Origin of the sequence: Ideonella sp. (genome assembly GCF_041287625.1) — a bacterium.
Classification (GTDB): Bacteria; Pseudomonadota; Gammaproteobacteria; order Burkholderiales; family Burkholderiaceae_C; genus Ideonella.
The window spans coordinates 1-111,159 of record NZ_JBGGNH010000023.1 but is presented as its reverse complement, the minus strand read 5'-3'; the positions used below and the strand labels follow the sequence as shown (position 1 = coordinate 111,159).

At 69.2% G+C, this 111,159-nt stretch carries 101 protein-coding genes and 1 riboswitch; of the genes, 56 read left to right on the top strand and 45 right to left on the bottom strand.

Annotated elements, in window-relative coordinates; genetic code table 11:
* Nucleotides 1–296 precede the first annotated feature (296 nt).
* The 3 genes from ACAH41_RS09455 (at nt 297) to ACAH41_RS09445 (ending at nt 2,033) form a co-directional block, all read left to right on the top strand.
* Nucleotides 297–674 carry a hypothetical protein gene (locus tag ACAH41_RS09455; protein WP_325649621.1) on the top strand — a complete coding sequence of 126 codons (378 nt, stop codon included), beginning with the start codon at nt 297–299 and terminating at the stop codon, nt 672–674.
* Nucleotides 675–1,010: 336 nt separating this feature from the next.
* Entirely contained in the window at nt 1,011–1,424 is a 414-nt protein-coding gene (locus tag ACAH41_RS09450; protein ID WP_325649622.1) for a hypothetical protein, read from the top strand.
* A gap of 192 nt (nt 1,425–1,616) precedes the next feature.
* On the top strand, nt 1,617–2,033 hold the full coding sequence (locus ACAH41_RS09445) for a hypothetical protein (RefSeq protein ID WP_325649623.1): 417 nt from the start codon (nt 1,617–1,619) through the stop codon (nt 2,031–2,033).
* A 191-nt stretch (nt 2,034–2,224) separates the two neighbouring features.
* Here the strand turns inward: ACAH41_RS09445 and ACAH41_RS09440 are convergent, their stop codons facing one another.
* Together ACAH41_RS09440 and ACAH41_RS09435 are read right to left on the bottom strand one after the other, a co-directional pair.
* A complete protein-coding gene (locus ACAH41_RS09440; RefSeq protein ID WP_325649625.1) occupies nt 2,225–2,500 on the bottom strand; it encodes a hypothetical protein in 276 nt (91 codons plus the stop codon).
* A 78-nt stretch (nt 2,501–2,578) separates the two neighbouring features.
* On the bottom strand, nt 2,579–2,764 hold the full coding sequence (locus ACAH41_RS09435; protein ID WP_325649626.1) for a hypothetical protein: 186 nt from the start codon (nt 2,762–2,764) through the stop codon (nt 2,579–2,581).
* A gap of 124 nt (nt 2,765–2,888) precedes the next feature.
* Between ACAH41_RS09435 and ACAH41_RS09430 the strand changes: the two genes are divergently transcribed.
* Nucleotides 2,889–3,860 (top strand): LysR family transcriptional regulator, encoded by a 972-nt coding sequence (locus ACAH41_RS09430; protein WP_325649627.1) that lies wholly within the window; start codon nt 2,889–2,891, stop codon nt 3,858–3,860.
* A 3-nt stretch (nt 3,861–3,863) separates the two neighbouring features.
* On the opposite strand, the gene ACAH41_RS09425 is transcribed toward ACAH41_RS09430, so the two are convergent.
* From ACAH41_RS09425 to lplT, 5 genes are all read right to left on the bottom strand, one after another.
* Nucleotides 3,864–5,060 (bottom strand): amino acid aminotransferase, encoded by a 1,197-nt coding sequence (locus ACAH41_RS09425; protein ID WP_325649629.1) that lies wholly within the window; start codon nt 5,058–5,060, stop codon nt 3,864–3,866.
* A 159-nt stretch (nt 5,061–5,219) separates the two neighbouring features.
* The gene (locus ACAH41_RS09420; RefSeq protein WP_325649630.1) at nt 5,220–6,248 is read right to left on the bottom strand and encodes a DUF2332 domain-containing protein; all 1,029 of its coding nucleotides are present in this window, start codon (nt 6,246–6,248) and stop codon (nt 5,220–5,222) included.
* Complete coding sequence (locus tag ACAH41_RS09415) at nt 6,245–6,733, bottom strand: glutathione peroxidase (RefSeq protein WP_325649632.1); 489 nt, start codon at nt 6,731–6,733, stop codon at nt 6,245–6,247. The genes ACAH41_RS09420 and ACAH41_RS09415 overlap by 4 nt, the downstream gene beginning before the upstream one ends.
* 55 nt (nt 6,734–6,788) lie before the next feature.
* Nucleotides 6,789–7,661, bottom strand: a complete 873-nt coding sequence (locus ACAH41_RS09410; protein WP_325649634.1) for a DMT family transporter — start codon at nt 7,659–7,661, stop codon at nt 6,789–6,791.
* A 7-nt stretch (nt 7,662–7,668) separates the two neighbouring features.
* Complete coding sequence (lplT, locus tag ACAH41_RS09405; RefSeq protein WP_325649636.1) at nt 7,669–8,946, bottom strand: lysophospholipid transporter LplT; 1,278 nt, start codon at nt 8,944–8,946, stop codon at nt 7,669–7,671.
* A gap of 166 nt (nt 8,947–9,112) precedes the next feature.
* Here lplT and alr point away from each other — a divergent pair, with 166 nt between their 5' ends.
* The 3 genes from alr (at nt 9,113) to arfB (ending at nt 11,201) form a co-directional block, all read left to right on the top strand.
* Nucleotides 9,113–10,237, top strand: a complete 1,125-nt coding sequence (gene alr, locus ACAH41_RS09400; RefSeq protein WP_325649638.1) for an alanine racemase — start codon at nt 9,113–9,115, stop codon at nt 10,235–10,237.
* A 63-nt stretch (nt 10,238–10,300) separates the two neighbouring features.
* Nucleotides 10,301–10,798 (top strand): acyl-CoA thioesterase, encoded by a 498-nt coding sequence (locus ACAH41_RS09395; protein WP_325649639.1) that lies wholly within the window; start codon nt 10,301–10,303, stop codon nt 10,796–10,798.
* Between the two features lies 1 nt (nt 10,799).
* Entirely contained in the window at nt 10,800–11,201 is a 402-nt protein-coding gene (gene arfB / locus ACAH41_RS09390; protein ID WP_325649640.1) for an alternative ribosome rescue aminoacyl-tRNA hydrolase ArfB, read from the top strand.
* Nucleotides 11,202–11,306: 105 nt separating this feature from the next.
* Here the strand turns inward: arfB and ACAH41_RS09385 are convergent, their stop codons facing one another.
* Together ACAH41_RS09385 and ACAH41_RS09380 are read right to left on the bottom strand one after the other, a co-directional pair.
* Entirely contained in the window at nt 11,307–11,990 is a 684-nt protein-coding gene (locus tag ACAH41_RS09385; RefSeq protein WP_325649641.1) for a nucleotidyl transferase AbiEii/AbiGii toxin family protein, read from the bottom strand.
* On the bottom strand, nt 11,977–12,522 hold the full coding sequence (locus ACAH41_RS09380) for a hypothetical protein (protein ID WP_325649642.1): 546 nt from the start codon (nt 12,520–12,522) through the stop codon (nt 11,977–11,979). Before ACAH41_RS09380 ends, ACAH41_RS09385 begins: the two co-directional genes overlap by 14 nt.
* Before the next feature lie 250 nt (nt 12,523–12,772).
* Between ACAH41_RS09380 and ACAH41_RS09375 the strand changes: the two genes are divergently transcribed.
* Together ACAH41_RS09375 and ACAH41_RS09370 are read left to right on the top strand one after the other, a co-directional pair.
* The gene (locus ACAH41_RS09375) at nt 12,773–13,822 is read left to right on the top strand and encodes a hypothetical protein (protein ID WP_325649643.1); all 1,050 of its coding nucleotides are present in this window, start codon (nt 12,773–12,775) and stop codon (nt 13,820–13,822) included.
* Between the two features lie 177 nt (nt 13,823–13,999).
* Entirely contained in the window at nt 14,000–15,373 is a 1,374-nt protein-coding gene (locus ACAH41_RS09370; protein ID WP_325649645.1) for an FG-GAP-like repeat-containing protein, read from the top strand.
* 48 nt (nt 15,374–15,421) lie between these two features.
* Here ACAH41_RS09370 and ACAH41_RS09365 read toward each other — a convergent pair whose 3' ends face one another.
* Entirely contained in the window at nt 15,422–16,621 is a 1,200-nt protein-coding gene (locus ACAH41_RS09365; protein ID WP_325649646.1) for a LysR family transcriptional regulator, read from the bottom strand.
* Nucleotides 16,622–16,782: 161 nt separating this feature from the next.
* On the opposite strand from ACAH41_RS09365, the gene ACAH41_RS09360 reads away from it, so the two are divergent.
* The 4 genes from ACAH41_RS09360 (at nt 16,783) to ACAH41_RS09345 (ending at nt 23,943) form a co-directional block, all read left to right on the top strand.
* Nucleotides 16,783–17,715 carry an alpha/beta hydrolase fold domain-containing protein gene (locus tag ACAH41_RS09360; protein ID WP_325649647.1) on the top strand — a complete coding sequence of 311 codons (933 nt, stop codon included), beginning with the start codon at nt 16,783–16,785 and terminating at the stop codon, nt 17,713–17,715.
* A gap of 131 nt (nt 17,716–17,846) precedes the next feature.
* Nucleotides 17,847–19,100 (top strand): efflux RND transporter periplasmic adaptor subunit, encoded by a 1,254-nt coding sequence (locus ACAH41_RS09355; RefSeq protein WP_370538268.1) that lies wholly within the window; start codon nt 17,847–17,849, stop codon nt 19,098–19,100.
* Between the two features lie 58 nt (nt 19,101–19,158).
* Nucleotides 19,159–22,404 (top strand): efflux RND transporter permease subunit, encoded by a 3,246-nt coding sequence (locus tag ACAH41_RS09350; protein ID WP_370538267.1) that lies wholly within the window; start codon nt 19,159–19,161, stop codon nt 22,402–22,404.
* Nucleotides 22,405–22,509: 105 nt separating this feature from the next.
* A complete protein-coding gene (locus ACAH41_RS09345; protein WP_325656443.1) occupies nt 22,510–23,943 on the top strand; it encodes an efflux transporter outer membrane subunit in 1,434 nt (477 codons plus the stop codon).
* On the opposite strand, the gene ACAH41_RS09340 is transcribed toward ACAH41_RS09345, so the two are convergent.
* The gene (locus ACAH41_RS09340) at nt 23,940–24,860 is read right to left on the bottom strand and encodes a LysR family transcriptional regulator (RefSeq protein ID WP_325656445.1); all 921 of its coding nucleotides are present in this window, start codon (nt 24,858–24,860) and stop codon (nt 23,940–23,942) included. The genes ACAH41_RS09345 and ACAH41_RS09340 overlap by 4 nt on opposite strands.
* Before the next feature lie 125 nt (nt 24,861–24,985).
* Here ACAH41_RS09340 and ACAH41_RS09335 point away from each other — a divergent pair, with 125 nt between their 5' ends.
* Nucleotides 24,986–25,741, top strand: coding sequence for an SDR family oxidoreductase (locus tag ACAH41_RS09335; protein WP_325656447.1), 756 nt, complete (start codon nt 24,986–24,988; stop codon nt 25,739–25,741).
* A gap of 230 nt (nt 25,742–25,971) precedes the next feature.
* Here ACAH41_RS09335 and ACAH41_RS09330 read toward each other — a convergent pair whose 3' ends face one another.
* The 3 genes from ACAH41_RS09330 to ACAH41_RS09320 all read right to left on the bottom strand — a co-directional run bounded on the left by ACAH41_RS09330 (nt 25,972) and on the right by ACAH41_RS09320 (nt 28,029).
* A complete protein-coding gene (locus ACAH41_RS09330) occupies nt 25,972–26,547 on the bottom strand; it encodes an outer membrane beta-barrel protein (RefSeq protein ID WP_325656451.1) in 576 nt (191 codons plus the stop codon).
* A gap of 110 nt (nt 26,548–26,657) precedes the next feature.
* Entirely contained in the window at nt 26,658–27,230 is a 573-nt protein-coding gene (locus ACAH41_RS09325; protein ID WP_325656453.1) for a porin family protein, read from the bottom strand.
* Nucleotides 27,231–27,387: 157 nt separating this feature from the next.
* Nucleotides 27,388–28,029 carry a LysE family transporter gene (locus tag ACAH41_RS09320; protein ID WP_325656455.1) on the bottom strand — a complete coding sequence of 214 codons (642 nt, stop codon included), beginning with the start codon at nt 28,027–28,029 and terminating at the stop codon, nt 27,388–27,390.
* A gap of 57 nt (nt 28,030–28,086) precedes the next feature.
* Here ACAH41_RS09320 and radA point away from each other — a divergent pair, with 57 nt between their 5' ends.
* Entirely contained in the window at nt 28,087–29,454 is a 1,368-nt protein-coding gene (radA, locus tag ACAH41_RS09315) for a DNA repair protein RadA (RefSeq protein WP_325656457.1), read from the top strand.
* 94 nt (nt 29,455–29,548) lie between these two features.
* Here radA and ACAH41_RS09310 read toward each other — a convergent pair whose 3' ends face one another.
* A complete protein-coding gene (locus ACAH41_RS09310; RefSeq protein WP_325656459.1) occupies nt 29,549–29,917 on the bottom strand; it encodes a hypothetical protein in 369 nt (122 codons plus the stop codon).
* Between the two features lie 343 nt (nt 29,918–30,260).
* Nucleotides 30,261–31,691, bottom strand: coding sequence for a DHA2 family efflux MFS transporter permease subunit (locus ACAH41_RS09305; protein WP_325656462.1), 1,431 nt, complete (start codon nt 31,689–31,691; stop codon nt 30,261–30,263).
* 204 nt (nt 31,692–31,895) lie between these two features.
* Between ACAH41_RS09305 and ACAH41_RS09300 the strand changes: the two genes are divergently transcribed.
* The 10 genes from ACAH41_RS09300 (at nt 31,896) to ACAH41_RS09255 (ending at nt 38,813) form a co-directional block, all read left to right on the top strand.
* Nucleotides 31,896–33,464, top strand: a complete 1,569-nt coding sequence (locus ACAH41_RS09300) for a methyl-accepting chemotaxis protein (protein WP_325656464.1) — start codon at nt 31,896–31,898, stop codon at nt 33,462–33,464.
* A gap of 100 nt (nt 33,465–33,564) precedes the next feature.
* Nucleotides 33,565–33,963, top strand: a complete 399-nt coding sequence (locus ACAH41_RS09295) for an antibiotic biosynthesis monooxygenase (RefSeq protein ID WP_325656466.1) — start codon at nt 33,565–33,567, stop codon at nt 33,961–33,963.
* Nucleotides 33,960–34,769, top strand: a complete 810-nt coding sequence (locus tag ACAH41_RS09290) for a metallophosphoesterase family protein (protein ID WP_325656468.1) — start codon at nt 33,960–33,962, stop codon at nt 34,767–34,769. Before ACAH41_RS09295 ends, ACAH41_RS09290 begins: the two co-directional genes overlap by 4 nt.
* A gap of 56 nt (nt 34,770–34,825) precedes the next feature.
* A complete protein-coding gene (locus tag ACAH41_RS09285; protein WP_325656470.1) occupies nt 34,826–35,116 on the top strand; it encodes an EF-hand domain-containing protein in 291 nt (96 codons plus the stop codon).
* A gap of 115 nt (nt 35,117–35,231) precedes the next feature.
* Nucleotides 35,232–35,621, top strand: coding sequence for a hypothetical protein (locus ACAH41_RS09280; protein WP_325656472.1), 390 nt, complete (start codon nt 35,232–35,234; stop codon nt 35,619–35,621).
* Nucleotides 35,622–35,667: 46 nt separating this feature from the next.
* The gene (locus ACAH41_RS09275) at nt 35,668–36,591 is read left to right on the top strand and encodes a branched-chain amino acid transaminase (protein ID WP_325656476.1); all 924 of its coding nucleotides are present in this window, start codon (nt 35,668–35,670) and stop codon (nt 36,589–36,591) included.
* A gap of 29 nt (nt 36,592–36,620) precedes the next feature.
* On the top strand, nt 36,621–36,833 hold the full coding sequence (locus ACAH41_RS09270; RefSeq protein WP_141289580.1) for a zinc-finger domain-containing protein: 213 nt from the start codon (nt 36,621–36,623) through the stop codon (nt 36,831–36,833).
* A 20-nt stretch (nt 36,834–36,853) separates the two neighbouring features.
* Nucleotides 36,854–38,356, top strand: coding sequence for a PAS domain-containing sensor histidine kinase (locus tag ACAH41_RS09265; RefSeq protein ID WP_325656480.1), 1,503 nt, complete (start codon nt 36,854–36,856; stop codon nt 38,354–38,356).
* The gene (locus ACAH41_RS09260; protein ID WP_325656482.1) at nt 38,353–38,613 is read left to right on the top strand and encodes a hypothetical protein; all 261 of its coding nucleotides are present in this window, start codon (nt 38,353–38,355) and stop codon (nt 38,611–38,613) included. The genes ACAH41_RS09265 and ACAH41_RS09260 overlap by 4 nt, the downstream gene beginning before the upstream one ends.
* Entirely contained in the window at nt 38,610–38,813 is a 204-nt protein-coding gene (locus tag ACAH41_RS09255) for a hypothetical protein (protein WP_325656484.1), read from the top strand. The genes ACAH41_RS09260 and ACAH41_RS09255 overlap by 4 nt, the downstream gene beginning before the upstream one ends.
* A 21-nt stretch (nt 38,814–38,834) precedes the next feature.
* Here the strand turns inward: ACAH41_RS09255 and ACAH41_RS09250 are convergent, their stop codons facing one another.
* Entirely contained in the window at nt 38,835–39,944 is a 1,110-nt protein-coding gene (locus ACAH41_RS09250; protein WP_325656486.1) for an alpha/beta hydrolase, read from the bottom strand.
* Between the two features lie 88 nt (nt 39,945–40,032).
* Here ACAH41_RS09250 and ACAH41_RS09245 point away from each other — a divergent pair, with 88 nt between their 5' ends.
* From ACAH41_RS09245 to ACAH41_RS09190, 12 genes are all read left to right on the top strand, one after another.
* Nucleotides 40,033–40,254: a DUF1161 domain-containing protein gene (locus ACAH41_RS09245; protein ID WP_325656488.1), complete on the top strand. Its 222-nt coding sequence runs from the start codon at nt 40,033–40,035 to the stop codon at nt 40,252–40,254.
* A 73-nt stretch (nt 40,255–40,327) separates the two neighbouring features.
* Nucleotides 40,328–40,756: a GNAT family N-acetyltransferase gene (locus tag ACAH41_RS09240; protein ID WP_325656490.1), complete on the top strand. Its 429-nt coding sequence runs from the start codon at nt 40,328–40,330 to the stop codon at nt 40,754–40,756.
* 109 nt (nt 40,757–40,865) lie between these two features.
* Entirely contained in the window at nt 40,866–42,548 is a 1,683-nt protein-coding gene (locus ACAH41_RS09235) for a DUF2138 family protein (RefSeq protein ID WP_325656492.1), read from the top strand.
* 1 nt (nt 42,549) lies between these two features.
* Entirely contained in the window at nt 42,550–43,212 is a 663-nt protein-coding gene (locus ACAH41_RS09230) for a DUF1175 family protein (protein WP_325656494.1), read from the top strand.
* Nucleotides 43,213–43,229: 17 nt separating this feature from the next.
* A complete protein-coding gene (locus ACAH41_RS09225; RefSeq protein WP_370538266.1) occupies nt 43,230–47,879 on the top strand; it encodes an alpha-2-macroglobulin in 4,650 nt (1,549 codons plus the stop codon).
* Nucleotides 47,880–47,918: 39 nt separating this feature from the next.
* The gene (locus ACAH41_RS09220) at nt 47,919–49,538 is read left to right on the top strand and encodes a DUF2300 domain-containing protein (protein WP_325656498.1); all 1,620 of its coding nucleotides are present in this window, start codon (nt 47,919–47,921) and stop codon (nt 49,536–49,538) included.
* A gap of 10 nt (nt 49,539–49,548) precedes the next feature.
* Nucleotides 49,549–50,322 (top strand): DUF2135 domain-containing protein, encoded by a 774-nt coding sequence (locus ACAH41_RS09215; protein WP_325656499.1) that lies wholly within the window; start codon nt 49,549–49,551, stop codon nt 50,320–50,322.
* Nucleotides 50,322–51,110 carry a DUF2135 domain-containing protein gene (locus ACAH41_RS09210; protein WP_325656501.1) on the top strand — a complete coding sequence of 263 codons (789 nt, stop codon included), beginning with the start codon at nt 50,322–50,324 and terminating at the stop codon, nt 51,108–51,110. The genes ACAH41_RS09215 and ACAH41_RS09210 overlap by 1 nt, the downstream gene beginning before the upstream one ends.
* Nucleotides 51,111–51,151: 41 nt before the next feature.
* A complete protein-coding gene (locus ACAH41_RS09205) occupies nt 51,152–51,829 on the top strand; it encodes a M15 family metallopeptidase (RefSeq protein ID WP_325656503.1) in 678 nt (225 codons plus the stop codon).
* Between the two features lie 172 nt (nt 51,830–52,001).
* On the top strand, nt 52,002–53,795 hold the full coding sequence (locus ACAH41_RS09200; RefSeq protein ID WP_325656595.1) for a GMC family oxidoreductase: 1,794 nt from the start codon (nt 52,002–52,004) through the stop codon (nt 53,793–53,795).
* Nucleotides 53,795–54,421: a gluconate 2-dehydrogenase subunit 3 family protein gene (locus tag ACAH41_RS09195; RefSeq protein ID WP_325656505.1), complete on the top strand. Its 627-nt coding sequence runs from the start codon at nt 53,795–53,797 to the stop codon at nt 54,419–54,421. The genes ACAH41_RS09200 and ACAH41_RS09195 overlap by 1 nt, the downstream gene beginning before the upstream one ends.
* A 12-nt stretch (nt 54,422–54,433) precedes the next feature.
* Nucleotides 54,434–55,093, top strand: coding sequence for a DUF1080 domain-containing protein (locus tag ACAH41_RS09190; RefSeq protein ID WP_325656506.1), 660 nt, complete (start codon nt 54,434–54,436; stop codon nt 55,091–55,093).
* A 48-nt stretch (nt 55,094–55,141) separates the two neighbouring features.
* On the opposite strand, the gene ACAH41_RS09185 is transcribed toward ACAH41_RS09190, so the two are convergent.
* The 3 genes from ACAH41_RS09185 to ACAH41_RS09175 all read right to left on the bottom strand — a co-directional run bounded on the left by ACAH41_RS09185 (nt 55,142) and on the right by ACAH41_RS09175 (nt 58,503).
* Nucleotides 55,142–56,485, bottom strand: coding sequence for a reverse transcriptase family protein (locus tag ACAH41_RS09185; protein ID WP_325656508.1), 1,344 nt, complete (start codon nt 56,483–56,485; stop codon nt 55,142–55,144).
* A gap of 25 nt (nt 56,486–56,510) precedes the next feature.
* A complete protein-coding gene (locus ACAH41_RS09180) occupies nt 56,511–57,533 on the bottom strand; it encodes a pirin family protein (protein WP_325656510.1) in 1,023 nt (340 codons plus the stop codon).
* 340 nt (nt 57,534–57,873) lie between these two features.
* The gene (locus tag ACAH41_RS09175) at nt 57,874–58,503 is read right to left on the bottom strand and encodes a response regulator transcription factor (protein ID WP_325656513.1); all 630 of its coding nucleotides are present in this window, start codon (nt 58,501–58,503) and stop codon (nt 57,874–57,876) included.
* Between ACAH41_RS09175 and ACAH41_RS09170 the strand changes: the two genes are divergently transcribed.
* Nucleotides 58,503–60,380 (top strand): ATP-binding protein, encoded by a 1,878-nt coding sequence (locus tag ACAH41_RS09170; protein WP_325656515.1) that lies wholly within the window; start codon nt 58,503–58,505, stop codon nt 60,378–60,380. The two genes, ACAH41_RS09175 and ACAH41_RS09170, sit on opposite strands and share 1 nt — an antisense overlap.
* Here ACAH41_RS09170 and ACAH41_RS09165 read toward each other — a convergent pair.
* A complete protein-coding gene (locus ACAH41_RS09165) occupies nt 60,377–61,603 on the bottom strand; it encodes a cytochrome c peroxidase (RefSeq protein WP_325656517.1) in 1,227 nt (408 codons plus the stop codon). The genes ACAH41_RS09170 and ACAH41_RS09165 overlap by 4 nt on opposite strands.
* A gap of 89 nt (nt 61,604–61,692) precedes the next feature.
* On the opposite strand from ACAH41_RS09165, the gene acpA reads away from it, so the two are divergent.
* The 3 genes from acpA (at nt 61,693) to ACAH41_RS09150 (ending at nt 64,222) form a co-directional block, all read left to right on the top strand.
* Complete coding sequence (acpA, locus tag ACAH41_RS09160; protein WP_370538265.1) at nt 61,693–63,294, top strand: acid phosphatase; 1,602 nt, start codon at nt 61,693–61,695, stop codon at nt 63,292–63,294.
* 84 nt (nt 63,295–63,378) lie between these two features.
* Nucleotides 63,379–63,804 (top strand): nucleotidyltransferase domain-containing protein, encoded by a 426-nt coding sequence (locus tag ACAH41_RS09155; protein WP_325656521.1) that lies wholly within the window; start codon nt 63,379–63,381, stop codon nt 63,802–63,804.
* Nucleotides 63,794–64,222: a DUF86 domain-containing protein gene (locus tag ACAH41_RS09150; protein WP_325656522.1), complete on the top strand. Its 429-nt coding sequence runs from the start codon at nt 63,794–63,796 to the stop codon at nt 64,220–64,222. The genes ACAH41_RS09155 and ACAH41_RS09150 overlap by 11 nt, the downstream gene beginning before the upstream one ends.
* A 24-nt stretch (nt 64,223–64,246) precedes the next feature.
* Here ACAH41_RS09150 and ACAH41_RS09145 read toward each other — a convergent pair whose 3' ends face one another.
* The 8 genes from ACAH41_RS09145 to ACAH41_RS09110 all read right to left on the bottom strand — a co-directional run bounded on the left by ACAH41_RS09145 (nt 64,247) and on the right by ACAH41_RS09110 (nt 72,105).
* Entirely contained in the window at nt 64,247–64,735 is a 489-nt protein-coding gene (locus ACAH41_RS09145) for a GNAT family N-acetyltransferase (protein WP_325656523.1), read from the bottom strand.
* 145 nt (nt 64,736–64,880) lie between these two features.
* Complete coding sequence (locus ACAH41_RS09140) at nt 64,881–65,099, bottom strand: hypothetical protein (protein WP_141290118.1); 219 nt, start codon at nt 65,097–65,099, stop codon at nt 64,881–64,883.
* A gap of 58 nt (nt 65,100–65,157) precedes the next feature.
* Nucleotides 65,158–66,747 (bottom strand): bifunctional hydroxymethylpyrimidine kinase/phosphomethylpyrimidine kinase, encoded by a 1,590-nt coding sequence (gene thiD / locus ACAH41_RS09135; protein WP_325656524.1) that lies wholly within the window; start codon nt 66,745–66,747, stop codon nt 65,158–65,160.
* Nucleotides 66,748–66,757: 10 nt separating this feature from the next.
* Nucleotides 66,758–67,558, bottom strand: a complete 801-nt coding sequence (locus tag ACAH41_RS09130; RefSeq protein ID WP_325656526.1) for a thiazole synthase — start codon at nt 67,556–67,558, stop codon at nt 66,758–66,760.
* A gap of 3 nt (nt 67,559–67,561) precedes the next feature.
* The gene (gene thiS, locus ACAH41_RS09125; protein ID WP_325656528.1) at nt 67,562–67,804 is read right to left on the bottom strand and encodes a sulfur carrier protein ThiS; all 243 of its coding nucleotides are present in this window, start codon (nt 67,802–67,804) and stop codon (nt 67,562–67,564) included.
* The gene (locus tag ACAH41_RS09120) at nt 67,770–68,903 is read right to left on the bottom strand and encodes an FAD-dependent oxidoreductase (RefSeq protein ID WP_325656530.1); all 1,134 of its coding nucleotides are present in this window, start codon (nt 68,901–68,903) and stop codon (nt 67,770–67,772) included. Before ACAH41_RS09120 ends, thiS begins: the two co-directional genes overlap by 35 nt.
* 4 nt (nt 68,904–68,907) lie before the next feature.
* Nucleotides 68,908–70,812, bottom strand: coding sequence for a phosphomethylpyrimidine synthase ThiC (gene thiC, locus ACAH41_RS09115; RefSeq protein ID WP_325656532.1), 1,905 nt, complete (start codon nt 70,810–70,812; stop codon nt 68,908–68,910).
* Between the two features lie 118 nt (nt 70,813–70,930).
* Nucleotides 70,931–71,031, bottom strand: a riboswitch (TPP riboswitch).
* 36 nt (nt 71,032–71,067) lie between these two features.
* Nucleotides 71,068–72,105, bottom strand: a complete 1,038-nt coding sequence (locus ACAH41_RS09110; protein ID WP_325656534.1) for a YeiH family putative sulfate export transporter — start codon at nt 72,103–72,105, stop codon at nt 71,068–71,070.
* Between the two features lie 86 nt (nt 72,106–72,191).
* Between ACAH41_RS09110 and ACAH41_RS09105 the strand changes: the two genes are divergently transcribed.
* Nucleotides 72,192–73,103 (top strand): LysR family transcriptional regulator, encoded by a 912-nt coding sequence (locus ACAH41_RS09105; RefSeq protein ID WP_325656536.1) that lies wholly within the window; start codon nt 72,192–72,194, stop codon nt 73,101–73,103.
* Between the two features lie 20 nt (nt 73,104–73,123).
* On the opposite strand, the gene ACAH41_RS09100 is transcribed toward ACAH41_RS09105, so the two are convergent.
* Together ACAH41_RS09100 and ACAH41_RS09095 are read right to left on the bottom strand one after the other, a co-directional pair.
* Nucleotides 73,124–73,972 carry a PA4780 family RIO1-like protein kinase gene (locus ACAH41_RS09100; protein WP_325656538.1) on the bottom strand — a complete coding sequence of 283 codons (849 nt, stop codon included), beginning with the start codon at nt 73,970–73,972 and terminating at the stop codon, nt 73,124–73,126.
* 151 nt (nt 73,973–74,123) lie between these two features.
* The gene (locus ACAH41_RS09095; RefSeq protein WP_325656540.1) at nt 74,124–77,210 is read right to left on the bottom strand and encodes a S8 family serine peptidase; all 3,087 of its coding nucleotides are present in this window, start codon (nt 77,208–77,210) and stop codon (nt 74,124–74,126) included.
* A 193-nt stretch (nt 77,211–77,403) separates the two neighbouring features.
* Here ACAH41_RS09095 and ACAH41_RS09090 point away from each other — a divergent pair, with 193 nt between their 5' ends.
* The 6 genes from ACAH41_RS09090 (at nt 77,404) to ACAH41_RS09065 (ending at nt 85,416) form a co-directional block, all read left to right on the top strand.
* Entirely contained in the window at nt 77,404–77,877 is a 474-nt protein-coding gene (locus ACAH41_RS09090; RefSeq protein WP_325656542.1) for a copper chaperone PCu(A)C, read from the top strand.
* A gap of 156 nt (nt 77,878–78,033) precedes the next feature.
* A complete protein-coding gene (locus ACAH41_RS09085; RefSeq protein ID WP_325656544.1) occupies nt 78,034–80,283 on the top strand; it encodes a hypothetical protein in 2,250 nt (749 codons plus the stop codon).
* 150 nt (nt 80,284–80,433) lie between these two features.
* Nucleotides 80,434–81,270, top strand: coding sequence for a peptidylprolyl isomerase (locus ACAH41_RS09080; protein WP_325656545.1), 837 nt, complete (start codon nt 80,434–80,436; stop codon nt 81,268–81,270).
* A complete protein-coding gene (locus ACAH41_RS09075; RefSeq protein ID WP_325656547.1) occupies nt 81,267–82,226 on the top strand; it encodes a HupE/UreJ family protein in 960 nt (319 codons plus the stop codon). Before ACAH41_RS09080 ends, ACAH41_RS09075 begins: the two co-directional genes overlap by 4 nt.
* Nucleotides 82,227–82,235: 9 nt before the next feature.
* Complete coding sequence (locus ACAH41_RS09070; RefSeq protein ID WP_325656549.1) at nt 82,236–82,862, top strand: putative 2OG-Fe(II) oxygenase; 627 nt, start codon at nt 82,236–82,238, stop codon at nt 82,860–82,862.
* Nucleotides 82,863–82,866: 4 nt separating this feature from the next.
* Nucleotides 82,867–85,416 (top strand): fused MFS/spermidine synthase, encoded by a 2,550-nt coding sequence (locus ACAH41_RS09065; protein WP_325656552.1) that lies wholly within the window; start codon nt 82,867–82,869, stop codon nt 85,414–85,416.
* 64 nt (nt 85,417–85,480) lie between these two features.
* On the opposite strand, the gene ACAH41_RS09060 is transcribed toward ACAH41_RS09065, so the two are convergent.
* Both ACAH41_RS09060 and ACAH41_RS09055 read right to left on the bottom strand, forming a co-directional pair.
* Nucleotides 85,481–85,870 carry an HU family DNA-binding protein gene (locus ACAH41_RS09060; protein WP_325656554.1) on the bottom strand — a complete coding sequence of 130 codons (390 nt, stop codon included), beginning with the start codon at nt 85,868–85,870 and terminating at the stop codon, nt 85,481–85,483.
* Between the two features lie 169 nt (nt 85,871–86,039).
* Entirely contained in the window at nt 86,040–87,611 is a 1,572-nt protein-coding gene (locus tag ACAH41_RS09055; RefSeq protein ID WP_325656555.1) for a DegQ family serine endoprotease, read from the bottom strand.
* A gap of 361 nt (nt 87,612–87,972) precedes the next feature.
* Between ACAH41_RS09055 and ACAH41_RS09050 the strand changes: the two genes are divergently transcribed.
* Nucleotides 87,973–88,569 (top strand): hypothetical protein, encoded by a 597-nt coding sequence (locus ACAH41_RS09050; RefSeq protein WP_325656556.1) that lies wholly within the window; start codon nt 87,973–87,975, stop codon nt 88,567–88,569.
* 14 nt (nt 88,570–88,583) lie between these two features.
* Here ACAH41_RS09050 and ACAH41_RS09045 read toward each other — a convergent pair whose 3' ends face one another.
* The 7 genes from ACAH41_RS09045 to nirB all read right to left on the bottom strand — a co-directional run bounded on the left by ACAH41_RS09045 (nt 88,584) and on the right by nirB (nt 98,184).
* Nucleotides 88,584–89,906, bottom strand: coding sequence for an ATP-binding protein (locus ACAH41_RS09045; RefSeq protein ID WP_325656558.1), 1,323 nt, complete (start codon nt 89,904–89,906; stop codon nt 88,584–88,586).
* Nucleotides 89,903–90,601, bottom strand: a complete 699-nt coding sequence (locus ACAH41_RS09040; RefSeq protein ID WP_325656560.1) for a response regulator — start codon at nt 90,599–90,601, stop codon at nt 89,903–89,905. Before ACAH41_RS09040 ends, ACAH41_RS09045 begins: the two co-directional genes overlap by 4 nt.
* 102 nt (nt 90,602–90,703) lie before the next feature.
* Complete coding sequence (gene cobA / locus ACAH41_RS09035) at nt 90,704–91,510, bottom strand: uroporphyrinogen-III C-methyltransferase (protein ID WP_325656562.1); 807 nt, start codon at nt 91,508–91,510, stop codon at nt 90,704–90,706.
* 19 nt (nt 91,511–91,529) lie between these two features.
* A complete protein-coding gene (ybiB, locus tag ACAH41_RS09030) occupies nt 91,530–92,453 on the bottom strand; it encodes a DNA-binding protein YbiB (protein WP_325656564.1) in 924 nt (307 codons plus the stop codon).
* Nucleotides 92,454–92,468: 15 nt separating this feature from the next.
* Nucleotides 92,469–95,312: a molybdopterin-dependent oxidoreductase gene (locus tag ACAH41_RS09025; protein ID WP_325656566.1), complete on the bottom strand. Its 2,844-nt coding sequence runs from the start codon at nt 95,310–95,312 to the stop codon at nt 92,469–92,471.
* Between the two features lie 11 nt (nt 95,313–95,323).
* Nucleotides 95,324–95,707 carry a nitrite reductase small subunit NirD gene (gene nirD, locus ACAH41_RS09020; RefSeq protein WP_325656568.1) on the bottom strand — a complete coding sequence of 128 codons (384 nt, stop codon included), beginning with the start codon at nt 95,705–95,707 and terminating at the stop codon, nt 95,324–95,326.
* Nucleotides 95,708–95,724: 17 nt separating this feature from the next.
* Nucleotides 95,725–98,184, bottom strand: a complete 2,460-nt coding sequence (gene nirB, locus ACAH41_RS09015) for a nitrite reductase large subunit NirB (protein WP_325656570.1) — start codon at nt 98,182–98,184, stop codon at nt 95,725–95,727.
* A 97-nt stretch (nt 98,185–98,281) separates the two neighbouring features.
* Here nirB and ACAH41_RS09010 point away from each other — a divergent pair, with 97 nt between their 5' ends.
* Nucleotides 98,282–100,030 carry a protein kinase gene (locus ACAH41_RS09010; protein WP_325656572.1) on the top strand — a complete coding sequence of 583 codons (1,749 nt, stop codon included), beginning with the start codon at nt 98,282–98,284 and terminating at the stop codon, nt 100,028–100,030.
* 100 nt (nt 100,031–100,130) lie between these two features.
* Here ACAH41_RS09010 and ACAH41_RS09005 read toward each other — a convergent pair whose 3' ends face one another.
* Complete coding sequence (locus ACAH41_RS09005) at nt 100,131–101,393, bottom strand: MFS transporter (RefSeq protein WP_325656574.1); 1,263 nt, start codon at nt 101,391–101,393, stop codon at nt 100,131–100,133.
* Nucleotides 101,394–101,905: 512 nt separating this feature from the next.
* On the opposite strand from ACAH41_RS09005, the gene ACAH41_RS09000 reads away from it, so the two are divergent.
* Nucleotides 101,906–103,234: a type IV pili methyl-accepting chemotaxis transducer N-terminal domain-containing protein gene (locus tag ACAH41_RS09000; protein WP_325656576.1), complete on the top strand. Its 1,329-nt coding sequence runs from the start codon at nt 101,906–101,908 to the stop codon at nt 103,232–103,234.
* Here the strand turns inward: ACAH41_RS09000 and ACAH41_RS08995 are convergent, their stop codons facing one another.
* The 4 genes from ACAH41_RS08995 to ACAH41_RS08980 form a co-directional block, all read right to left on the bottom strand.
* Complete coding sequence (locus ACAH41_RS08995; protein WP_370538264.1) at nt 103,235–104,035, bottom strand: ABC transporter ATP-binding protein; 801 nt, start codon at nt 104,033–104,035, stop codon at nt 103,235–103,237. It lies immediately after the preceding gene.
* A gap of 8 nt (nt 104,036–104,043) precedes the next feature.
* Nucleotides 104,044–104,955 carry a nitrate ABC transporter permease gene (gene ntrB, locus ACAH41_RS08990; protein WP_325656580.1) on the bottom strand — a complete coding sequence of 304 codons (912 nt, stop codon included), beginning with the start codon at nt 104,953–104,955 and terminating at the stop codon, nt 104,044–104,046.
* A 55-nt stretch (nt 104,956–105,010) separates the two neighbouring features.
* On the bottom strand, nt 105,011–106,318 hold the full coding sequence (locus tag ACAH41_RS08985; protein WP_370538263.1) for a CmpA/NrtA family ABC transporter substrate-binding protein: 1,308 nt from the start codon (nt 106,316–106,318) through the stop codon (nt 105,011–105,013).
* A 356-nt stretch (nt 106,319–106,674) separates the two neighbouring features.
* Nucleotides 106,675–107,268 (bottom strand): ANTAR domain-containing protein, encoded by a 594-nt coding sequence (locus ACAH41_RS08980; protein WP_325656582.1) that lies wholly within the window; start codon nt 107,266–107,268, stop codon nt 106,675–106,677.
* A 108-nt stretch (nt 107,269–107,376) separates the two neighbouring features.
* Here ACAH41_RS08980 and ACAH41_RS08975 point away from each other — a divergent pair, with 108 nt between their 5' ends.
* From ACAH41_RS08975 to ACAH41_RS08955, 5 genes are read left to right on the top strand one after another with little or no spacing between them, the layout of a single operon-like run.
* On the top strand, nt 107,377–107,952 hold the full coding sequence (locus ACAH41_RS08975) for a GNAT family protein (RefSeq protein WP_325656584.1): 576 nt from the start codon (nt 107,377–107,379) through the stop codon (nt 107,950–107,952).
* Between the two features lie 43 nt (nt 107,953–107,995).
* On the top strand, nt 107,996–108,880 hold the full coding sequence (purU, locus tag ACAH41_RS08970; protein ID WP_325656587.1) for a formyltetrahydrofolate deformylase: 885 nt from the start codon (nt 107,996–107,998) through the stop codon (nt 108,878–108,880).
* 34 nt (nt 108,881–108,914) lie between these two features.
* Nucleotides 108,915–109,361, top strand: a complete 447-nt coding sequence (locus ACAH41_RS08965) for a nuclear transport factor 2 family protein (RefSeq protein ID WP_325656588.1) — start codon at nt 108,915–108,917, stop codon at nt 109,359–109,361.
* A 50-nt stretch (nt 109,362–109,411) separates the two neighbouring features.
* Nucleotides 109,412–110,416 (top strand): alpha/beta fold hydrolase, encoded by a 1,005-nt coding sequence (locus ACAH41_RS08960; protein WP_325656591.1) that lies wholly within the window; start codon nt 109,412–109,414, stop codon nt 110,414–110,416.
* Entirely contained in the window at nt 110,409–110,957 is a 549-nt protein-coding gene (locus ACAH41_RS08955; RefSeq protein WP_325656593.1) for a DUF2946 family protein, read from the top strand. The genes ACAH41_RS08960 and ACAH41_RS08955 overlap by 8 nt, the downstream gene beginning before the upstream one ends.
* The last annotated feature ends 202 nt before the right edge of the window (nt 110,958–111,159 follow it).

The window sequence follows — 111,159 nt, the reverse complement described above, 5'->3', positions numbered from 1 at the left end:
CGAGACTCCTGTTTGGCTTTTGGTGGCCATGTCCCCGATTTGGTGACTTGACCTTGATCAAGGGCTGACGCCGGGTGTTACACGATCTTACCCAGCACGGCCGCCACCGATGAGGGCGATGAACCGTGACAAAGTCCCGCCGCGCCGGCTGACATCCCCCATGATCAAGGGGGACGGGGCAGGATGCTGCCCATCGAGAATGGCTGCTGGCGACGACGTGAGACAGGTGTCTCTGGGTGTATCGCGTTCTACTGCGCGGGCCGTTGCCTCAGAACCACTACCGAGGAACTGTTTTCATGATCAAAAAGTTTGCCACTGCTGCCGCGCTCGCCGCTGCCATGGGCGCAGCCCAGGCCTACGTGCCCGCCGCTGTTTCCATCGACGGCACCTGCGACACCTTCGTGGACCTGACCACCGAAGGCACCCAAGGCGCCGCCGGCACCTGGGTCAACAGCTGCACCGGCTTCAGCATTCCTGCTGGCGGCGCACAAGTCCGCTCGGGCTCGCAGATCCGCATCGGCTACGTGCTGGGCACCACCGGTGCCACCGGCCTGGCCTTGTCTTCCGGTCACGAAGTGACCTGGTGGCTGCGCGACGATCACTCTGCCGTCATGTACAACTACCAAGGCGTTGTCGTGTTCACCGGCACCTGGACCGCGATCCAGCCGAAGTAAGGCGATCGCCCGCGGCCTGAGCCGTGACCAGGGCTTTGCGCCCATTTGAAACACCCGCCCCGGCGGGTGTTTTTCATTCAGGGCAGTGATTTACACACGACGTGAAAGTGATTTTTCCCACCGCCATCCCGGCCCGTTGCGAGATTGTGCTGCCCCCGTGAGAGAGGCCTGCCGCAGTTGTCACGGCGATTGGCGAATGCCCCTAGGTCTAGGGGTTTAGGGAAAACACTTTGAAACACAAAAGGCTTTGCGTAACTCTATCGATCAACTGTCCTTGGGCCGTTTTGCGCATTGGCGCGGGCAGTTGATCCAAACCTCAAACAGGAGAGTTGCGATATGTACAAGAAACTGGCCACAGCCGCTGCGTTTGCGGCTTGCATGGGCGCGGCCAACGCTGCCCTGCCACCCGCGATCTCATTGGGCGATGCCTACTGTGATTACCTGACCAACCTCACGCCCCTGTCCGACGGCGGCTACGCTGGCACCTGGGCCAACGTCTCGTGTTCGGGCACCGCGGTGCAGATTGGCGGTGGGGTCTCGCCGGCCTACGGCTCCCAGGCTGCCGGCGTCGTCATGGGCTCCCAGGGCCTGGCCACGCAGACGCTGGGCGGCCACGAAGCCACCGTCTGGGTCACGGAGGACGGCAAATGGCGCATCTACAACTACCAGGGCGTGCTGATGCGCGCTGGCATGTGGACCCCGCGTACCGCATTGCAGTCCGGCGGCCATCAGGCGGTGCTGGCCGACTGAGCGCGGCAAAGGCTTCCAGCCACAAACAGTGGGGGACGCTTCCGGACACCGGAATACCGCATGCGGCATGAACGCCGTTGCGAGTTTGTTTCGAATCCGCAGATTTGCGAACCCGTCCTTTCAATTTCCTGAAGAGTGCGCCTGCGCGGTCCTTTTGGCATTTGCAGGTGCACCAGGCAGAGGAGTTTGCACATGTTCAAGCAATGGGTAATGGCATCGGCGCTGGTGGCAACCGCTGGCGCGGCGCATGCCTTCGTGAACGCCACCATCAAATTCGATGGTTATTGCGATGGCTTCAGCGACCTGACCACGGAAGGCAGCACCGGTGCCGCCGGAACCTGGCAGAACCTGGACTGCGCCGGCAGCACGGCGACCGGCGGCGGCGCCCAGGTGCGCAACGAGGCGGGCCAGGTCGGCTACACGCTGGGTACCACGGGCGTGGCGGTGCTCACCGGTGGCAGCGAATTCACCTGGGTGATCCGCGGCGACAGGACCTGGATGGTGTACTCGACCAGCGGGCAGTACCTCAATTCCGGCACATGGTCGCCACGGGCACGTCCGTGGGTGGCGCCGCTGAGCGGCGAAAGCCGCCCGTCCTGGCGCCCGTGAGTCGGCAAGCCGCCGCAGCGCTTGGCGCCGCGCCGATGCAAGGGGCGCAACGCTGCCGCCACAACCCGCCTCGGCGGGTTTTTTCACGCCTTCAATGCCCTGTGCGAGGCTTGTCTGCCCAAAAGCAGAACACCCGCCGGAGCGGGTGTTGGTCAATTCGCTGCGCTGCAGGCGCAGCGTGCATCCTGGTTTCAGGCCGAGAAGTGCACGTCGCTCTCGTGGCGTGCGGCGGCGGCGCGCAGGTCGGCAGCAAAGCCGGGGTCGGTGCGCTCCCAGTGGCGGGCCAGTTCACGCACTTGGTCGGCTTCGGCCAGGCGGCTCATTTGAGCTGCCGGGCGGGCATCGCCCTTGATCAGGCGGCTGAGCAGGCGGCCGGCGGCGAAGAACAGGTCAGCGCCGAGTTGGGCACCGCGGGGGATGTTCAGCGCCGGGCCGTGGTTGAAAGTCTGGGAAGTGATGGCACTCATGGTGTCGCTCCTGAAAGATGGCAACTGGCGAGAATTCAGCAAGTGGCGTATGCCAGAAGGCGCCACCGTGTTGCCGCGTCAGGGGCGGCGAGGTTCGAAGGTCACACCCATCATCTGCATGTGCTGGGCAGCGCGGCGGTTGCCGTAAGCCTCCATGACACGCCAGACCAGGGCCAGCTTCTGCTTCAGACGCTGCAGCACAACCTGGCGCAGCGATGCGGCACGGTAGGCGGCGGTGCTGTGATGGGCGGTGGCGGTTTGCATGACTGAGGCTCCGTAGAAGCAGGCTTTGAGGCTGCGATGGGTTGAATCCTAGGGTTTTCCCTTTCAATGGTCTACTGAATAGTGTGCAGCATAGGTATGCACGCTATTGATATGACTGCCGCCTGTGAACTTCCGCACGCTTGACCTGAACCTGCTCCGCATCTTCGACACCGTGATGGCCGAGGGCAGCCTGACGCGTGCGGCCCAGGTGCTGGCAATGACGCAGCCCGCCGTCAGCCACGCGCTGAAGCGCCTGCACGACGCCGTGGGCGAGTCGCTGTTCCAGCGCAGCGCGCGTGGCATGAAGCCCACGGCGAAGGCCGAAGCCTTGTGGCCGCAGGTGCGCGCGGCGCTGGCCGGCCTGCAGCAGGCGCTGGCCCCTGGCACCTATGACCCGACGGTCGAGCCGGGCAACTTCCGGCTGGCGATGGTGGATGCCACCGCGGTGCTGCTGATGCCACGCGTCATCCAGAGCATCGAGACGCAGCGTGCGCTGGCCAACCTGCGCGTGCAACCGCTGACCACGCGCGACCCGCGCCAGCTGCTGGAGCAGGGCGACGCGGACCTGGCGGTCGGCTATTTCCCGGACGTGATTGCCGCGCTGCGCTCGCAGGGCGACGACGCGACGCTGCGCCAGCTGCGGCTGTACGACACCCGCTACGTTTGCGTGATGCGCCAGGGCCACCCGCTGGCGCAAGGCGCGTTGACGCTGGACGACTTTTGCGCCGCGCACCACCTGCTGGTGAGTTTTTCAGGCCGCGCGCACGGCTTTGTGGACCAGGCCCTGTCCGGCCTGGGCCGGCGCAGGCGCATCGTGCTGACGGTCAACCAGTTCCACACTGCCGGCCAGGTGGTGACCACCTCGGACCTGCTGACGGTGCTGCCGCGGCGCTTCCTTGCGGCCACCGGCTACGAGCACAGCCTGGTCATCAAGGCCTTGCCTTTCCAGCTCGGCCGGGTGCATGTGGACATGCTGTGGCACATGCGGCGAGATGCCGACCCGGCGCATGCCTGGCTGCGCGGGCTGATCGCGCAAGGGCCGCTGGCGGCGGACCCGGACGAGGCCGTCGCAAGGGTCGATGAATCGGCCGCTTGAGGTTCAGTTGGCCAGCACTGCCGCCATCGCCTGCGCGGTGCGCTCGACGTTGTGGCTGTTCAGCCCGGCCACGCACATGCGGCCAGAGCGCAGGATGTAGACGCCGAATTCTTCGCGCAGCCGGTCCACTTGTGCCGGGCTCAGCCCCGTGTAGCTGAACATGCCACGCTGGGTCAGGAAGTAGCCGAAGTCGCGGCCCGGCACCTTGGCGCTGACGATGGCGTGCAGTTGCTTGCGCATGGCCTGGATGCGCTCGCGCATGGCATCCAGCTCCAGCGCCCAGGCGTTGCGCAGCTCGGGCGAGCCCAGCAGCGTGGCCACGATCTGGCCGCCGTGCATCGGCGGGTTCGAATAGTTGCGCCGCACCGTGAACTTCAGCTGGCCCAGCACCAGCGCCGCTTCGGCCTTCGTTGGGCAGACCACGCTCAACGCGCCGCAACGCTCGCCGTACACGCTCATGCTCTTGGAGAACGAGTTGGCGACGAAAAACGCCAGCCCGGCGCCGGCCAGTGCGCGCACCGCAAAGGCGTCCGCGTCCATGCCGTCGCCAAAGCCCTGGTAGGCCAGGTCCAGGAAGGCCAGCAGCTGGCGCTCGCGCAGCACCGGGATCAGCGCTTCCCACTGCGCCGGCGTCAGGTCCACGCCGGTCGGGTTGTGGCAGCAGGCATGCAGCAGCACCACGCTGCGCGCCGGCAGCTCGCGCAAGGCGCCCAGCATCGCGTCGAAGCGCAGGCCGTCGGTCGCGGCGTCGTAGTACGGGTAGGTGTTGACGGTCAGACCGGCGCCTTCGAACACCGCCTTGTGGTTGTCCCAGGTCGGGTCACTGACCCAGATCGCGGCTTCGGGGAACCATTGCTTGATGAAGTCCGCACCCACCTTCAGGCCGCCGCTGGAGCCCACGCTCTGGATCGTCGCCACGCAGCCTTCGGCCAGTGCCGGGTGATCGGCTCCGAACAGCAGCTTCTGCACCTCGGTGCGAAACGCCGGCAGGCCTTCCATCGGCAGGTAAGGCTTGGGGCCCGTCTGCTGCGCCACGCGCTGCTCGGCCTCGCGCACCGCGGCCATCACCGGGATGCGGCCTTCGTCGTCGAAGTAGATGCCGATCGACAGGTTGATCTTGTCCGCCCGCGGGTCCTTCTGGAAGTCTTCGTTCAGCGAAAGAATGGGGTCGCCAGCGTAGGGCGGGATGTGCGCGAACATGCGGAAGATTCCTGTCAGTGAGTGAACCGGGAAGGGGTGGACATTATCCCGCCCCGATCTTCCCCGCGTTCAGGCCCGCCACTCCAGCCACGCGCCATGCGGGTGTGAGCGCGCCAGCAGCCGGGTCTGAGGTGCGTCCCGTCCCGGCTCGGTCAGGAGTCAGAAGGTCTGGTTGCCGGGCGACGTGCCGGGCTCCCCCGGCACCGGCGTGGTCGGCAGTGCCAATTCCGGTGCCAGCGGCTGGTTGTGTGGTGCGCCCTCTGCGCTCAACCACAACAGACCGCGCTGTTGAATCAGCCGCCGCACGCGCGCCACATGCGCCGCCAGGTCGGCCGGCGCGAAGTAGAACAGCACCCAGCTGTTGAACAGCACCGGCACCACACCGGCCGGCAGTTCGTCCAGCCAGCTTTCCAGCACCGCGAGGCCGTCCTCTGCCTGGATCACTGCCGGCCGCAGCGCCCGGGTATCGGCCACCGCCATTGCCAGCCGCTCGCGCCGTGGTGCGTCCGACGGCCACAGGCAGGCCATCAGCCAGCGCAGCGCGCCGTCGTCCTGCACGTCGATGGTCGCCTGGTCCACGCCGCAGCGTGCCGCCAGCGTCCAGCTCGGCGGCGCCGCCAGCGCTTCGGGTGCGTTGCCGACGACGCGGCAAGGCAAGCCGCCTGATGCACCGCCGTAGTAGTCGTAGCGATAACGGTCCACCGCCAGGTTCAACCCGGCGCTGCATCCAAAGTCGAACAACGCCAGTCGCGGTCCGTGATGGCGCGCAATCTCGTCCAGCGCGGGCTTCAGCACCGTGCAACGGCCAACCTCGTTGGTCTGCGTGCGGCGGGTGGCGATCAGCTGCTGCAGCGCTTGGCCATGCCGATTTGCGAAGTCTGCCACTGCGGCCGGCAGCGCCGGATCGTCCGGTGAGCGCGTTCCGCCCACGCTGGCATACCAGCCGCCCAGTCCTTCCGTGCTGCCGGCCTGCAGCACCTGGTGATGCAGTGCCGCGAGGATCAGGTTCGGCAGCCGCTGCGTGGGCGGTGCCGCGTCCAGCAGCGCCAGCAAGCCGGGCGAGCGCGCAATCAGCCGGCACAGCGGCGGATACAGGGGCTCGTCGGCAAAGGCCGGGCCGGTGCTGTCCAGCAGCGCGGCCAGCGGATGGTCCGCCAGCGGCGCGCCGAACGAGGGCGCCGCGATCATGCGGCCAGCGCCGCCTCGATGTCCTTGGCCAGCTTCTCCGGCGCATCCTGCGGCGCGTAGCGCTTGAGCACCTGGCCGTTCTTGCCGACGAGGAACTTGGTGAAGTTCCACTTGATGGCTTCGATGCCGAGCAGGCCTGGCTTCTCGCCCTTGAGCCAGCGGTACAGCGGGGCGGCCTCGTCGCCGTTCACGTCGACCTTGGCCATCATCGGGAAGTCCACGCCGTAGTTGAGCTGGCAGAACGAGGCGATCTCGCCGTTGCTGCCCGGGTCCTGCGACAGGAACTGATTGCTGGGAAAACCCAGCACCGTCAGGCCGCGGTCCTGGTAGTCCTTCCAGAGCTTTTGCAGGCCCTCGAACTGCGGCGTGAAGCCGCACTTGCTGGCGGTGTTGACGATCAGCAGCACCCGGCCGCGGTATTGGCTCAGCGGCACGGTTTCGCCAGTGATGGCCTTGGCCTCGAAGTCATAGACGCTGTCGCTCATGGAAACCCCGATCCGAAAACGCAAAGGTGCCGGATGGTAGCGCCGGCCGCCGCGTTCAAGGTCGCAGCGCAGCCAGGGCCGCGCCAGCGACGATCAGCGCGCCGCCCATGGCCAGTTGCAGCGTCAGCGTGCCGGCGCCCAGTGCCAGTGCCGAGCCGGCGGCCCACAGCACCTCGGTCAGCATGATGACCGCGGTGACGTTGGCCGGCAGCCGCGAGGCGCCGTATTGCAGCGCCAGGTTGCTGGCCAGGTAGACCAGCGCCAGTCCCAGCACGCCAGGCAGCCAGCCGGCGGACAGCGGCGGCAGCGCAGAGACCGCAAGCACCTGCGTCAACACCAGCGAGACCAAGGCGCCGCCGAGGAACATTGCCAGCCCGCGGCCGCCTTCGCTGCGCGCGGATTCGCGCTTCAGCAGGATGTTGTTGCAGGCAAAGCTGAAGCCGCCGAGCAGGCCCAGCAGGTCGATGGGCTGGACCCGGTTCAGGTGCTGGCCTTCCGCCGGCCACAGCACCAGCACAGCGCCGGCCAGCGCCAGCGCCACGCGCAGCAGCGCAGCGCGCGTCACCGGCTCGTGCAGCACCAGCCGCGCCAGCACCACGGTCCACAGCGGCATCAGATAGAACAGCAGCACCACGCGCACCACGTCACCCGCGGTGATGCCCCAGTTGAAGCAGGCATTCGTGGTGCCGGCAGCGAGCAGGATCAGCCACAGCGCCGGGTGGGTGGCCAGTTCGCGCCAGGCATGGGGCTTCCACAGGCCGATGGCGACGACCGCCAACGCGAAGATCACCGCGGTGGCCCACAGCGGGTGCATACCGCGGGCCTGCAGCGCACGCATCGGCCACCAGGTCAGGCCCCAGATCATCGCGTTGAACAGCAGCGCGGCCACAGGCCGGCGCGCCGCGCGTGCGGCGGGCGTCGCGCTCATTGCAAGCTCAATGCCGGTCGCTGCGGGCGATTGTCAGCAGGCGCTCGACCTCGGTCTGGTGCAAGACTGTGTTGCGCAGGTGCCAGCGGCGGATCATCCACATCAGCCCGGCCACGCCGACGCCGAAGATGGTGATGGCCGAGAAGGCCGACAGGCCCACGCGGGTCATGCCGGTGTAGAACGCGCCCAGGCCCAGGATGCAGGCCTGCTCGTTGAAGTTCTGCACCGCGATCGAGCGGCCTGCGCCCATCAGGTTGTGGCCGCGGTGCTGCAGCAGCGCGTTCATCGGCACCACCAGGTAGCCGCCCAGCAGGCCCAGCAGCATCAGGAACGGTGCGGCCACCCAGACGTTGGTGATGAAGTTCAGGCCGATCACCAGCAAGCCCATGCCGATGCCCAGGGGAATGACCGTGGTTGCCTTGTCCAGCCGCACCCGCATCGACGCGGCCACCGCGCCGACGGCGGTGCCGATGGCCACCACGCCGACCAGGCTGGAAGCCTTGGTGGTCGAGAAGCCGAGCGCCACGGCGGCCCAGGCGAAGACGATGACCCGCAGGTTGCCCGAGACGCCCCAGAACAGCGTGGTCGTGGCCAGCGAGATCTGGCCCAGCCGGTCGGCCCACAGCCGGGTGTTGCAGTGGCCGAAGTCGCGCACCAGGGCCAGCACGTTGGTCGTCATCGGCTGCAGCGGCGCGTCGGTGCGAGGAATGCGCAGGTTGAAGATGGCCGCGATCACGTAAAGCACGACCAGCGAAGCAATTGCCGCTTCCGGCGGCGTGTCGATGCCGGTGTCGATCATGGGCAGGTCGAAGCCCAGCAGCATCGGCGCAATGTGCGGGCCGACCAGTTGGCCGCCCAGCAGCACGCCCAGGATGATGGAGGTGATGGTCAGCCCTTCGATCCAGCCATTGGCCTGCACCAGCTGCGAAGGCGGCAGCAGTTCGGTCAGGATGCCGTACTTGGCCGGCGAGTACGCCGCGGCGCCCAGCCCGACGATGGCGTAGGCGAACAGCGGATGGCCGCCGAACAGCATCATCAGGCAGCCGACGACCTTGATGCTGTTCGAATAGAACATCACCTTGCCCTTGGGCACAGCGTCGGCAAAGGCGCCCACCAGCGGCGCCAGGATCACGTAGAACAGCGCGAACATCGGTGTCAGCGCCGGGATCTGCCAGGGGGCAGCGCCGGAGCTTTTGAGCAGTTCGATCGCGCCGACCAGCAATGCGTTGTCTGCCAGCGAGCTGAAGAACTGCGCCGACATGATGGTGAAAAAGCCTTTTTTCATGCAGGGCAGAGCGGTGCTGGCGTCGGGCTTGTGTCGCGTTGGCGGCCCGTTCGTCTCGCGAAGTCTCCTTGTGAGCGAGGGCGGTTTATAGCACGGGGGTGCGGCGCCACCCCCGCAGGTCGGCTGGCACAATCGCCGCGCCAAGGAAATGCTGCCGCAGCCCGCCATGCCCCGTCCGATCGAAGCCCTGATCCATCCCGATGCCCTGAGCCACAACATTGGCCGGGCCCGCGAACTTGCGCCGGACGCCCGGGTCTGGGCTGTCGTCAAGGCAAATGCCTACGGCCACGGCATTGAGCGCTGCTTCGACGCGCTGCGTGCGGCCGATGGTTTTGCGCTGCTGGACTTCGACGAGGCCGAGCGCCTGCGCGCGCTGGACTGGCGCGGCCCCATCCTGCTGCTCGAAGGCTGCTTCGAGCCGCGCGACCTGGAACTCTGCTCGCGCCTGAACCTCTGGCACGTGGTGCACCAGCCGCAGCAGATCGACTGGCTGGCGGCGCACAAGACGCACACCCCGCACCGCGTGTTCCTGAAGATGAACAGCGGCATGAACCGCCTGGGCTTCAAGCCGGACGCCTTCCGCGCCGCCTGGGCCAGGCTCAACGTGCTGCCGCAGGTCGAAGAGATCTCGCTGATCACCCATTTCTCCGATGCCGACGCCGACCGCTTCGGCCGCAACGGCATCGAACATCAGGTCGCCAGCTGGCTGGCCGCCACCAGCGACCTACCTGGTGAGCGCTCACTCGCGAACAGTGCCGCCACGCTGCGCCATTTGGCCGACGCTGGCGCCCGTTCGGACTGGGTGCGCGCCGGCATCATGAGCTACGGCGGCGCGCCGGATTTCCCCGAGCACGACATTGCCCACTGGAACCTGCGCCCGGCCATGACGCTGCGCTCGCAAGTCATCGGCATCCAGGAATTGCAGCCCGGCGACAGCGTCGGCTACGGCAGCAGCTTCGTCGCCGAGCAGGCCATGCGCGTGGGCACCGTCGCCTGCGGCTACGCCGACGGCTACCCGCGCCACTGCGGCACCGGAACGCCCATCCTGGTCGACGGCGTGCGCACCCGCACCCTCGGCCGCGTCTCGATGGACATGCTGGCGGTCGACCTCGGCCCGGTGCCGGCCGCGCAGGTCGGCAGCGCCGTCACGCTGTGGGGCCACGGCCCCCGCGGCAGCCTGCTGGCCATCGACGAAGTCGCCCGCGCCGCCGGCACCATCGGCTACGAGCTGATGTGTGCCGTCGCGCCGCGCGTGCCGGTGCGGGTGTTGGCCGACGGCGAAGCTGCCTGAGGTCCTGGCGCGGCGCTTGCTGACTTCCCGGCCGCCCCTTCCTCTTCACCGCCCGTCTCCGCCATGGACCACCAGCCCAGCCACCAGCTCTCGATGACCGTGCTGATGACGCCCGACATGGCGAACTTCAGCGGCAACGTGCACGGCGGCACCATCCTCAAGTTCCTCGACCAGGTCGCCTACGCCTGCGCCAGCCGCTACGCCGGGCGCTACGTCGTCACCCTCAGCGTGGACCAGGTGATGTTCCGCCAGCCCATCCACGTCGGAGAGCTGGTCACCTTCCTGGCCAGCATCAACCACACCGGCACCTCGTCGATGGAGGTCGGCATCAAGGTCGTCGCCGAGAACATCCGCAGCCAGGTCGTGCGCCATGCCAACAGCTGCTTCTTCACGATGGTCGCGGTCGACGACCATGGCAAGCCCGCGCCGGTACCGCCGCGCCAGCTCGTCACCGAAGAAGAAAAGCGCCGCGCCGAAAACGCCAAGGCCCGCCGCCAGTTGCGCACCGAGATGGAACAGCGCCAGCGCGAGGTGCGGCAGGCGCCGCCACCTCTGGGCTGACGTGACGCCGCCCAGGGTGGACCCCAGCGAGGTCGAATTCCACGCGATCCGCGCCCAGGGCGCCGGCGGCCAGAACGTCAACAAGGTCTCGAACGCGGTCCACCTGCGCTTCGACGTGGCCGCCTCCAGCCTGCCCGAAGCGCTCAAGTCCCGCCTGCTGGCGCTGGCCGACCAGCGCATCACCGAAGGCGGCGTCATCGTCCTCAAGGCCCAGGAACACCGCAGCCTGCCGATGAACCAGGCCGACGCGCTGGCCCGGCTGCAGGCCATGGTCGACCAGGCCGCCCACGTCCCTAAGGCTCGCCGCCCCACCAAGCCGACCAAGGGCTCGCAGCGCCGCCGGGTCGATTCCAAGGTCAAGCGCGGCGCAATCAAGGCCGGGCGCGGGCGAGTGGATGGGTAGCCCAGTGCCGAGCATTTGGCGGCGCCGGCGGCAGGGTGAACCGCGCCAGCATCTGCGCAGCTTCAAGCACTGCCTTCCAGGGCACGCAGCTTGTTGAGCACTTGTTCAGTGACTCAAGTCCCTCAATCGGCCCATGACGAGACCTGCACGCTCCGGCTCGGCGATCAGGCCCGGCAGCACGTTCTCAAAGTCCCGGTTCGCAATCAATGCCGCAAAGGCCGTGGCCACCGCTTGCCTCAAGTCAGCGGGCGCCCCCGCCAATTCCGCCGCAAGCTCCTCGCGCCCATCGACGATGTTCAGCACGTCTTCCAGGTCATGGCTGGTCACGAAGTCACCGCCGCCACGGCTGGCAAAGGCCTCCAGCTTGGTCGCCACGAAGCCCACGGCGCTGACCAGCCGTATCGTCACACCTTCGCCCAAGTCCACCGGCACGGCGGTCTGCACCGCGTACGGATACCAGCGGTTGGAGAACCCCAGTACTTCCGGCTGCACCGGCATCAGGTCGAAGAGCACGCCCGAAGCCTTGTGCACCCAGCGGCAAATCACGTCACTGCTGGCATCGCGCGCAAATCCGCGCGCTGCCACCTGCGCTTCGATCCGGTGGAACACGGCCCGGCTGGCATTCACCACCGCATCCACGTCGCGGGTGGCGCGCACCGGGTCGGCCAGCGGGTCGGTCACCAGCAGGCCCGCCACGGCGCCGCCCACGAACACCAGCTGCTCACGCAGTTCGCCAAGCGCCTGCGCGATGCGGCGCAGGTCGGGCAGATTCGGGTCATTGGCCCGCATGCGCATCTCCTGCGAACTGCATCAGTTCGGCCTCCATCAGCGTGGCGGCCAACGCGCGCTCGCGTGCGCGCCCTGTGCGCAGCGCATCCAGCAAGGCCAGCAGGCGATGCAGGGCAGGGTCGGCCAGTGCGGCCTGAGGCGCCGTTCGGTAGAGCGGCGAAAGCGTCGGCCCTTTGATGCTGCCTGCCGGGTGCGCCCACACAGGCGCTTCGCCTGGGGCAGCCTTCAACTGGCTGGCCAGCGGCTCGGCGCCAAAGGCAGTCGGCACACCGCGCTTCACCGCGCCCGGCGTGGCCGGCCAGATGTAGCGCACGCCGTGCAGCATGAATTCCAGCAGGCTCGGCCTCACCGGTGACCATTCACCGCGCGCCGGTGCCACCGCCAAGCCGCAGGCCACCGCGCGCTTCACGCTCGCATGCGCTTCTGAAGCGCTCATGCTCAGCGCCTCACCCAGCGCGGCATAGGTCCAGCGTTGCGGCGGGCGGGCCGCCACCTTCAGCAGCACCAGCAAATCTTGAGGTTTGAGTTCCATGGCGTTCATATTCGCTATTCGCGAATTCCGAATATCGCTGACGGAGCCTTTGCTGACAAGCCTTTCGACCCGGAGCCGCATCCTGACGTTTCGCGGTTGGCAAGCGCCGACATTGGCGACGACTGTGCGCCGGGCTGGCCAACGACGGCTGCTGCCATCAAGCGTTGCGGCATTCAGTCTGCGCCTTCAGCGCGTGAACGCCGAGCTGGGCCTTGCCAGCTGTGCAGCGCCCTGCGGTAACCTCGCCGAGGTGACCCACCCTGATCCCTCCGATGTGGCCTCGCCGGGGCCTCGCCCCGGGCGAGGCCCTGCCGCGCCCACCCTGCAGACCCTGGGCCTCAGCGTCGAGGCCGAGGCCTTGTACCGCACGCTGCTGCGCCTGCCAGGCCTGTCGGGCCTGACGCTGGCGCCGCACTTGGCGGGTTGGCCGCCGGCCGCGGTAGAGCCGGCGCTGGTCTCGCTGCAGCAGCGCGGGTTGGCGCGCAGCGAGGGCGGGCAGGCCTGGTTTGCGACGGCGCCGGAGGTGGCGATCGAGTTGCTGCTGATGGAGCGGCAGGTCGAGCTGAACCAGGCGCGGCAGGTGCTGCCCGACCTGCAGCGCGAGCTGATGCGGGGCGACGGGCTGGCCGCTTCCGACGCGGTGCGGCTGGTGCCGGCCGAGGCCGAGGTGCAGCTGTCCGAATACCTGCAGGTGCACCACGCGGCGCGGCGTGAAGTGGCCATCGTGATGTGCCCGCCGTTTGTCGTCTCGGCGCCGGACGCGATGGAGGCCGCGCGCGAGCAGGCGCGGCGCCGCGGGGTGCGTTACCGCATGCTCGTGGCGCCTGAAATGCTGCAGTGGCCGGGCTGGTTCGAGGCGGTGCGCCAATCCCATGCCGCGGGGGACGAGGTGCGCGTGCACGCGGGCCTGCCGTTCAAGATGGTGCTGGCCGACCGCAGTTGCGGCTTGATCCCGCTGCGCAGCGACGCGCCCGAAGGCCCGGCGCTGCGGCTGGGCCCCACGGCTGCACTGGACGCCCTGTGCGCCCTGTTCGATTCACTCTGGGCGCAGGCCGCGCCGGCGTTGGAGGCGCCGGCCGAAGGCCAGCAGGAGGCCGGCGACAAGTCGCTGCACGCGCTGGTCACGCTGCTGGCCTCGGGCGCCAATGACAAGACCATCGCCGGCGTGCTGGAGATTTCCGAGCGCACCTTGCTGCGCCGCATCCATGCGCTCAGCGACCAGTTGCAGGCGCGCTCCCGCTTCCAGTGCGGCTGGCTGGCCGCCTCGCACTTCGCCGCCCGTTTTCCGCGCGAAAGCTGAGCGCCGCTGGTGCGCCCGGCGCCGCCGTGCGCGGCCGGCTTGTCGTAATTCTGAAATGTCAGGAATCCGCCAGCCTGCTGCGCCGTCATCTGCTCTCCAATGCCGTCACACCGCTGCTGCAGGCACCGACAGCTGCAGGCCGGATCCCCCACAGATGTTCGGAGTTGAGAGATGAAGATGATGGACTCATGGAAGCGTACCGCGCTGTGCGCAGTGCTGCTGACCCTGGCTGGCACTGGCCTGGCGCAAGCCACCACCAAGGACGGCAAGGTCGACCAGCAGTTGCTGGGCACCGCGGCGAACCAGCAGTTCGGTTCCCTGCTGAACGCGCAGGGCGACTTCAACCACGACGGCATCCCGGACCTGGTCGTCGGCTCGCCGGCCGGCACCGACATGCGCGGCGCAGTGGACATCTTCTACGGCAAGACCAAGGGCCTGGCGCAGCAGGCTGCCTTCCACTACGAGGGGCCGATGGCCTGGGCCCAGGTGGGCAGCTCGCCGGTGGTGGCCGACGTGAACGGCGACGGCTACCCTGACCTGATCGTCGGCGCGTCCAACTACTCCGGCGCCCAGCAGTACAGCGGCGGCGTGCTGGTCTTCTTCGGCAAGGAGCACGGCATCTCGGCCGAGCCCAAGCAGATCCTCGAAGGCCCGTCGACCAACTCGTTCTTCGGCTTTCGCATCCGCTCGCTGGGCGACTTCAACCACGACGGCTACGACGACATCGCCGTGGGCGCGATGGGCGCCAATGGCAGCCTGGGCCAGATCTACATCTTCAAGGGTGGACCCAAAGGCCTGAAGAAAAAGCCCGTGACCACGCTGGCTGGCGCTGCACCGTGGATTTACTTCGGCCAGATGTTCGACGTGGGCGACGTCAACGGTGACGGCATTGCCGACATCATCGTCGGCGCCAGCAGCCCCACCGGCGGCATCCCCGGCATGAGCTGGATCTACCACGGCACGCCCACCGGCTATGCCAACCGCGACGAGACCTTGTTCGCCCCGGTTGCGCTGGACGACACCGCCATGTTCGGCAGCAACGTGACCTTCCTCGGCGACGTGGACGGCGACGGCTTCGGCGACCTGGCCGTAGGTGCCCCACGCTACGCCGATGGCACCAGCTCGGGCATGGTCTCGGTGTTCTACGGCAGCGCCACCGGCCCGTCCGGCTCTGCCCGCACGCAGACGATCACCGCGGGCAGCGACAAGCTGCTGTTCATGGGCGACAACCTGCTGGGCCAGCGCGATTTCAACGGCGACGGCTACATGGATCTGGTGGTCGGCACCTCGAACTTTGCCCGCCCGAACGACCAGACCCAGCCCTTCCCCGGGGCGATCTGGATCTACCGTGGCGGCGCCAACGGCCTGGACACGTCGCGCATCTACAAGCTCAACGGCACGAAGGACACGCGCGACGAGTTCGGCATGAGCCTGGAAGTGGGCGACGTGAACGGCGACGGCGCGCCGGACCTGCTCACCGGCTCCGGCGTCTACAGCGACACGATCAGCCAGCAAGGCGTGGTGCGCGTGATCTTCGGCGTGCCCAAGTGAATGGGGCGCCGGGTTTCACGGGGACGTGAGACCCGGCGGCCTTGAGCCTCAGGCCGCCAGGGCCTGCGGAGGTTGCGGCAGCGGCTCGGCCTCGATCGTTGCCACGCCGTCCTGCAGCACCGGCGCCATGCCCGGCAGCTTGGACGGCTGGGCGATCGGCCCGCGCTTGGCCAGCCAGGTGGCGGGCTGTGGGTGTGGCAGCGGCTTGCCCTGGGCCCGCGCCAGCTTGCGGGCCTGGTGTTCGCCGTCCAGCTGGGCATACCAGCTTTCCAGTTCCAAGCAGGCATCCACCTCGCCATTGGCGGTGCGGGCCTTGCAGCATGCGGCCAGCAGCTGTTCCTCCGCATCGGTGTGGCGGGCGAACAGGTCGGCCACCCAGTCGACGAAGACACGCAGCTTGGTGCTGAGGTGGCGGTTGGGCGGGTAGACCACGTACAGCGGCAGCGGGTCGGACTCCCAGTCCGTCATCAGCGGCACCAGTTCGGCCGCGTCCACATGCGGCTTGAGCATGAAAAACGGGGCCTGGATCACGCCGAGGCCGGCCAGGCCGGCGGTCATGTAGGCGGTGCCGTCGTTGACCGACAGCCGGTAGCGGCCCTGCACCTCCACGCGCTCGCCCTTGCGGTTGAAGTCGAACGAAAACTGCCGGCCGGTGCGCGACGAGAAGTAGCTGACGATCTTGTGGTCGCCGCTTTCCAGATCACGCGGGTGCAGCGGCAGGCCGTGTTCGCGCACGTAGGCGGGCGCCGCGGCGCAGGCATAACGCCAGGCGCCGACGCGTCGCGCCACCAGCGACTGGTCGGTGATCTCGCCGCCGCGCACCACGCAGTCCACGTTGTCGCCCACCAGGTCCACCGGCCGGTCGCTGACGCCCAGGTCGATCTGGATGTCCGGGTAGCGCGCGTGGAACTCCGGCAGCGCCGGGATCAGCAGCAGCCGCGCGACCGAAGACGCCACGTCGATGCGCAGCCGCCCGCGCGGCGTGGCGCGCGCATGCGAGATCGATCCTTCCAGTTCGTCGATCTCGCCCAGCAGCCGGCTGACCCGCTCGTAATAGGCGGCGCCGTCCGGCGTCACCGTCACGCGGCGCGTGGTGCGGTTCAGCAGCTTGACCTCCAGGTGCTCTTCCAGCGACTGGATCAGCCGGGTCACCGCAGCCTTGGGCAGCTCCAGCGAATCGGCCGCCTTGGTGAAGGTGCCGGCCTCGACCACGCGAGCAAACGCCTGCATTGCATTGAGCTTGTCCATCCAGCATCCCTCGTTGACCTGAGGCGCCATTGTTTCATCAGCCACAAAACTGTGTCATGCCGCAGGGTGTTTATTCCTTCACTCACAACGCCTATTCTTCGCTGCATCGCAACACGATTGCCCTTCCTCCTTCCGCTCTTCCTCCTTTCGTCCCGCCCACCATGCCGTCTCTCTCCCCGCTGATCACCGCCGCCTGGCGCGACACCCGTGTCGACGCGGGCCTGGAGCAGCCGCTGTCGGTTCGCATCCACCGCGCGGCCGAGCCAGGGCTGTTGACCGTAGACGGCCAGCCGCTGGCCCGTCCGCTGGTGTTGCACCTGCCGGGCGGCGCGTTCATCGGCGGTGACCTGGACAGCGGCCTGGCGACCGCGCGGCTGCTGGCGCAATCCGGCTGCGTGGTCGTCTCGCTGGACTATCCGCATGCACCGGAGCAGCCTTTCCCGGCCGCGCTGCAGGCGGCCGCCGCTTTGTTGCGCTGGATGCAACGTGCGCGCACCCGGCTGGCGGGTGCCGGTGCGGCGCTGCTGGTGGCCGGTGAAGAAGCGGGTGCCAACCTCGCCGCGGGCCTGGCGCTGTGGGCGCGGGACCAGGGCAAGCCGCTGGCCGGCCAGCTGCTGCTGTCGCCGCTGCTGGACCCGTGCCTGGCGACTGCCTCGCTGCGCGCCGCGGGCCAGGGTGACGCCAGCTGCCCGTGGGCACGCGGCTGGCGCGCCTACCTTGGCGACAGCGGCGGCGACCATCCTTATGCGGCCCCGCTGCACGCCGCGCGGCTTGGCGGCGTGGCGCCGGCGATGCTGGTCACTGCCACCGACGACCCGCTGCGCGACGAGGCGCACCGGTACAGCGTGGCCTTGCAGCGGGCTGGCGTGGCGGCACGGCTGTTCAAGTTGGCCGGGCCGACCGGTTGGCCGATGGCGCTGAGCAAGCTGGCCAGCCTGCAGGCGCCGTGGGCCGCGGCGCTGCGGCCGGCGCTGCGCGAATTCCTGATCGATTGCCTTTCCCGCTGTCCGGCCGCGCGGCGCTCGTCCCGCCGCGCTTCGTCTGACCTTTCCACCGGAGCTTGCACCAGCGCGCTCGCGCCACGCCTGGCCTGAGTTCCACCCCGGCGCGGCCGCCTGCTGGGCCGCTTGTTGTCCTTGCCTGGCCGCCTGCAAAAAGCCGCAGGTGCAGCCGCTGCATTGCCGTTTTCGAATTCCAACCCATTCCACTGCCAACGGAGCACACCATGCCTACCTCTGCTTCTTCCAAGACCTTCCAAAAGTTTTCCCGCCGCCCCACGGCCATGGTGCTGACTTCGCTGACAGCCGCGCTGGCGCTGGGCGCCGCCGCACTGATGACCGCCCACACCGCTGAAGCCGAATCACCGGCTGCCGCGCCGCCCGCGGTGCCTGTCTCGGTCGCCGCCGTCGTCAAGCAGGACGTGGCCGCCTGGGAAGAGTTCTCCGGCCGCGTCGAGGCGGTCGACAAGGTCGAGCTGCGCTCGCGCGTTTCCGGCACGGTGCTGGCGGTGCACTTCCGCGAAGGCGCGCTGGTCAACGCCGGCGACCTGCTGGTGACCATCGACCCGGCGCCGTATGCCGCCGAGGTGGACCGCGCCGAAGCCCAGGTGCTGGCCGCCCAGGCACGGGTGGGCTACACGCGCAGCGAAAGCGAGCGCGCCGGCCGCCTGTGGCAGGAACAGGCGATTGCCCAGCGTGAGCTGGACGAGCGCCAGAACGCCGCTCGCGAAGCCGATGCCAACCTGCGCGCCGCACAGGCCGCGCTGCAGACCGCCAAGCTCAGCCTGAGCTACACACAGGTGCGTGCACCGGTGGCCGGCCGCGTCGGCCGCAAGGAAGTCACCGTGGGCAACCTGGTGGCTGCCGGCCCGGGCGCACCGGTGCTCACCACGCTGGTCTCGGTCAGCCCGATCTACGCCAGCTTTGACGCCGACGAAGCCACTGTCAGCCGCGCGCTGGCCAGCCTGCCCGGCGGCACCGCGCAGCGCGGCCAGCTGGAGCGCATTCCGGTGCAGATGAAGACCGGGCTGGGTGGCGCGGGTGAAAAAGCCATCGAAGGCAAGCTGCAGCTGATCGACAACCAGGTCGACGCCAAGAGCGGCACGGTGCGCGTGCGCGCGGTGTTCGACAACACCGATGGCGCGCTGCTGCCGGGCCAGTTCGCGCAGCTGCGCCTGGGCCAGGTCAAGGCCACCTCGGCGCTGCTGGTCAACGAACGCGCGGTCGGCACCGACCAGAACAAGCGCTACGTGCTGGTCGTCGGCGCGGACCACAAGGTCAGCTACCGCGAGGTCTCGCTGGGCGCCGCGGTGGACGGGCTGCGCATCGTCACCGCCGGGCTGAAGGCCGACGAGAAGGTCGTCGTCAACGGCCTGCAGCGGGTGCGCCCGGGCTCGCTGGTCCAGCCGCAGGAAGTGCCGATGAACGCCAAGGCCGAGCTGCAGGCCAAGAAGAACAACACCGCAGGTGAGCCGTCGTGATGCACATGCCAGTGCCCATGCGCCCCGCCATGCAGAGGAACCTTTTTCAGGACGCCCCATGAACTTGTCCAAATTTTTCATTGACCGGCCGATCTTTGCCGGCGTGCTCTCGCTGCTGATCTTCCTTGGCGGCCTGATCGCGGTGCGCGGCCTGCCGATCTCGGAATACCCCGAGGTCGTGCCGCCGTCCATCGTCGTGCGTGCCACGTACCCCGGCGCGAACCCGAAGGTCATTGCCGAGACGGTGGCCACACCGATCGAAGAGCAGATCAACGGCGTTGAAGGCATGCTCTACATGAGCAGCCAGGCGACCACCGACGGCCTGATGACGCTGACCGTCACCTTCAAGCTCGGCACCGACCCCGACAAGGCCCAGCAGCTGGTGCAGAACCGGGTCGCCCGGGCCGAGCCGCGATTGCCCGAAGAGGTGCGCCGCCTGGGCATCACGACCGTCAAGAGCTCGGTCGACCTGACCATGGTCGTGCACTTGCTGTCGCCCACCGGCCGCTACGACATGACCTACCTGCGCAACTACGCGGTGCTCAACGTCAAGGACCGCCTGGCGCGTGTCCAGGGCGTGGGCGACGTGCAGCTGTTCGGCTCCGGCGACTACGCGATGCGCATCTGGCTGGACCCGCAGAAGGTCGCCAACCGCGGCCTGTCGGCCAGCGATGTGGTTGCGGCCATCCGCGAGCAGAACGTGCAGGCCGCCGCCGGCGTGGTCGGCGCGTCGCCCGGCCTGCAAGGCATTGACGTGCAACTGCCGGTCAACGCGCAAGGCCGGCTGCAGACCGAAGACGAGTTCGGCGACATCATCGTCAAGACCGGCACTGCCGGCGAAGTGACCCGTCTGCGCGACATTTCGCGCATCGAGATGGGCGCGGCGGACTATTCGCTGCGCTCGCTGCTGGACAACAAGGACGCGGTGGCGGTGCCCATCTTCGCCGCGCCCGGCTCCAACGCGATCGCCATCTCCGATGGCGTGCGCGCCACGATGGCCGACCTGAAGGCCGCAATGCCCGAAGGCCTGACCTACGAGATCGTCTACGACCCGACGCAGTTCGTGCGCGCGTCCATCGAATCGGTGGTGCACACGCTGCTGGAAGCCATCGCGCTGGTGGTGCTGGTCGTGATCCTGTTCCTGCAGACCTGGCGGGCCTCGATCATCCCGCTGCTGGCCGTGCCGGTCGCGGTGGTCGGCACGTTTGGCGTGATGCACGTGTTCGGCTTCTCGATCAACGCGCTGAGCCTGTTCGGTCTGGTGCTGGCCATCGGCATCGTGGTGGACGACGCCATCGTCGTGGTTGAAAACGTCGAGCGCAACATCGAGGGCGGACTCTCGCCACGCGAGGCCACCTACCGCGCGATGCGCGAAGTCTCCGGCCCCATCATCGCCATCGCGCTGGTGCTGGTCGCCGTGTTCGTGCCGCTGGCCTTCATCACCGGTTTGACCGGCCAGTTCTACCGCCAGTTCGCGCTGACGATTGCCATCTCCACCGTGATCTCGGCGATCAATTCGCTCACACTCTCGCCCGCGCTGGCCGCCCTGCTGCTGAAGGGCCATGACGCACCGAAGGACTGGCTGACCCGCGGCATGGACCGCGTGCTGGGCCGCTTCTTCCGCGGCTTCAACCGGCTGTTCCAGCGCGGTTCCGAGCGCTACAGCGTGGGCGTGAAGGGTGCGATCTCGCGCAAGGCGGTGATGCTGGGCATCTACGCGCTGCTCGCGGTCGCCACCATCGGCCTGTTCCAGCTGGTGCCCAAGGGCTTCGTGCCGGCGCAGGACAAGCAGTACCTGATCGGCTTCGCCCAGCTGCCCGACGGCGCCACGCTGGACCGCACCGAAGACGTCACCCGTCGCATGGACGACATCGTCATGAAGCAGCCCGGCGTGGAGCATGCGATCACCTTCCCGGGCCTGTCCATCAACGGCTTCACCAACAGCTCGAACTCCGGCATCGTCTTCGTGGCGCTGAAGGACTTCGACCAGCGCAAGGACCCGTCGCTCAGCGCCGGCGCCATCGCCGGTGCGCTGAACCAGCAGTTCGGCCAGATCCAGGACGCCTTCATCGCCATCTTCCCGCCGCCGCCGGTGCAAGGCCTGGGCACCACTGGTGGCTTCAAGCTGCAGCTGGAAGACCGCGCCTCGCTGGGCTTTGACGCGCTGGACGCCGCGCAGAAGGCCTTCATGGCCAAGGCCTACCAGACGCCTGAACTGGCGGGCTTGTTCTCCAGCTGGCAGGTCAACGTGCCGCAGCTCTATGCCGACATCGACCGCACCAAGGCCCGCCAGCTCGGCGTGCCGGTCACCTCGGTCTTCGAGACGCTGCAGATCTACCTGGGCAGCCTGTATGCCAATGACTTCAACCGCTTCGGCCGCACGTATTCCGTGCGGGTGCAGGCAGACGCCGCGTTCCGCGCGCGGCCCGAAGACATCGGCACGCTGAAGGTGCGTTCGACGACGGGCGAGATGGTGCCGCTGTCGGCGCTGCTGAAGGTCGTACCGACCTTCGGCCCGGAACGCGCGATGCGCTACAACGGTTTCCTGACCGCCGACATCAACGGCGGCGCCGCACCGGGCTACTCGTCCGGCCAGGCGCAGGACGCGATCAAGCGCATTGCCGCCGAAACGCTGCCGCCCGGCATCAGCTACGAGTGGACCGACCTGACCTACCAGGAAATCCTGGCTGGCAACTCCGCCGCGCTGATCTTCCCGATCGCCATCCTGCTGGTCTTCCTGGTCCTGGCCGCGCAGTACGAAAGCCTGACGCTGCCGCTGGCCATCCTGCTGATCGTGCCGATGGGCCTGCTGGCCGCCATGACCGGCGTGTGGCTCACCAAGGGCGACAACAACGTCTTCACGCAGATCGGCCTGATGGTGCTGGTGGGCTTGAGTGCGAAAAACGCGATCCTGATCGTGGAGTTCGCACGCGAGCTGGAGTTCGCCGGCCGAACGCCGATCCAGGCCGCGATCGAAGCCAGCCGGCTGCGCCTGCGCCCGATCCTGATGACCTCGATGGCTTTCGTGATGGGTGTGCTGCCGCTGGTGCTGGCGACTGGCGCTGGCGCCGAGATGCGCCATGCGATGGGTGTCGCGGTGTTCGCCGGGATGATCGGCGTGACGGCCTTCGGCATCTTCCTGACCCCGGTGTTCTACGTGCTGCTGCGCCGCATGACCGGCAACCGTCCGCTGAAGCAACATGGCGAAGTGCCGCACGACGTGGAGCCGATGCTGGAGCCGGGCATGCATGGTGGTGCCGCCATCCATCCGCAGCTGGCAGCCCCGCGCCATGAACATGAATAAGTGAAGCACCCGGTCTCACGCATGCGTGAGACCACCCGCCGGGCGGGTTGCTCGGCCGCCTTGGGGCGGCCCGGCGCCGGCCTCGTGCGAAATTTGGAGATTCCAATGAGAAACCTCTTTTCGAATGGCCCGAAACGCCTACTGACCCCGCTGCTCGCAGCCCTGGTCCTCGCGGGTTGCGTCTCGGCGCCCGCTGTCGACCCGGCCACGCTGCCGACCGCACCGCCGGCCTTCAAGACAACGCAAAGCGCGCCGGTCGAAGGCCACTGGGCGGCAGTGGCGCCGGCCGATGCGGCCGACCGCGGTGCCTGGTGGGCCGTGTTTGCCGACCCTCTGCTCAACCAGCTGATCGCCCGCTCGCAGGCGCAGAACACCGACCTGAAGATTGCAGCGGCACGCTTGCAACAGGCCCGCGCCGGGCTGCGCGCTGCAGACGCGCAACGCCTGCCGCAACTGGGTGCGAGCGCCGGCGTGACCCGCGCGACCGACAGCACGGCCGGCGTGCATCCGTACCCGGTCTACAACCAGGGCACTGCAGGTGCCAACCTGGCCTGGGAGCTGGATCTGTTTGGCAAGCTGGGCCTGGGCAGCCAGGCCGCCGAGCTGGACGCGCAGGCCAGCGAAGCCACGCTGCGCAGCACGCAGCTGATGGTGCAGGCCCAGGTTGCGCAGACCTACTTCGCGCTGCGCGAGGCGGATGTCGAGCGCCGCCTGGTGCGCGAGTCGGTGGACGCCTACCGCAACACGCTCAAGCTCACCGAGCGGCGCCGCGCCGCCGGGGACCTGGCCGAACTGGACGTCGAGCGCATCCGCACCGAAGTGGCGGCGACCGAGTCCGATGCGATCGCGCTGGACCGCCAGCGCGCCACGCTGGAAAACGCACTGGCCGTGCTGCTGGGCGAATCGGCCAGCGAGTTCACGCTGCCTGACACCGCCTGGGCTGCCGCACCGCCGTCCGTGCCTGCCGGCCTGCCCAGCGCCGTGCTGGCGCGCCGGCCGGACGTGGCCGCAGCCCAGCGTGGCCTGATGGCCGCGCAAGCCCGCCTGGGCGTGGCCCAGTCGGCCTGGCTGCCTGACCTGGCGCTGACCGCCACCGGCGGCTATGCATCGACCGAGCTGTCCGACGTGTTCCGCTGGTCCGCCCGCGCTTGGTCGGTCGGCACGTTGCTGTCGCTGCCCATCTTCGACGGCGGCCGGCGCCAGGCGAACGAAGACCGCATCGCGGCTGACGCGCAGATCGCGCTGCAGAGCTACCGCGGCCAGGTGCTGACCGCGCTGCGCGAGGTCGAGGACCAGCTGACTTCGCTGGAACTGCTGCAGGCCCAGTCCACCGTGCTGGCACTGGCCGTCAAGTCGGCCACCCGCGCCACCCAGCTGTCCGACGTGCGCTACCGCAACGGCCTGGTCAGCCAGCTCGACCTGCTCGACGCCCGCCGCAACGAACTGCGCAACCTGCGCCAGGCCGTGCAGATCCAGGGCGCGCAGTTCCAGAGCACGGTGGCGCTGATCCGCGCGCTGGGCGGCGGCTGGGAGGGCTAGGGTTCGCTGCTGTTGGGCAACTTGGCGAGGCCCTGCACCAGGGCCTCGAACACCAGCCGCACGCGGGCTGGCACGGGGCTCTGGCGTGCGCGGTAGACCTGCACCGGCCAGGGCTTCGGCGCTTCTGCTTCCAGCACACTGACCAGCCGGCCCTCGCGCAGCGCCGGCTGGGCCAGGAAGTCCGGCAACTGGCCAAAGCCGATGCCGGCCAGCACAGCGGCCTGTTCGGCCTCCGGGTCGTCGGTCACAAAGGCGGGAACGGCGGGCGCCTGCTGGCGGCTGCCGCGGAACAGCCAGTTCCAAGGGCGGCCGTTGTTGAGGTCGATCATCGCGGTGCAGGGCCGCTGGTCCAGCAGCTCGGCGATGGTTTGCGGCGCGCCCACGCGGGCCACCAGCGCCGGTGTGGCCACCACGTGGAAGCGCACCTGCGCCACCGCCCGGGCGACGAAGCCGCTGTCGCGCATCGGGCCAATGCGCACCCCAATGTCGATCTGCTGGTCCACCACGTCGGCCCGCACTTCCGACAGCCGCAGGTCCAGCACCAGTCCAGGATGGGCGGCCAGCAGTGGCGCGAGCGTTGCCATCAAGGGTTCGCGGCCGAGAAAACGTGGCGCCGTCACGCGCACCAGCCCGCTGGCGACTTCGGTCGCCTGGGCCGGCTGGCCCCGCACCGGGAACAGCGCGTCCACGCCGGACAGCGCAGCTTTGGCGCGTTCCACCAGTTGCGCGCCAAAGGCGGTGAGCCGCACGCCACGCGTGCTGCGGTGGAACAGCGGTTCGCCCAGCGTGTCCTCCAGCTCGCGCACCACGCGCGTCACCACCTGCGGCGAGACGGCCAGCTGCAATGCGGCGTCGCGAAAGTTGCGCGCCTGCGCGGCGCAGCAAAACACCCGGAGGGCTTCAAGCGGATTGTTCACGGTTGCGGTTCGGTGTTCCTGATGGCGGAATTCTGAACTCGCCAGGGTTCCATATACAAGCATTCGAGCGAATCGGACACTGGCTTCACTGAGTCTTTCCAACCCCCTTCCTTCAGGAGCCCACCATGTCTCAATCCCAAGATTCCATCCGCGGCCAGGTCGTTGTCATCACCGGTGCCAGCAGCGGCCTGGGCGAAGCCACAGCCCGCTTGCTGGCAACCCGCGGTGCGCGCCTGGTGCTGGCCGCGCGCCGCGCTGATCGCCTCCAATCCCTGGCCGCCGAGTTGCGCGACGGCGGCGCCGAAGTGATGGTGCAAGCCACAGACGTGACTCGCCGCGCCGACCTGGACGCGCTGGCCGCTGCGACGCTGAAAGCCTTCGGCCGCATCGACGTGCTGGTCAACAACGCCGGCGTGATGCTGCTGGCCGGGCTGGACAAGCTCAAGGTCGACGAATGGGACCGCATGATCGACGTCAACATCAAGGGCCTGCTCTACGGCGTGGCCGCGGTGCTGCCGACGATGAAGGCGCAAGGCAGCGGCCACATCGTCAACATCGCCTCGGTGGCCGGCCTGAAGGTCTTCAGCCCCATTGGTGCGGTCTACAGCGCGACCAAGTTCGCGGTGCGCGCGATCTCCGAAGGCCTGCGCGCCGAAGCCCCGGCCGGCGTGCGCACGACCATCGTGTCACCCGGCGCGGTGGCCTCGGAACTGAAGCTGGGCACCAGCGACGCCGAGGCATCGGCCGGCGTCAACGCCTTCTACGAAGCCAACCAGATCCCAGCCAATTCGGTGGCGCGTGCGATTGCCTACGCGATCGAACAGCCGGCCGACGTGGACATCAACGAGATCGTGCTGCGCCCGACGGTGCAGGACTTCTGAGGGGCGCTGCCGGTCAATGCATGTCGGCAGCCGCACTGCCATTGATGGCGCCCGGCAGCGGCCGGGGGCGACCATGGTGCCGGCGCCCCAGATCGGCATCGCCTTGCCGTCCTTTTCGCAAGGGTGCGCTGGCGGCCGCCGCGGTGGGGGCGTCAGGCGCGCGACCCTGGAAAAAGCCCGCTGTAGCGGGCTTGGGCCTGTCAACGCCACGGCAGGACGCCAAGGCAAGTTCAGAAGTGGTAGCGCACGCCCAGGCTCAGCAGGCGCACGTCCGCCTTGAATGTTTCGTATTCGGCGCGGCTGAAGTCTGCGGCCAGTTCCACCCGCAGCCCGGGGGCCACCACGCAGCCCAGGCCCAGGCCGGCGTAGAACTGCGCCTTGGTATCGCTGTCGGACGCGCTGAGGCCTGCGCCGTCCGACCCGTCCACCTTGGTCCGCATGCCGATCACGCCGGCACGGGCCAGCAGTTCCATGCGAGGCAGCACTTCAAAACGATAGGCCGCGCCCAAGGTCAGGCCCGAGGCCCTGGCCGTCAGCTCGGCGCCATTGCCCGAGCCCTTGGCCTTGCCGAACCAGGCATAACCGAGTTCGGCAGACAGGCCGTGGCCCAGCTCATAGCCGCCCACCAAACGGCCGCCAGTGCTGCTCTTGTCGCAGGACGGTGCTCCGAGGCAGTCGGTGTCGAACTCGGCACCGCCCAGCGCGGCGCTGACATAAGTTGGCGTGGCTGCGGTTGACTCGGCCATCACGTTGTTGCCGAGCAGCAGTGCCAAGCCAGCAGCAACAGCCATCGAGATCTTCTTCATTGCGTTCCCTCAGTTTGGTATGGATGGATTGCGGCCTTCGTGCGGGCCGCATAAAAAAGCCCGCAGGTTGCGGGCTCGTGATGGATCAAAAAAGCCAGAAGGCCGGATGATCAGAACGCGTAGCGCAGGCCGACCGAGAAGTTGCGCAGGTCCGCCTGGGCGTCCGTGTATTCGGCGCGGCTGAAGTCCACGTTCAGCTCGACGTGCAGCGCCGGCGTCACGGCGTAGCCCAGGCCGAGCCCGGCGTAGGCGGCAGTATTGGTCTCATCGTCCGATGCGCTGTTGACGCCGTCGGTCGCGCTGACCTTGGTCTTCATGCTGATCACGCCCAGTCGCGCCGTGGCGTCCCAGTCGCGGGCAAACGGGGCGCGGAAGGCCACGCCCAGCAGGATGCCACCGGCTTCGATCTTGGCGCGCACGCCGCCGACCGTGGCCTTGGCTTCACCAAACGACATGTAGCCCACTTCGCCAGCCAGGCCGCCACCGAGCTCATAGCCCAGCATCACGCGGGCGCCGGTGCCGGAGTTGTCGCACGACTCGGTGCCGGCGCAATCGGCATCAAAGTGGCTGGCGCCGACTGCGCCGTTGACATAAAGGCGGCTGTTCGGCGCCTGCTGGGCCATGGCGGCGGAGCTGAGCAGCACGGTGGCTGCGGCCGCAATGGCCATCGAAATCTTCTTCATCACAAATCCTGTCCACAGACAAAAAGCCACCCCCCGGTGGCCGACGGGCCAGATTTTCGATGAATTGCCCCATCTGGGCGGCGGATGAGCGCCTAGATGGGGCAATTGCGGCTTGCACGCCACGGTCGATTGACGAGACGTAACAAGCCCGGCCAACTCAAGCCGCCCGCTTGAACGTCGCCAGGAACACCCCTGCAGCGACGAACAGGCTGCCGAAGCTGCGGTTCATCCAGCGGATCTGGCGCGGTTCGCGCAGCAGGCCCAGCACCTTGCTGGCCAGGGCCACGTAGCCGGTCATCACGCAGAACTCGACCACGCTGAAGGTGGCGCCGATGTGCAGGTATTGCAGCGGCAGCGGCCGGCCCATGTCGATGAACTGCGGCAGCACGGCCAGCAGGAAGACGGTGCCCTTGGGGTTCATCGCGTTCACCATCCAGCCGCGCAGGAAGATGCTTTTGCGGCTGGCGGCCTGGGCGGCGTTGGCGCTGGTCGCGTCCTTCGCGGTGATCGGGCTGGCCGGCGAGCGCCATTGCTGCACGCCCAGGTAGACCAGGTAGGCCGCGCCCACCCACTTGACGACCGCGAATGCCGTCTCTGAGGTGGCCAGCAGCGCACCCAGGCCCACGCCGACGACCAGCAACTGCGTGATCACGCCCAGCGCCAGGCCGAAGGCGACGACCTGGCCGCGGCGAAAGCCATTGTTCAGGCCCGAGCCCATCGCGGCGATGGCGCCCGGGCCGGGCGACAGGCTGATGGCCACGGTGGCGAGGAAAAACGGGAGCCAGGTCGAGAAGTCCATGGGGCGTGACGTTGCGAAGCGGGGAGCCGAGTTTAGGGCGCTGCCAGAATGCCCCTCATGTCCAAGGCCAAGACGATCTACACCTGTACCGAATGCGGCGGCACCAGCCCCAAGTGGCTGGGCCAGTGCCCGCACTGCAAGGCCTGGAACACGCTGGAGGAAGGCGTGGCCGAGCCGGCGGCGGGTACTGCCAAGAACCGCTTCCAGGCACTGGCCAAGTCTCAGCCCGTCGCCACGCTGAGCGAGATCGAGGCCGGCGACGTGGCGCGCACGCCCACCGGGCTGGACGAGCTGGACCGCGTGCTGGGCGGCGGCATCGTCGAAGGCGGCGTGGTGCTGATCGGCGGCGACCCGGGCATTGGCAAGAGCACGCTGCTGCTGCAGGCGGTGGACGCGCTGGCCACACGCATGAAGGTGCTGTATGTGACGGGCGAGGAGTCCACCGCGCAGGTGGCGCTGCGGGCTCGCCGGCTGGACCTTTCGGGCGCCGCCGTGCGCGTGCTGGCCGAGATCAGCCTGGAGAAGATCCTCGCGACCATCGAAGCCGAGCAGCCGGCCTTCTGCGTGATCGACTCGATCCAGACCATGTACTCGGAGCAGCTCAGCAGCGCGCCGGGTTCGGTCTCGCAGGTGCGCGAGTGCGCGGCGCACCTCACGCGCACCGCGAAGTCCGGCGGCTGCGCCATCGTGCTGGTCGGCCATGTGACCAAGGAAGGCGCACTGGCCGGGCCCCGGGTGCTGGAGCACATCGTCGACACGGTGCTGTATTTCGAGGGCGACACGCACAGCAGCTTCCGCCTGGTGCGGGCGATCAAGAACCGCTTTGGCGCGGTCAACGAGATCGGCGTGTTTGCAATGACCGAGCGTGGCCTCAAGGGCGTGTCCAACCCCAGCGCGATCTTCCTGTCCACGCACAGCGAGCCGGTGCCCGGCAGCTGCGTGCTGGTGACGTTGGAAGGCACGCGGCCGCTGCTGGTCGAGATCCAGGCGCTGGTGGATTCCGGCGGCCCGAGCCCGCGCCGCCTGTCGGTGGGCCTGGACCGGGACCGGCTGGCGATGCTGCTGGCGGTGGTGCACCGCCATGCCGGCGTGGCGTGCATGGACCAGGACGTGTTCGTCAATGCGGTGGGCGGCGTGCGCATCAGCGAGCCGGCGGCCGACCTCGCGGTGCTGATCGCCATTCAAAGCTCGCTGCGGGGCAAGCCTTTGCCGCGGGGCTTCATTGCCTTTGGCGAGGTGGGTCTGGCAGGCGAAGTGCGGCCCGCGCCGCGGGGGCAGGAGCGCTTGAAGGAGGCTGCCAAGCTGGGATTCAGCGTGGCGGTGGTGCCCAAGGCGAACGCGCCGAAGAAACCCATCGAAGGGCTGACGATCCACGCCGTCGAACGCATCGAGCAGGCCATTGATCTGATGCGGCAGCTGGACTGAAAGCACAGCGCGTACCCTGCACCACGCCGCATCGCCTCGTTCGTGCGCAGGGGCACGTCACTGGCCGGGCCGCCTGTCTGGGCCCGCACCTGGCTCAGAGCGCGGCCGACTTTTCCAGGGTGTAGTTCTGCACGTTTCCGTTTGGCAGTGTCACCTGGCATTGCTGGCGCCAGGTGTCGATCCACACGCCTTTGCCATTGCTGGAGATCAAATAGATGGACCAGTCGTCGCGATCAGCAACGGAGAATTTCGCGGCTTCGTTCTTGTCGGTGAGCGATTTCCAGGAGCCGTCCTTGTTCAGCGTGTACTGCGCGGCGGAGGCCTCATTGCGGCAGAGTGCAAACGAGACGTTGCCTCCGTTGACCTCGGCTGCCGCAGCCTGCGCAGCCGCGCTCACCATGAGCAAGGGGACGATGCAGCGAAGGACCAGGGTGCGACGGGAGAAGACTGTTGAATTGCGCATGTTGGGTTTCCGAATGGTCTATTGATGGGAAAAACGAGAGCACAGCGTAGTTTTGCGCTTCTTGTCCAGCCATACGGTGATCGCCGCATTTTGCGCAGGGCGCGTCGAGCGCCTGGCCTGCGACTTCGAGTTCTGCGACAAGAGCCGCCCCCAGCAGTTGCCACCCGAGATGGCTGAGATCGAGAAAAGCATGGAGAGCATGCGCAGCTCTCAAGGCAAGCACTTCAACCAGGGCAGCTGCGAGCTGGCCAAGAGGCCGGTGTGTTCCTCCGCATGGCCGGCCACAGCCGCGCCAAGGGCACGCCGGTGGCCGGCGCCGCCCAGTCCAACGTGATCGTCACCGCTACCCAGCTGTGGGAGCGTCGCCCGGCCCGCCTGCGCGCAGCAGCAGCCCGCCCATCAGCGCCGCCACCAGCGCGCACGCTGCGCCCAGCTTGAAGGCCAGCTGGTAGCCGGCGTTCAGCGCGGCGGCCGCGTCCAGCCCGGCCAATGCCGCGGCTTCCGAGCGGCCGGCCGCCAGGCTGGCCAGCACCGCCAGCCCCAGCGCGCCGCCCATCATGAAAGCGGTGTTGACCAGCCCTGATGCCAAGCCTGAATCCGCCGGCCCGACCTCGCTCATCGCCGCCAGCAGCACCGGGTTGAACGCGATGCCGGCGCCCAGGCCGAGCAGCAGCATCGGCGGCAGCACGTGCTGCCAGAAGTTCGCAGCCACGGGAGCCTGCGAGAACAGCAGCAGCCCCAGCGCCGCCAGCGCCAAACCCACGGCGATCGGCCTGCGAATGCCAAAGCGCATCACGATGCGCGCAGACAGCCCCAGCGAACACACCGCCATGATGAGGTTGGCCGGCAGGAAGGCCAGGCCGACCTGCATCGGCGCGTAGCCCAGCACCTGCTGCAGGTACAGCGCCGAAATGAAGAACCAGGCGAACATCGCAGCGGCCCACAGCACGCCCGCACTGTTGGCCACCGCCACGCTGCGCAGCCGGAACAGGCCCAACGGCATCAGCGGCTGCGCCACCCGTGCCTCGGTCCAGACAAAGGCCGCGCCCAGCACCAGCGCGCTGGCCAGCAGGCCCAGCGTCTGCGCCGAGGTCCAGCCCGCGGTGTTGCCATTGACCACGGCATACACCGCCAGCATCAGCGAGCTGGTGACCAGGATCGCGCCGGCCACGTCCAGCTTCTGCTTGTCTGGCGGCGTGTGCCCGGCCGGCAGCAGCGCCACGCACAGCGCATACACCGCCACGCCGATCGGCAGGTTCACCAGGAAGATCCAGTGCCAGCTGAAGTTGCCGGTCAACAGCCCGCCCAGCAGCACGCCGATGCTGCCGCCGCCCGCGCAGACAAAGCCGTACACGCCCATGGCTTTCGCGCGCTCGGCCGGCTCGGTGAACAGGTTCATGATCAGCGACAGCGAGACGGCCGACACCACCGCGCCGCCCAGCCCCTGCACCGCGCGCGCGGCCACCAGCGCGCCTTGCGAAGGCGCCAGCCCGCAGGCGGCCGAGGCCGCGGTGAACAGCACCAGCCCCGCCAGGAACAGTCGCCGGTGGCCATACAGGTCGCCCAGCCGTCCGCCCAGCAGCAGGCAGCCGCCAAAGCTCAGCAGGTAGGCGTTGACGACCCACACCAGCCCCGTCTCGGAAAAGCCCAGGTCGGCGCGGATGGACGGCAACGCCACGTTCACGATGGTGCTGTCGAGCACGATCATCAGCACGCCCAGGCACAACACGGCCAGGGCCGACCAGCGGCGGCGAGGGGTGAGCAGGTCTTTCATGTGCTGCTTTGTACTATGGCGGCGCACCGCCCAGGTGTGCCAATCGGCATCACGGGGTGGCCGCCCGCCTGGAGACGGCCGTGGAAGCCAGCGCATTTCACGGCTTTTGCTGCAGTGCAGCGATCGCAGAATCGAGCGAACTGTGGACCTTGTGGCCGAGTCGGTCCGGGCCGCGCCCCTTCCCTCTGCGAAAGCTGTTTCCCCATGTCGTTCCTCAGCAATCTCTCCATTGGCAAGCGACTGGCCACCGTGCTCGGCACGATGCTGGCCCTGTCGCTCGGCACCTTCATGTTCGCGGCCGTGATGCTGCAGCAACTGGGTGGCGAGATCGACACCATGCTGCAACAGAACATCCAGACCGAGCGCCTCGCCGTGGACTGGCGCATGAGCCTGGCGGCCGCCATCCAGCGCCGCGCCGCAGTGTCCCGCAGCAGCGACGACAGCCTGGAGGCCTATTTCGCACCGGCCAATGCCGAGTCCGTGCGCCTGACCGGCGAGCTGCAGAAGGCGCTGGACGACAGGGTCAGCAACGACAGCGAGCGTGAGCTGATGGCGCAGGTCAAGGCCAGGCGCCTGACCTACCAGAACGGTCGCGACGAGGTGCTGAAATTCAAGAAGGCGGGCGACGTGGCCGCCGCCAGCCGTGCCTTCAGCGAGCATTTCGAGCCGGCGGCCAATGCCTACCTGGAGGCGGTGAAGGCCGTGGTGACGCGGCAGCGGGAGGACCTGGATGCGCGCGCCGGGTCGGTCAGCGACCTGCGCCGCCGCATGCTGGCCGTGCTGGCGGCCAGTGCGGCGCTGTCGATCGGCATCAGCCTGGTGCTGGCCTGGCTGCTGACGCGCAGCATCACCGGCCCCTTGCGCCATTCGCAGCAAATGGCCGCAGCCATCTCCAGCCTGGACCTGCGCGGCCGGGCCCTGGGCAGCTATGCCCAGGACGAAACCGGCCAGCTGCAGCGCTCGCTCGATGCGATGCGGGACGCCCTGAAGCACTCGATCCACGAGGTGCGTGGCGTGGTGGACAACGTGACCACCGCGACCACCCAGATCGCCGCCGGCAACCATGACCTCAGTGCGCGCACCGAGCAGACCGCCAGCAACCTGGAGGAAACCGCCAGCGCGATGGAGCAGCTCACCGGCACCGTTCGCCAAAGCGCCGCCTCGTCGGTTCAAGCCAACCAGCTGGTGCACTCGGCGGTGGCCGTGGCGGCCCGCGGCGGGCAGATGGTGGCCGGTGTGGTGGCGACCATGAACGACATCCACGCCAGCGCCAGCCGCATCGCCGACATCACCAGCGTCATCGACGGCATCGCCTTCCAGACCAACATCCTGGCCCTGAACGCTGCGGTGGAAGCTGCGCGTGCCGGCGAGCAGGGCCGCGGTTTTGCCGTGGTGGCAGGCGAGGTGCGCACGCTGGCCCAGCGCTCGGCCCAGGCTGCCAAGGAAATCAAGCAATTGATTGGTGACAGCGTGACCAAGGTCGCGTCCGGCACCCAGCAGGTGCACGCCGCGGGCGACACCATGGGCGAGATCGTGCGCAGCATCCAACAGGTCAGCGACATCATGGGTGAGATCACCACCGCCGCGTCCGAACAGAGCGATGGCATCGGCCAGGTCAACGTGGCCGTCACCCAGCTGGACCAGATGACGCAGCAGAATGCTGCGCTGGTCGAGCAGGCTGCCGCCGCTGCCTCCAGCCTGCAGGAACAGGCCGTGCGCCTGGCCAACGCAGTCGCCGAGTTCCAGCTCGACGCCATGCCCCGGCACGCTTGAGTGCTGCGCAGGGCGGCGTGTGGCGCCGTGCCGGCGCCCGCCAGCGGCGGCCGCTTTGTACTATGGTGGCGAACCTGCCACGCATTCCCCATCGACCAGCATGCTGCCGCCCGCTTCCGCTGACGCCTTGCCCCCGCCCGGCTTCGCTCCCCGCCCGCCGCCGCCCTACTACGCGGTCATCTTCACCAGCCAGCGCACCGAGGCCGACGGCGGCTACGGCGAGGCTGCCGAACACATGGTGCTGCTGGCGCGCGAACAGCCCGGTTACCTGGGCGTCGAAAGCGCACGCGGTGCGGACGGCCTGGGCATCACCGTCTCTTACTGGCGCTCGCTGGCCGACATTGCCGCGTGGCGCAAGCAGATCGACCATGCGCAAACCCGCGCGCGCGGACGGGCCGAGTGGTACACGCACTACGAGCTGCGCATTGCCAAGGTCGAGCGCGCCTATGGCTGGGACGAGGTCACCAGCCCGCCGCAGACCGACGCCGGCCAGCCATGAGCAGAATCGCCTTTGTCTCCGACATCCACGGCAACCTGCCAGCGCTGGAGGCCGTGGCCGCCCAGATCGCCGCTGCAGGCATCCATGCTGTGGTCAATCTCGGCGACATCGCTTCCGGCCCCTTGTGGCCACGCGAAACCGTGCGGTTGCTCATGCAACGCGACTGGCCGACCATCGCCGGCAACCACGAGCGCCAGGTGCTGACATTGCCGCGCGAACGCATGGGTGCGAGCGACGCCTTTGCCGCCGCACAGCTTGGCGAGCCCGAGCGCGCCTGGCTGGCCGCGCTGCCGCCCAGCCGCTGGTGCGGCGAGCAGGTCTTCTGCTGCCACGGCACGCCGACCGACGACCTGCAGTACCTGCTCGAAACCGTGGTCCCCGGCTTTGATCCGGCCGACCCGGCGCCCCGCAGGTCTGTGACGCTGGGCCTGCGCGCCGCCAGCGCGGCCGAGCTGCAGGTCCGCCTCGCCGGCCTGGTCCACCAGCCGCTGCAGCCCACGCTGCTGGCCTGCGGCCACAGCCACGTGCAGCGCATCGCAGCGCAGGGCCACACGCTGCTGCTGAACCCCGGCAGCGTCGGCCTGCAAGCCTATGACGACGTGCACCCGCACCCACACTGGGTCGAGACCGGCCACCCGCAAGCCTGCTGGGCGCTGGCCGAACACGGTCCCGCTGGCTGGCAGCTGGCGCTGATGGCCACGCCTTACGACTTCGAAGCCGCCGCCCGCCGCGCCGACGAAAACGGCCGCGGCGACTGGGCCGACGCATTGCGCACCGGCCGCGTCGGTCGGCTCGAACCTGCCTGAGCGTCCGCGCTGCTACGCTGCCCAGCTTCTCCTTTGTCTGTCACCAGGACGCGCCCATGAAGATCGTTCGCCCTCTCTTCGCCACAGCCATCGCCGCCGCAGCCTTGCTGGCCGCCACCGCGGCGCAAGCCCAGTCGGCCAGTGCCCCGTCCGCCGACAGCATGAAGCAGCAGATCCAGGACCGTTTCACCAAGGCCGATGCCGACCACGACGGCAAGCTGACACGTGCGGAAGCGCAGGCCGGCATGCCGCGCGTGGCAGCGAAGTTCGATGAGATCGACGCTGCGCACACCGGCTCCGTCACGCTCGAACAGATCCTGAAGTTAGCGGCGGCCCAGAAGAAGTGACCACCTTGGGCTCGCCTCGGCACTGAGCCCAGCCAGATGTGGAAGCCCGCCGTCCTGGCGGCGAGGCAGTCGGCACAATCGCGCTTTTCCTGGACCGCAAGCAAGAGTTTTTCAGATGGATGCACGATGGGGCTGGCCGCTGGCCGCGCTGGCACTGGTGGCCGGCTACCTGCAATGGGGCTGGCAAGGCCTGCTGTTCGCTGGCACGGTGGTGGTCTTCTGGCTGCTGCTGCAGTTCAGCCGCTCGGTGCGCGCGCTGGGCGAGGCTGGCAAGGCGCCGCTGGGCAGCGTGGCCAATGCGGTGATGCTGCATGCCAAGCTGCGCAAGGGGTTGACGCTGCTGGAGGTGCTGCGCATCACCGGCAGCCTGGGCGACCGCATGGCCGAGCCGCCCGAGGAGCGCTTCCGCTGGACCGATGCGGCAGGCGACTCGGTGGAGGTGCTGCTCAAGCGCGGCAAGGTCGCCGAATGGCAACTGCATCGCGCGGCTGCGTCCGACGCCTAAAATCCCCGCTTCGTCTGAACGAACTGAACCACACAAGGATTTCCCCATGGGCATGGAAGACCGCGACGGCAAGATCTGGATGGACGGGCAGCTGGTCGACTGGCGCGACGCCAAGATCCATGTGCTGAGCCACACGCTGCACTACGGCTGCGGCGCCTTCGAAGGCGTGCGCGCCTACAAGACGCCCAAGGGCACGGCCATCTTCCGGCTCAAGGAACACACCGAGCGGCTGTTCAACTCGGCCAAGATCCTGCGCATGAAGATTCCCTTCAGCTACGAGCAGGTCGCCGAGGCGCAGAAGCAGGTCGTGCGCGAGAACCAGCTGGAAAGCTGCTACCTGCGGCCGCTGACCTGGATCGGTTCCGAGAAGCTGGGCGTGAGCCCCAAGGGCAACACGGTGCACCTGATGGTCGCCGCCTGGACCTGGGGCGCCTACCTCGGTGAAGAGGGCCTGAAACGCGGCATCCGCGTGAAGATCAGCAGCTACACCCGGCACCACGTCAACATCACGATGACGCAGGCCAAGGCGGTGAGCAACTACACCAACTCCATCCTGGCCAACATGGAAGCCACGGAGGACGGCTACGACGAAGCCATGCTGCTGGACGCCAACGGCTTTGTCTCCGAAGGCGCGGGCGAGAACCTGTTCGTGATCAAGAACGGCGTGGTCTACACACCTGACCTGTCGGCCGGCGCGCTCAACGGCATCACCCGCAACACCATCTTCCACATCTGCGAAGACCTGGGGCTGAAGCTGGTCGAAAAGCGCATCACGCGCGACGAGGTCTACATCGCCGACGAGGCGTTTTTCACCGGCACCGCCGCCGAAGTCACACCCATCCGCGAGCTGGACCGCATCGAGATCGGCGCCGGCTCGCGTGGCCCCATCACCGAGAAGATCCAGAGCGCCTTCTTCGACATCGTCAACGGCCGCAACGACAAGTACGCTCACTGGCTGACGCTGGTCTGATCCCTTTTCTCCTTCACCGCATCACTGCCATGAGCGAAACCCAAGCCGCCGCCACCGTCGAAGTCACCGCCAAGGACCTGCAAGGCGAGGGCGTGCTGTTCTGCCCCAACCCGCGCATGCCGCTGTGGAGCAACCACCCCCGCGTGTTCCTGAACCTCAGCCAGGACGGCCAGGGCAAATGCCCGTACTGCGGCACCGTCTACAAGCTGAAGGACGGCGAACACCTTCCGCACGGCCACTGAACCGTTGAGGAAGTCGCGCCATGCACGCTGAAGCGGTCTGGCGCGAAGCCCAGGCGGCGCTGCTGGACCACCTGCAGCGCCGCGACGCGGGCCACGCGCTGCAGCGCCTTGCGCGGTCCGTGGCGCATCTGCTGGACCGCCCCTGCGGGCTCTTTGCCCACGCCCAGCCCGCTGGCGCCGTGCCCTGGCTGGGCGGTGCAGGGGCCGACGAAGCACTGTTGCGCGGCGCCGGACAGTGTCTGCCGCTGATTCACGCTGGCCACGAGGTCGGTGAACTCCGGGTGATGCCGCGGGCAGACGGCGGCGCGCCCAAAGCCGCGCTTGCCGCGGACATCTCGCCCCTCACCGATGCAGCCGCCGCGCTCATCGCCACCTGGCTGGAGCAGCAAGGCCTGGCGGCGCCTGCTTCGCTGACGCTGACCCGCAGCGCGCTGCGCGAAGCGGGGGTCTTCGTCTGGGAGTGGGACATTCCGAGCGATGTGCTGGGCGACATCGACGAAGGCGCGCTGATGCTGGGCTACGCCCCGCACCAGATCGGCCACATCCAGGCCGACTGGACCGCACTGATCCATCCCGACGACCGCGAACAGGTCGAGGCCGCCTACCAGGCCCATGTGCGCGGCGACAGCCCGCTCTACCGCACTGTCTACCGCGCGCGGGCGGCCGATGGCCAGTGGCGCTGGCTGGAAGAGCGCGGCCGCATCGTCGAGCGGGACGCCAACGGCCAGCCGCTGCGCATGTACGGCACGCAGGCTGACGCCAGCGTCGAAAAAGCGCTGGAGCAGGCCCGGCGCGACCAGCTCGCCGCCGAGGCCGCCAGCGCCGCGAAGACCCGCTTGCTCTCGCACATGAGCCACGAGCTGCGCACGCCGCTGAACGCCGTGCTCGGCTTCGCGCAGCTGCTCGAAATGGGCCGCCAGCCGCCGCTGTCCGACGGCCAGCGGCGTCAGGTCGGTCAGATCCGCCACGCTGGCGAACACCTGCTGGCGATGATCGGCGACCTGCTGGACGTCTCGTTGATCGAATCCGGCCGCATGTCCATGCAGCCCGCGCCGCAGGTGCTGGCGCCGCTGCTGTCCGACGCGATGGCGCTGGTCCAGGCGCAGGCCCAGGCGGCCGGCATCACGCTGCACCTGGCGCCGCCGCCCGACGGCGCCACCGTGCACGCCGACCGCACCCGCCTGACCCAGGTCCTGATCAACCTGCTGGCCAACGCCATCCAGTACAACCGCCCCGCCGGCAGCGTCACGTTGTCGGCCGAACTGGCGGCCGATGCGAACACCTGGTGCATCGCCGTCCAGGACACCGGCCTCGGCATCGCCCCAGAGCGCATGCGCCAACTCTTCCAGCCGTTCAACCGGCTGGGCCGCGAGCATGGTCCGGTGCCAGGCGCAGGTTTGGGGCTCTCGCTGTCGCTCAGCCTGGTGCAGGCGATGGGTGGGACGTTGCAGGCGCGCAGTGACGGGCAGGGGAGCCGGTTCGAGGTGCGCTTGCCCGCCTTGCCACCTGGGCCTGCCTCATGAAACATGCCGGCCCCGAAACGCTGGCCTTGCTGGCGCCCTTGTTGGCCGACATCCGCGCCTTGCCCGGCCTTGCCGAACGCAAGCCCGGCATCTTCTACCGCCGCGGCGAGGCCTGGCTGCACTTCCATGAAGACCCGGCCGGGCTGTTTGTGGACGTGAAGTTGCCACCGGCCAAGGGCTTCAAGCGGCTGGCGGTGGACACGCCGGCACAGCAGAAGGCACTGTTGGCGCGGTTGACCGAGCAGTTACACGCATGAGCACGGCAACGCTGTTGCTCAGCGTGCTGTTTGGCGCCATTGGCTCCGGCTATTTCCTGTACGGGAGAAAGCAACGGGCGGTGGTGCCTTTGCTCTGCGGTCTGGCGCTGATCGTGATGCCGTATTTCATTCCCAACGCTGCGCTGCTGGTCGTGGCAGGCGTGGCGGTGTCGGCCATTCCCTATTTCTACCAAATCTAGCGAACGGTCGTGGCTGGTTTGTCACGCCAGAAACTTGCGGGCGCGCAACCAGGTCGCGTACTGCTCGGGCCACTGTGCGCTTTCCGTTCCTGGCCTGCCCATGCCGAAGCCGTGTGCGCCATTCGCGAAGCGGTGCATCTCGACGGGAACAGCAGCGTCGCGGCAGGCCTGGGCCATGATCAGTGTGTTGTGAGGGTCGGAGATCGGGTCGTCCTCGGCCTGCGCGAGGAACATGTCGGGGCAGCGGGCGCGCACATGCGTCTGCACGGACCACTCCCGTGCCTGTGCTGCAGAAGGCGCCTGGCCCACCAGCACCTTGCGGGTCGAGGTCTTGTCGTAGGGGGCCTCCAGCGTGATGACGGGGTAGATGAGGGCGCAGGCGTCGGGCCTGGCGGACTGCTCGTCCACACTGTCGATCGCAGGGGAGGACGCGAAGTCGGACCAGGCCGAGGCCAAGCCCAGCAAATGACCGCCCGCTGAAAATCCGAGCACGCCCAGTTTTTGAGGATCGACGCCAAAGCTTCGCGCATTGGCGCGGATGAGGCGGATGGCCCGCTGGGCGTCCTGCAGCGCGCAGGCATTGCCGGCGGTCCAGCCTTCGCCTGGCAGCCGGTAGCTCAGGATGAAGGCCGTGACGCCGCGCGCAGCCAGCCACGCGGCGGCCGGATCGGCCTCCATCGCCATCTCGATGCGCTTGTAGCCGCCGCCAGCCGCGATCAACACGGCCGCTCCGTTGGGTTGTGACGGGGAGACGCGCGTCAGCGAAGGGCGGCTGATGTTGCTCACGGCGCCTTTTTTGTCCGTGATCGCCTCGCCGCCGGGGCCGCCTCCACCGGGCGGGTTGTCCGGCCACAAGGGCAGTTGCGCTTCGATCGACGCAGCAGCACGCGCGGCTCCCAGAAGCGGCGCGAACGCGGCTGCAGCGATGAGGCTTCGGCGCGTGAGATGGGCAAGAGGGGCGGACAAAACTTCTCCTGTTGACGTGCCGAACGGCGATGGCGTGGCCGGCGTTGCATGAACGGCTGCGCCTCGTGTTCCGTGCACTTGGCATGGCCCGAAGCCGCGGGGCACGTGAATCTTGACGTTTTTCAGTTCAACGATTCGCCCTGCTTTTCCTGTAGCGTTCGCCACCGTGGTTCAGGTTTGGAGAAGGACCGGTTTGACCCACGGCCTGCCAGACCTGCGGTTTCCCCCAACGTCCCAACCTGAAGGCCCCTCCATGAAACACGCCGCCGTCCTGTTGCTCGCAGTGCTTGTATCCGCGCAAGCCAGCGCTGCCAAGCCATGCGAAGAACTGAAGTCCGAGATTGCCGCCAAGCTGGAAGCCAAGGGCGTGAAGAACGTGGTGCTCGAAGTCGTGGACAGCGACAAGGTGGGCGACGCGAAGGTGGTGGGCAGCTGCGACGCCGGTGCCAAGAAGATCACGTACTCGAAGAAGTAGTGTTCGACCCCGGGTTCGCAGGTCCACATGCGCGGTGAACCCGCCCGCGAGCCCTCCACCATCCTGCACCTTGATGCTGCCACTGCCGCCTTTGCCTCCGGCGCCTCGCTACGAGATTCGTCCACCCACCCCCGGCGAGATCGAGCCGGCGCGGCAGTTCCTGTCTGCCCTGGGTTGGGCACATCGCCTGGGCGACCCCGCCCGCTTTGCCGCGCTGCTGGCTCAATCCCAGCGGGTTGAGGTGGCCATCACGCCAGATGGCGAAATCGTCGGCTTCGCCCGTGCCATCACCGATGGCCTGTCCAACGGCTACCTGTCCATGGTGGCGGTCGCACCTGTGCATCGGCACCAGGGATTGGGCCGGCGCTTGGTCCAAGCTGTGATGGGTGACGAGCCCGGCATCACCTGGGTGCTGCGCGCCGGCCGAGACGAAGCGGCGGGGTTCTTCGCCCGGCTGGGTTTCGAGTCCTCTTCCCAAGCCATGGAGCGCCGCCGCCGCTGACCTTCTGTTACGTCCGCAACCCCCTGAATGGGGAACGATTCCCGCCATGCACAGCGCAGCCGCAAGTTAGAGTCGCAGCCCGTTCGAGACGACAAGAGGGCAGGGGCAGGTGACGCTCGCGCAACACAAGAAAAAACTCATCGCCGTGGGTGCGGTGGTGCTGCTGGGCGCGGCGGCAGCCGCCGTCTGGCTCGGCCGTAACCACTTTGCCGGGCGCATCAATGCGCTGGGCGTGGACCTGCAGCGGCCGGCCGCCTACGTGGCCACGCCGTCGCTGGTGAAGCTCTCGCAGGACCTGGTGAAGGCGCCGGTGCTGCGCGAGTTGCTCACCGAAGACTTCACCTTCTACTACGAGGCCCACGAGGACAAGCTGGGCTTGGCCGGCGCCATCCGCCGCATCGCCTACGAGCATGAGACGAAACTCAGCGACGAGTTGCTGACGCTGGCACTGGACCAGCCGGCAGAGGTCGCGCTGTGGGCTGACGACCGCGGCGCCGCGCGTTACTGGGCGCTGGCGATGACCCGCGACACGCTGGCCAAGGCGGTGCAAGGCCTGGCCACGCTGGCGCTGGACGACAAGCAGCTCAGCGTGCTGGCCGAGGTGCCGCTGGCCCGTTTCGGGCGCGACAAGCTGACCGTCTATGCGCTGACGATCTCGCCGCGCCGCACGCTGGCGCTGGCCGCCAAGGGCAATCGCGTGGTCGTGCTGTCGGACCCGGGCCTGCTGTTCGACAGCGAACGCAACCCCGACGACCACGCCGCCGAAGTCCTCAGTGCGCTGCTCTCCGGCAGCAGCGGCGAACAGGGCCTGTGGCGCCGCCACTTCGGCCTGGCCGGCGCCCCGGGTGCGGACCACACGCTGGTCGCCAGCGGCCCGCTGCTGGCTTTTGGCTACCAGCATTTCTTCCCGGCGCTGAAGGCGCTGCGGGTCGACGTGGCGCCGGGTGGCGCTGCGCTGCAAACCTGGTTGCGCCAAGGCAGCGCCTGGCCGGCTTCTCCGTGGGCCGCGCTGCCTTCCCAGCCGGCCGCCTGCGCCGCGCTGCCGGTCAACTGGGCGCTGGCCCGGCCGGTACTGGATGGCAGCAAGACGCCCAAGGCCGCCGCGGCCGACGCCGCCAGCGATGCCGCGACGGAAGACACCAGCGCCGAAGCCAGCAGCGACACGCCCGCCCCCGAGCTGCCGCCCGAAGTGCGCGCCGCGCTGACCGACATGGCGCAGCGCTTCGACGGCCCGGCTGCCGTCTGCTGGTATGCCGGCTCGCAACTGCACACCCCGCTGCTGGTGGCCCATGCCAAAGGCACGCCGCCGGACGCCGCGACGCTGCAGGCCTTCATGCAATGGTGGCTGCCGCAGGGCGCCGCGTGGCAGCCCGGCCAGCCCGCGGCGGAAGTGACGGCGCCCTATGGCGCCAAGCCCGCCAAGGAAGGCTCGGCCTATCGCCTGGCCTTCAAGCGCGCGGGCGACTGGTGGCTGTTTTCGCCGGATGCTGCGCTGGTGGCCAAGGCCGAAGACGCGATCGCGCGCCGCTACCCCAGTGTGGCCGACACGCTGGGGCCCGGCGCCGCGCCGGTGGCCGTGGCCACGCCCGAGCAGATCGCCCAGCTGATGCGGCGTGAGACGCTGGCCGTGCTCGGTCCGAACCAGCAGGACTTCCGCCAAGCCGCCGAGACGCAGCTGCTGCCGCGCCTGGCCGCGTTTGGCAAGCTGCCCGCCGCGCAGGCCGTGCCCACCGGCACGCCGGACGGCCAGGGCTGGGTGCCGCTGGCCTGGCGCCCGCTGGCCCAGCCCTGAGATGGCCAACGCCTTGTCGCCCACCCGCCGGCAGCTGTGCGGCGCCGGCCTGGCCAGCTTGCTGACTGGCCTGGTGCCAAGCAGCCGTGCGGCCGACGCCGCGCCGGTGCTGGACGCCGCCCAGTCCCGCGTGCTGCGCGACTGGATCACCGTGCTGGTCCATGCCCAGGTCGACCAAGGCCCCACGCCGCGCTGGACGCACCGCGACTGCGCCGGCCTGGTCCGCTTCGCAGTGGCCGAGGCCCTGCGGCCGCACGACCTGGCCTGGCGCCAGGCCATGGGCCTGCTGGGCCAGCGCCTGCCGCCGGACCTGGACCCGCAGCTCACCGCACCGCTGCGCAACCAGTGGCGCCGGGCCGACGGCAGCCAGGGTGCCTTTGTCTCGGCGCTGGAGCTGGTGCAGGGCAACACGCGCTTCATCGGCCGCCAGCTGGCGCAGGCCCAGGCGGCCGACCTGCTGTTCTACGACTTTGGCGACGACCAGCACCTGATGGTCTGGATGGGCCGCTACATCGCTTACCACACCGGCCGCCACGACGCGCACGACAACGGCCTGCGCGCGCTGCGCCCCTCGCAGCTGATGGCCTGGAACGACACCCGCTGGCGACCCGCCAGCGACAACCCGAATTTCGTCGGCCTTTACCGGCTGGCCTTCATCGCATGAGCCTCGCTCCTTTCGTCATGTTCCGTCGCGTCCTGGCCTTCGTGGCGCTGGCAAGTCTCCTGGCCACGCCGGCACTCAGCCCTGCGGCCGACGAGCCGCCGCTGCCGAACTTCCACAGTCCCTTCGTTGGCGAGCCGTTTTTCCTGCTGTCCGACGCCACCTTCGGCAGCGCCGAGCCGGCCCAGGTGCGGCTGGAGATCAACTCGCCCGAGAGCCTGGCCACCAGCGGCGGCGTGGACGTGGTGCTGTACCGCGTGCCGGATCCGCTCGCCTTCCTGCAAAAGCAGCGCAACCTGCACCGCATCCAGGTCGACAACAAGCCGGCCGGCGAAGGCCTGGCCAACACGCTCACGCACCTGTGGGACAGCTGGGTCGTCAAGGCCCGACTGGCTTGGCAGAAGCTGTTTTCGGGCAACGCGCGCCGCGCGGTCACGCAGCAGGCGCCCGCGCTGAAGACACCCACCACGTTGACGCGGCCATCCAACTTCGAGGAGCCGCCGCAGTTCAAGCCGCTGCCGGGCCTGCCCATCGCCTCGCGCTTTCGCTACCCGGTGCAACTGGCCAAGCCCATCCTGCCGCCCAAGGACCTGAAGCTGGCCGGCAGCAGCAGCGAGTTCATCACGCCCAGCCAGGGCAATGTCTTCATCCCGCTGGGCTCGCAGAAGCCGGGCCTGTACCTGGTCGAAGCCATGGCCGGCCAGCACCGCGCCACCACGCTGCTGTTCGTCAGCAACACGCTGGCGCTGACCAAGGTGTCGGGCGAGCAGATGCTGGTCTGGGCCACGCAGCGCCAGGCCGGCCAGGCGGTGCCCGGCACGCAGGTCGTGTGGACCGACGGCGTGGGCGTGCTGCAGTCCGGCAAGACGGACGCGCAAGGCTTGCTGCGCATGGCCCGCAGCGCGCCGGAGCAGACCTACGTCTTCGGGCAGGACCCGAGCGGCGGCGTCTTCATCTCGGAAAACTTCTACTACGACAGCGAGATCTACAACGCCAAGGTCTACGCCACCACCGACCGCCCGCTCTACCGCCCCGGCGACCAGGTGCTGCTCAAGGTCACCGGCCGCGAGTTCAAGAACGCACGCGACTCGGTGCCCGTGGCCGACGGCGACATCGCCTTGACCGTGCGCGACCCGGCCGGCCAGGTCGTCGCCACGCAAACCCTGGCCTTCAACGGCAACACCGGCGCCGACGGCCGCTTCCAGCTGCCCGACAACGCGCCGGCCGGCGGCTACGAGCTGCTGATGACACTGCGCGGCGACAGCTACACCGCAGCCTTTCGCGTGGCGGACTACCAGAAACCGCACTTCGAGATCCAGTGGGTGCCCGACAAGGCCGACTTCGCAACAGGCCAGCCGGTCAGCGGCGTGATCCAGCTCGCCTATCCAGACGGCAAGCCGGTGGCCAATGCGCGGCTTTCGCTCAGCGCCCGTGCGCAGACGCTGAGCATGGTCGAAGGCGAGCTGGACTACAGCGGCGCCTTCCCGCTCAAGCTCAGCCAGACCGAGCTGGAGACCGACGGCGGCGGCAAGGCGAAGTTCAGCCTGCCGGCCGCTGAGCTGCCCAGCCGCTACACCCTCACCGTGCTCGCCACCGACGGCGCCGCCTACCGCGTGCGCAGCACCCGCGAGCTGCTGGTCGAGCGCGGCAGCGCCGGCTGGCTGCTGCAGGCCGAACGCCAGTTCTCCACGCCGGGCCAGAACACCGCCTTCCGCTGGAGCCCCAGCCGCCGCGCGAGTGACGTGGCGCCGGTCGCGCCCACGCAATGGGAATGGCTGCGCCTGGAAGACCGGCAGAAAGCCAGCGGCAAGCTGGACGCTGCTGGGACGGCCGCCGGTGGCAGCGTCGCGCTCAACTTCCCCAAGCCCGGCTCCTACACCGTGACGCTGCGCGACGCGAACCAGCGCATCGTCGCCGCCAGCCCCCACTTCGTCGCCGGTGAAGGCCTGAAGGCGCCAGCCGGCAGCATCGCCATCGTCTTCGACAAGCTGCGCTATGCCCCTGGCGACACGGCTGAAGCGCTGGTCACCTTCCCCGAGCCGGTGGACCAGGCGCTGCTGACGCTGGAGCGCGAACGCGTCGAAGCAGCCGCGCTGCTCACGCAAGGCGGCGAAGGCTTCAGCACCCAGCGCCTGGGCGCCACGCAGTGGAAGCTGAAGGTCGCGGTCAAGGAGACGATGAGCCCCAACATCACCGTTTCGGTGGCCTACGCCAAGAACGGCGACAGCGTGTTCCAGAACCAGGGCCTGAGCGTGGTGCAGCCCAAGGTGGCGCTGGCCTTCAGGACCGACAAGCCGGTGTATCAGCCGGGTGAAACGGTGAACGTGGAGGTGAGCACCACGGTCGCCGGTCAGCCGGTGGAGGCCGAGGTGGCGGTCGGCGTGGTGGACGAGATGATCTACGTGCTGCAGCCCGAGATCGCGCCCAGCATCGAAGATTTCTACTTCCACCCGCGGCGCAACAACGTGCGCACCAGCGTCTCCTTGAGCTTCATCGGCTACGACCTGGCCACGCGCGCTTTAGGCGAGCTGCCCGGCCGCCGCGCCGAACCGCAGCGCGCCATCAAGGTGCTGGAGCGCCCGCGGCGCGACAACATCGACACGGCCGCCTGGGAACCCCGCCTGCACACCGACGCCACCGGCAAGACCCGCTTCAGCTTCAAGATGCCGGACTCGCTGACGCGCTGGCGCTTCACCGGCCGCGCGATTGCCGCGGCCACCGGGCTGGTCGGCCAGCAGACTGCCTGGGTGCGCAGTGACAAGCCGTTCTATGCCAAGTGGACCAGCCCGGACTGGCAGCGCGTGGGCGACAAGGCGCAGGCCAGCCTCGCGTTGTTCAACCAGGGCAGCAGCGCACAGTCCGTCGAGTGGTCGGCCCAGGGCGCGGGCGTGGCCCAGCAAGGCAGCGTCACGCTGCAACCCGGCGCCAACTTCGTCAACCTGCCGCTGAATGCCGAGCAGTACGGCGCGGCCGACCTCACCATCACCGTGAAGGCCGGCGGCAAGCTGGTGGACACGCTGGCGCAACCGGTCAAGCGCCTGCCGCTGGGCTGGACCAGCCCGCGCGAACTCGTGCTGGACCTGGCCGCCGGCCCGGCCGCGCTGCAACTGCCGCCGGACGCGCGCAACCTGCGCGTGACGCTGGCCACCGACCCGGCGGCCGGCGCCTTCAGCCGCTGGATGGACGAGCTGGTCGAGTACCCGTACGGCTGCGTGGAGCAGACGGCCAGCCGCATGCTGCCGCTGAGCATCGCGCTGCAGTCGCTGTCGGCCGCGCAGCAGCCGCTGGCGCCCATGCTCACGCAGCGCCTGGCCACCGCCCGGCTGTCGCTGGCGCAAATGGCCGGCCCCGAAGCCAAGTTCGGCTGGTGGGGCCGCGGCATGGCGCCCGACGCCTTCCTCACCGCCTACGCCTACTACGCCGACTGGCGCGCCACGCAAGCCCTGCGCACCACGCTGCCGGCCGAGCATTGGCAGCGCCTGCTGGACGTCTACGCCAAGGACGGCGCCAAGCTGCCGCCGCTGCAGCGTGCGCTGGCCTTGAGCTGGATGCAGGAGATTGGCCTGCCGGTGAACAGCATGGTGGACGCGCTGCTGGAAGAGCTGATGACGGCCACCGACGGCAAGGCCGACGCCGCGAATGGTGTCGCAAGTGCCGCGCGCCGCGGCAGCGTCGTGATGAGCGAAGAAGCCGGCGGCACGCGCGACCTGGCGCTGCTGCTCGCGGTGCAGACTGCTGGCTCGCGCGCCACCGCGCCGCAACGCGCCGATGCCGATGCCGCCGCAACGCGCCTGGCCCCGTCGCCGTCTCCCTTCGTGCAAAGCCTGTTGGTGCTGGCCAAGAAGGGCGGCGCAGCCCAGGCCGGCGCGCTGCTGGCCCAGGTGCGCGGCGAGCAGCCCACCTTCGACCGCGCGCAAGCCCTCGTCTGGCTGCACAAGGCGCTGGGCGGCCAGCCGGACCTGCGGGCCGACGCGGGTGCGCTGCCCGCGCCGTGGGTTGCCAGCAAGGGCAGCGTGGGCCAGCCGCAGTGGACGCTGCCGGCCGGTGCCATCCGCCCGCCCACCGTGGCAGCGACCGGTGCCGCGAAGTTTGCCTTTGTCGCGTTCGACAGCCTGGACAGCGGCAAGGCCGCGCCGCTGCCGGTCGGCATCACGCGCCAGCTCTATCGCGTCGTGCCGCAGGCCAAGGCCAAGCCGGCACCCGCCGCCGCAGCCTCGGGCGTTGCGCCCGAGCCGGTGGTCGACGACGGCCGCATGGACGTCAAGCTCGAAGCCGTCAAACCCGGCAGCACGCTGGACACCAACACGCTGTACCTGGACGTGCTGACGGTGAAGCGCAACGCGGGCAATGGTTCGTTGCGCTGGGGCGTGCTGGACGTGGCGTTGCCGCCGGGCGCCGCCGTCGAGGCCACCACCTGGGGCCTGGACCTGGCCGGTGCAGACGGCAAGGTCCAGCCGCTGGAACGCGCCATCCACCAGCCCACGGCCCAGGGTTATGCCGTGCCGGTCGAGCAGCTGAACGCCGGCGACTCTCAGGTCTACCGCCACCTGTTGCGCTTCTCGCAGCGCGGCCACTTCGTGCTGCCGCCCGCCCGCTACTACCGCATGTACGAGCCGGAGGCCAAGGCGGTGGAGACCGGCAACGCCTGGGCGGCGGTCGAGGTCAAGTAAGGAAAGGGGATGGCGGCGCAGCGGCAATGGCGAAGCTTCGTGGGCATCCTGCTCGCGATGGCTGCTGCCTGGGCTTCCGCTGCCACACCACCCACGGTGCTGGCCTGGCGAACGTCTGATGGCGAGCTGCGCGGCACCGCGCCGCTGCCACCGTCCGTGCCGCTGGGCAGCACCTGGAAGCTGTTTGTCTACAGCTACCTCTTTTCAGCCGGCGCGCAGGAGCCGGTCTACCGCTGTGAGCGCGCGCAGCGCGAGGCCGGCGACGAGTACTGCTGCGACCCTGGCGAAAGCATCGGCCGCGACGCCGCGCTGCAGCGCTCCTGCGGCGCCTACTTCGCGCCGCGCCGCCTCGGGCTGACGGACGCGAACTGGCGGCGCTTCTGGTCTGAACAGGACGCGCCGGCCTGGCTGCTCTCGCTGCCCGCGCTGCAGCCTGCCACCACGGTGCCGCCCGAACGCCTGCTGGACGCGCTGCAGCGCGTGCCCGCCGCCGGCCGCATCGCCGCCCGCGAGGCGCTGCTGCCCAACACCTTGCGCGAACCGGCGCTGCTGGCCGCGGTCGGCAGCTCGCCGCGCTTCAAGACCTGGTCCTGGTTCAACGAAAGCCAGGAACGCTGGGGCGGTGCCGCCGGCTGGCTGGCCGATGGTTCACCGTTCTGGCTGGGCGCACCCGGCACCGGCCAGAAGGTGCTGGCGCGCGAGGCCGGCCGCCTGGCCGAGGCCTGGCAGGCCAGCGGGCAACTCAGCGGCTCGCCCGAAGCCGCCGCGCTGCAGGCCCAGCCTTGCATGGACGTGCGGCTGTTCGCGCGCTACCCGCTGGCCAGCATCAGGCGTGAGGGCCAGCCCGCATCGCCAGGTCCGCTGACTGCTGGCGCCCGCTACACGCTGCGCTTTGCCAACGGTCAGTCGATGGAGATTCCGGGCCAGCCCGAGCTGATGCTGGGGGCAGGGCTTCAGCTGCAGGCCCGCCTGCCGCTGGAGGACTACGTGGCCCGCGTGGTGGACCGAGAAGGCGATGCGAAGGAAACCGCTGCCGCCCGCGCGCTGGCCGTCGCCGCACGCAGCTGGCTGCGGCAGAACGCCGCCACGCCCGGCGGCTGCCTTCAGGTGGCCGACGACAGCCGCGCCCAGCGTGTCAGCCCACGCCCGCCTTCCGATGCCGCACGTGCCGCCGCCGCGTTCACCGCCGGCCTGGTGCTGGACGGCGCGCCCGTCCACTACCGCAGCGACGGCGCCGCGCCGCAGCTGATGGGCTGGCGCGAGGCCGTGGCCGCCAGCCGCGCCGGCAGCAGCTTCGAGGCCTTGCTGCGCGATGCCTATCCTGCCGCCGTGCTGTCCGGCTGGCATGACGACAGTGACTGCGCGCCGCTGCCACTGGCCGCCGCCTGGCTGGGCGAGCGCTCGCCGCGCTGGGGCCGCGTGCTGCGCGCCGAGGCCGGCTACGAGCCGCCGGATGCGCTGCCGCAGGTCTGCGAGCTCGGCCAGGGCGTGCCACATGCCGACCCGCGCCGCGGCCGCATCTTCCTGCGCGAATGGCGGAGCCGCGAAGGCCGCGTCACGCTGATCCACGAATACCTGCACCTGGCCTTCCGCCGCCACCCGCGCGGCCAGGATGAAAGCTACATCGAGCGGCTTGCACAGCAACTCGCCGATGTTTGAGGAACCTCTGATGAACCGAAGTCTCTTCCTGCTCCTGACGCTTGCCGCCTGTGCTGTGCAGGCCCAGCAGGCGCCCAGCATCGACACGCCACGCGGTGGCTGGCGCGCCAGCGACAGCACCGAGCAGGACTTCGTTCAGGAGGTCCACTACCCGGCCTCCAACGTCAACACCGCTGGCCGCAGCAGCACAGCGCTGATCGCAGGGCGCATTGGCAAGGAGATTGCCGCCAAGCCCAAGGACGGCCGCAGCATGGCCCGCCTGGTGGTGGACGGCGTGGCGCTGCCGCTCAGCGTGGACGAGGCCGGCCAATACGCCCGACCGTGGTCTTTCGGCGCCGGCTCGCACGGCGTGAGCGTGCGCGGGCCGGGCGGCAGCGAGAAACGGGTGCAGTTCATCGAGGCCAATCCCGGCCGCGCGCCGGCCAAGCTGCGTGTGGTGCTGAGCTGGGACACCGACCAGACCGACCTGGACCTGCACGTCGTCTCGCCAGACGGCCAGCACGTTTGGTACGGCGAGCGCGTGGTGGGCAATGGCGGCGCGCTGGACGTGGACGTGACCACAGGCTTCGGCCCGGAGATCTACGCCAGCCGCGCGCCTGTGCCCGGCGTCTACCACGTCTACGTCAACTACTTCGGCGCCGGCGAGCAGCGCGACGTGATCACCGTGGCCCAGGTCGCGGTGATCGAAAACGAAGGCACGCCCAGCGAGAAGCAGCAGACCTTCCGCGTGCCGATGCGCAAGCCCGGCGAGCTGACGCTCATCCGTTCCTTCGTGGTGCCCTGATGCGAGCGCTTCTCTTTGCTTTGCTGCTCGCTTCAGGCCTGGCCGCTGCGGCCGACCGCGACATCCAGCATCCGTCCGGCGGCTGGACCCACAGCGGCCTGCTGGACAACGGCGACACGGTCGGCTATGCCTACCCGAACAACCTGATCGACCGCGGCGGCCAGCGTGGCCGCACGCTGATCGAAGGCCAGCTGAAGGCGTTTGACAAGACCCAGCGCCACCCGCCCACGCTGGTCGTCAACGGCAATGCGATGCCGCTTTACAGCGACCAGGAGGGACGCTTCGCGCGGCCCTATGCCTTCGGCCCTGGCAGCAACACCATCTCGTTGCGCGGCACCGACGGCAAGACCCAGCAGCGCGTGCAGTTCTACGACGCCAACCCACTGAAGACCCGCGCGCAGGTCCGCATCATCCTGGCCTGGGACGACCCGCACGCCGAGCTGGACCTGCACGTGCTCACGCCCGACGGCGGCCACGCATTTTTCGGCGACCCCATCCTCGCGACCGGCGGCGGCCTGGACGTGGACAGCGTGGACGGCGCCGGCCCCGAGATGTTCTCTGTCACCGCACCCGTGCCCGGCGTCTATCACGTCTACGTCAACTACTGGGGCAACTTCGGCGACCAGGGCTACCACTTCGACGAGTCCACCCGCCAGCAACCCATCATCACCGCCCGCGTCACGCTGGTCTTCGACGAAAACACCGGCGCCGAACGAAGAGAAACCTTCGTCGTGCCGATGCGCAAGATTGGCGAGCTGCAGCTGGTGCGCTCGTTCCGGCGCGGGTGAGCGTTGCAGGATCAGGTTCCGCTTTCAGACCGCAACCCGAATTGACCATCGCCGTCACTTTCCCCACCGTCGCCGACGATTGCATCCAGCAAATCCCGGTGCATGACAACGGCGAACCGCTGGTTGCCTTGATCGCTGAGGCCGGCGCGCCGATGCTGCTGGACGAGTCGCCGCAGAACGTTGCGCACCTCGGCTATGTGCCGGACTTCCGGCTGCGCAGCTCGGCCGCGCAGCGCATCGCCGCGGTGGCTGCTGCGCTGCCCCCGGGCACCCGCCTGCTGGTCAAGGAGGCCTACCGGCCGCTGGCCATCCAGCACCGCTACTTCGACCGCTACCTCGCCAAGCTGCGCGGCCTGCACCCGGACATGGACGCCACAGCGCTGCGCCTGCTCGCCGCCCGCTTCATCGCCCCGCCGGACTGCGCCACGCACGTCACCGGCGGTGCCGTCGACGTGACCCTGGCCGATGCCGCGGGCCGCGAGCTGGACATGGGCACCGCCTATGACGCCTCGCCCGAAGTCAGCCAGAACCGCTGCTTCACCGGGGCGGAGGACATCCCGGCTGCGGCACGTGCGCTGCGCCAATGCTTGGTCGGCGCAATGCAGGCGCAGGGCTTCGTCAACTACCCGTACGAATGGTGGCACTGGTCGTTTGGCGACAAGTACTGGGCGCACGGCATGGGCGAGGCTGCTGCGATCTATGGTCGTTGTGAAGCCTGAAGCTGGCGCGATTAGGCGTATTGCGACAAATGAGGTTGAGAGAAGCCCGGCAACGTGATTCGCGTCCCAATCCCATCCCTGTGCGACCATGCCGCCTGCCGGCCACAAGCCTGCACTTGATGCTCACCTACCGCTCGCCACGCGCCAGCCAAGGAGGACTTTCTTGCCATTCGTGACCCCTCGCACCCTGCAGAAGGACTACGACGTGATCGTGGTGGGCTCGGGGGCCGGTGGCGGGCAGGCGGCCTACACCCTCGCGATGGAAGGCGTGAAGGTGTTGATGCTGGAGGCCGGCCGGAACTACGACATCGCGGCGGAGACGCCGATGTTCCAGACCTATGCCGACGCGCCCTTGCGCGGTGCCGGCACGCCGGACAAGCCGTTTGGCTTCTACGACGCCACCATCGACGGCGGCTGGGCGGTGCCGGGCGAGCCGTACACCAGCGCCTCGAAGGAAGAGGGCCGGCAGTTCGAGTGGTGGCGGGCGCGCATGCTGGGCGGGCGCACCAACCACTGGGGCCGCATCGCGCTGCGCAACGGGCCGTACGACTTTAAGCCGCGTTCGCGCGACGGGCTGGGCTTCGACTGGCCGATTGGCTACGAAGACCTGGCGCCGTACTACGACAAGGTCGAGATGTTGATCGGCGTGTACGGCTCCAACGAGGGGCTGGAGAACACGCCCGATTCGCCGGACGGCTGCCTGCTGCCGCCGCCGGCCGCGCGCGTGGGCGAGCGGCTGGTGCAACAGCGCGGCGCCACGCTGGGCGTGCCGGTGGTGCCCATCCACCGCGCGGTGCTCACCCGGCCGCTGGACCACAAGACGATTCCCGCCAAGCTGCACCCGGGCAACGAGCGCGCGCAGCGCATCCTCAGCGCCGACATGCAGGCGCGGGCCGCCTGCTTCTGGGCCACGCCCTGCAGCCGCGGCTGCTCGATCCGCGCGACCTACCAGTCCACGGCCGTGCACCTGCCGCCGGCGTTGGCCAGCGGTGCGCTGGACATCGTCTGCAACGCCATGGCTTACGAGGTGGTGACCGACAAGGCCGGCAAGGCCACCGGCGTGCGTTTTGTCGACAAGACCAATGGCCAGCATGAAATGGTGAGCGCCCGCGTGGTGGTGCTGGCGGCCAGTGCCTGCGAGTCGGTGCGCATCCTGCTGAACTCCAAGTCCACGCAGTTCCCGCATGGCGTGGCCAACCGCAGCGGCAAGCTGGGCCGCTACGTGATGGACACCGTGGGCAGCGACCTGGGCGGCCAGATCCCGCTGCTGGAAAACCTGCCGCCGCACAACGAGGACGGCGCCGGTGGCTCGCACCTCTATGCCCCCTGGTGGCTGTACCAGCAGCAGGCCAAGGGCCAGATGAACTTCGCGCGGGGTTATCACATCGAGCTGGGCACCGGCCGGCGCATGCCGTCCATCGGCACCGGGGCCGAGCTGGAGTGGCTCAACGGCGGCACCTACGGCCGGCAGTTCAAGGCCGACGTGCGGCGTTACTACGGTTCGTTCGTCTCCTTTGCCGGTCGCGGCGAGATGATCCCCAACGAGCAGTCCTACTGCGAGATCGACCCAACGGTGAAGGACAAATGGGGCATCCCGGTGCTGCGCTTCCACTGGCAATGGTCGGATCACGAGACGCGCCAGGCCGCGCACATGCAGAAGACCTTCGCCGAGATCATCGAGGCGATGGGCGGCAAGGTGCAGGGCAAGGCCGAGTTGGACGGCCGCAAGGCGATCGCGGCGGGCGGCTCCATCATCCACGAGGTGGGTGGCGCCATCATGGGCAGCGACCCGCAGCGCTCAGTCACCAACGCCTTCTGCCAGACCTGGGACGTGAAAAACCTGTTCATCACCGACGGCGCGCCGTTCGCCTCCAACGCCGACAAGAACCCCACGCTGACCATCATGGCGCTGGCCTGGCGCGCGGCCGACCACATCGCCGAACGGCTGCGCCGCAAGGAGCTGTGATGCCGATGCAAAGACGCGAATCCCTGCAATGGATGCTGGCCGCGGCCACCTTGCCGGCCTGGTCGCCCTCCGGTGCGGCGGTGCCCAAGCCGGGGCCCACCGGCTATGGCACCGACCCGGACCTGGTCAAGACCTACCGCGCCGGCGAACTCTGGCCGCTCACTTTCAGCGAGCGCCAGCGGCGCTGCGCCGAGGCGCTGTGCGCGGTCATCATCCCGGCCGATGAACACTCGCCCAGCGCGGCCGAGCTGCAGGTGCACCAGTTCATCGACGAATGGGTCAGCGCGCCGTACCCGGACCATGTGAAGGACAAGGCGCTGATCGTGCAAGGCCTGGCCTGGATGGACGCCGAAGCCGGCCGGCGCTTTCGCAAGCCGTTTGCCGAAGCGAGCCTGGCGCAGCAGCAAGCGATCTGCGACGACATTTGCATCATGGCCGCCCGCAGCAGCCCGCGCCTGGCCAAGCCGGCCGGCTTTTTCGCCCGTTTCCGCGACCTCACGGCCGGCGGTTTCTACACCAGCCCGCAAGGTATGAGGGACCTGGGCTTTGTCGGCAACACGCCTTCCGAAACCTTCGACGGCCCACCGCCCGAGGTGCTGAAGATCGTCGGCATCCGCCCCGCTTGAACCAGGATGCGCATGAACAAACTGACCTTGATCGCCGGCCTGCTGCTCGCGCAGGCCGCCACCGTGTTGGGAGCCGAAGTGAACACCCTCAGTCCCACCGAGCAGGCCGAAGGCTGGCAGCTGCTGTTCGACGGCCAAAGCCTGGACCACTGGCGCGCCAGCGACGCACCCGGCACCTTCAGCGTGAAGGACGGCGAGATCGTCGTGCACGGCCCGCGCTCGCACCTGTTCTACCTCGGCCCGGTGGCCAACCACGACTTCAGGAACTTCGAGCTGCGCGTCGACCTGAAGACGTACCCCAAGGCCAACTCCGGCGTCTACTTCCACACCCAATGGCAGGAGAAGGGTTGGCCCGACAAGGGCTACGAAGTGCAGGTCAACAATTCGCACAGCGACCCCAGCCGCACCGGCGGACTGTGGGGCATCGTGGACTACCCAAAAGTGCCGGTGGGCGACGGTGAGTGGCTGACGATGAGCGTGCGCGTGGAAGGCATGCATGTCGTCACCCGCATCAACGGCGAGCTGATCGTCGACTACACCCAGGAAGCCAAACCCCAACGCCCCGAAGGCCTGGAGCAGCGCCTGCTGGCCAGCGGCACCTTTGCGCTGCAGGGGCACGACCCCGGCAGCGAAACGCATTTCAGGAACCTCAAGGTGAAAGTGTTGCCTTGAGCTGAACCGCACCGCGGCCGCAGCCGGCGAACGGGTCGGCTGAGATTTTCAGCGCGCCCAGTCGACCTGCGCCAGCAGGCGTTGCAGCTTCGCGGCCTTGGCGGGATTGAGCTGCGCCGCCCAGGCCACGCGGCCTTGCAGGTGGCCGCGCCAGTCGGCGTGGCCCTCGCGGTTCTGCGCCGCCGGGCCGGTGTGCACGCACTGATGCAACACGGCCTTGAGCCGGTCGAATTCGTCGCGCGGCAGGTTGGGCCGCTGGTTGACGACGATGCTGCAGACCGATTGCCGGCGGCTGGCCGTCTGGCAGCGCGTCTTGCGGTGGTTGAGCGCCAGGCCTTCTTCCAGCGCGATGCGGCCGACCCAGCGTTCGACTCGCTCGGCCACCCCTCGCAGTTCCGCGCCGCCGGAGATCACCAGGTCATCCGCATACCGCGTGTAGCGTGCGCCCAGCGCAAAGGCCAGGCCGTCCAGCCGCAGGTCCAGCCGGAAGGCGCAGAGGTTGGCCAGTGCGGCCGAGCTGGGTGCGCCTTGCGGCAGGTGCGCGTCGCGCAGGCGTTGCAGCTGCGGCCAGTTCAGCGAGCCGGCCTGGTGCAGGCGGCGCAGCACCGGCTCGGGCGTGGCCACGGTACACAGCGCAGCCAGCGCACGGGCCACGGCGTCCGGGTAACCCAGCGTGGCGAACAGCGCGTGCACGCGCGAGTGGCGCACAGAGGCGAAAAAGTCCTGCAGGTCGAACTTCAGCACCACGGCCTGGCCAGCGTGCGCTCGTGCATGGTCCAGCACCGAGCGGCCCGGCGTGTAGCCGCAGGCGGCTTCGTGCGGCGGGACCCGGTTCAGCACCGTGTCCAGCAGCTTGCGCTGCAGCGCCATCAGGTAAGGCTCGGGCACTTCCAGCAAGCGGAAGCCGCCGCTGCGCTTGGGCAGCAGCTGGCTGCGGTAATGCTGCTGGCCCAGCGGCTGCTTGCGCTGGCGTTCGCGCGCCAGCGTCAGCCGCCACAGGCCCGCGGCCGGAATGCCCAGCCAGCGGCTTAGCGCCGGCACGTCGGGCCAGTCCGGCAACGCCAGCCGGTCCAACCCGAGTGGCCGTGGCTGCATGCCGCCGGGCAGTTCGAGGAAGTAGTGGCGCACCTGCGGCTTCTCGTGCGCGAGCCAGGCGGCCTCGAAGCTGTCGTCCGCCTCCACCATGTCGGCCAGCCGGTTCAGCGCCTGCGGTGTGGCAGCGCGCCAGTGCTCGCCCGGCAGCAGCGCCACGCGCTCGGCCAAGGGGCGGTACCAGGCCGCCTTGCAGCCCAGGCAGGCCTGCAAACGCGAGGCCAGCCCGTCCACCCGCGGCGGGCCAGCCATCATCGCGCGCGCCATGGCCAGCGCGGTGAAGCGGCGAACGCTGGTCATCGGTTGCGCGAGACGCGGGCCTGGCCTACGGGCGCTCGACCTCGTCGCCGCGTTTCGCAAAGCGCGCTGCGTCCGGCCCGTGCACCAGCTCGGCTTCCGGCCAGGGCCAGCCGCCGAACTGGGTGCGCTGGTAGTCGGCAAAAGCCTGGCGGATCTCCGCCTCGGTGTTCATCACGAACGGGCCGTATTGCGCCACCGGCTCGCCGATGGGCTTGCCCTGCAGCAGCAGGAATTCGGCCTTCGCGCCACCGTGGTTGACCAGCTCGACGGCGCTGCCGGCGTGCAGCTCGATGGCGGCATGGCCGGCCATCGCCTGGCCGGCCACGGTGACCTTGTCGCCCGCGAAAAAATACAGCTGGCGCCGCGTCTGCGGTCCGCTGGCCGCCGGCAGCGTCCAGGCCGCACTGGGGTCCAGCTGCACGGTCCAGATCGCCACGTCGCTGTCATCCGCCGAAGCCCAGGAATGCGGCGGTGGCGCCAGCGGCTCGGCGGGCAGCGCCGCCAGATGCCCGGCGATGCACGTCACCTCGGCCCGTGCGCCGTTGGGGCCGCTGGGCACGGCGAGGTGCGGAATGTCCTTCGACCAGAACATCGTGAAGTGCGGGTCGGCCATCTTGCTGCGCGCCGGCAGGTTCAGCCAGATCTGGAACAGTTCCAGCGGGTTCGGCGCCTCGGTGTCCAGCAGCGGGAACATCTCGCCGTGCACGATGCCCTTGCCCGCCGTGAGCCACTGCACATCGCCCTGGCCGTAGCGCGCCGCGGCACCCAGCGAGTCGGCATGGTCGATCCAGCCGCGGCGCACGATGGTCACCGTCTCGAAGCCCCGGTGTGGATGCGGCGGGAAGCCGGGCACGCCCTGGCCGTGGTACATCCGCCAGCCGTCGGCATTGTTGAAGTCCTGCCCCAGCGAATGGCCGGCCAGCGAGGCGGCCGGGCCGTAGCGGCCATTGGCCTTGGGGTACCGGTCGTCGTGGTAGACGCAGAACAGGAAGGGATCGAAGGTCGGCCAGGGAAAGCCCAGCGGCGCCAGTTTCAGGATGGGGTTCATGGCAGGTCTTTCGCAGAAAGAAGCGGCCAACCACCCAACCTGCGGGTGATGCGTGAGCTGATTGGCAAACAGCCATTCCGCTCACGCCACGAAAGCACCAGACAAACCGTCGACCGCGGGGGTACCCCGCGGCGCGAAGACGCCACCGCCAGCACGAGGCTGCCGAAAGAGGCTTCGCCGAAAACTTGGGTGGCGGCCGCATGGCCATCATAGATGGCGCCCCCGCAGGCACTCCGCGAGTGCTGCCGTGTCCGCACAGTGTTTCGGGTGGGAGGCCGGGTCACCGCAATGGGCCGCCGAGCGCCCGGTCCCGAGCCCCGACCGGCGCATTCGCAGCTTCTCAGCTGGTCAGCCAGCCCAGTGCATGCGCCTTCAGCACCAGCTGGGCCACGCTGTTGACCTCCAGCTTGCGCATCAGGTTCTCGCGGTGCTTGTCCACCGTCTTGGGGGACAGCGACAGCAGCTCGCCCATCTCGGCATTGCTCAAGCCGTCGCCAATCAGCTTGACGACCTGCATCTCGCGGCGGGTCAGCAGGCCTTCGCCCGGCGCCATCAGCGCGGCCACTTCGGCGGGGATCACCCTCTGCCCTTTCATCACGGCGCGCAGGTTGGCGAGCAGGGCTGCCGCGCTGCTGTCCTTCAGCAGCACGCCATCGGCCTGGGCGTCGGCCAGTTGCCTGAGCACCCCGCCCGCGCTGCTGCCGGTCAGGAACACAATGCGCAGCCCGGGCTGCGTGTGCTTGAGGTGGTTCACCACCGCCGAGCTGTCGCCGCCTGGCATGTGATGGTCGATCAGCAGCAGGTCAGGCTGTGTCAGGCGGAGCAGGTCCCTCAGTCCGAGCAGGTCCTGCGCCTCGCCCACCACCTGGAACCCGGCATCCTTGGTGAACAGCAGCTTGAGGCCCTCACGGAACAGCGCGTGATCGTCTGCGAGCAGCACTTTGACGGCGACCGGAGCTTGGGTTGGCAATGAACTGTCCTGACGGCGTGACGACCGGAGCGATCCGGCGGATTATCGCCAGCCTGCTGCTGATTGGCGCGGCCGCGATGCCCGCATGGGCGGCGCCCTGCGTGCTGCTTGAGGCCGAGACCAGTCCGGACATTCAACCCTGCCTGACCGAGCCGCCCGCGGCGGACGGCCTGCGCCACCTGAGCATCGAGCTGTCCTGGGCCGGCCCCGGTGTGCTCCAGCGCGTGCTGGACCTTCGCGTGCCGGACGCGCTGGCGCTGACGGTGCGCCAGCAGGCCCTGGCGGCCGACAGCACCGCGACAGGTTTGCCGCAACTGCTGCAGGTCTTGCGGGCGGACTCGCGCTATGCCGAGCGGGTGCTGCCCAGCCCGCGCATCGCGGTGCCGCTGTCTCTCGCGCCAGGCCGCCATCGCATCGAGCTGGACTACCGCATTCACCTGGACGGCCGGCTGTATCCACGGCTGGACGACGACGCGGGCTGGCGTGCCCGCAATGCCCTGGGCGACATGTTCAGCGGCGTGCAGTGGGGCCTGATGCTGGCCTCGCTGCTGCTGGCGGTGATGACCCGCGTGCTCGCCAAGACGCCGGCCAACTGGGCCTATGCCGCGCTGGTGGCGGTGCACGGCGCCGCGCTGGTGCAGATCCGTGGCGACGCCTTCGCCTACCTGTGGCCTCAGGCGCCGCTGTTCAACCAGGGCATCACCGTGGTGGCGGTTTCCCTGGTGCTGTGCACCCATGCCTGGTTCGCCACCCAGTTCCTGGACCTGCGCGAGCGCTGGCCGCCGGTGTACCGGCTGCACCTGCTGCTGCTGGCGCTGCTGGGCCTGAACCTGCTGCTGCAGCGGGGGGAGGCTGCAGCAGCAGGTGCTGGGGTGCTGGCGCTGGCCTATGCCGCGCTGGCGTTCGCCGTGAGCTGGCGCAGCCTGCGCAGCGCAGCGGCAGACGCCAGGCTCTACACCGCCGGCACCGCCAGCTACGTGTTGTTCACCATCGTGCTCTTCGTGCCGTTTGCCGCCGGCCACAACCCTTGGCCGAGCTTCGACTTCCTGGTGCTGCCGGAGATCGGCTACATGCTGGAAACAGCATGTCTTGGTGCGGCCATGGTCTGGCGCGTGCGCCGCATGCAGCAGCGCCAGGCGGCGGCGCGCGAGCAGCAGCTGCAGGACGCGCAGGGCCTGATCGAGGCCGAGTCGGCCCGGCTGGCTGCCCATGCCCGGGCCGAGCGCAACACGCTGCTGCTGGCCGGCGCCGGCCACGACCTGTCGCAACCGCTTGCCTCGCTGCGCATGGCGCTGGCTGCGCTGCAGCTGCCGCAAGGCCAGGAGCCGGTGGCCCACCACCTGGAGCGCACGATTGCCTATGCCCAGACCTTGCTGCGCGACATGCTGGCCGAGGCACGCGATGAACACCGCGCGCACGACGACCGCGTCTCGCTCGGCAACTGCATCACCCAGGTCGCGCGGGCGCACGCCGGTGTAGCGGCGGCCAAGGGCCTGGCGCTGAAAGTGGTTGACACCCAGGTCGAGGTGCGCGTCTCGGCGCTGCTGCTGACCCGCGTGCTGCACAACCTGGTTGGCAACGCGGTGCGCTACACACCTCGCGGGCGGGTGCTGGTGGGCGTGCGCCGGCGTGCTGGCGGAGTCGAGCTGCAGGTGCTGGACACCGGACCCGGTTTGCGGCCGGACCAGCTTCAGCTGCTGCAGCAGCCCTTCCAGCAAGGCACGGCCGCCGCAGCCGAGGGTCACGGCCTGGGCCTGTTCATCGTGCGCACGCTGTGCGAGCAGAGCGGCTTCCGCTTGCGCGTGGCCTCGCGTATGGGCCGAGGCAGCGCGTTTTGCGTGTGGGTGCCGCTGGGGCCGGCCGGCGAGTCGTCTTAGGGCGCCAGCGGCTGGCCTGGCAAGTCGGCGTCCGTCAGCGTCTGCAGGAAGGCGACGATGGCGGCGATCTCACCGTCGTCCAGGGCGGGTTTGTCGCCCACATGGCGGTCGAATGGCGGCTCGGTGTTGACGTTGCCCTGCAGGGCCGGCGGCAGGTCGTCGAACTTCTGCTGTGGCGGGTAGAACTCGGCCGGGTGCGTGTCCCGCCGGGCATAGAAGCGCAGCACGTCTTCGAAGCTGTGGAAGGCCCCGTTGTGGAAGAAGCTGCGGCGCAGCGCCACGTTGCGCAGCGTGGGCGTGCGGAACAGGCCGCAGTAGTCCGTGCGGCCTTGGAAGTCGGTGCGCAGCGGGCCGCACAGGCCGAGGTCGAAAAAGCGCGGGTCGGCATTGGCCGGCAGCGTGCGGTTGCGCGGCACGCCGAGTGCGATCAGGCCGAAATCGGTGAACAGCGGGAAGGCGCCGTCGCTGGTGCGCTGGCTCAGGTGGCAGGCGGCGCAGTTGCCTTTGGCCGGGTCGTTGAACAATGCGAGACCACGGGCTTCCTGCGCGGTCAGCGTGGCCCGGCCGCGCAGCACTTCGTCATACCGGCTGCTGTATGGATAGAACTCGGGGGGCGATTGCTGGAAGACTTCCAGCGCCAGCAGCGCAGCGTCGAAAGCGCGGGCATCGTCGGCCAGCACCTGTTCGCCGAAGACCTGCTTGAGCCGCGCCGCCTGCGGGCCCTGGCGCAGCTTGCCCGCCACCTCGGCCACCGAGGCGTTGGCCATCTCCAGTGGCGACAGCAGCGGCAGCCGTGCCTGCTCGCGGCTGGAGCTGGCGCGGCCGTCCCAGGTGTGGCCGCCGGTGGGGCCGGCATCCACGCTGTCGTCGCCGTCGTTGTCGAAGAAGTGTTCGCTGAACGGCGGCAGCGTCTGCAGGTAGCGCAGCGAAGGCGCCGCGCGCAGACCGGGGGTCTTGCCGTCGCGCCCGGCCAGTTGCACCGCCAGGTCATTCGGCGGGCCGAATGCGAAGCGCGGGTCGTGGCAGCTGGCGCATGAGACGCGGCCGGAGGCGGAGAGGCCGGGGTCGAAAAACAGCGCGCGGCCGATCTCGGTCAGTGCCGCCACGTCCAGCTTGCGGGCGTAGGGCGTGGGGTCCGCAGCAGGCGCTGCACCGAGCTGCGAGGACAGCGAGGCCGCACCCAGCAGCAAGGCAGACAGCAGCGCGAGCGGAGGGCGTTTCATGGCCCTGCGATGGTAGCGAAGCCCGGCTTGCCCGCTTGCGATCCAGGCCCTTGGCGGCTAGGCTGCGGGACACCATGCCGAAGACCTCGATGACCGCCAAGTCCGCCCCGCTGATTCCGTTGCTGTTGCTGTCCGCCTGCGCGGGCAGCCCGCAGCCTTCCGCTCCCGATGCCGCCGTCAGCGCCATCGACACCGTCGTCGTGATCTACGCCGAGAACCGCGGCTTCGATACGTTGTACGGCCTGTTCCCCGGCGCCAACGGCATCCCCGGCGTGAACCCGAGCGCCGTCGGCAGCTACGTGCCGCAGAAGGACTTCGACGGCAGCGTGTTGCCGGGGCTGCCGCCCACCTGGCGCGGCCTCACCGCCGGTGGCCAGCCCGTCACGCTGACGCAGGCGCAGAGCACCGGCATGCCCAACGCGCCGTTCCGCATCGACGCGCCCGAAGGCCTCAACGGCACCGGCATCGTCGTGCCGCAAAGCGTGGTCACGCGCGACCTGGTGCACCGCTTCTACAACAACCAGATGCAGATCGGGCTGGACGGCAGCAACGACCGCTTCGCTGCCTACTCCGATGCCGGTGGCCTGAGCCTGGGCTACTACGACGGCAGTCGCATGAAGCTCTGGTCGCTGGCCCAGCAGTACACGCTGGCCGACAACTTCTTCATGGGTGCCTTCGGCGGCTCCTACCTGAACCACCAGTACCTGATCTGCGCCTGCGTGCCGGTCTACCCGAACGTCGAGCAGTCGCCCGCGAAGGACTCGATCAGCGAAGTCGAGACCGACGCGCAAGGCCGCTTCGTGCGCCTGAAGCCGGCCGCCGAGATGCCCGCCAGCGTGCTCGCCGGCCCACCGCGCCACCTGCGCGACGCCACGCTGACCCGCGGCGCCGACGGTGTGGCCTACAGCATCAACACCATGCAGCCCGCCTACCAGCCCAGCGGCAACGCACCGGTGGTCGGCGGCGAGCCGCTGCTGGCGGATCCCGCCAAGCCCACCACGTTGCCGCCGCAAACCTTGGCCACCATCGGCGACCGGCTGGACGACAAGGGCGTCTCCTGGGCCTGGTACGGCGGCGCCTGGGCGACGACCAGCGCCGGCACGCCCGTGGCGCGTGAGCAGATCTACGGCGGCACCACGCAGTTCCAGCCGCACCACCAGCCGTTCAACTACTACGCCACGATGGACCCGCAGCGCCACGCCGCCTACCGCGCCGAGCACCTGCGGGATTTCGACAGCCGCTTCCTCGCAGACGCCGCCGCCGGCCAGCTGCCGCACGTGGCCTTCTACAAGCCGCAGGGCAACCTCAACCAGCACGCCGGCTATGCCAATGTCAGCGACGGCGACGCCCACATCGCCGAAGTCATCGCCAAGCTGCAGCAAAGCCCGCAGTGGCCGCACATGCTCGTCGTCGTCACCTACGACGAAAACGGCGGCTTCTGGGACCACGCCCGCGTGCCCAAGGGCGACCGCTGGGGCCCCGGCACCCGCATCCCCGCCCTCATCATCTCCCCGCTCGCGCGCCGCGGCTACGTCGACAAGACCCAGTACGACACCGCCTCCATCCTGCGCTTCATCACCCGCCGCTGGCAGCTGGACCCGCTGCCGGGGGTGGTCGAACGCGACCAGTCGCTCAAGGCGAACGGCTTTCCGGCGATGGGGGATTTGAGTGGGGCGCTGCAGCCGGGGTGAGGCGCAGTGCTTGCGCCTGATGGGTCGACAATGCAGGCTGACCCGAGTCGACAACGCCCTCCGGCATCACACGCAACGCGAACCATGTTGGCTGCTTCTCCCATTCCGCCGCCCGTGCCACGCGACGCCCTGGTGGCAACCCTGCAGGCGCGTTTGCCGGGGCTCCTGGCCGTGTATGTCTTTGGCAGTCGCGCCCAAGGCACGGCAGGGCCGCAAAGCGATCTCGACATGGCCGTGCTGGTGGCGGGCCAGGTCGAACCGCTGGTCCTGTGGGAACTGGCCAGCGACTTGGCGGACCTGAGCCGCTGCCCGGTCGACCTGCTGGACCTGCGCGCGGCCTCCACCGTCATGCAGTACCAGGTCATCACCACCGGGCAGCGCTGGTGGGCGCTGGACGCACAGGCCGCCCTCTACGAAGCGGCGATCCTGAGCGAAAAGACCGAGCTGGACCAGGCGCGTGCCGGCCTGCTGGCAGACATCCAGGCAGAGGGAACCGTGTATGGCCGATGACGTGCTGATCAACAAGGCCGCCGCCATCGAACGCTGCGTGCGCCGCGCCCGAGAGGAATACGCCGCTGACCCGCCCAGCTTCGCCACCAACTTCACCTGCCAGGACGCCGCCATCCTGAACATTCAGCGCGCCTGCGAAGCCGCGCTGGACATGGGCCAGCACATGGTCCGCCGCGAGCGCCTTGGGGTGCCTCAAAGCGCGCGCGACGTGTTCGCACTGCTGGCGCAAGGCGGCTGGATCGAAGCGCCCCTGGCCGACGAACTCAAGCGCATGGTCGGCTTCCGCAACATCGCCATGCACGACGATCAAGCCCTGCAACTGCCCATCACCGTGAGCATCATCCAGAACCATCTGGATGGTTTCCTGCGCTATAGCCAGGCGTTGTTGCTGGGGGATGCAGGCAAGGGAGGCGGTTGAAGCACCGGCGCCAGCAAAGCCCGCTCAGCGCTCGGCGCGCCGCATGTTCACCACTTCATAGCGGAGCTCAGCCGCACCGCGAACGAAGAACGAGTCCTCCACCGCCACGAACCCGTGCCGCTCGTAGAAGCCCTGTGAGTTGCGGGTGGCTACCACGGTGATCGGCCCGTCGTGGCCGGTCTCGGCCTGTGTCATGGCCAGCCGGAGCAATTGCCCACCCAACCCGGAGCCAGCGGCTTCCGGCCGGACGAACAGCAGCGTGACCTCACCGGGCACAAAGCCCGCAAACCCCAGCACCCGGCCCTCGCGCTCGGCAACCAGGACCTGCCCCGCCTGAATCGCAGGCCAATGGACCTCATGCGTGCGGCCCTCGAACCAGGTCTGCATCTGTAGCGGGGTGTAGGCGCTGGCGCACAGGTTCAGCACCGAGTCTTGGTGGGCGTCGAAGATGGCGCGGGAGTCGGAGAAGACGGCTTGGCGGATTGAAGCGGGCGGCGGGGCGTTCTGGGTCATGAGCGGTGTGCTGCGAATCTATACGTGCGGCCGCCTGTAAAAAGTATTGCGAGCGACGCGGCGAAGCGAGGTGTCAAGTTCATGTGACCTCATGGACGTCCCTGGCAACCCCGTGTCCTGCGCCGAGCTCAAGAATCAGAGCACGTCAGCCAGCTATCGCCCGCTTCCCCGTGGGCGTGATCGCCAGCACCAGTGCAGCATCCTGTTTGCCGTAGGCGCCTCGCCCTGAGTTCACGGGCGGCATCGCGAGTTTGATGTAGCCCAATGCGGCCAAGGCCTGAGCGCCTTTGAACTCTTCGGCGGCCAAGAGGCGGACGGGCATTTTTTGGGAGGTGAATTTACGGAGCAGTTCCAGGTCGGCCATGATGATTCCAATTGATCTGTATTGAGGGGGCGATCGTAGACGCAAGCCGGGATCGCGGTCATGCGGGGGCAGGTGGCAGCGTGGCATGCGGCCAGTCTGCGCTGCGGTGGCGGGTTGGCGCGGCGCTGATCATTGCCGCCCGCCATTCGAGGATTGTCGCGCTCGGCGCCGGTCCCCAACCCCTGACGACGCAGATGCTGTGCGCCCCGGCCGCTTTGGCCGCGCCGGCCTGTTCGGGCGCCAGCACGCCGCCAATCGCCACCACCGGCGCCGGTGCGTTCGCCGCCCACCACGCCAGGTTGTCCAGTCCTTGTGGTCGCCACGGCATGTCCTTGGTCGTGGTTGGCCAGACGGGGCCGCAGGCGATGTAGTCGGGGGTCCAGGCTGCTGCGCGGGCGAGTTCCCAGGGGCTGTGGCTGGACAGGCCGAGGGCGATGCCGTTCGCCTGGGCCTGACGCAACTGCCGGCGCTCCGACTCGGTCAGCGCGAGCAGGTCTTCCTGGCCGAGGTGCAGCGCGCGGGCGCCGGTGGCGAGGGCGAGTTGCCAGTGGTCGTTGATCCAGAGGATGGCGCCGGCGGTGTCGCAGGCGGTGAGGGATTGGCGCAATTGCGCTTGGTAGGTGGATTGCCAGCGTTCGGCCTCGGTGCCGGTGAGGCCGGGTGGGCGTTTGATGCGAAGTTGCAGCTGGCGCAGGCCGGCGTGCAGCAGTTGCTGGATGCGCTCGGCGCTGTCGGCAATGCCGTAGAGGCCTTCGCGCAGGGCGCTGGGACGGGCTGCTGCGGACCAGGCGTCTGGTGCTTCGGTGCCGATGTGCAGGCGCGGTAACGGGCGTTCGGTGGGATGGTTGCTCCAGCCGGTCATCGCCCGCACCGGACCGGCGCCCTGGCCTTGCGGTGTGGCCTGGCGCAGCGCGTGGGCGGTGAGTTGCTTGGCGAGCACCGCAGCGTCTGCGCTGGTGAAGCCATGGGCCAACGCTGCTGCGGCGGCGCTGGCCAGCGTGCAGCCGGTGCCGTGCGTGTGCCTTGTGGCGATGCGCGGCAAGCTGAGCCAGCCTTGGGCGTGCGGGGCGTCCAGCCAGTCGAGCGCGAGCTGGGGGTCGGGCGCGTCGCCGCCAGTGATCAGCACGGCCTCGACGCCTAGGCGGCGCAGTGCTGCGGCCTGATCGGGGATGGGAGCCTCGGTGCCCAGCAGCGTGCTGGCTTCGCGCTGGTTGGGCGTGACGAGGGTGGCGCGCGGCAGCAGTTCTTCGCAGTAGACGGCCAGCAGCTCGGTGTCCGCAAACGCGGCGCCGGTGCTGGCGCGCAGCACCGGGTCGACCACCAGCGCGAGCGGGCTGTGGCGGCGCTGCTGGTCGACCCAGCGGGCGACGATGCGGGCGTTCGCGGCGCTGCCCAGCAGGCCGGTCTTCAGCACGCGCGGCGGCAGGTCGTCGGCCAGCGCGTCCAGCTGGGCCTGCAGCAGCGTGGGCGGCATGGCTTCGACGTGCGTGACGGCGACGCTGTTCTGCGCGGTGACCGCTGCGACGACCGGGCACAGGTGCACGCCGAAGGCATCGGCCGCGCGCTGGTCGGCGGCCAGGCCGGCGCCGCCGCCGCTGTCGGTGCCGGCCACGCTGGCGATGCGCGGCAGTTCGTTGGATTCAGGCATCTTTTTCCCTTCAGTCGATCAGGAAGGGGTGGCCGGGCACGGGCGTGCTGGGCACGGCGAAGTCTTGCGCGGCCATCACGCCGGCTTCGAAGCCGAGGCGGCCGGCCTCGATGGCGCTGGCAAAGGCGCGGGCCATGCGCACCGGGTCGCGGGCCTGGGCCACGGCGGAGTTCAGCAGCACGCCGTCGAAGCCCAGCTCCATCGCCTGCGCGGCGTGAGAAGGCGCGCCGATGCCGGCGTCCACGATGAGCGGCACCCCCGGCAGCCGCTCGCGCAGCGTGCGCAGCGCAAACGGGTTCAGCAGGCCCTGGCCGGAACCGATGGGCGCTCCCCACGGCATCAGCACTTCGCAGCCAGCGTCCAGCAGGCGGCGGCAGCTCACCAGGTCGTCCAGGCAATACGGGAAGACCTGGAAGCCGTCCTTCACCAGCTGCGCGGCGGCGGTGAGCAGCTCGAACGGATCGGGCTGCAGCGTGTGCTCGTCGCCCACCACTTCCAGCTTCAGCCAGCGCGTGCCGTACAGCTCGCGTGCCAGGTGGGCCAGCGTGATGGCCTCGCGGGCGCTGCGGCAGCCGGCAGTGTTGGGCAACAGCTTGGCGCCGCTGGCGAGCGCGAGTGCGACAAAGCCATTGTCCGATCGATCACCGGCAACACCGGCGAGCGCGCGTTTCAGGCCCACGGTGACGACCTGCGCGCCGCTGACGCGAATGGCATCCTGCAGCACCTGCGGCGATGGGTAGCCGGCACTGCCGATCAGGAAGCGGCTTTGCAGCGGCGTGCCGTAGACGGTCCAGGCGGTGGGTTCGGTCATGGTTCAACCTCCGACGATGGCGCGGAACACGGTGAGTTCGTCACCCGGCTGCAGCAGCGTGCAGGCACGGGCGTCGCGTGGCAGGAACTCACCGTTCAGCGCGGTGGCCACGCGGTCTTCCGGCTGGCCGTTCTCGGCCAGCAACGCGGCGGCGCTGAGGCCTTCGCGCCAGGGCAGCGGCCGCTCGTTGAGCATCACGCTGCGCGAATTGTCAATGCGTGCTGTGAAGGAAAGAGGCGTCGGCATCAAGTGCTTTCGTTGGGACGAGGCCGAGGGATTGCAATGCGTCGTCCACGAGCGCTGGCGCCAGCAGCCAGCCGTGGCGGAACAGGCCGTTGATTTGCAGCAAACCGGGCGCGACGTGGCAGCGCGGGTGGTGGTCCGGCAGGGCCGGGCGCAGGTTGGCTTCCAGGTGCAACAGGCGCGCTTCGGCCAGCTCGGGCAGCACGCTGTGCGCAGCCGCCAGCAGCTCGACCAGGCTGCGCAGGCTGGGCGCAGAGCGGTCTTCGCTTTCGATCTCGCTGGCGCCGACGATCACCACATCTCCCGGCCGTGGCACCAGATAGACGCGGTGCCGCGGATGCAGCAAACGAAGCGGACGCGTGAGCGGCAGGCCCGGCGCATGCAGCCAGGCCAGCTCGCCGCGCACGCCGCGGGGTTGAAGCGCACCGACCTGGCCGGCCACGCCGCGTGTGTCGATGGCCCAGTCGCAACGCAGCGTCTCGCCGTCGCTCAGGCTCAGCGTGTGAGCCGTCACCGAGCCGGCGCTCCGGCCCCAATGCCAGGTGACGCCAGGCGCGCCGTGGTGCAGCGCGGCCATCAACTCGCGTGGCATCACCTGGCCTTCGCCTGGCAGGTACCACCCGGCCAGGCCCGGGGCGAGCGCCGGTTCCAGCGCGGACAGATCGCCCGCATCCAGCGCTTCAGGCTGCGGCGTGCCGGCTGGCGCGTCGTGCAGCCGTGCCAGCAGGCGCTGCGCACTGCCGCGGTCGCCCGGGTGCGCCAGCAACAGGCTGCCGTGCTGGCGGAACAGCTCCGGCCGGCCCAGCGTTTCGCAGATGCTGCGCCACAGCGGCAGCGAGCGCCAGCCGAGCGCGGCCAGCGCCGGGCCGGTGCTGTCCAGTTCGGCCAGCGGGCTCAGCATGCCGGCGGCAGTGAAGGCTGCCGCGTGCTGCGCCGGTCCGATGCGGCCAACAGGCGGCGGCTGGGGGCCGGGCGCAGGGTCGACCACGGTGACCTGGTGGCCCGCTCGCGCGAGCCGCCAGGCCAGCAGCCGCCCGAGCAGGCCAGCACCTGCAATCGCGACATGCAGGCCGGTTCGGCCCGCGGTGGCGATGGTGGCCATCGCGTCAGGCCGGCTGGATGGGGATGTAGAACTCGCCGCCGGCCGCCTTGAACTCGGCCGACTTGGCGGCCATGCCGGCTTCGGCTTCCTTCTGCCGCGCGTCGCTGTAGTCGCGCACGTCCTGCGTGATCTTCATCGAGCAGAACTTGGGGCCGCACATGGAACAGAAGTGGGCGTGCTTGGCGGCGTCCTTGGGCAGGGTTTCGTCGTGGTAGCTGCGGGCGGTGTCCGGGTCCAGGCCGAGGTTGAACTGGTCTTCCCAGCGGAACTCGAAGCGTGCGGCGCTCATCGCGTCGTCCCGTGCGCGGGCCCCGGGGTGGCCTTTGGCAACGTCGGCCGCGTGCGCAGCGATCTTGTAGGCGATCAGGCCCTGCTTCACGTCGTCGCGGTCCGGCAGGCCCAGGTGTTCTTTGGGCGTGACGTAGCAAAGCATGGCGGTGCCCATCCAGCCGATCATTGCGGCGCCGATGGCGCTGGCAATGTGGTCGTAGCCGGCGGCGATGTCGATGGTCAGCGGGCCCAGCGTGTAAAAAGGTGCCTCATGGCAGTGCTTCAGCTGCTCGTCCATGTTGGCCTGGATCAGGTGCATGGGCACATGGCCCGGGCCTTCGATCATGGTCTGCACGTCGTGCTGCCAGGCGAGCTTCGTCAGCTCGCCCAGCGTGCGCAGTTCGGCGAACTGGGCCTCATCGTTGGCGTCCGCCAGGCTGCCGGGGCGCAGCCCGTCGCCCAGCGAGAAGCTCACGTCATAGGCCTTCATGATCTCGCAGATCTCTTCGAAGTGCGTGTAAAGGAAGTTTTCCTTGTGATGCGTGATGCACCACTTGGCGAGGATGGAGCCGCCACGCGAGACGATGCCGGTGCGGCGGTTGGCCGTGAGGTGGATGAAGGGCAGGCGCAGCCCGGCGTGGATGGTGAAGTAGTCCACGCCCTGTTCAGCCTGCTCGATCAGCGTGTCGCGGAAGATCGCCCAGCTCAGGTCCTCGGCCACGCCGCCGACCTTCTCCAGCGCCTGGTAGATCGGCACCGTGCCGATGGGCACCGGGCTGTTGCGCACGATCCAGTCGCGTGTGGTGTGGATGTGGTTCCCGGTGGACAGGTCCATCACCGTGTCCGCGCCCCAGCGCAGCGACCAGACCAGCTTGCCCACCTCTTCCTCCACGCCGGAACTCAGCGCAGAGTTGCCGATGTTGGCGTTGACCTTCACGAGGAAGTTGCGGCCGATGGCCATTGGCTCCAGTTCGGGGTGGTTGATGTTGGCCGGGATCACCGCGCGGCCGGCGGCCACTTCGCCGCGAACCCATTCGGGCGTGATGACGGCCGGGATGCGCGCGCCGCGGCCGTCGCCGCGCAGGCGGGCCTCGCGCTCGGCGTCGCCCAGGTGGGCGGCCATCCATTCGCGCTGGCCCATCTCGCGTTCGGCCACGAAGGCCATCTCGGGCGTGACGATGCCGCGGCGGGCGTAGTGCAGCTGGGTCACGTTGGCCCCGGCCTTGGCGCGGCGTGGTGTGCGCTGCAGGCCTGCCGCCTGGGCGCGCAGCGCTTCGAGCCGCGCGGCGCCTTGCGGCGTGCGCACGCCACCGTCGTCCTGCACGTCATGCGAGCGGCCGGTGTAGGCCTCGGTGTCGCCGCGAGCGGCCACCCATTCGGCGCGCGGGCCGGGCAGGCCGCGGCGCACGTCTACCGTCACCTCAGGGTCGGTGTACGGGCCGGTGCAGTCGTAGACGCTGACGCGCTCGCCGTTGCTCAACGCGATCTCGCGCATGGGCACGTTGATCTTCAGCGGGCCCTGCGGCGTGGCCACGGTCTGTTGCGAGAAGGCTTTGCACGAGCCGGGGAATGGCGCGCAGGCTTGCGCAAGCTCGGTGGCAAAGCGCTGGGCAGCGGCGACGGGATCGTGTGCGTTCATGGCGGTCTCCTGGATGGCGAGCACGGTAAAAACAATGCTCCGGAGACCGCCTGCTGGCCGGGTTGGATGCAACCTGGCCGGGGACATGTCTGCCCCAGGCCCAGGTTGCACGCCCGGCCAATCGGGCATGCGCTCTTCTTCCGCCGGTACGAACCGGATCAAGTTCACGGGTTGGACTTTTCAGTCCTCTCAGCGCTGTGCGCACCCCGGAGCGAGGCGGAGTGTAGCCGCATCGCCGCGTGGGGCAAAAGCCCGTCAGCGCAGCAGGGCGCTGGCACCGGCCGTGATCAGCCCGCCGCCCAGCAGCAGCCAGCCGAACAGCAGCGCCGCCAGCAGCAAGGGGCGCGGACCGGCGCGGCGCAGCAGGGCCAGCGGCGTGGCCAGGCCCAGCGCGGCCATCGCGGTGGCGATCAGCGCCAGGTCCAGTTGCCGCGCCAGCTGCAGCCATGCGGTGGGCAGCCAGCCGGTGGAGCGCAGCAGCACCATGGCAATGAAGCCGAATGCGAACCAGGGCAGCGCGAGCCTGGAAGAGGTGCCTGAATTTTCGGTGCGGCGCGGCAGCATTGCGGCCAGCGCGAGCAGGAACGGTGCCAGCATCATCACGCGCAACATCTTGGCGACAACCACCGCGTCGCCGATCTCCGCAGGCAGCACGCGGCCCACCGCGAGCGCCTGCGCCACCTCGTGCAGCGTGGCGCCGGCAAACAGCCCAAAGCCAGGCGCCCGCCCGCTGAGCGAAAACAGCATCGGGTAGAGCAGCGTGGCCACGGTGCCGAACAGCACCACGCAGGCCACGGCGACCGCGGTCTGGTCGCTGCGCGCCTTCAGCAGCGGCTCGGTGGCCAGCACGGCAGACGCACCGCAGATCGCGCTGCCCGCGCCGATCAACCACGCGGTGTTGCGCGCCACGCCCATCCGCGGCCCGGCCCACGCGGCCAGCGCAAAGGTGCTGGTCAGCACCAGCGCGTCCACCCACACCCCGGCCCAGCCGACCTGCGCCACGTCCTGCAGCGTGAGCCGCAGCCCGTACAGCACCACGCCCGCGCGCAGCAGGCGCAGCCGCGAGAACAGCACGCCGGCCGAGGCACCCGGCTGCCAGCCCGCGCCGCTCAACAGGCTGCCTGCCGCGAGCCCCAGCAGCAAGGCCAAGGTCAACGGCCCTAGGCCCAGCGCCTGCAGTGGCGCCCAGCGGCCCAGTTCTGCGGCAGCAACTGCCAGCACGGCACTGGCCAGCAAGCCAGGCAGCAGTCGGGGCCAGGCGAGGGCAGCGATGGGGAAGGCACGGGACAGCATGGGCGCCAGTGTCTGCCGCCAAGTGTGACCCGTCCAACGGCTTGTCTGGATAAGATCGACCTACTGAACAGGTCAGAAAGATCGCCATGAACATCCTCCGCCTCACGCTGCGCCAGCTGCAGATCTTTGTCGCCGTGGCCCAGGCCGGCAGCACCAGCGCGGCCGGCGAAGTGATCGCGCTCTCGCAATCGGCCACCAGCGCGGCGGTCAATGAGCTGGAGCGGTTGCTGGGGCTGAAGTTGTTCGACCGGGCTGGCAAGCGTCTCTTGTTGAACGACAACGGGCGGGCGCTGTTGCCGCGGGCGTTGGGGCTGCTGGATGGCGCGGCCGGTGTGGAGCAGATGGCACGCAACCCCGACGCGCAGCTGCAGGCGCTGCGCATCGGTGCCAGCACCACGCTGGGCAGCCAGTTGCTGCCGGGGCTGCTGAAGCGCTTCTACGGCGAGGTGCCGCAGCAGGCGGCGCATTGGCAGGCCGAGGTCATGGTGGGCAACACCGCGCAGGTCTGCGCAGCGGTGGCGGTTTTCGAGCTGGACATCGGGCTCATCGAAGGGCCATGCCACGAACCCGCGCTGCAGGTGCAGCCCTGGCTGACCGACGAGCTGGTGCTGGTGGCGGCGCCTGGCACCGAGGCCAGGCTGGCGCTGAAGGCCTTGCGCGACTGCGTGTGGCTGCTGCGCGAACCCGGCTCGGGCACGCGCGAGGCGATGGACCAGGCCTTGTTGCCGCATTTGCGCGGCTACCGCCGCAGCATTGCGTTGGGCAGCTCGGAGGCGATCCGCCAGGCCGCAATCGAAGGGCTGGGCGTGGCCTGCCTGTCGCGCTGGCTGGTGGCCGACGCGCTGGCCGCCGGCCGCCTGGTCCAGCTGCGCACGCCGCTGCCGCCGCTGCGCCGCCAGTGCCACTGGGTGACCCACCGCGACAAGCAGCCCACGCAGGCGCTGCAGCGCTTCATCACCTTGTTGGCGGCCGCTGCCGACACGCCGTTACCAGCCTGAGCGGCCGGGCGGCAGCGTGATCAGCCAGCCTCTTGCTGGCGCAGTTGCCGGGCGTGTTCTTCGTCGCGTGCGTCGTCGATCTCGCGCAGCACGCTGCCCAGGTCCACCGGGCCTTGCCTGGACTTGAACTCGCCGCTGAGCGGCGTGTCCGGGTGCAGCAGGCCGCGGGTGTAGAGGTCCCACATCTCGGCGCCGTGATTGGTGGTGAGCAGCGCGGGCGCGAACTGGCCGAAGAAGTTGCGCAGGTTCTCCACGTCGCGCAGCAGCATGCGCTGGGCGTGGTTGTTGCCGGCGGCGTCCACGGCCTGCGGCAGGTCGATGATGACCGGCCCATCTTCGGCCAGCAGGATGTTGAATTCGGACAGGTCGCCGTGCACGACACCCGCGCACAGCATGCGCACCACCTCGCGCAGCAGCGTGGCATGGTGGCGCAGCGCGTCTTCGGGTGTGAACTGCACGTCGTTCAGGCGCGGCGCGGCGTCGCCATTGGCGTCGGCCACCAGTTCCATCAGCAGCACGCCGTCGAGGAAGTTGTAGGGCCGCGGCACGCGCACGCCGGCGGCGGCCAGGCGGTACAGCGCGTCCACCTCGGCGCTTTGCCAGGCCGCCTCGGCGGCCTCGCGGCCAAAGCGCGTGCCCTTGGCCATCGCGCGGGCCTGGCGGGTGTTCTTGACCTTGCGGTTCTCGGTGTAGTCCACCGCCTGGCGGAAGCTGCGTTCGGTGGCGGCCTTGTAGACCTTGGCGCAGCGGGTGTCGTCGCCGCAGCGCACGACATAGACGGCGGCTTCCTTGCCGCTCATCAGCTGGCGCAGCACGCTGTCGACCAGCCCTTCGTCGATCAGGGATTGCAGGCGCTTCGGGGCTTTCATCGGTCAGGCATCAGGGTTCAGGTAGGCAGGGCAAGCCCTTGCGGGGCTGCCGCATTGTGTGCCCTGACCGCGAAACGGCGCCGCGCATGAAAAAAGGCAGGCCCTTTCGGGCCTGCCTTTGGCAGCGAGCGCTGGAGCGCCGATGCGGGTTTCAGCGTGCCGCGGCGATGCGCGCCTTGCGGGCGCTCATGTCGCTGGCGCCCAGCGTCAGGCTGGGCGCATTGGGCTCGACGGTCAGCAGCGTGGTGCCAACCGTCGAGCCGTCGCCCTTGGCGTAGCGGATGCCACCGAGGTAGCGCAGGTTGGCCAGGCCGGACCAGCTGGCCTTGACCGAGGCCTGGTCAGCCACCGCGACGGTGGTGGGCAGGCCGGTCACGGCCAGGCTGCCACCGGCATCGGCAGCCGACAGCACCCAAGAGGACAGCGTGAAGTTGCTGCTGCCGCCGACCGGGTTGTAGCCCTGCACGCAGGCCTTGTACGTGCCGGCGACCGGGGCGGTGACGCTGACCAGTTCGTCGGCCGTGGCGCCGCCGCTGGTGGCGACGGTGGTGCCGGACGGGTTGAGCAGCGTCATGTCCAGGTCGTCGCCGCCGTTGCCGGAGGTGTCGGCGTTGTACAGCGCTGCGCGCACCACCAGCGCGTCGGCCGGCACGCTGATGTTGAAGCAGACCTGGGTGTTCAGCGCCACCGTGCCGGCGGTGCGGGTGGCCGGCTTCAGGCCGGTGACCAGCGCGCTGGTGGCGCCGTCGAAGCCATAGGTGACCTTGAACTTGCTCGAACCGCTGGCCGAGGTGCTGGACAGCACCGCCGGGGCCGACAGCGCGCGCGCCCGCGCCAGCACGGGGCTGGTGACGACGTGCGAACCATCGGTCCAGCTCAGGCTGCCGAACACGCCGGTGTTCAGCGCCGCGCCGTTGCTCTTCAGCGTCAGCGTGAAGGCGGCCACCTCGTTCTTGGCCAGGCTCAGCGTGGGCGGCGTGACGGTGGCGATGAAGCCGGGCACCGTCGCAGTGGCCGAGTAGATGGCCGGGCCAGTGCCGACGTTGCGCACGTGCCGCTTGATCGTCAGGGTGCCCGGCACATCGGCCGCGACCGTCGGCAGGTTCAGGTTGCTCGGCGCGGCGCTGCCCACGGCGAGGCAGTTCGCATCATCTGCCGCGAGCCAGTTGGCACCGCAGAGGAAGCTCAGGTAGTCGGCCGGGTTGATCGGGTAGACCAGGCCGGGGTCCGCAGCGCCACGCGGGTTCACGTGGCCAGCGCCATAGCCGTTGGCGTCGGGATCAGCCGCGCCGCTGGCGAGCTTGACGCCGGTGGTGCTGGTGACCATCGCCGACTTGATCTGGGCTGGCGGCCAGTTTGGATGGGCCTGCTTGATCAGTGCGGCAATGCCGGCAATGTGCGGCGAGGACATCGAGGTGCCCTGGTACGACTCGACCACCGGCGATGGCACCAGCGTGCCGGCCAGGATCGCGTCATGGTCGGCCTGGCTTTGCTGCGCGTAGGTGACCGAGGCGATCACGTCCACGCCAGGCGCGGTGATCTCGGGCTTCATCACCGACAGCTCGGCCAGGTTCGGGCCGCGCGACGAGAACGAGGCCATGATCGGGGCGACCACGTTGGGCGCCTGGTAGCGCGCGCTGATGGCGCCGGTGGCGCTGGCGCCGCTGCTCGTCACGTAGTTGCGCACGGCGGTGCGCGAAGGCGCGTCCAGGTGCACCGTCGGCACGCTGTGGAAGTCGGCCACGACGGTGTTGGACGTCGGGTTGATCAGCACCATGCCGACACCGCCGACACGCGCGACTTCCTGGCTCTTCTCGACGCGGGCATTGGTGCCGCGGTCGCAGACGACGATCTTGCCGACGGCCTTGGTTGTGTCCAGCGAGTTCAGGTAGCAGAGGTTGGCATTGGCCACCGGCACGCCTGCGGCCGGGATGTCGCTCGACAGCACCATGCTGGCCGACGGCAGCGCGGCCGGGTCGAATGAAGCGCCGGTGTACGGGCCGGTGCCATTGCCCAGCGACAGGTCGGCGATGAACTGGCGGTCATGGGTGGATGCGGCCACCGTGGTCAGCCATGGGCTGTTGTGGGCGACCTTGTTGCCCGGGCCGCTGTTGCCGGCCGACGCGGCGACGAACACGCCGGCCGCCGTGGCATTCAGGAAGGCCACTTCGACTGGGTCCAGCAGGTCGGTCTGCGAGCCGCTGATCGAGTAGTTGATGACGTCCACGCCGTCGGCCACCGCCTGGTCGATGGCCGCGACCAGGTCGCTGTTGTAGCCGTTGCCACCCAGCGAACCGTCCGCCGCGATGGTGCCGAACAAGGCCTTGTAGGTCGCCACGCGGGCGCGCGGCGCCATGCCGCTGGTGGTGCCGACGTAGATGCCGGCCGAGGTGTAGGCCGGCGCATTGGCATTGCCGCCCGCGGTCGACAGCGTGTGCGAACCATGGCCGACTTCGTCGCGCGGCACGGCGTAAAAGTTGTAGGAGAAAGGCGTGACCCCGCCCTGGGCCACCGCCTGCTGGTAGCCCGCGCTGAAGACCTGCGCGCCGAGCAGCTTGTTGTTGCAGGAGTCGGCGCTGAAGCCCGGGCCGGTGGTGCAGGTGCCGGTGTACTGGCCGGCCGGCAGCGGCGGGTAGGCCAGCGTGCCGCCGGTCTTCACGGGGGTGCCGTTGGCGTCCACATGGTCGTAGAAGGCCGGGTTCTCGGGCTGGATGCCGGAGTCCACCACCGCGACGATGACGTTCTCGCCCTTCTCCAGCACGCCCTGGACCTTCTTGGTCCAGACGCCGCCAGGGCCGTCCAGGCCGAGGAACAGGGGGGTGGTGATGGTGGTGGCTTCACGCCGCTGGTCGGCCAGCACGCTGGAGACGGCGCTGTTGGCGCGCAGCTTCTTGGCTTGCGCTTCGGTCAGCACGGCCGAGAAGCCGTTGAAGGCGACGTTGTAGCGGTGCAGCAGCTTGACCGGGCCCAGCGAGCTGATCAGCTTCTGTTGTTCACCGGCCAGGTGGGTGCGGTAGGCCTGCACGGCCGCGGCGCGGGCGTTCAGCTTCTGGCCTTCGGGCACCTGGGTGGCGGCAAAACCTGCCACGCCACCGCGGTAGCTGGCCGCCGGGGCCTCCTTCAACAGCACGATGTAGCTGCGGGATGCGCTCGGGCTGGTGGCCGCGAATGAAGCCGACATCACGCCCGACAGCAGCATCAGCTGCGTCAGCCGGACAGTCCTGGGGAAAAAGCTCATGACCCAAACTCCACAAAAACGAACATGGACGCGCCGAGTGCGGCCCGGGTCGGGCCACCGCGCAGCAGACCCGCCGACGTTAACGAGACGTTCAGTCCTGTGGGGTTTTGTAACTAGGGGGATGAACGGGTTTTGGCGCCGTTGCCGGGTGGATGTCGTCCGCTTGTCATGCGTGGTCGCTACGGTTCGCGCCATGGATGCCACTTTCTTGAGCCTGCGCGCCTCGCGCAGGCAGTTGCTGCGTGCCGCTGGCGCGCTGGGCCTGGTTTCGATCTTGCCTGCCGCGCGGGCCTGCGAGTTCTTCTGCAGCAGCCTGCGGGTCTACAAGCCCTACGCGCGTGAGACGCTCGCTGGCGACACCAGCGTCATCGTCGGCATGACGCTGGACGAGGTGGTGCAGGACGACAGGCTGATCGGCGTGACCTCGCCACTGGCCACCTCGGCCGAGCTCGGCGGCGTCGGTGCCGGGCCCTCCGGCATCGACCTGCCGATCCGGCGTGGCCAGGTCCTGGTGCTGCACGAGGACACCACCTACATCCGCCTGCTGGGCCTGAAGCAGCCGCTGGGCCTGGGCCGCGAATACCCGCTGACGCTGCACTTCGAGAAGGCCGGTGTTGTCGATGCCGACATCGACGTGTCCTACACCCGCAACCAGTCCATCAAGTGATTGGTGCACGGCAGTCACGAGGATGTCACCTCATGTGACGACCATGCGCACTTCGCCGCAGTGCCTTTTTTCGGGTGCCTGGCGACCTTCACTGGCCGAACCAGGCCCACCCACGGGATGCAACGCGTCCCAAACACAACGATCAGGAGTAGCTTCATGAAGTTCCGAACTGGCCTGAGCCCGCTTGCGCTGGCTGCCATCGCCGCGATCGGCAGCACCGCTGCCATCACCGCTCCCACGGCCGTCCAGGCCGCGTCTTCGCCTTCCGGCAAGTACGTCACTGGCGACTTTCACAACCACACCACCTGCTCGGACGGCACGATCTCGATGCAGAAGCTGGTCAGCAAGGTGACCGACAAGACCGACGGCACCTTCGGCCTCGACTGGTTCGTGCAAGCCGGCCACGGCGGCAACGGCAACCGCAACTGCACGCTGGTCGAAGACGCCACGCTGAGCACCCCGGCCTACCCGTTCGTCGAAGGCCAGGGCCCGACGACGACGTGGACCAACTCCATCGGCGCGGCCGCCATCAAGGGCGACGGCGGCGGCGTGGGTGGCAACGGCAACATGTGGCGCTGGCAGTCGATCCAGGAATACCAGTACCCGCTGCTGGAATACCTCTCGGCCCAGAAGAACGTGCCGCTGTTCATCGGCATGGAATCGGTGGTTGCCGGCCACGAGCACAGCTCGATGTCCGTCGTCACCGGCCAGATGCCCAAGAAGCTGGACAAGGTCACGCTGCCGACCGGCCCGGGCTACAAGGCGGTTGGCAATGCCAACGCGCTGGCCCAGTGGTCCTACTGCTTCGACCGTGGCGACACCGACACCAGCCGCGGCAACACCACCGGCACCGCCACCGGCAACAACTGGGACTGCTCGGTCGCCGGCAGCCTGAACGCCGCCGACCCGAGCTGGAACGCCACCGCGCACAAGCTGATCCCCGCCAGCGGCACCGGCTCCGGCAACACCGGCCACGCCAAGACGGTCGAGGCCCTGAAGTGGATGGCCCAGAACCACGGCAACGCCAGCTACTACGTGCCGGCCCACCTGGAGCGCGCCGGCCCGTTCAATCCGGACGGCAACAACGGCTTCAACATCGAACACCTGCGTGACTTCAACAACGCAGCCCCGAACATCGCCTTCGGCTTCGAGACCCACCCGGGCCACGGCGCTGCGAACAACCGCGGTGAATACCAGGTCCTGCGCAACACCTTCCCGACCGGCAAGGTCGACTCGGTGGGCGGCACGACCTACGGCGGCACCGGCGTCTACGGTGGCGTGATCGGCGGCGTGTGGGACGCGCTGCTGGGCGAAGGCCGCAACTACTGGTTCTTCTCCAGCTCCGACTGGCACAACCGCGGCATCTTCGGCCCGGATGACCGCCGCTCGTCGCAAGACTTCTACCCCGGCGAATACCAGCGCGACTTCGTGATGGTCCGCAATGGGCAGGACAAGCTGCGCCCGCAAACCATCGTCGACGGCCTGCGCACCGGCAACAGCTTCGCGGTGGACGGCCAGCTGATCGACCGCCTGGGCCTGGTGGTCTGCAAGTCCAACGCCTCGGCCTACCTGTCCGATTCGCAAGTCCGCAACTACGCTTACGCCGGTGCCGAAAAGGGCAGCGTCGTGAACCACACCAACTGCGTCTCGATGGGCGAGAAGCTGGTGGTGGACGCGGGTGACGACGTGGTCATCGGTGTCTCGGTGCGCGATCCGGCCGGGACCAACTTCGCGCCTTACAGCTTCGCCAACCCGTCGCTGGCGCAAGTCGGCATGAACCAGCCGATCAACAAGCCGGTGCTGGACCATGTGGACCTGATCCGCGGCATGGTCTCGGGCTACAAGACGCCGGGCGCTGCCGACTACTCGGGCGAATGGCCGCGCAACACCGCCTGGCTGAGCGCCGATGGCGTGACGGCTGACCTGGCGGTCGTGCCGGCTGCTGCGAAGAACACCTCGGCAGCCATCGTCAAGACCTTCAGCGCCGCCAAGGGCTGGAACTCGATCGTCTCCACGACCGACGGCACCACCTACCTGCGCATGTCCTACCGCCTGCCGGCGGTGGTCGCCTCGCAATACGTGCGTCTGCGCGGCAGCAACCTGCCGGCCGCCACGCCTTACGAGACCGATGCCAGCGGCAACCCGCTGTCGGACCTGTTCACCAACGCCAACGACTCGACCAAGCTGCGCATCCCCTGCACGGTCGCCGGTACCAACGTGCCTGAAAACGGCGTGAGCTGGACGGCTGCCAACGGCACGATCAACGGCTGCCCGAACCACCTGGCGGTGGTCAACGGCCAGAAGATGGTGTCGTACGACGTGGCCGCCTGGTCCGACCTGTGGTTCTACAGCAACCCGGTCTACGTTGAAGTGAACGGTTCGGTGAAGGTCGCCGGCGTCAAGTAAGCCGACTGGTCGATCCGTCCCTGCGGTCGCTGTTTCATAACCGCCGCACGGCGCCGCGCGAATTTCGCGCGGCGCCTTTTTCCGTTGTTGTCGTTGCTCCGAGATACGCTCATGTCTTCTCCGCTGTCCCTGTCCGCTGACGCTGCCGCCATGCCTTCCTCCACGCCTGCGAAGCCGCCCCGCGCCGGCCTGCCCAACTGGACCCGCGAGCCGCTGCTGCACTTCCTGCTGCTGGGTGCGCTGCTGTTCGGTGCCGACCACCTGCTGGTCAGCCGCAGTGACGACCCGCACACCATCGTCGTCGGTGCCGCGGTCGACAAGGAAGCCATCGAGATCTTCAAGGCCTCGCGCAACCGCGAGCCCAATGCCGAGGAACTGACCGCGCTGCGCAAGGTCTGGCTGGACAACGAGGTGCTGTACCGCGAAGGCCTGGCACTGCAGGTCGACCGTGGCGACAGCGCGATCCGCGATCGCGTGATCTTCAAGGCCCTCAGCGTGGTGGACGCCAACACCAAGCTGCCGCCGGCCGACGACGAAACGCTGAAGAAGTTCTTCGAGTCGCACCGCGTGAAATACGACGAACCGGCCCGCTTCGACTTCCAGGAAGCCGCGCTGGACGGCGACAGCGCCGAGGCCGCCGTGCGCGCCTTTGTCGCCCAGCTCAATGCCGGCACGCCAGGCGATGCCAAGGCGGGCCTGCGCGTCTTCAAGGGCCGGCCGCACCAGAACCTGGTGCTGAGCTACGGCGAAGAGTTTGCCAAGGCGCTGGAAACTGCGCCGATGGGTGAATGGCGCGCCGAGAAAACGCGCGACGGCTGGCGCGCCGTGCGGCTGGAGGCCGTGAGCCCGGCCAAGCCGGCGCAGTTCGAGGTGTTGCGCCCGGTGGTGCAGCAGGACTGGACCGATGCCACGCTGTCCGAGCAGCGCAGCGCCGCGGTGCAGCTGCTGGCCAAGAAGTACAACATCCGCTACGAGGATGCGAAATGAGGTCCCTGAATGTGATGCTGCGCGGCTTGTTGGCTGCGCTGCTGCTGGCGCTCGGCCCGGTTGCTGGCGCGCACGAGCTCAGCATGGCCGAGATGCAGCTGCGCGAAGTCTCGCACGGCGAGTTCTACTGGATGTGGGCCGCCGCCGAGAAGCGCGCCGCGAGCGATGACCTGACCCCCGTCTGGCCCGAAGGCTGCCAGGCCGAGGAAAACGTGCTGCACTGCGGCGAGGCCGGCCTGACCGGCACGCTGTCCATCACCGGCGTGGGCGATCGCTACTCGGCCGCACTGGTCAAGGTCTACTGGCTCAATGGCGACGCGCGGGTCTACACACTGACCGCCGGCCAGCCCTCGGTGCACCTCTACGGCGCGGCGGACGATGGCCGCAGCTGGCACGAGGTCGCCAGCGCCTACACGGTGCTGGGCATCGAGCACATCCTGACCGGTGTGGACCACCTGCTGTTTGTCATCAGCCTGCTGCTGCTGGTCGGCTTCCAGCGCCGCCTGGTCTGGACCATCACCGCGTTCACCGCCGCCCACAGCCTGACGCTGGCGCTCAGCGCGCTGGGCCTCCTGACGCTGCGCCCGCCGCCAGTCGAGGCGACGATCGCACTGTCCATCGTGCTGGTGGCCGGCGAGGCGCTGCACAAGCGCGAGACGCTGGCGCGGCGCTGGCCGGCGCTGGTGGCCTTCCTGTTTGGCCTGGTGCATGGCCTGGGTTTCGCCGGCGCGCTGAAGGAAATCGGCCTGCCCGAGAACCACCTGCCGGTGGCGCTGCTGACCTTCAACGTCGGCGTTGAAATCGGCCAGCTGATGACGGTGGGCGTGGCGATGCTGCTGTGGAAGCTGTGCAGCCGCTGGCCGCAGCTGGCCAAGGCGCGCACCGTCGTGCTGTACATGATCGGCAGCATCGCGGCCTACTGGTCCTGGCTGCGCGTGGCAGCGATCTTCGGTTGAGGCACGGCCATGGCAAGTGAAATCCACGGCTTGTTCGCCACGCCCTTCATGCGCGTGCCCGGCGCGCTGCCGCCGGCCCTGGTGGCCGCGCTGGTCGCGCATTTCTCGGCACAGGCGCAGCAGCAGAACAACGGCTCGGCGCTGCTGTCGCACACCAGCATGCTGCGCCCCAGCGACAGCCCGCTGCTGGTCGACGTGGCGGGCCTGCTCACGCCGCAGCTGTCCGAGTTCGGTGCGCTGCTGTTTGGCCAGCGTCTGCCCTGGGCGCTCAAGGAGATGTGGGTCAACGTGCTGGAGCAGGGCGGCCAGCAGGCCATGCATAACCATGCCAACAGCTTCATCTCCGGCGTGGTTTACCTCACGCCAACCCACCCCAGCGCGCGCACCGTGTTCATCAAGGCACCCGGCGGCACCGACTTCTCGTTCAAGAACGACCATGCCGGCGTCGTCACCGGCCCCTACAACGCCGACAAGTGGATCAGTCCGCCACCCGAGCCTGGTGACCTGGTGCTGTTCCCCAGCTACCTGATGCACGCCGTGCCGCCCAACCAGGGCGAGCAGCGCATCACGCTGGCCTTCAACGCCATCCCGGCGCGGCTGGATTCGTGGGGCTACACCATCGGGTTCTCCGGCTGAAGCGATGGCGGCGAAACGCGTGTGGGCCGCGCATGGCCTGATGCTGGCCTCCGGCTTTGCCGGCCTGGGCTACCAGGTCGTCTGGGCGCAGCAGGGCGCGCTGTGGCTGGGCCATGAGTCGGCCGCGGTGCTGGCGGTGGTGGCGGCATTTTTCGGCGGGCTGGCGCTGGGCGCGCTGCTGATGGGCCCGCGCATTGCACGCAGCCCACGGCCGGCGCGCTGGTACGCCGCCTGCGAGGCCTTGATCGGTGGCTGGGGCACGTTGTTGATCGGGCTGATGCCGGCCGTCAGCGGCGCGCTGCTGGCCATCACCGGCCCGCAGCCCAGTGCCGCGTGGCAATGGACGGTCGCGTTTGGCGGCATGTTCCTCTTGCTGTTGCCGGCCACTGCAGCCATGGGCGCGACGCTGCCGGCGATGGAGCGTGTCGGCCAGCAACTGCTGGGTGCCGCACAGCCCGGCCGCGCGCTCGCGGCGCTGTACGCCAGCAACACGCTGGGCGCCGTCGTCGGCGTGCTGGCCACCGCGTTCTGGCTGCTGCCGGCGCTGGGCCTGGCGCGCACCGCGGCCTGCTGCGTGGTATTGAACCTGTTCTGCGCCGGCATTGCATGGCGGGCCTTCCCGGCCGAAACCCCGCCCGCGCAAGCCAGCCCGGCCGCCGGTGAGATCGCCGGCCCGATGCTGCGCCTTGCGCTCACCGGCCTGCTGGGCCTGGGCTACGAAGTGCTGGTGGTGCGCGTGCTGAGCCAGGTCACCGAAGACACGGTCTACACCTTTGCGTTGCTGCTGGCGGTCTACCTGGTCGGCACCTCGCTTGGCGCAGCGCTGCTTGCCCGGTTGCGAAAGCCTGGCCCGGGCGACGACGAGGACCTGACGAACCGCCTGCTCAGTGCTCTGTCGCTGGCCTGCCTGCTGGGCACCGGCAGCCTTTGGGCGGCAGAGCGGGTGCGGGACGGCTGGCTGGCCACCACCGGCGGCGGCATGGCCGCAGCGCTGGGTGCAGAAGCCTTGCTGGCACTGCTCGCCTTTGGCCTGCCCACGCTGGTGATGGGCGCCTTGTTCAGCGAGCTGAGCAGGCGCGCGATGGCTCGCGGCCTGAGCCTGGGCCGTGCACTGGGCGTCAACACCCTGGGCGCGGCGTTGGCCCCGCTGCTGTTTGGCGTCTTGCTGGTGCCGCTGGTCGGTCCCAAGGGCGGCCTGCTGCTGGTGGCCGCCGGCTACCTGCTGCTGCGGAGTGGTGGCGCACGCTGGCGGGCTGGCAGCTGGGCCCCGGCGGCGGCGGTGCTTGCAGTCGCCGTGCTGGCGCCGCCGCTGGCCTTCGTCGAGCTGCCTGAAGGCGCCAGGCTGGTCAGCTACCAGGAAGGCGCGATGGCCGCGGTCAGCGTGGTCGAAGACGCGCAAGGCGTCTCGCGGCTGCGCATCAACAACCGCCAGCAGGAAGGCAGCAGCGCCACGCGGCTGGTGGACGGGCGCCAGGCCTTGCTGCCGCTGCTGCTGCACCCGGCACCGCAGCACGCGCTGTTCCTCGGCATGGGAACCGGCGTCACCTCGTCGGTCGCCGCCGAAGACCCGCAGCTGCAGGTCGACGTGGCCGAGCTGCTGCCCGAGGTCATTGCCGCGTCCCGCCTGTTCGTCGACGCGCCGCGCCTGCATGCGGTGGCGGCCGACGCCCGCCGCTTCGTGCGCGCCGAGGACACGCGCTACGACGTGATCGTCTCCGACAACTTCCACCCCGCGCGCAGCGGCTCGGGCTCGCTTTATACGGTGGAGCATTTCCAGGCCGTGCGCGCCCGGCTCGCGGCCGGTGGCGTGTTCTGCCAATGGCTGCCGCTGCACCAGCTGGACCTGGCGACGCTGCGCAGCATCGTGCAGTCCTTCGTGCTGGCCTACCCGCAAGCCAGCGCCATCCTGGCCAGCGACAGCCTCGAAACGCCGGTGCTGGGCCTGGTCGGCCGGGCCGATGATGGCCGCTTCGACGCTGCGGTGCTGCACGCCAGCCTGGTCCGCGCCGCCGGCCCGCGCGGCCTGGCCGCCTTTGGGCTGGATGACGACTTCGCGCTGCTCGGCAGCTTCGTCGCCGACACCGCTGCGCTGCAGCGCTTCGCCGCCGACGCGCCGGCCAACACCGACGACCACCCCGTCGTCGCCTACCTCGCGCCGCGCGTCACCTACGCGCCCGACTCGCTGCCGCGCGACCGCCTGCTGGCGCTGCTGGCCGAGGTCTCGGTGCAGCCCGCGCAAGTGATCACGGCCGACGCCGCCTGGCTGCAGCGCCTTGCAGCTTATGGCCAGGCCCGCCGCCAGTTCATCGCCGCCGGCCGCGACGTGCGCCCCGCCCGCAACGCCCGCGAAATGCTGGCCCAGGTCCAGGCGCCGCTGCTGGCCGTGCTGCACACCAGCCCGGACTTCCGGCCCGCCTACATGCCGCTGCTGCGCATGGCCACCGCGCTGGCGCCCAGCGACCCGCCAGCGGCACGCGCGCTGCTGAGCGAGCTGGCCCAGCTGCAGCCCGATCGCCCCGAGGCTGGCGAGGCGCTGAAGCAGCTCGCGCTTTGACCACAAAAAAGGCCTGCCAGATTTGCCGGCAGGCCTTTCTGAACGAGCCCGGAATGGGCTTCGATCAGGCCTTCTTCTTGGCAGCAGCCTTCTTGGCTGGCGCCTTGGCGGCGGCCTTCACTGCGGCCTTCTTGGCCGGCACGGCGGCGGCAGCCTTGGCCGCCTTGCGTGCTGCGGCCTTCGGGTCCACGGCGGCCTTGAAAGCCGAGCCCGCGGTGAACTTCGGCAGCTTCATGGCGGCGATCTTCAGCTTGTCGCCGGTGGCCGGGTTGCGGCCGGTGCGTGCGGCGCGGGCGGTCTGCTTGAACGAGCCGAAACCCGGCAGTGTCACGGTGCCGCCCTTCTTGACGGTGTTGACGACCGCGTCCAGCAGCGTCGCCAGCACCCTGCCGGCTTCGGCCTTGCTCAGGCCATGCTGTGTCGCAACCAGTTCGATCAGTTCCTGACGGTTCATCGATTTTCCAAGAGATCTCACGCCCAACATCGGGCGGTCGCATTCTGCCAGGGTGAGCCGGCGAGGCCGGGCGCCCCACCACGCGGGCCAGCGCCGGGCCGTCCCAAGTGGCCTGCGTGACCCGCCCGGCGGGTGGCCTCGCGCATCCGCGAGGCCGGGTGCCCCATCTTCAGCCCAACGGCACCGGCACGAACAAGGTGTCGCCGTCGCGCTTGACCAGCAAGGCAACCTGCTTCGGGTGCTGCTTCAACACCGCGCGCACGTCGTCCATGGTCTGCACCGGGCGGCCGTTGACGGCCAGCAGCACGTCGCCGGCCTGGATGCCGGCGCGCGCCGCGGCGCCTTCGGTGTCCTCGATCAGCAGGCCTTGGGCCACGCCCGCTTCACGCTTCTCGGCCTTGTTCAGGTCGCGCAGCGCCAGGCCGAGTTGCGGGCCGTCGGCCTCGCCGTTGCCGGCCTTGGCCTGCAGGCCGTGCTCGGACGGCACGCCGTCCAGCTTGGCCTCCAGCGTGTGCTGCTTGCCTTCGCGCCAGACGGTCAGCACCACCTTGTCGCCAGGCGCCGCGAGGCCGATCAGGCTGGGCAAGGTGCCCGATTCGCGCACCGGCCGGCCATCGACCGCGGTGATCACGTCGCCGGCCTGCAGCCCGGCCTTCGCGGCGGCGCTTCCCTTGTCGACCTTGGCCACCAGCGCGCCTTCGGGCTTGCCCATGCCGAAGGATTCGGCCAGCGCCTGATTGACTTCCTGCACAGCCACGCCCAGCCGGCCGTGGCGGGCCTCGCCGGTGGCCACGATCTGGTCCTTGACCTTCAGCGCGACGTTGATCGGGATCGCGAAGCTCACGCCCTGGAAGCCACCGCTCTGCGAGTAGATCTGCGCGTTGATGCCCACCACCGAGCCCACGCCGTCAAACAGCGGGCCGCCGGAGTTGCCGGGGTTGACCGCGGCGTCGGTCTGGATGAACGGCACCACCGCGTCATTCGGCAGCGAGCGGCCTTTGGCGGAGACGATGCCTTGCGTGGCCGTCTGCTCCAGCCCGTAGGGTGCGCCAATCGCCAGCACCCGGTCGCCCACTTCGAGATCATCAGAGTTGCCCAGGCGCACCACCGGCAGGTTCTTCGCTTCGATGCGCAGCACCGCGATGTCGGTCACCGGGTCGGCGCCCAGCACCTTGGCCTTGTACTCGCGGTGGTCGCTGAGCTTGACGGTGACGTCCTTGGCGTCGCGCACCACGTGGGCGTTGGTCAGGATCAGGCCGTCGGCCGAGATCACGAAGCCCGAGCCCAGGCCCTTGAACGGCACCTTGGCCTGCGGGCGCATGCGCTGGCCGCGCTGCATGCCGGGCATGCCGCGGAAGAACTGGAAGAACGGGTCGTTTTCGATGTCGGCGGCTTCGTCGTCCGCATCGGGCTTGCGCTCGCCGGCCACCGTCACGCCCACCACCGCCGGGCCGGCCTGCTTGACGATGGCGCGGTAGTCCGGCACCGCGCCCGGCGGCAGCGGCGCGATCGGCGCCGCCGGCACCAGCGCGGCGCCCGCGACGGCCCCGCCATTCACCGGTGCCGCGCTGGCCACCTGCTGGGACTGTTGCTGCTGTTGCGCCTTGTCGGCACCGAACAGGCTCTTGAAATCGATCGCCCCGGCGCTGCCCGCCGCGACGACGGCGGCCGTGACCCCGGCGGTGACGACCACCGTCGACAAGGTCGACACCCGGCCGGCTTGCTTGCTGTTGCTACTCATGGAAATGGGCTCCTTCGTGATGACACAGGACACTGCGGCTTTCGGCCGCTTGGTGTGCACTGTGATGAAGGGGAATGAGGGCAGCGTTAGCGCTGGGTTAGGCGAAGATTAGGGCCCTGGGATTTTTCGAATCCGCCCGCGGGTTCGGCAAAATCTGCCAAACGGGCCAACTGGCCGCACCCGATAACCCTTGGCAATGTCGGGTCCGGGTAAGTGCGCGCCCCCTGTGTTGAAGCCGGAGGGGACAATTCCGGCAGTTCAGCAAAACCCCTTTCACGCGGCGGCCTGGCCTGCTGCAGGAGTTTCCACGATGAGCAGAAGCTTGCTGAAGCAATGCCTGGCTGAGGCTTGGCAGCGGGTGATGGCCGAGGCCTATGCCGATCAGATGATCGACTCCGAGCGCGGGCTGCAGCTGTATTTCGGCCACGCGCTGATGGCGGGTTTCAAAGCCCGTGACATGCAGCGGCGCATTTACGTCGAGCCGGCGTTTGTCGGCCAGCAAGGGCGTTTGCGGGTGCCGGACCTGGCCATCTGCCATGCGGGCCAGTTGATTGGCGTGGTGATGCTGCGGTATTTGCCGCGCGGCGCGCCAGAAGTGGAAAAGGACCTGACGACGTTGCGCAGTTTTGCCGGTGCCGGGCGGGATTTGCTGTTGTCTCAGGACCGTTATCTGGGGCCGGGCAGCGAGGTGCAGCGGCTGTACGTGCTGGCGCCCGATCCGGTGCTGTGCTGGGCTGGTGTTTACCGCGGGCCGCAGCGGCGATTGGTGGAGCAGCAGGCGGCCGACCTGGGCGAGCGCTTTGTCGGCCTGCATGCGGTGACGGCCGCGCGGCAGCCGCCGGTGGTGTCCATGGTCGGGCTCGGAGGCTCAGCAGCCACCGAAGATTCCGTCGGAGCGTTGGTTGCAGAGGTGCACGAACCGACAACGGTCGAGGCCTCGGCAGACGCTGACGCCTGAGCGCCCCGCGGGGCTCAGCCGCCGCCGCCCGTTTGCAGGCTGAACCGTACCTGCACCCGCAGCCCGCCCAGCGGCGAGTCGGCCAGCGTGATCGTCGCGCCGTGGCGGCGCGCGACCGCGGCGGCAATCGCCAGCCCCAGCCCCGCGCCATCGCCCTGGCCAGGGTCGCGGCGCCAGAAGCGGTCGAAGGCGCGCGCGCGGTCTTCGACCGGGATGCCCGGGCCGTCGTCGTCCACCGTCAGCAGCGCGCTGGCGTCGCCTTGCAGCGCCAGCGTCAGCATCACCTGGCCGCCTTCGCGGCCGTAGCGCAGCGCGTTGTCCACCAGGTTGCGCACCAGCGCGAACAGGCCGGCGCGGTCACCGTCCATCTGCAGCGGTTGAGGCGCTTCGAGCGACAGCCGGATCTGCCGCGCCTGTGCGAGCGGCCACAGGTCGGCCAGCGCGTCGCGCGCGACGGCGGCCAGGTCCAGCGGCGCGGGATGGCCAGCCGGGCCGGGCTCGCTGCGGGCCAGCGCCAGCAACTGTTCGACCAGCCGCGCCGCGCGTTCGATGCCGGCCGCCAGCGCGGCCAGCGCTTCGTCGCGCGAAGCGGCATCGGGCGCGGCCTGCAGCACGCGCAGCTGCAGCTTCAGCGCGGTCAGCGGCGAGCGCAGCTCGTGCGCGGCGTCGGCCACAAACGCGCGCTGCGTGGCCAGCGAATCGCCCAGCCGCATCAACAAGGCATTCAGCGCGTTGACCAGCGGCCGCACTTCGTCTGGCAGCCCGGCCTCGGGCAGCGGGCCGAGGGCCACTGCGTCGCGCTGCTGCACGTCGGCCGCCAGCTTGCGCAGCGGCCGCGTCAGCAGGCCCAGCACCCACCACAGCACCAGCAGCAGCGGCAGCGCCAGCCAGGCCAGCGGGGCCACGCTGTGCAGCGCGGCCTGCGCGGCCAGCCGGCTGCGGATGCGCTCGGGCTGCGCGACCTGGATCACCCGGCCCTCGGAAGCCACGCCAAAGGTGCGCCAGACCTCGCCGTTGACGCTCACATCGGCCAGGCCCAGGACGGCGCGCGCCGGCAGCGTGGGGTGCAGCCGCGAGGCATAGATGCTGCGGCCGTCCACCGTCCAGATCTGCACCACGAAGTCCAGCTGCTCGTCGGCCAGCGCGCGTGCCTCGTCGGGCGCAATCGCGCCCTGGTCGCGCAGCGACAGCGCCATCTGGCTCAGCTGGTAGTCGAACAGCGCCTCGGTCTCGGCGAGCACCGCGCGGTAGGTCAGGCCTGCAGTCGTCGCAGTGGCCAGCGCCAGCACGAGGACCAGCGCCAGCATCAGCCGCCAACGGATCGAGCCAAAACTCATGTGAGGAAATAACCCACGCCGCGCACGTTGCCGATGCGCTCCGGGCCCAGCTTGCGCCGCAGCTGGTGCACGTAGACCGAGACCGCATTGCTCTCGATCTCCTCGCCCCAGCCGTAGAGCCGGTCTTCCAACTGCGCGCGAGAGAGCAGTGCGCCGGGCCGCTGCATCAGCGCCTCCAATACCGCGTATTCGCGCGCCGACAGCAGCACCGGCTGGCCGTCCACGGTCACCTGGTGGGCCGCAGGGTCCAGCGTGATGGCGCCATGCTGCAGCACCGGCTGCGCGCGGCCGCCGTGCCGCCGCTGCACCGCGCGCATGCGGGCCCGCAGCTCGTCGAACTCGAAGGGCTTGACCAGGTAGTCGTCGGCGCCGGTGTCCAGCCCGCGCACCCGGTCGCCCGGGCCGTCACGCGCGGTCAGCACGATGACCGGCGTGCTGTCGCCGCGCTGGCGCAGCTCTCGCAGCAGCGTCAGGCCGTCCTGGCCGGGCGCCGCGCCGGCGCCGTCCGGCGCGCTGTTCGGCCCACCCGGCGGCAGGCCCAGGTCCAGCAGCACCAGGTCGAAACGCTCGGTGGACAGCGCCGAGCGGGCCGCGGCCACGTCGCGCACCCAGTCGACCGCAAAACCTTCCGGGCGCAGCGCGGCTCGCAGGCTGTCGCCAATCATGCGGTCGTCTTCCACCAGCAGCAGGCGCATCGACTCGGTTTCTACGGGTTTGCCAGGACTCGCCGAGCATAGCGCGGCGCCGCGGGGCCGCGCAGCCGTTTCGTTGTCGCCCTGCTGTCGGGCCGCGGCCGTTCAGCCGGTGCGCAATGCCGTGGCCGGATCGGCCAGCGGCAAGGCCTGCAGCGCTGCGGCGTCCAGCACGTGGCCGATGACCAGCACGGCCGGGCTGCCGAACTGCTGGCTGTGCAGCATCTCGACCAGGCCGCCCAGCGTGCTCAGGCCGCAGCGCTGGTGATCGGTGCTGGCGTGTTGCACCACGCCGGCCGGCAGCTCGGCCGGCAGGCCTGCAGCCAGCAACTGGGCCACCAGCTGCGGCGCCTGGGCCACGCCCATGTAGATCACCAGCGTGATGCCGGTGGCGGCGGCTGCGCCAATCGCGGCCCAGTCCGGCCCGCTGGCACCTGGCTGCGCATGGCCAGTCACCAGCATCACGCCTTGCGCGTGCCGGCGGTCGGTCCAGCCGGTGCCCAGGGCGTTGACAGCCGCCAGCCCGGCGGTGATGCCGTTGACCACGACGACAGGCACGCCGGCCTCGCGCAGTGCGGCGATCTCTTCGCCGGCGCGGCCGAAGACCAGCGGGTCGCCGCCCTTGAGCCGCACCACCTTTTCGCCGGCCAGCGCTTCGCGTACCAGCAGCTTCTCGATGAAGGCTTGTGGCGTCGACGCACAGCCGCCGCGCTTGCCCACGTGCACGATGCGCGGCCTGGCCAGCGCCGAGCCGTCCAGCACTTCTTCGAGCACCCGCTCGCCGACCAGGTCGTCGATCAGAATCACCGTGGCTTGGCGCAGCACGCGCACGGCCTTCAGCGTCAGCAGTTCGGGGTCGCCCGGGCCGGCACCGACGAGGTGGACAGGGTGGAGCATCGGCGAAGCGGTCATGGCGGTGGCTCGGGGCAGGTCAGTTCGCAAGGGTCTGGCGCAGCGCCAGCAGCGCGTCGCGCTGGCGCAGGATGGGCTCGGGCACCGGCAGCTCGCCGGCCAGCGTGGCGCGGATGTAGCCGGCCGCGGCACTGGCTTCGGTGCTGGCTGGCAGCGTGGGCACCTGCAGCAGCGAACCGCCTTGCGCGGCCAGGCTGAAAGTGTCGTCCAGCTGGCCGCGCACGAAGCACTTCAGCGCCGGCAGGCGGCGCGGGTCGGCCACCGGCTCACCTTCGGTGCCACGCAGCAGCATCGCGGTGGCCTGGCTGAGCGTCAGGTAGTCGGACAGGCTGTCGGCATATTCCGGGTGCGTGTGGTTGACCACGCGCAGCGCGCCCGGCAGGGCCGGCAGCAGCTTGGCCAGCGTGTGGCCCGGGTTGCGCAGCCCCAGCACCGCACGCAGCGCCAGCAGCTTCGCCAGTGACGGGTGCAGCACCTGCAGCGGCAGGAAGGCCGGCTGGCCCGCGGCCCAGCGCGCCTGCACCGCCGCGGCGCTGTCCACCGGCGGCAGGTCCAGCGCTTCCAGTACCTGGGCGCTGGTGACACGCGCCGCGTCCCGCGTGAAGCCGTGCAGCAGCACCGGCACGCCTTCGCGTGCCAGCAGCAGCGCCAGCAGCGGCGTCAGGGCCGGCAGCTTGCGCGCGCCGTTGTAGCAGGGCAGCAGCACCGCCGGCGTGGGGCTGGCGAGCGGCAACATGCGCGGCAGCACCGCGTCCATGAAACCCGCCAGCTCTTCGGCGGTCTCGCCCTTGATGCGCATCGCCAGCGCAAAGCCGCCTTTTTCCAGGTCCGAGATCTGGTCGTCCAGCAGCCTGGCCATCAGGTCCTGAGACTGCTCGCGGCTCAGCGCCCGCGCGCCGTCCTTGCCGCGGCCGATTTCCTTCAGGTAGGGGGCGATGCTCATGCCGGCATTGTGGCGTCAGGTCGCCGGCGCGGCCGTGACGGCCGCTGGCACCGCCTGCACCAGCTTGCGCAGCGTGGGGATGCAGGAGCCGCAGTTGCTGCCGCACTTCAGCGTGGCCTGCAGCTGGGCAACGCGGGCGTCCACGGTGCCGGGCAGGGTGGGCAGGGCGTCGCGGATCTGTTGTTCGCTGACATTGAAGCAGGTGCAGACCTGGGGGCTGCGCGGCACGGCTGCCGCGCCGGCCATGGCCTGGCCCAGGGCGCCGGGGGCCAGCAGCAAACGGCCGGGGCCGGGCAGGGTCTGGTCGGCTTCCAGCAGGCTGCGCAGCCAGGTTTCACCGCTGCCGACGCTGGCTGCGTCGCCCGCCAGCCAGAAGGCCAGCAGGCGCTCGGCGCCGGCTTCGTCGCGGTGCAGCTTCAGCGCACGCTGCTGGCCGCGGCGGGCGTCCTGGTAGCCGAGCACGCCGGGATCACCCAGGCCCAGCGCGTCGCGCAGCACGGCGGCCAGCGTGTCGGCCATGGGCTTGGCCGCGCCGGCGCGCAGCAGCAGGCCGACGCGGCCCTCCGGCAGCGTGGCATGGCCCAGGTCCGGCTCGCGGCCGAAGGGCAGCAGGCTGGCCCAGCTGAAGGCATGCAGCAGCGGGCGCATCTGCTCGCGCAGCGCCAGAGCTTCGCTGGCCGGCAACCAGGCCATCGCGGTGAGGCGCCACGGCACCAGGGCCTTGGCGATGTGCACGGCGCAGTGCTTCAGCTCGGGCTGCTTGGAGATGGGGCAATACGCGGGCGTGGTCAGCGCATTGACGCCTGCCACCGGCCGGCCCTGCGCGTCGTGGCCGGTCAGCACTTCTTCGCCCCAGTGCATGGCGATGAAGGCCTGCGTGGGCAGGACCGTGTCGCTGCCGCGCGCCGGCAGCACCAGCGAGCCACGGCGCGAGCGCACTTCGACCAGGTCGCCCTCGGCCAGCTTCAGCCGTGCCATGTCGGCCGGCGCCAGATCCACCGCCGGCAGGCTGTCGTGGCCGAACAGCCGGCCCAGCGTGCCGGTGCGGCTCATGCCGTGCCACTGGTCGCGCAGCCGGCCGGTGCACAGGCTGAACGGGTATTGCGCGTCGCGCGGTTCCGCCAGCGGCTTGAACGGCACGTCGGCGAATTTGGCCTTGCCGCTGGCGGTGGCGAAACAGCCGTCTTCGTACAGCCGGGCCTGGCCTTGGGTGGCGCCCTCGGGCAGCGGCCACTGCTGCGGGCCTTGCGCTTCCAGCATCGCGTAGCTCAGGCCGGTGATGTCCAGGTCGCGGCCGCGCGTGCTCTCGCGGTGCTCGTTCCAGACCGCTTCAGGTGTCGCGTAGTCGAACATCGCGATGCGGCCCGGCGCGATGCGCGTGGCGATGCGGCGTGCGATGTCAGCGGCAATGTGCCAGTCGTGCCGGGCCTGACCTGCGGCCGGAATGGCCGCGCGCACGCGGCTGATGCGTCGCTCGCTGTTGGTCACCGTGCCGTCCTTCTCGCCCCAGGTCGTGGCCGGCAGCAGCAGGTCGGCAAACGGCGCGGTGGCGGTGGTGGCAAAGGCCTCTTGCAGGATCACGAACTCGGCGCGTTCCAGCGCCCTGCGCACGGTCGCCTGGTCCGGCATGGACTGGGCCGGGTTCGTGCAGGCAATCCACAGCGCCTTGATCTCGCCATCGGCCGCGGCCTGGAACATCTCGACCGCGCTCTTGCCGGGCTTGGACGGCACGTCTGGCACGCCCCAGAGCCTGGCCACTTCGGCGCGGTGATCGGGGTTGGCCAGGTCACGGTGGGCCGAGAGCAGGTTGGCCAGGCCGCCCACTTCGCGGCCGCCCATCGCATTCGGTTGGCCGGTCAATGAAAACGGGCCGGCGCCGGGCTTGCCGATCTGGCCGCTGGCCAGGTGCAGGTTGATCAGCGCGGCGTTCTTGGCGCTGCCGTCGGCGCTCTGGTTCAGGCCCTGGCAGTAGAGCGACAAGGTGGCCGGGCTGTCGCCGAACCAGCGTGCGGCGGTCAGCAGGTCGTCCTCGCGCAGGCCGGTGAGGCGGGCGGTTTCGCGCGGCGTGAAGTCGCGCACCCGCGCCTTCAGCGCGTCGAAGCCTTCGGTGTGGGCGGCGATGTAGGCCGGTTGGGTGAAGCCTTCCCACAGCATCAGGTGCAGCAGGCCGTGGTACAGCGCCACGTCGCTGCCGGGCAGCAGCGGCAGGTGCAGGTCGGCCATGGCCGCGGTCTCGGTGCGGCGCGGGTCGGCGACGATCCATTTCTGCTCAGGCTTGGCGCGCTTGCCGTCTTCCAGCCGGCGGAACAGGATGGGGTGCGCCCAGGCCATGTTGCTGCCGGCGATGAAGACCGTGTCGGCCAGTGCCAGGTCCTCGTAGCTGCAGGGCGGCGCATCTGCGCCCAGCGTGGCCTTGTAGCCGGCCACCGCGCTGCTCATGCACAGGCGCGAGTTGGTGTCGACGTGGTTGCTGCCCAGCAGGCCCTTCACCAGCTTGTTGAAGACGTAGTAGTCCTCGGTCAGCAACTGGCCGGAGATGTAGACGCCGATCGCATCGGCGCCGTGCTGCTGGTGGATCGTCGAGAGCCGCTCGGCCGCCAGGTCCAGCGCGGTGTTCCAGGTCACCGGCGTGGCCGGCTTGCCGCGCTCGGCGCGCAGCAGCGGCTGCAGCAGCCGCGTCTGGCGGGTGACGCTGGCGCTGGCCGTGAGGTGCAGCGTGGAGCCCTTGGTGCACAGGCGGCCGAAGTTGGCCGGGTGATCCGGGTCGCCGGCGACACCGGTGATCTGCGCGCCGTCATGCTCGATCAGCACACCGCAGCCAACGCCGCAATACGGACAAGTCGAGCGCGTCTGGGCCATGGCGCTGGCTTTCAGGCGGCCGCGTGGCGCAGGCAGGGGCCGGCGACCGGCAGCGGCAGGTCGGTGCCCAGCGTGGCCAGTTCGTCGGCGTTCAGGCTGACGGCGCCGTCTTCGATGCGCACCGCGAAGCGCGGCGTGCAGCCCACGTCCGGTGCGGCGGCCTTGCCGTCGTGCAGGCCGATGGTCCAGTTGTGCAGCGGGCAGGCCACGCTGCTGCCGAAGACGATGCCTTGCGACAGCTGGCCGGCCTTGTGCGGGCAGCGGTCCAGCAGCGCAAACACTTCATTGGCCTCGGTGCGGAACAGCGCCACGGCGGCGCCTTTTTCACGCACCACGCGGCGCGAGCCCAGCACGGGGATGTCGTCAATGCGGCAGATGGGGGTCCAGGTGGTCATGGCGAAGGGCTCCGTGTTCAGGCGCTGGCGGTGGAAGAAGCGAGCTGCGGCTGCAGGGGTTGGAACTGCCGGGTGTCGACACGCGCCTTGTCGAAATCGAACCACGGGTCGGGCTCGCCGTCGAGGGCGAACTGCAGCTCGGCCCACAGCGCCTTGCGGCCCTCGGCGTCGTCGAGGATCTTCTTCTTCACGTAATCCAGGCCCACGCGGCTGACGTAATGCACGGTGCGTTCCAGGTACCAGCCTTCCTTGCGGTAGAGCTGCATGAAGGCGCCGGTGTATTCCAGCACTTCCTCGGCTGTCTTCAGCTTGGTGAAGAAGTGCGCGACTTCGGTCTTGATGCCGCCGTTGCCGGCCACGTACATTTCCCAGCCGGAGTCCACGCCGATGATGCCGACGTCCTTGATGCCTGCCTCGGCGCAGTTGCGCGGGCAGCCCGAGACGGCGAACTTGACCTTGTGCGGCGCGTACATGCGCCACATCGCACGTTCCAGGTCCTTGCCCATCTGCGTGCTGTCCTGCGTGCCCATGCGGCACCACTCGGAGCCGACGCAGGTCTTCACGGTGCGCAGCGCCTTGGCATAGGCGTGGCCCGAGGGCATGCCGATGTCCTTCCAGACGTTGACCAAGTCTTCCTTCTTCACGCCCAGCAGGTCGATGCGCTGGCCGCCGGTGACCTTCACGGTGGGAATCTTGTACTTGTCCACCGCGTCGGCAATGCGGCGCAGCTCGTCGGCGGTGGTCTCGCCGCCCCACATGCGCGGGATGACGGAGTAGGTGCCGTCCTTCTGGATGTTGGCGTGCGAGCGCTCGTTGATGAAGCGGCTCTGCGGATCGTCCCTGGCCTCCTTGGGCCAGGACGATATGAGGTAGTAGTTCAGCGCCGGGCGGCAGCTGGCGCAGCCGTTGGGCGTCTTCCAGCCCAGGTGCTGCATGAGCTGCGGGATGCCGGTCAGGTGGTCCTTGAAGATCGCGTCACGCACTTCCTGGTGGCTGTGGTCGGTGCAGCCGCACATGGCCTTCTTCTTCGGCGTGGCCGAATAGTCGCCGCCGGCGGTGAACATGATCAGCTGCTCGACCAGGCCGGTGCAGGAGCCGCACGAAGCGCTGGCCTTGGTGTGCTTGCGCACCTCCTCCAGCGTGAACAGGCCCTTGTCCTTGATGGCCTTGCAGATGGCGCCCTTGTTGACGCCGTTGCAGCCGCAGACCTCGTCGCTGTCGGCCATCGTCGCGGCCTTGCTGTGGCCTTCGTGGCCGGTGTCGCCGATGTTGCTTTCACCGAACATCAGCCGGTCGCGGATGTCGGCCACCGAGCGGCCTTCGCGCAGCAGCTTGAAGTACCAGCTGCCGTCCACCGTGTCGCCGTACAGGCAGGCGCCCACCAGCTTGTCGTCCTTGATCACCAGCTTCTTGTAGATGCCGGCCATCGGGTCGGACAGCAGGATCTCCTCGCAGCCCGCGCCGCCCATGAAGTCGCCGGCCGAGAACAGGTCGATGCCTGTGACCTTCAGCTTGGTGCTGGTCTGCGAGCCGGTGTAGCGGCCGATGCCGAAGTGCGCCAGGTGCGTGGCGCAGACCTTGCCCTGCTCGAACAGCGGCGCCACCAGGCCATAGGCAATGCCGCGGTGGGCGGCGCACTCGCCGACCGAGTAGATGCGCGCATCGGTCACGGTCTGCATGGTGTCGGTGACGACGATGCCGCGCTGGCAGTGCAGGCCGATCTTTTCGGCAAGCGTGGTGTTGGGGCGGATGCCGGCGGCCATCACCACCAGGTCGGCCGGGATCTCGCGGCCGTCCTTGAACTGCACCGCACGGACCCGGCCTTCGTCATTGCCAAGCAGCGCCGCGGTGTGCGCGCCCAGCTCGAACTTCAGGCCCCGGTCGGACAGCGACTTCTCCAGCAGCTTGCCGGCCACGGTGTCCAGTTGGCGCTCCATCAGCCAGCTGCTGATGTGCACCACGGTGACCGACATGCCGCGCAGCATCAGCCCGTTGGCCGCCTCCAGGCCCAGCAGGCCGCCGCCGATGACGACCGCATGCTTGTGCGTCTTGGCGGTTTCGATCATCGTGTTGGTGTCGGCGATGTCGCGGTAGGCGATCACGCCATTCAGGTCCTTGCCGGGCACCGGCAGGATGAACGGGTTCGAGCCGGTGGTGATCAGCAGCCGGTCGTATTCGGCGACCGTGCCGTCGGCCGCGGTGACCACGCGGCGCGCGCGGTCCACGTCCACCACGGTCTTGCCCAGGTGCAGCGTGATGCCATGCTCCGCGTACCAGGACAGCGGGTTCAGGATGATTTCGTCGATGGTCTGCTCGCCGGCCAGCACCGGCGACAGCAGGATGCGGTTGTAGTTCGGATGCGGCTCGGCACCGAACACGGTGATGTCGTACAGGTCCGGGGCGATCTTCAGCAGCTCTTCCAGCGTGCGCACGCCGGCCATGCCGTTGCCGATCATCACGAGCTTCATCTTTTTCATGGCGGGTCCTTGAGGCGGGGCGTTGGGTCAGTAGATGAGGGGACGGGGAAGCGACGGCGGCTCAGTGCCGGCCGGCTGGCCCGATGACAATCCAGGCATGAGCTTTGAAGTTGACATCGGTTGCTGCAGCGAGCGCGGCGCGCGCCCGCTGAACGAGGATTTCGCTGGCGCCGTGCGCGCCCAGCCGCATGAAGCTGCGCGCGGCCTGATCGCCGCGGTGGCCGATGGCGTGTCGGCGGGTGGCCTGGGCCGCGAGGCCGCGCAGACCACCGTGATGGGCCTGCTGTCGGACTTCTTCGCTGCGCCCGCGACCTGGGAAACCAGCGTTGTGCTGGACCGGCTGATCAGCGCGCAGAACGCCTGGCTGGCCGGCCACAACCGCCGCCGCAATGGCCGTGGCAGCGAAGAGACTGCGCTCACCACGCTGACCGCGCTGGCGCTGCATGGCCAGACCTGGACGCTGGCCCATGTGGGCGACACCCGGGCCTGGCTGCTGCGCCGCGGCAGCGAGGCCGAAGGCACGCCCGAAGCCGCCGAGCTGGTCCAGCTCAGCCACGACCATGCCTTCGACCACCCCGACCAGCGCAGCCGGCTGACCCGCGCGGTAGGCCTGGACGACGCGGTGCGCATCGACTTCGCGCAGGGCGACGTGCACATTGGCGACTGCTTCCTGCTGACCAGCGACGGCGTGCACGGCGTGCTCAAGCCCGCGCGCATCGCCGCGCTGCTGGGCCTGGCCGCCGAGGCCGACGCTCAGACCGCCGCCGATGCGGTGGTGCAGGCCGCCCGCGACGCCGGCAGCCGCGACAACCTGACCGCGCTGGTGCTGCGCATCACCGGGCTGGACGCGCGCCAGCTGCACGACGAATGGGCCGATGCCAAGCGCCTGCCCGTGCCCGGGCTGCTGCAGGTGGGCGATGGGCTGGACGGCTACCAGGTCACCGCCCGCGTGGCCGACACCGGCGTGCACCTGATCTACCAGGCGCGCGACCGGCTGGGCCAGTTGGTGGCGCTGAAGACGCTGCACCCCAGCCGCGCCGGCGACCCGGAAGAGCGCGCGATGCTGGCGCACGAGGCCTGGCTGGGCCAGCGCGTCAGCGCCCGCGGCGAGCCCGGTTTTGTGCGCGTGCTGCCGCGCGGCGCCGATGCCTCCGCGTTCTACAGCGTCTTCGAGTGGCATGCCGGCCGCACGCTGGCCCAGCGCATGGAGGATGGCCAACGGCCTGCCGTTGCCGAGCTGCTGGCGGCCGCCCAGGCCTGGGCCGAGATCCTGTCCCGGCTGCACCGCCAGGGCGTGATCCACCGCGACGTGAAGCCCGACAACCTGCACCTGGGCGACGACGGCCAATGGCGGCTGCTGGACCTGGGCGTGGCCGTCAGCGGCCGCGAAAGCGCTGCGCAACGCGAGCTGCATGCCGGCACGCCCAGCTACATGAACCCCGAGCAATGGCAGGACGGCGTGGCCGATGCCGGCAGCGACCTGTTCGCGCTCGGCGTGACGCTGTACCGGTGGCTCACCGGACGGCTGCCGTATGGCGAGGTCGAACCCTGGCAGACCGGCGGCTACCGGCGCGACCCGGTGCCCGCGACCCGCTTGCGACCCGACGTACCGATCTGGCTGGATCACCTGCTGGCAAAGGCCGTGGCCCGCGACGCCGCTCAGCGCTTCGAGACCGCTGACGAGCTGCTGCTGGCGCTGAGCCGCGGCGCGGCGCGTCCGGTCAGCGCGCCCGCCGCCACGCCGCTGATGCAGCGCGATCCGGCCGCGTTGCTGAAGCTCGGCCTCGGGCTGTCGCTGCTGCTGAACTTCGTGCTGGTCTTCTGGCTGATCTTCCTGCCCCGTTGAGGCCCGCCCACGTGCGCCTGCGGACCGGCAAAGCCGGATCCGAGGCAGCTGCCGGGATGACAACAGGCGGTGCGACATGGCGCTGTGTTCCGTCGCGGGTTCAGCTGACGCGACGCAGGCCGGTCTTGACTGCGGGCGCAGCTGGCGCGGCGTGCGTGCGCGCCCGCCCGCCTTTCTCTGCCCAGGTCCGCGTCCAGCGGATCTGCATCGCCCGCATCACGAACAGCATCACCAGCGACAGGCCGCCGAACAGCAGGAAGCCCCACAGGTAGGTGCCGGTGTACTGCTTGGACAGGCCCATCGCGTTGGGCACCAGGCCACCGCCCAGCGCGCCGATCTCGCCAATCATCGAGCCGGCCACCGCGGTGCTGGCAGGCCAGCGCAGCGGCACCAGCTGGAACAGCGCGCCGTTGCCCGCACCCAGCGCGGCAAAACACAGGATCAGCAGCAACGTGGTCAGCGCCAGCGAACTGCTCGCAAAGCCGACTGCGGCCAGGCCGAGGGCGACCACGATCAGCACCAGCGTGAGTGTGTTCACGCCACCCCAGCGGTCCGAGATCCAGCCGCCGGCCACGCGGACCGCCGCGCCCATGAAGGCCGCCAGCATCGTCAGCTGGCCAGCCTGCACCTTGCTCACGCCGAACTGGTCGTAGTAATAGCTGGGCAGGAAGGTGGTCAGGCCGATGAAGCCGCCGAAGGTCACGCCGTAGATCAGGCTGAAGACCCAGCCGTCCTGCTCGAAAAGGCAGGCGATGTGCTCGCGGAAGCTGGCGTGCTTGTCCACGTCCGGCGGCTCCTTGGCGAAGATGACCATCACGATCATCGGCATCAGGATCGCCACCGCGGCCACGCCGTAGACTGCCTGCCAGCCCAGCCACTGCGCCAGCGGCGGGGCCACCAGCACCGAGACGGCGGTGCCCACGTTGCCGGCGCCCACCAGGCCCATCGCCAGGCCCTTGTGCTGCGGTGGGAACCAGCCCGAGCCCAGGCTCAGCGCCACGCCGAAGCTGGCGCCGGCAATGCCCAGCAGCACGCCCATCGCCAGCAGGTCGTTGAAGCTGTGCACGCTGAAGTAGCCGAACAGCATGGCCACGGCGATCAGGCCCATCTCGACCAGCGTGGCGTTCTTGCGGCCGATGTACTGCGACAGGATGCCCAGCGGGAAGCGCATCAGCGCACCGGCCATGATGGGCACCGACAGCATCAGCCCCTTCTGCGCCGGCGAGAGCGCGAAGGTCTCGCTGATGAACGGCGCCATCGCCCCGTTCAGCACCCAGATGCAGCATGAGCACGCGAAGTAGAAGAAGGCCGCGAACAAGGTGGGCGCGTGGCCTGCACGCAGGAAGCTCTTGAAGCTGGACATGGCGTTGGGCTGGCTGGTGGTTGACGGGCTGGCGGTGGGCGAAACCGGTGGGACAGCGGGAGCTTCAGGCCCGGCGTGGCGGACCTGGCGGAGGTTCAGGCGGAGGTCGCCAGCGCGCGGCGTTCAGGCCTGGCGATGGCGGCGGAAGGAGGGGGTGCGGGGCCGGCGCCGCGGGGCGCTCGGAAGCAGCTGGCAAGGCCAGTGCGGGAAGGGTGCGGTGCGCGGTGCGGACCGTGGCCGGCTGCGCTGCATGGGCACAGCGCGGGGCACGGAACAGCGCAGGAAACTGGCGAAAGGGGAGAGCGGCAGCGCCATGCGGAACAGCATGGCCCGGCTCACCGGCCTGGTGCACTTGAATCGGCGATGCGTCGTTACACCGCTTGTGGGGGTTTCTCATGCAAGTGCCATGCCCATTGCGACACCTCTTGCGAAGCGCTGCCAACTTGTGCCGGATTGGCGCCCGCACACACCGCCCGCGCAGGCCCGCCGAAGGGCGTGAAAGAATTGCCGTCATGACCGCTCCCACCCTCGTGATCTGCGCTGTTTCGGCCGGTGTGGCAACGCCGGCCGAAGAGGCCGCCGCCGTGTTGCCAAATGGCTGGCGCGAGGCCTTGCTGGCGGCCGGCGCCGGGCCGATTGAGGTCGCTGAAAGCCTGGATCGGCTGCCACAACTCGGTGCGCCCGCACCAAGCCAGGCACCAACCCAGGCACCCAGGCAGGTGCTGGCCCTGATCTGCGCAGACGCCTTGGTGGCGGCGCTTCGCCAGCACCACGTGCCCCTGCCGTGTCCCGTCAGCTTGATTGGCGCGCCGCCCGCACCGGCGCTGCTCGCCGAGCTGCTGGCGCTGGGGCTGAGCGGCTGGTGGCCGGCCGAACTGGACGCGGCAAGTGCCGCCGCCGCGCTGGCGCTGGACCGTGCACGCTGGCAACGCGAGTGCGCGCTGCACGACGAGCTGCAGCGCGCCCGCGGCCAGCTTGACGAGCGCAAGTGGGTGGACCGCGCCAAGGGCGTGCTGATGAGCGCGCGTGGCATGGGGGAGGACGAAGCCTTCCGGCTGCTGCGCGGCGCGGCCATGCATGCCAACCTGCGGGTGGGCGAGGTCTCACGCTCGGTCACCGAGGCGGCGCGCTGGGCCGAGGCCATCAACCGCGCCGGCCAGCTGCGCATGCTGTCGCAGCGCCTCGTCAAGCTGGCGGCGCAGCGGCTGGCGGGTGTGGACGCGCGGCGTGCGCGCGCGCTGCAGGACGCCTCAGCCGAGCGGGCAATGGAGAACTTGTTGCACCTGGCCAGCCTGCCGGCGCTGGCCGGCCCGCCGGTGGACGCCGGGCTGCTCGCGGTACAGCAAGCCTGGGCCACGCTGCAGCAGGCGCTGGCGGTGCGGCAGTCGCCGGCCGCTTTGCGCCAGGCCGACGCTTGCGCCGACACGCTGCTGGCGGCCGCCGAGGCGCTGGCCGCGCAGCTCGAAGCCGGCGGCGCCCGCAGCGGGCTGCACATCGTCAACCTCTGCGGCCGCCAGCGCATGCGGGTGCAGCGCCTGACCAAGGACGCCTTGCTGGCCGAGCTGCTGGGCGAGCCGGCGCGGCTGGACACGCTGACCCCGCTGATGGACGGCTTCGAGGCCACGTTGCGCGAGCTGGAACAGGCGCCGCTGAGCAGCCCGGAGATCCGCGAGGCACTGGTGCAGGCGCGCGACGAATGGCTGCGCCTCTTGCGTGGGTTGCGCGGCCCCGGCAGCGCCGAGGGCCGCAGCGCGTTGGCGCGATCGAGTGAAGCCTTGCTGGACATCTTCGATCGCCTGACCGGCAGTTATGAACGCAGCCTGCAGGTGATCATGGGCTGATCAGGCGGCCAGCTTCTCGACATGCGCATGGCGCGTATAGAGGAAGTCGATCACCGCCTTGCGGGCATGCACATAGATCGGGTCCTCGGCCAGTGCCACGCGGTCGCGCGGCCGGTCCAGCGTGACCGGCAGGATCTCGCCGATGGTGGCCGACGGGCCGTTGGTCATCATCACGATGCGGTCCGACAGCAGCACCGCTTCGTCCACGTCGTGGGTCACCATCACCACGGTGCTTTGCGTGGCGGCGACGATCTTCAGCAGTTCATCCTGCAGCCTGGCGCGGGTGAGCGCGTCCAGCGCGCCGAAGGGCTCGTCCATCAGCAAGACCTTGGGCGCCATCGCCAGCGCACGGGCAATGCCCACGCGCTGCTTCATGCCGCCGGAGATCTCGTGTGGCTGCTTGTGCGTGGCGTGCGCCATGCCCACCAATTCCAGTGCCGCTTCGGTGCGCAGCTTCAGCTTGGCCTTGGGCTCTGCGCCGCCGAACACGCGCTCGACTGCCAGGTAGACGTTTTCGAAGCAGGTCAGCCAGGGCAGCAGCGAATGGTTCTGGAACACCACCGCGCGTTCCGGGCCGGGCGCATTGATCTCCTTGCCGTCGCAGATCAGCACGCCTTGGGTGGCCTTCAGCAGGCCGGCGATCAGGTTCAGCAGCGTGGACTTGCCGCAGCCCGAGTGGCCGATCAGCGTGATGAACTCGCCTTTGTGGACGCGCAAGTCGATGTCGCGCAGCGCCTGGAACGGGCCCTTGCGGGTCTGGAACGTGACTTCGGCGGACTGGACTTCGATGAACGGTTTCATGGTCGAGCTCATTCGTAGTTGAAGCGGCGCGCCAGGAGCATCAGAAATTGCTCCAGCAGCAGGCCGACGATGCCGATCACGAAGATCGCGATGATGATGTGCTGCACGTTCAGGTTGTTCCACTCGTCCCAGACCCAGAAGCCGATGCCCACGCCACCGGTCAGCATCTCGGCCGCGACGATCACCAGCCAGGCCGTGCCCACCGACAGGCGCACGCCGGTCAGCATGTAGGGCAGCACCGAGGGGAACAGGATCCTGGTGATGACCTTCCACTCGGACAGGTTCAGCACCTTGGCCACATTGAGGTAGTCCTGCGGCACGCGCTGCACGCCGACGGCGGTGTTGACCACCATCGGCCAGATCGAGCAGATGAAGATGGTCCAGATCGCTGCCGGGTTGGCGCTCTTGAAGACCAGGAGGCCGATCGGCAGCCAGGCCAGCGGCGAAACCGGCTTGAGCAGGCTGATCAGCGGCGAGACCATGCGGTTGATGAACTCGAAGCGGCCGATGATGAAGCCCAGCGGAATGCCCACCGCCGCGGCCAGCCCGAAGCCCACGGCCACGCGCTCCAGCGAGAACAGGATGTTCCAGCCGATGCCCTGGTCGTTCGGCCCCTTGCGGTAGAACGGGTCGGCGAACAGCTGCACCGCCGAATCCCAGGTCTGCAGCGGGGTCGGGAAGGTGGTCGACTTGAGGGTCAGCAGCCCCCAGATGCCGATCATCAGCCCGAGGCCGAGCACCGGCGGCAGCACCCGCAGCCAGACGGCCCGCCAGTCGATGGACAGGCGTGGCCGGCGAGGAACTGGTGCGTCCGGTGTGGTGGCTGGCACAGGCCTGGCAGCGGCCTCGGCCGGCGTCGCTGGCGTTGCTGGCGTGGAGGGGCTGTTGCCCAGCGGGCTGTGGAAAACGGCACTGACCATGGCGGTCTCCTGGGGTGCGGGTGGAGCGGGCGGGGGCTGGCGGCGCGAGACGGGCTCAGGCGCGCACGGCGAAGCTGTCGGCGTACTTCTTCGGGTCCTTGCCGTCCCAGACCACGCCGTCGATCAGCTTGGCGCTGCGCAGCGGGTCCTTGGGCACGCTGATGTTCAACGCCGAGGCGGCCTGCTTGTAGAGCTCGATCTGGTTGATCTGCTTCGCGGTGGCCAGGTAGTCCGGATGCTCCTTCAGCAGGCCCCAGCGCTTGTGCTGGGTCAGGAACCACATGCCGTCGGACAGGTACGGGAAGTTGACCGCGCCGTCGCTGAAGAACTTCATGTAGTTCGGGTCGTCCCAGGTCTTGCCCAGGCCGTTCTGGTAGCGGCCGAGGATGCGCTGGTTGATCGCGTCCACGCTGGTGTTGACGTAGGACTTGTCGGCGATGGTGTCGGCAATCTTGTTCTTGTTGGACAGGCTGGCGTCGATCCAGCGGCTGGCCTCCAGCACCGCCATCACCACGGCACGCGCGGTATTGGGGTACTTCTTGACGAAGTCGCTGGTGGTGCCCAGCACTTTCTCCGGATGGTCCTTCCAGATGTCCTGCGTGGTGTTCGCGGTGATGCCGATGCCGTCGATGATGGCGCGGTGGTTCCACGGCTCGCCGACGCAGAAGCCGTCCATGTTGCCCACGCGCATGTTGGCCACCATCTGCGGCGGCGGCACGGTGATGACCTTGGCGTCCTTCATCGGGTTGATGCCGGCCGAGGCCAGCCAGTAGTACAGCCACATCGCGTGGGTGCCGGTCGGGAAGGTCTGCGCGAAGGTGTATTCGCGCTTGTCCTTGGCCATCACCTTGGCCAGGCTGGGGCCGTCCACCGCGCCGGCGTCGGCCAGCTTCTTCGACAGGCTGATGGCCTGGCCGTTGTTGTTCAGCGTCATCAGCACGGCCATGTCCTTCTTCGGACCGGTTTTGCCCAGGTGCACGCCGTAGACCAGGCCGTACAGCACGTGCGCCATGTCCAGCTCGCCGTTGACCAGCTTGTCGCGCACGCCGGCCCAGCTGGCTTCCTTGCTGGGGATGATCTTCACGCCGTACTTCTTGTCGAAGCCCAGCACCGAGGCCATCACGATGCTGGCGCAGTCGGTCAGCGGGATGAAGCCGATGCGCACTTCTTCCTTCTCCGGCTTGTCCGAGCCGGCGGCCCAGGCGCCGCCCGGCAGGCTGCCGGCGGCCGCCCCGATGGCCGCGGCCGACGCGGCCTGCAGCACCTGGCGGCGCGACAGCTCGGGCTGCGCGGCTTCCAGATGGCGGTGGTTCAGCGGGGGGTGTTCGGGGCGGGGTTCCGGGGTGCGCTCGGCGGGGTACATGCAGGCAATTCCTTCAGCAGGCGGACAACAGGCAGAACAGACGGTGAAACCGACAGACGAAAAAAAAGCGCCCGACGACAGGGCTGCTAGCCATGTCGGTCGGACGCCTTTGTCCAGGAAACCTAGCCCCTGTTGGCTTCGGTCTTCTCGATTTCTACAACTTGATCGTTGCCACTCGTCGTTGAGCGGCGCATGTCTACATGCAAGCGATGTGCCAACCAGGCTTCAGGCGGCTTTGCCCGGTGAGCGAGGCAAAACACACAGGTACCTTTTGATTTCCGCACCAAGAACGGCGGTCCGGCAGCGTGCGCTGCACCAATTGCTTGCACCAAAGCCGAGCGACTCGGCGGGGCTGTTCAGGCGAACAGGTCGGCCAGTTCCAGCAACCGGCGCGAGATCTCGGCAATCGTCTGGCCCTGGTTCATCGCCGTCTTGCGCAGGCGGGCGTAGGCCTGCGGTTCCTCCAGGCCATGGCGCTGCATCAGCAAGGCCTTGGCGCGGTTGACGATGTCGCGTTCGGCCAGCTGGCCCTTGGCGGCCGCCAGCTCGGTGCGCAACTGCTGGTCGCGCTCGAAGCGGGCAATCGCCACGTCGATCACCGGCCGCACGCGCTCCGGCGCCAGCCCGGCCACCACGTAGGCCACCACGCCGGCGGCCAGCGCTTCGCGCACATGCGTCGGGTCGTGTTCCTCGGTGAACAGCACGATCGGCCGCGGGGCGTCGCGGCTGGCCCAGACCACGTGCTCGATCGCATCGCGGGCGCCGGACTCCGCGTCGACGATCAGCACGTCCGGCGCCAGCGCGGCCAGTTTCTCGGGGAGGTGCGCATCGGCCCCCAGCAGGCCGGCAATGCGATAGCCGCCCAGCTCCAGCCCGCGGATCAGGTCGCGCAGGCGCAAGGCCTCGTCCCAACCTTCCTCATCGGCAAGGTCCGGGATGCTGGTGGCCATCGTGATGACGGCCAGACGGAGTTCTGGGTTGCCCACGCGCAAGCAGCATGCAAGGAATGAACCTGTGTTGCGCCGCAGCATGATCCGGCGCCCGCCTAACATGTCACGATGAGTCCTGATTTCCCCACGCTCCAGACGCCGCGCCTGCGGCTGCGCGAGTTGCTGCCGGCCGACGCGCCGGCTTTTTTCGACATTCACCGCGATGCCGATGCGATGCGCTGGTTCGGCACCGACCCTCTGACCGAGCTGGCCGAGGCCGAGCAGGTCATCGAGGGTTTCCGTACCAGCCGCGAGGCCAGGCAACCCGGCATCCGCTGGGGCCTGCAGCAGTTGTCTGACGACCAGTTGCTCGGCAGCTGCGGCCTGTTCCGCTGGAACCGTGGCTGGCGCAGCTGTGGCCTGGGCTACGAGCTGGCGCCAGCCGCGCAAGGCCAGGGCCTGATGCGCGAGGCACTGCAGGCGGTGCTGGGCTGGGGCTTCGAGCATTGGGCGCTGAACCGCGTCGAGGCCCAGGTGCACCCGGCCAACCAGGCCTCGCTGGGCCTGCTGCAGCGCCTGGGCTTCCAACGTGAAGGCCGCATGCGCCAGGCCGGCTTCTGGCAGGGCGCACACCGCGACCTGCTGCTGTTCAGCCTGCTGCGCGAGGACTGGGACGCCAAGCGTGGCGCACGGCTCCCCGGCTGACCCCGTTGCCCCGGGCGGAATCGTCGCTCCTTACAATGTGGCGATGTCCCGACCCGAAGAATTCATCCTCACGCTGGCCTGCCGCGACACCAAGGGCATCGTGCACAACGTGTCCGGCCTGCTGTACCAGGCCGGCTGCAACATCCTCGATTCCCAGCAGTTCGGTGACGTGTCGGGCGATGACGCCACCGGCCTGTTTTTCATGCGCGTGCATTTCCAGGCCCCGGCCCAGTTGGCCGACGTGGCGACGCTGGAGCGCTTGTTCGCTCACGTGCGCGAGCAGTTCGGCATGGACGCCCGCATCGACGCGGTGGGGCGCAGGCCCCGCGTGCTGCTGATGGTCAGCCAGCATGGCCACTGCCTGAACGACCTGCTGTTCCGGTGGAAAAGCGGCCAGCTGCCGGTCGACATCCCGGCCATCGTCTCCAACCACACGACCTTCGAGTCGCTGGCTGCCAGCTACGGCCTGCCGTTCCACCACCTGCCGCTGGTCGGTGGCTCGGACCCGGCGACCAAGCGCGCGCAGGAGCAGCGCATCGAGGCCCTGATCGAGGCCGAGCAGGTCGACCTGGTGGTGCTGGCGCGCTACATGCAAATTCTCTCGCCCGAGTTCTGCGAGCGGCTGCGCGGCCGGGCGATCAACATCCACCACAGCTTCCTGCCCAGCTTCAAGGGCGCCAAGCCGTATTTCCAGGCCCATGCCCGCGGCGTCAAGCTGATCGGCGCAACGGCGCACTATGTGACCCCGGACCTCGATGAAGGTCCCATCATCGAGCAGGACGTGGCCCGCGTGGACCACTCGCTGTCGGCGGAAGACCTGACGGCCGTGGGCCGCGACGTCGAATGCGTGGTGCTGGCGCGTGCAGTGCGCTGGCACGTCGAGCGCCGGGTGCTGATCAACGGCCACAAGAGCGTGGTGTTCCGCTAAGCCGGGCTGCCGCCAGCTCACAGGAGACGACCAAATGCCCACCAAAGCCCAGGCGGCTGCCTTGCTGGCCTCGCCGGACGAAGTCGAGAACCAGTTCTACGAGGCGCTGCGCGAGGCCGACCTGGCCAAGCTGATGGCGGTGTGGGCCGAGGAGGAGGAGGTCATCTGCGTGCACCCTGGCGGGCCGCGCATGGTCGGCGCCGCTGCGGTGCGGGCGGCATTCGAAGCCTTGTTCAGCAACGGCCCCATCGTCGTGCAGCCGGAAAACGTGCGGCGCATGCACACCCTCTCGGCCGCGGTGCACAGCGTCAATGAACGGCTGGAGCTGGTGACGGCCGAAGGCAAGCGCACCGGCTGGGTCAGCGCCACCAACGTCTTCATCAAGACCGCGCAAGGCTGGCGCCTGGTGGCCCACCATGCCAGCCCGGGCACGCCGCACGAGCCGGTGGAAGTGATCGAGACGCCGGCCGTTCTCCACTGAGCGGGCCGCACGCGCCGGCCCCAGGTACGGCAATTGCCGCCGCCTTGTTCATGCAGTCCTTTCACGCGCCCGCCTGGCTGCCTGGCGGCCACTTGCAGACCATCTGGCCCGCACTGGCCGCACGGCCGGTGATGGGCCCGCCCCCCCGCTTCACGCGCGAGCGCTGGACCACGCCGGATGCCGATTTCATCGACGTGGACCTGCAGCCTGCCGCCCATCCGCAAGCCCCGTGGCTGGTGCTGTTCCACGGGCTGGAGGGCTCGTCTGCCAGCTCTTATGCCCAGGCCTTTGCCGAGGTGGCCGCCGAGCGTGGCTGGTCCTATGCGGTGCCGCATTTCCGTGGCTGCTCGGGCGAGATGAACCTGGCGCCGCGGGCTTACCACTCGGGAGATGTCGAGGAGATCGGCTGGATTCTGGGTCGGCTGCGGGAGCGGGCGGCGCAGCCGCTGATGGCCGTCGGCGTGTCGCTGGGCGGCAATGCGCTGCTGCGCTGGGCCGGCGAAGTCGGCCATGCAGCCGGACGGGTCGCCAGCGCGCTGGCCGCGGTCTGCTCGCCGCTGGACCTGGCGGCTTCCGGCCACGCCATCGGCCAAGGTTTCAACAGGCAGGTCTACACCCGCATGTTCCTGCGCAGCATGAAGCCCAAGGCGCTGGCCAAGCTGCGCCAGCACCCGGGCCTGTTCGACCGCCAGCGCATGCTGGCCGCGCGCGACCTGTACGAGTTCGACAACCTGTTCACCGCCCCGCTGCACGGCTTTCGCGACACCGACGACTACTGGCGCCGCGCCTCGGCGAAGCCGCACCTGCCGGCCATCCGCATCCCCACGCTGGCGCTGAACGCCCGCAACGACCCTTTCGTGCCGGCACACAGCTTGCCGCAGGCCAGGGACGCGGGGGCGATGGTCACGCTGTGGCAGCCCGGCCATGGCGGCCATGTCGGCTTCCCGTCGGGGCGCTTTCCCGGCCACCTGCAGACCATGCCACGCGCGGTTGCCGGCTGGCTGGGCCAGCACCTGGCGTCGGTCGACACGCCAAAGGAGCCTGAGCATGGATGACATCGTGCGCGCCGCGCTGGCCAAATGGCCCAACGTGCCGCATTGCTTCAACTGGCTGGCGCTGGACGCGCGCGGCGACTGGTACATGCGCGACGACCGCTGCCAGGCGGCAGGCGCCTTCCCGCACCCCAAGGGCAGCCGCATCCTGCACGACAAGCTGCGCGAGTTCATCGCCCGCAACTACGAGGCCGACGAACACGGCTGCTGGTTCTTCCAGAACGGCCCGCAGCGGGTCTACGTGGAGCTCGAAGCCGCCCCCTGGGTCTGGCGCCTGCAGCGCGGCGACGATGGCGCGCTGCAACTGCAGTCCCACACCGGGCTGGCGGCCAGCGCTTCGGCCTGCTGGCTGGACGAAGCCGGCCGGCTCTACCTGGCGACCGACATGGGCCTGGGCCTGGTGCACAGCCTGGACATGGACCTGGCCGCCGAAGAAGTGGAAGCCGGCCGCTGGCAGCCGCAAGACATCAGCGCCGAGGCGCTGGCCGCGCAGTTCGGCTTTGTGCGCAGCCCGGCGGCGGCCCAGCCGGCGCACGCTGCCTGAGGCGAAGCAGGCGGGCAGCAAAAAGCCGCCTCTCGGGCAATGCCAGTCAGTTAAGGTCCAGAAGGCCTGAAGCAGGCTAAAAAGGGAACGTGTCGAACACGTTCCCTTTTTCATTTTGTCTGGCCTGCTGCAAAACACATTGGACGAAACGCTGGCGAGCTTGCCCGCTGCCGGGATTGCCGAACTGGGGGCTTTGCTCGAT

Bases quoted from the DNA above. Each gene is read 5' to 3' on its own strand.
- ACAH41_RS09455 (WP_325649621.1), top strand. From the start codon at position 297: ATGATCAAAAAGTTTGCCACTGCTGCCGCGCTCGCCGCTGCCATGGGC.
- ACAH41_RS09450 (WP_325649622.1), top strand. From the start codon at position 1,011: ATGTACAAGAAACTGGCCACAGCCGCTGCGTTTGCGGCTTGCATGGGC.
- ACAH41_RS09445 (WP_325649623.1), top strand. From the start codon at position 1,617: ATGTTCAAGCAATGGGTAATGGCATCGGCGCTGGTGGCAACCGCTGGC.
- ACAH41_RS09440 (WP_325649625.1), bottom strand. From the start codon at position 2,500: ATGAGTGCCATCACTTCCCAGACTTTCAACCACGGCCCGGCGCTGAAC.
- ACAH41_RS09435 (WP_325649626.1), bottom strand. From the start codon at position 2,764: ATGCAAACCGCCACCGCCCATCACAGCACCGCCGCCTACCGTGCCGCA.
- ACAH41_RS09425 (WP_325649629.1), bottom strand. From the start codon at position 5,060: ATGTTCGCGCACATCCCGCCCTACGCTGGCGACCCCATTCTTTCGCTG.
- ACAH41_RS09420 (WP_325649630.1), bottom strand. From the start codon at position 6,248: ATGATCGCGGCGCCCTCGTTCGGCGCGCCGCTGGCGGACCATCCGCTG.
- ACAH41_RS09415 (WP_325649632.1), bottom strand. From the start codon at position 6,733: ATGAGCGACAGCGTCTATGACTTCGAGGCCAAGGCCATCACTGGCGAA.
- ACAH41_RS09410 (WP_325649634.1), bottom strand. From the start codon at position 7,661: ATGAGCGCGACGCCCGCCGCACGCGCGGCGCGCCGGCCTGTGGCCGCG.
- lplT (WP_325649636.1), bottom strand. From the start codon at position 8,946: ATGAAAAAAGGCTTTTTCACCATCATGTCGGCGCAGTTCTTCAGCTCG.
- alr (WP_325649638.1), top strand. From the start codon at position 9,113: ATGCCCCGTCCGATCGAAGCCCTGATCCATCCCGATGCCCTGAGCCAC.
- ACAH41_RS09395 (WP_325649639.1), top strand. From the start codon at position 10,301: ATGGACCACCAGCCCAGCCACCAGCTCTCGATGACCGTGCTGATGACG.
- ACAH41_RS09385 (WP_325649641.1), bottom strand. From the start codon at position 11,990: ATGCGGGCCAATGACCCGAATCTGCCCGACCTGCGCCGCATCGCGCAG.
- ACAH41_RS09380 (WP_325649642.1), bottom strand. From the start codon at position 12,522: ATGGAACTCAAACCTCAAGATTTGCTGGTGCTGCTGAAGGTGGCGGCC.
- ACAH41_RS09370 (WP_325649645.1), top strand. From the start codon at position 14,000: ATGATGGACTCATGGAAGCGTACCGCGCTGTGCGCAGTGCTGCTGACC.
- ACAH41_RS09365 (WP_325649646.1), bottom strand. From the start codon at position 16,621: ATGGACAAGCTCAATGCAATGCAGGCGTTTGCTCGCGTGGTCGAGGCC.
- ACAH41_RS09360 (WP_325649647.1), top strand. From the start codon at position 16,783: ATGCCGTCTCTCTCCCCGCTGATCACCGCCGCCTGGCGCGACACCCGT.
- ACAH41_RS09355 (WP_370538268.1), top strand. From the start codon at position 17,847: ATGCCTACCTCTGCTTCTTCCAAGACCTTCCAAAAGTTTTCCCGCCGC.
- ACAH41_RS09350 (WP_370538267.1), top strand. From the start codon at position 19,159: ATGAACTTGTCCAAATTTTTCATTGACCGGCCGATCTTTGCCGGCGTG.
- ACAH41_RS09345 (WP_325656443.1), top strand. From the start codon at position 22,510: ATGAGAAACCTCTTTTCGAATGGCCCGAAACGCCTACTGACCCCGCTG.
- ACAH41_RS09335 (WP_325656447.1), top strand. From the start codon at position 24,986: ATGTCTCAATCCCAAGATTCCATCCGCGGCCAGGTCGTTGTCATCACC.
- ACAH41_RS09330 (WP_325656451.1), bottom strand. From the start codon at position 26,547: ATGAAGAAGATCTCGATGGCTGTTGCTGCTGGCTTGGCACTGCTGCTC.
- ACAH41_RS09325 (WP_325656453.1), bottom strand. From the start codon at position 27,230: ATGAAGAAGATTTCGATGGCCATTGCGGCCGCAGCCACCGTGCTGCTC.
- ACAH41_RS09320 (WP_325656455.1), bottom strand. From the start codon at position 28,029: ATGGACTTCTCGACCTGGCTCCCGTTTTTCCTCGCCACCGTGGCCATC.
- radA (WP_325656457.1), top strand. From the start codon at position 28,087: ATGTCCAAGGCCAAGACGATCTACACCTGTACCGAATGCGGCGGCACC.
- ACAH41_RS09310 (WP_325656459.1), bottom strand. From the start codon at position 29,917: ATGCGCAATTCAACAGTCTTCTCCCGTCGCACCCTGGTCCTTCGCTGC.
- ACAH41_RS09305 (WP_325656462.1), bottom strand. From the start codon at position 31,691: ATGAAAGACCTGCTCACCCCTCGCCGCCGCTGGTCGGCCCTGGCCGTG.
- ACAH41_RS09300 (WP_325656464.1), top strand. From the start codon at position 31,896: ATGTCGTTCCTCAGCAATCTCTCCATTGGCAAGCGACTGGCCACCGTG.
- ACAH41_RS09295 (WP_325656466.1), top strand. From the start codon at position 33,565: ATGCTGCCGCCCGCTTCCGCTGACGCCTTGCCCCCGCCCGGCTTCGCT.
- ACAH41_RS09290 (WP_325656468.1), top strand. From the start codon at position 33,960: ATGAGCAGAATCGCCTTTGTCTCCGACATCCACGGCAACCTGCCAGCG.
- ACAH41_RS09285 (WP_325656470.1), top strand. From the start codon at position 34,826: ATGAAGATCGTTCGCCCTCTCTTCGCCACAGCCATCGCCGCCGCAGCC.
- ACAH41_RS09280 (WP_325656472.1), top strand. From the start codon at position 35,232: ATGGATGCACGATGGGGCTGGCCGCTGGCCGCGCTGGCACTGGTGGCC.
- ACAH41_RS09275 (WP_325656476.1), top strand. From the start codon at position 35,668: ATGGGCATGGAAGACCGCGACGGCAAGATCTGGATGGACGGGCAGCTG.
- ACAH41_RS09270 (WP_141289580.1), top strand. From the start codon at position 36,621: ATGAGCGAAACCCAAGCCGCCGCCACCGTCGAAGTCACCGCCAAGGAC.
- ACAH41_RS09265 (WP_325656480.1), top strand. From the start codon at position 36,854: ATGCACGCTGAAGCGGTCTGGCGCGAAGCCCAGGCGGCGCTGCTGGAC.
- ACAH41_RS09260 (WP_325656482.1), top strand. From the start codon at position 38,353: ATGAAACATGCCGGCCCCGAAACGCTGGCCTTGCTGGCGCCCTTGTTG.
- ACAH41_RS09255 (WP_325656484.1), top strand. From the start codon at position 38,610: ATGAGCACGGCAACGCTGTTGCTCAGCGTGCTGTTTGGCGCCATTGGC.
- ACAH41_RS09245 (WP_325656488.1), top strand. From the start codon at position 40,033: ATGAAACACGCCGCCGTCCTGTTGCTCGCAGTGCTTGTATCCGCGCAA.
- ACAH41_RS09240 (WP_325656490.1), top strand. From the start codon at position 40,328: ATGCTGCCACTGCCGCCTTTGCCTCCGGCGCCTCGCTACGAGATTCGT.
- ACAH41_RS09230 (WP_325656494.1), top strand. From the start codon at position 42,550: ATGGCCAACGCCTTGTCGCCCACCCGCCGGCAGCTGTGCGGCGCCGGC.
- ACAH41_RS09225 (WP_370538266.1), top strand. From the start codon at position 43,230: ATGTTCCGTCGCGTCCTGGCCTTCGTGGCGCTGGCAAGTCTCCTGGCC.
- ACAH41_RS09215 (WP_325656499.1), top strand. From the start codon at position 49,549: ATGAACCGAAGTCTCTTCCTGCTCCTGACGCTTGCCGCCTGTGCTGTG.
- ACAH41_RS09210 (WP_325656501.1), top strand. From the start codon at position 50,322: ATGCGAGCGCTTCTCTTTGCTTTGCTGCTCGCTTCAGGCCTGGCCGCT.
- ACAH41_RS09195 (WP_325656505.1), top strand. From the start codon at position 53,795: ATGCCGATGCAAAGACGCGAATCCCTGCAATGGATGCTGGCCGCGGCC.
- ACAH41_RS09190 (WP_325656506.1), top strand. From the start codon at position 54,434: ATGAACAAACTGACCTTGATCGCCGGCCTGCTGCTCGCGCAGGCCGCC.
- ACAH41_RS09185 (WP_325656508.1), bottom strand. From the start codon at position 56,485: ATGACCAGCGTTCGCCGCTTCACCGCGCTGGCCATGGCGCGCGCGATG.
- ACAH41_RS09180 (WP_325656510.1), bottom strand. From the start codon at position 57,533: ATGAACCCCATCCTGAAACTGGCGCCGCTGGGCTTTCCCTGGCCGACC.
- ACAH41_RS09170 (WP_325656515.1), top strand. From the start codon at position 58,503: ATGAACTGTCCTGACGGCGTGACGACCGGAGCGATCCGGCGGATTATC.
- ACAH41_RS09165 (WP_325656517.1), bottom strand. From the start codon at position 61,603: ATGAAACGCCCTCCGCTCGCGCTGCTGTCTGCCTTGCTGCTGGGTGCG.
- acpA (WP_370538265.1), top strand. From the start codon at position 61,693: ATGACCGCCAAGTCCGCCCCGCTGATTCCGTTGCTGTTGCTGTCCGCC.
- ACAH41_RS09155 (WP_325656521.1), top strand. From the start codon at position 63,379: ATGTTGGCTGCTTCTCCCATTCCGCCGCCCGTGCCACGCGACGCCCTG.
- ACAH41_RS09150 (WP_325656522.1), top strand. From the start codon at position 63,794: ATGGCCGATGACGTGCTGATCAACAAGGCCGCCGCCATCGAACGCTGC.
- ACAH41_RS09145 (WP_325656523.1), bottom strand. From the start codon at position 64,735: ATGACCCAGAACGCCCCGCCGCCCGCTTCAATCCGCCAAGCCGTCTTC.
- ACAH41_RS09140 (WP_141290118.1), bottom strand. From the start codon at position 65,099: ATGGCCGACCTGGAACTGCTCCGTAAATTCACCTCCCAAAAAATGCCC.
- thiD (WP_325656524.1), bottom strand. From the start codon at position 66,747: ATGCCTGAATCCAACGAACTGCCGCGCATCGCCAGCGTGGCCGGCACC.
- ACAH41_RS09130 (WP_325656526.1), bottom strand. From the start codon at position 67,558: ATGACCGAACCCACCGCCTGGACCGTCTACGGCACGCCGCTGCAAAGC.
- thiS (WP_325656528.1), bottom strand. From the start codon at position 67,804: ATGCCGACGCCTCTTTCCTTCACAGCACGCATTGACAATTCGCGCAGC.
- ACAH41_RS09120 (WP_325656530.1), bottom strand. From the start codon at position 68,903: ATGGCCACCATCGCCACCGCGGGCCGAACCGGCCTGCATGTCGCGATT.
- thiC (WP_325656532.1), bottom strand. From the start codon at position 70,812: ATGAACGCACACGATCCCGTCGCCGCTGCCCAGCGCTTTGCCACCGAG.
- ACAH41_RS09110 (WP_325656534.1), bottom strand. From the start codon at position 72,105: ATGCTGTCCCGTGCCTTCCCCATCGCTGCCCTCGCCTGGCCCCGACTG.
- ACAH41_RS09105 (WP_325656536.1), top strand. From the start codon at position 72,192: ATGAACATCCTCCGCCTCACGCTGCGCCAGCTGCAGATCTTTGTCGCC.
- ACAH41_RS09100 (WP_325656538.1), bottom strand. From the start codon at position 73,972: ATGAAAGCCCCGAAGCGCCTGCAATCCCTGATCGACGAAGGGCTGGTC.
- ACAH41_RS09095 (WP_325656540.1), bottom strand. From the start codon at position 77,210: ATGAGCTTTTTCCCCAGGACTGTCCGGCTGACGCAGCTGATGCTGCTG.
- ACAH41_RS09090 (WP_325656542.1), top strand. From the start codon at position 77,404: ATGGATGCCACTTTCTTGAGCCTGCGCGCCTCGCGCAGGCAGTTGCTG.
- ACAH41_RS09085 (WP_325656544.1), top strand. From the start codon at position 78,034: ATGAAGTTCCGAACTGGCCTGAGCCCGCTTGCGCTGGCTGCCATCGCC.
- ACAH41_RS09080 (WP_325656545.1), top strand. From the start codon at position 80,434: ATGCCTTCCTCCACGCCTGCGAAGCCGCCCCGCGCCGGCCTGCCCAAC.
- ACAH41_RS09075 (WP_325656547.1), top strand. From the start codon at position 81,267: ATGAGGTCCCTGAATGTGATGCTGCGCGGCTTGTTGGCTGCGCTGCTG.
- ACAH41_RS09070 (WP_325656549.1), top strand. From the start codon at position 82,236: ATGGCAAGTGAAATCCACGGCTTGTTCGCCACGCCCTTCATGCGCGTG.
- ACAH41_RS09065 (WP_325656552.1), top strand. From the start codon at position 82,867: ATGGCGGCGAAACGCGTGTGGGCCGCGCATGGCCTGATGCTGGCCTCC.
- ACAH41_RS09060 (WP_325656554.1), bottom strand. From the start codon at position 85,870: ATGAACCGTCAGGAACTGATCGAACTGGTTGCGACACAGCATGGCCTG.
- ACAH41_RS09055 (WP_325656555.1), bottom strand. From the start codon at position 87,611: ATGAGTAGCAACAGCAAGCAAGCCGGCCGGGTGTCGACCTTGTCGACG.
- ACAH41_RS09050 (WP_325656556.1), top strand. From the start codon at position 87,973: ATGGCCGAGGCCTATGCCGATCAGATGATCGACTCCGAGCGCGGGCTG.
- ACAH41_RS09045 (WP_325656558.1), bottom strand. From the start codon at position 89,906: ATGAGTTTTGGCTCGATCCGTTGGCGGCTGATGCTGGCGCTGGTCCTC.
- ACAH41_RS09040 (WP_325656560.1), bottom strand. From the start codon at position 90,601: ATGCGCCTGCTGCTGGTGGAAGACGACCGCATGATTGGCGACAGCCTG.
- cobA (WP_325656562.1), bottom strand. From the start codon at position 91,510: ATGACCGCTTCGCCGATGCTCCACCCTGTCCACCTCGTCGGTGCCGGC.
- ybiB (WP_325656564.1), bottom strand. From the start codon at position 92,453: ATGAGCATCGCCCCCTACCTGAAGGAAATCGGCCGCGGCAAGGACGGC.
- ACAH41_RS09025 (WP_325656566.1), bottom strand. From the start codon at position 95,312: ATGGCCCAGACGCGCTCGACTTGTCCGTATTGCGGCGTTGGCTGCGGT.
- nirD (WP_325656568.1), bottom strand. From the start codon at position 95,707: ATGACCACCTGGACCCCCATCTGCCGCATTGACGACATCCCCGTGCTG.
- nirB (WP_325656570.1), bottom strand. From the start codon at position 98,184: ATGAAAAAGATGAAGCTCGTGATGATCGGCAACGGCATGGCCGGCGTG.
- ACAH41_RS09010 (WP_325656572.1), top strand. From the start codon at position 98,282: ATGAGCTTTGAAGTTGACATCGGTTGCTGCAGCGAGCGCGGCGCGCGC.
- ACAH41_RS09005 (WP_325656574.1), bottom strand. From the start codon at position 101,393: ATGTCCAGCTTCAAGAGCTTCCTGCGTGCAGGCCACGCGCCCACCTTG.
- ACAH41_RS09000 (WP_325656576.1), top strand. From the start codon at position 101,906: ATGACCGCTCCCACCCTCGTGATCTGCGCTGTTTCGGCCGGTGTGGCA.
- ACAH41_RS08995 (WP_370538264.1), bottom strand. From the start codon at position 104,035: ATGAAACCGTTCATCGAAGTCCAGTCCGCCGAAGTCACGTTCCAGACC.
- ntrB (WP_325656580.1), bottom strand. From the start codon at position 104,955: ATGGTCAGTGCCGTTTTCCACAGCCCGCTGGGCAACAGCCCCTCCACG.
- ACAH41_RS08985 (WP_370538263.1), bottom strand. From the start codon at position 106,318: ATGTACCCCGCCGAGCGCACCCCGGAACCCCGCCCCGAACACCCCCCG.
- ACAH41_RS08980 (WP_325656582.1), bottom strand. From the start codon at position 107,268: ATGGCCACCAGCATCCCGGACCTTGCCGATGAGGAAGGTTGGGACGAG.
- ACAH41_RS08975 (WP_325656584.1), top strand. From the start codon at position 107,377: ATGAGTCCTGATTTCCCCACGCTCCAGACGCCGCGCCTGCGGCTGCGC.
- purU (WP_325656587.1), top strand. From the start codon at position 107,996: ATGTCCCGACCCGAAGAATTCATCCTCACGCTGGCCTGCCGCGACACC.
- ACAH41_RS08965 (WP_325656588.1), top strand. From the start codon at position 108,915: ATGCCCACCAAAGCCCAGGCGGCTGCCTTGCTGGCCTCGCCGGACGAA.
- ACAH41_RS08960 (WP_325656591.1), top strand. From the start codon at position 109,412: ATGCAGTCCTTTCACGCGCCCGCCTGGCTGCCTGGCGGCCACTTGCAG.
- ACAH41_RS08955 (WP_325656593.1), top strand. From the start codon at position 110,409: ATGGATGACATCGTGCGCGCCGCGCTGGCCAAATGGCCCAACGTGCCG.